Source organism: Streptomyces yongxingensis (assembly GCF_055597465.1).
This window is the reverse complement of record NZ_CM145717.1, coordinates 2048915-2162523: the sequence shown is the minus strand read 5'-3', so window position 1 is coordinate 2162523 and position 113609 is coordinate 2048915. Positions and strand designations below refer to the sequence as shown.

General features: G+C 71.5%; 104 protein-coding genes and 2 pseudogenes (1 of these 106 cut by a window edge). 68 read left to right on the top strand and 38 right to left on the bottom strand.

What is annotated here, in order from left to right:
• From ACZ6TD_RS08745 to ACZ6TD_RS08735, 3 genes are all read right to left on the bottom strand, one after another.
• Nucleotides 1-1879, bottom strand: partial view of an AbfB domain-containing protein gene (locus ACZ6TD_RS08745; RefSeq protein WP_471357567.1) — the 5' portion only. Its footprint begins 416 nt before the window's first position; only the first 1879 of its 2295 coding nucleotides appear in the window; it begins with the start codon at nt 1877-1879; its stop codon lies off the left edge, out of view.
• Between the two features lie 252 nt (nt 1880-2131).
• On the bottom strand, nt 2132-2572 hold the full coding sequence (locus ACZ6TD_RS08740) for a hypothetical protein (protein ID WP_471352247.1): 441 nt from the start codon (nt 2570-2572) through the stop codon (nt 2132-2134).
• A 48-nt stretch (nt 2573-2620) separates the two neighbouring features.
• Nucleotides 2621-3082: an ATP-binding protein gene (locus tag ACZ6TD_RS08735; protein ID WP_471352245.1), complete on the bottom strand. Its 462-nt coding sequence runs from the start codon at nt 3080-3082 to the stop codon at nt 2621-2623.
• Between the two features lie 243 nt (nt 3083-3325).
• Here ACZ6TD_RS08735 and ACZ6TD_RS08730 point away from each other — a divergent pair, with 243 nt between their 5' ends.
• The 3 genes from ACZ6TD_RS08730 to ACZ6TD_RS08720 all read left to right on the top strand — a co-directional run bounded on the left by ACZ6TD_RS08730 (nt 3326) and on the right by ACZ6TD_RS08720 (nt 5358).
• Nucleotides 3326-4201 (top strand): helix-turn-helix domain-containing protein, encoded by an 876-nt coding sequence (locus ACZ6TD_RS08730; RefSeq protein ID WP_256651470.1) that lies wholly within the window; start codon nt 3326-3328, stop codon nt 4199-4201.
• Between the two features lie 25 nt (nt 4202-4226).
• Nucleotides 4227-4439 (top strand): DUF397 domain-containing protein, encoded by a 213-nt coding sequence (locus ACZ6TD_RS08725; protein WP_470010933.1) that lies wholly within the window; start codon nt 4227-4229, stop codon nt 4437-4439.
• A 103-nt stretch (nt 4440-4542) separates the two neighbouring features.
• The gene (locus ACZ6TD_RS08720; protein ID WP_471352241.1) at nt 4543-5358 is read left to right on the top strand and encodes an SAM-dependent methyltransferase; all 816 of its coding nucleotides are present in this window, start codon (nt 4543-4545) and stop codon (nt 5356-5358) included.
• Between the two features lie 165 nt (nt 5359-5523).
• Here the strand turns inward: ACZ6TD_RS08720 and ACZ6TD_RS08715 are convergent, their stop codons facing one another.
• Both ACZ6TD_RS08715 and ACZ6TD_RS08710 read right to left on the bottom strand, forming a co-directional pair.
• Nucleotides 5524-6216, bottom strand: coding sequence for a response regulator (locus ACZ6TD_RS08715; protein WP_138916359.1), 693 nt, complete (start codon nt 6214-6216; stop codon nt 5524-5526).
• Nucleotides 6213-7886 carry a sensor histidine kinase gene (locus ACZ6TD_RS08710; protein ID WP_471357565.1) on the bottom strand — a complete coding sequence of 558 codons (1674 nt, stop codon included), beginning with the start codon at nt 7884-7886 and terminating at the stop codon, nt 6213-6215. The genes ACZ6TD_RS08715 and ACZ6TD_RS08710 overlap by 4 nt, the downstream gene beginning before the upstream one ends.
• Before the next feature lie 97 nt (nt 7887-7983).
• On the opposite strand from ACZ6TD_RS08710, the gene ACZ6TD_RS08705 reads away from it, so the two are divergent.
• The 4 genes and pseudogenes from ACZ6TD_RS08705 to ACZ6TD_RS08690 all read left to right on the top strand — a co-directional run bounded on the left by ACZ6TD_RS08705 (nt 7984) and on the right by ACZ6TD_RS08690 (nt 12913).
• Nucleotides 7984-9000, top strand: coding sequence for a Bug family tripartite tricarboxylate transporter substrate binding protein (locus ACZ6TD_RS08705; protein WP_471352238.1), 1017 nt, complete (start codon nt 7984-7986; stop codon nt 8998-9000).
• A gap of 145 nt (nt 9001-9145) precedes the next feature.
• Nucleotides 9146-10621 carry a GntP family permease gene (locus ACZ6TD_RS08700; RefSeq protein WP_471352235.1) on the top strand — a complete coding sequence of 492 codons (1476 nt, stop codon included), beginning with the start codon at nt 9146-9148 and terminating at the stop codon, nt 10619-10621.
• Between the two features lie 487 nt (nt 10622-11108).
• A pseudogene (locus ACZ6TD_RS08695) lies at nt 11109-11550 on the top strand (condensation domain-containing protein); the annotation flags it as partial.
• Nucleotides 11551-11902: 352 nt separating this feature from the next.
• A complete protein-coding gene (locus ACZ6TD_RS08690; protein ID WP_471352232.1) occupies nt 11903-12913 on the top strand; it encodes a LacI family DNA-binding transcriptional regulator in 1011 nt (336 codons plus the stop codon).
• 125 nt (nt 12914-13038) lie between these two features.
• Here ACZ6TD_RS08690 and ACZ6TD_RS08685 read toward each other — a convergent pair whose 3' ends face one another.
• The 4 genes from ACZ6TD_RS08685 to ACZ6TD_RS08670 all read right to left on the bottom strand — a co-directional run bounded on the left by ACZ6TD_RS08685 (nt 13039) and on the right by ACZ6TD_RS08670 (nt 17394).
• On the bottom strand, nt 13039-13908 hold the full coding sequence (locus ACZ6TD_RS08685) for a carbohydrate ABC transporter permease (RefSeq protein ID WP_471352229.1): 870 nt from the start codon (nt 13906-13908) through the stop codon (nt 13039-13041).
• Complete coding sequence (locus tag ACZ6TD_RS08680; protein WP_471352227.1) at nt 13898-14869, bottom strand: carbohydrate ABC transporter permease; 972 nt, start codon at nt 14867-14869, stop codon at nt 13898-13900. Before ACZ6TD_RS08680 ends, ACZ6TD_RS08685 begins: the two co-directional genes overlap by 11 nt.
• On the bottom strand, nt 14866-16242 hold the full coding sequence (locus ACZ6TD_RS08675) for an ABC transporter substrate-binding protein (protein WP_471352224.1): 1377 nt from the start codon (nt 16240-16242) through the stop codon (nt 14866-14868). Before ACZ6TD_RS08675 ends, ACZ6TD_RS08680 begins: the two co-directional genes overlap by 4 nt.
• Nucleotides 16243-16347: 105 nt before the next feature.
• A complete protein-coding gene (locus ACZ6TD_RS08670; RefSeq protein WP_471352220.1) occupies nt 16348-17394 on the bottom strand; it encodes a glycoside hydrolase family 172 protein in 1047 nt (348 codons plus the stop codon).
• A gap of 322 nt (nt 17395-17716) precedes the next feature.
• On the opposite strand from ACZ6TD_RS08670, the gene ACZ6TD_RS08665 reads away from it, so the two are divergent.
• From ACZ6TD_RS08665 to ACZ6TD_RS08645, 5 genes are all read left to right on the top strand, one after another.
• The gene (locus tag ACZ6TD_RS08665; RefSeq protein WP_471352218.1) at nt 17717-19195 is read left to right on the top strand and encodes an FGGY-family carbohydrate kinase; all 1479 of its coding nucleotides are present in this window, start codon (nt 17717-17719) and stop codon (nt 19193-19195) included.
• Nucleotides 19196-19398: 203 nt separating this feature from the next.
• A complete protein-coding gene (locus ACZ6TD_RS08660) occupies nt 19399-21054 on the top strand; it encodes a fucose isomerase (RefSeq protein WP_471352215.1) in 1656 nt (551 codons plus the stop codon).
• A 32-nt stretch (nt 21055-21086) separates the two neighbouring features.
• Entirely contained in the window at nt 21087-22211 is a 1125-nt protein-coding gene (locus ACZ6TD_RS08655) for a DUF4185 domain-containing protein (protein ID WP_471352213.1), read from the top strand.
• Nucleotides 22212-22245: 34 nt separating this feature from the next.
• Nucleotides 22246-23964: a hypothetical protein gene (locus ACZ6TD_RS08650; RefSeq protein WP_471352211.1), complete on the top strand. Its 1719-nt coding sequence runs from the start codon at nt 22246-22248 to the stop codon at nt 23962-23964.
• Between the two features lie 46 nt (nt 23965-24010).
• Nucleotides 24011-24562: a hypothetical protein gene (locus ACZ6TD_RS08645; RefSeq protein ID WP_471352208.1), complete on the top strand. Its 552-nt coding sequence runs from the start codon at nt 24011-24013 to the stop codon at nt 24560-24562.
• 148 nt (nt 24563-24710) lie between these two features.
• On the opposite strand, the gene ACZ6TD_RS08640 is transcribed toward ACZ6TD_RS08645, so the two are convergent.
• Genes ACZ6TD_RS08640 through ACZ6TD_RS08630 form a run of 3 tightly spaced genes read right to left on the bottom strand, consistent with a single transcriptional unit; the run spans nt 24711 to nt 27726 of the window.
• Nucleotides 24711-25469 carry an SDR family NAD(P)-dependent oxidoreductase gene (locus ACZ6TD_RS08640; RefSeq protein WP_471352205.1) on the bottom strand — a complete coding sequence of 253 codons (759 nt, stop codon included), beginning with the start codon at nt 25467-25469 and terminating at the stop codon, nt 24711-24713.
• A gap of 29 nt (nt 25470-25498) precedes the next feature.
• Nucleotides 25499-26527: a phosphotransferase family protein gene (locus ACZ6TD_RS08635; protein ID WP_471352202.1), complete on the bottom strand. Its 1029-nt coding sequence runs from the start codon at nt 26525-26527 to the stop codon at nt 25499-25501.
• Nucleotides 26524-27726, bottom strand: a complete 1203-nt coding sequence (locus ACZ6TD_RS08630) for an acyl-CoA dehydrogenase family protein (RefSeq protein ID WP_471352199.1) — start codon at nt 27724-27726, stop codon at nt 26524-26526. Before ACZ6TD_RS08630 ends, ACZ6TD_RS08635 begins: the two co-directional genes overlap by 4 nt.
• Nucleotides 27727-27947: 221 nt before the next feature.
• Here ACZ6TD_RS08630 and ACZ6TD_RS08625 point away from each other — a divergent pair, with 221 nt between their 5' ends.
• Nucleotides 27948-29249: an MFS transporter gene (locus ACZ6TD_RS08625; protein WP_471352196.1), complete on the top strand. Its 1302-nt coding sequence runs from the start codon at nt 27948-27950 to the stop codon at nt 29247-29249.
• Nucleotides 29250-29291: 42 nt separating this feature from the next.
• Here ACZ6TD_RS08625 and ACZ6TD_RS08620 read toward each other — a convergent pair whose 3' ends face one another.
• Nucleotides 29292-30041, bottom strand: a complete 750-nt coding sequence (locus tag ACZ6TD_RS08620; protein ID WP_471352194.1) for a glucose 1-dehydrogenase — start codon at nt 30039-30041, stop codon at nt 29292-29294.
• A gap of 99 nt (nt 30042-30140) precedes the next feature.
• Entirely contained in the window at nt 30141-31181 is a 1041-nt protein-coding gene (locus tag ACZ6TD_RS08615) for an NAD(P)-dependent alcohol dehydrogenase (protein WP_471352191.1), read from the bottom strand.
• 95 nt (nt 31182-31276) lie between these two features.
• Here ACZ6TD_RS08615 and ACZ6TD_RS08610 point away from each other — a divergent pair, with 95 nt between their 5' ends.
• Nucleotides 31277-32080 carry an SDR family NAD(P)-dependent oxidoreductase gene (locus ACZ6TD_RS08610; protein WP_471352188.1) on the top strand — a complete coding sequence of 268 codons (804 nt, stop codon included), beginning with the start codon at nt 31277-31279 and terminating at the stop codon, nt 32078-32080.
• A 120-nt stretch (nt 32081-32200) separates the two neighbouring features.
• A complete protein-coding gene (locus tag ACZ6TD_RS08605) occupies nt 32201-33346 on the top strand; it encodes an acyl-CoA dehydrogenase family protein (protein ID WP_471352185.1) in 1146 nt (381 codons plus the stop codon).
• 114 nt (nt 33347-33460) lie between these two features.
• On the opposite strand, the gene ACZ6TD_RS08600 is transcribed toward ACZ6TD_RS08605, so the two are convergent.
• A complete protein-coding gene (locus ACZ6TD_RS08600) occupies nt 33461-34324 on the bottom strand; it encodes a 3-hydroxybutyryl-CoA dehydrogenase (RefSeq protein ID WP_471352181.1) in 864 nt (287 codons plus the stop codon).
• 192 nt (nt 34325-34516) lie between these two features.
• Between ACZ6TD_RS08600 and ACZ6TD_RS08595 the strand changes: the two genes are divergently transcribed.
• The 17 genes from ACZ6TD_RS08595 (at nt 34517) to ACZ6TD_RS08515 (ending at nt 50003) form a co-directional block, all read left to right on the top strand.
• Complete coding sequence (locus ACZ6TD_RS08595; RefSeq protein WP_470010710.1) at nt 34517-35305, top strand: enoyl-CoA hydratase/isomerase family protein; 789 nt, start codon at nt 34517-34519, stop codon at nt 35303-35305.
• 5 nt (nt 35306-35310) lie between these two features.
• Entirely contained in the window at nt 35311-35694 is a 384-nt protein-coding gene (locus tag ACZ6TD_RS08590; RefSeq protein WP_471352177.1) for a Zn-ribbon domain-containing OB-fold protein, read from the top strand.
• On the top strand, nt 35691-36839 hold the full coding sequence (locus ACZ6TD_RS08585; protein WP_471352174.1) for a thiolase family protein: 1149 nt from the start codon (nt 35691-35693) through the stop codon (nt 36837-36839). Before ACZ6TD_RS08590 ends, ACZ6TD_RS08585 begins: the two co-directional genes overlap by 4 nt.
• A gap of 76 nt (nt 36840-36915) precedes the next feature.
• Nucleotides 36916-38118 carry an acyl-CoA dehydrogenase family protein gene (locus ACZ6TD_RS08580; RefSeq protein WP_471352172.1) on the top strand — a complete coding sequence of 401 codons (1203 nt, stop codon included), beginning with the start codon at nt 36916-36918 and terminating at the stop codon, nt 38116-38118.
• Entirely contained in the window at nt 38115-39089 is a 975-nt protein-coding gene (locus ACZ6TD_RS08575; RefSeq protein WP_471352169.1) for a phosphotransferase family protein, read from the top strand. Before ACZ6TD_RS08580 ends, ACZ6TD_RS08575 begins: the two co-directional genes overlap by 4 nt.
• Nucleotides 39090-39126: 37 nt before the next feature.
• Nucleotides 39127-40359 (top strand): acyl-CoA dehydrogenase family protein, encoded by a 1233-nt coding sequence (locus ACZ6TD_RS08570; protein WP_471352166.1) that lies wholly within the window; start codon nt 39127-39129, stop codon nt 40357-40359.
• Nucleotides 40356-41132: an SDR family oxidoreductase gene (locus tag ACZ6TD_RS08565; RefSeq protein WP_471352163.1), complete on the top strand. Its 777-nt coding sequence runs from the start codon at nt 40356-40358 to the stop codon at nt 41130-41132. Before ACZ6TD_RS08570 ends, ACZ6TD_RS08565 begins: the two co-directional genes overlap by 4 nt.
• Entirely contained in the window at nt 41129-41956 is an 828-nt protein-coding gene (locus ACZ6TD_RS08560) for an SDR family NAD(P)-dependent oxidoreductase (protein ID WP_471352160.1), read from the top strand. The genes ACZ6TD_RS08565 and ACZ6TD_RS08560 overlap by 4 nt, the downstream gene beginning before the upstream one ends.
• Nucleotides 41953-42744: an enoyl-CoA hydratase/isomerase family protein gene (locus ACZ6TD_RS08555; RefSeq protein ID WP_471352158.1), complete on the top strand. Its 792-nt coding sequence runs from the start codon at nt 41953-41955 to the stop codon at nt 42742-42744. Before ACZ6TD_RS08560 ends, ACZ6TD_RS08555 begins: the two co-directional genes overlap by 4 nt.
• 29 nt (nt 42745-42773) lie before the next feature.
• On the top strand, nt 42774-43922 hold the full coding sequence (locus ACZ6TD_RS08550; RefSeq protein ID WP_471352155.1) for an acetyl-CoA C-acetyltransferase: 1149 nt from the start codon (nt 42774-42776) through the stop codon (nt 43920-43922).
• Nucleotides 43923-44012: 90 nt separating this feature from the next.
• Complete coding sequence (locus tag ACZ6TD_RS08545; RefSeq protein WP_471352153.1) at nt 44013-44636, top strand: TetR/AcrR family transcriptional regulator; 624 nt, start codon at nt 44013-44015, stop codon at nt 44634-44636.
• 200 nt (nt 44637-44836) lie between these two features.
• Nucleotides 44837-45211, top strand: coding sequence for a nuclear transport factor 2 family protein (locus ACZ6TD_RS08540; protein WP_471352151.1), 375 nt, complete (start codon nt 44837-44839; stop codon nt 45209-45211).
• On the top strand, nt 45208-45585 hold the full coding sequence (locus tag ACZ6TD_RS08535) for a nuclear transport factor 2 family protein (protein WP_471352147.1): 378 nt from the start codon (nt 45208-45210) through the stop codon (nt 45583-45585). Before ACZ6TD_RS08540 ends, ACZ6TD_RS08535 begins: the two co-directional genes overlap by 4 nt.
• A 59-nt stretch (nt 45586-45644) precedes the next feature.
• Nucleotides 45645-45965 carry an EthD family reductase gene (locus ACZ6TD_RS08530; RefSeq protein WP_471352144.1) on the top strand — a complete coding sequence of 107 codons (321 nt, stop codon included), beginning with the start codon at nt 45645-45647 and terminating at the stop codon, nt 45963-45965.
• 91 nt (nt 45966-46056) lie between these two features.
• Complete coding sequence (locus tag ACZ6TD_RS08525; protein WP_471352140.1) at nt 46057-47562, top strand: class I adenylate-forming enzyme family protein; 1506 nt, start codon at nt 46057-46059, stop codon at nt 47560-47562.
• On the top strand, nt 47559-48599 hold the full coding sequence (locus tag ACZ6TD_RS08520) for an MBL fold metallo-hydrolase (protein WP_471352135.1): 1041 nt from the start codon (nt 47559-47561) through the stop codon (nt 48597-48599). Before ACZ6TD_RS08525 ends, ACZ6TD_RS08520 begins: the two co-directional genes overlap by 4 nt.
• A 156-nt stretch (nt 48600-48755) precedes the next feature.
• Entirely contained in the window at nt 48756-50003 is a 1248-nt protein-coding gene (locus ACZ6TD_RS08515; RefSeq protein ID WP_471352133.1) for an SGNH/GDSL hydrolase family protein, read from the top strand.
• On the opposite strand, the gene ACZ6TD_RS08510 is transcribed toward ACZ6TD_RS08515, so the two are convergent.
• Nucleotides 49987-50997, bottom strand: coding sequence for an AraC family transcriptional regulator (locus ACZ6TD_RS08510; protein ID WP_471352130.1), 1011 nt, complete (start codon nt 50995-50997; stop codon nt 49987-49989). The genes ACZ6TD_RS08515 and ACZ6TD_RS08510 overlap by 17 nt on opposite strands.
• 100 nt (nt 50998-51097) lie before the next feature.
• On the opposite strand from ACZ6TD_RS08510, the gene ACZ6TD_RS08505 reads away from it, so the two are divergent.
• The gene (locus ACZ6TD_RS08505; RefSeq protein ID WP_471352126.1) at nt 51098-52150 is read left to right on the top strand and encodes an MBL fold metallo-hydrolase; all 1053 of its coding nucleotides are present in this window, start codon (nt 51098-51100) and stop codon (nt 52148-52150) included.
• Between the two features lie 44 nt (nt 52151-52194).
• Here the strand turns inward: ACZ6TD_RS08505 and ACZ6TD_RS08500 are convergent, their stop codons facing one another.
• Together ACZ6TD_RS08500 and ACZ6TD_RS08495 are read right to left on the bottom strand one after the other, a co-directional pair.
• Entirely contained in the window at nt 52195-53310 is a 1116-nt protein-coding gene (locus ACZ6TD_RS08500) for an AI-2E family transporter (RefSeq protein WP_471352123.1), read from the bottom strand.
• 73 nt (nt 53311-53383) lie between these two features.
• The gene (locus ACZ6TD_RS08495) at nt 53384-54307 is read right to left on the bottom strand and encodes an EamA family transporter (protein ID WP_471352121.1); all 924 of its coding nucleotides are present in this window, start codon (nt 54305-54307) and stop codon (nt 53384-53386) included.
• Between the two features lie 54 nt (nt 54308-54361).
• On the opposite strand from ACZ6TD_RS08495, the gene ACZ6TD_RS08490 reads away from it, so the two are divergent.
• The 3 genes from ACZ6TD_RS08490 to ACZ6TD_RS08480 all read left to right on the top strand — a co-directional run bounded on the left by ACZ6TD_RS08490 (nt 54362) and on the right by ACZ6TD_RS08480 (nt 59675).
• Nucleotides 54362-54886, top strand: a complete 525-nt coding sequence (locus ACZ6TD_RS08490) for a MarR family winged helix-turn-helix transcriptional regulator (RefSeq protein ID WP_471352117.1) — start codon at nt 54362-54364, stop codon at nt 54884-54886.
• A 139-nt stretch (nt 54887-55025) separates the two neighbouring features.
• Complete coding sequence (locus ACZ6TD_RS08485; RefSeq protein ID WP_471352115.1) at nt 55026-57701, top strand: NACHT domain-containing protein; 2676 nt, start codon at nt 55026-55028, stop codon at nt 57699-57701.
• Nucleotides 57702-57809: 108 nt separating this feature from the next.
• Entirely contained in the window at nt 57810-59675 is a 1866-nt protein-coding gene (locus tag ACZ6TD_RS08480; protein ID WP_471352111.1) for a leucine-rich repeat domain-containing protein, read from the top strand.
• A gap of 35 nt (nt 59676-59710) precedes the next feature.
• On the opposite strand, the gene ACZ6TD_RS08475 is transcribed toward ACZ6TD_RS08480, so the two are convergent.
• The 4 genes from ACZ6TD_RS08475 to ACZ6TD_RS08460 all read right to left on the bottom strand — a co-directional run bounded on the left by ACZ6TD_RS08475 (nt 59711) and on the right by ACZ6TD_RS08460 (nt 63779).
• Nucleotides 59711-60229: a copper chaperone PCu(A)C gene (locus ACZ6TD_RS08475; protein ID WP_471352108.1), complete on the bottom strand. Its 519-nt coding sequence runs from the start codon at nt 60227-60229 to the stop codon at nt 59711-59713.
• Complete coding sequence (locus ACZ6TD_RS08470) at nt 60213-62612, bottom strand: heavy metal translocating P-type ATPase (protein ID WP_471352105.1); 2400 nt, start codon at nt 62610-62612, stop codon at nt 60213-60215. The genes ACZ6TD_RS08475 and ACZ6TD_RS08470 overlap by 17 nt, the downstream gene beginning before the upstream one ends.
• Nucleotides 62609-62881, bottom strand: a complete 273-nt coding sequence (locus ACZ6TD_RS08465) for a hypothetical protein (RefSeq protein ID WP_471352103.1) — start codon at nt 62879-62881, stop codon at nt 62609-62611. Before ACZ6TD_RS08465 ends, ACZ6TD_RS08470 begins: the two co-directional genes overlap by 4 nt.
• Before the next feature lie 271 nt (nt 62882-63152).
• A complete protein-coding gene (locus ACZ6TD_RS08460; RefSeq protein WP_471352100.1) occupies nt 63153-63779 on the bottom strand; it encodes a sigma-70 family RNA polymerase sigma factor in 627 nt (208 codons plus the stop codon).
• 49 nt (nt 63780-63828) lie between these two features.
• On the opposite strand from ACZ6TD_RS08460, the gene ACZ6TD_RS08455 reads away from it, so the two are divergent.
• Complete coding sequence (locus ACZ6TD_RS08455; RefSeq protein WP_471352098.1) at nt 63829-64059, top strand: zf-HC2 domain-containing protein; 231 nt, start codon at nt 63829-63831, stop codon at nt 64057-64059.
• Between the two features lie 291 nt (nt 64060-64350).
• Here the strand turns inward: ACZ6TD_RS08455 and ACZ6TD_RS08450 are convergent, their stop codons facing one another.
• Nucleotides 64351-65106 carry a PE-PGRS family protein gene (locus ACZ6TD_RS08450; RefSeq protein ID WP_471352096.1) on the bottom strand — a complete coding sequence of 252 codons (756 nt, stop codon included), beginning with the start codon at nt 65104-65106 and terminating at the stop codon, nt 64351-64353.
• Nucleotides 65107-65325: 219 nt separating this feature from the next.
• On the opposite strand from ACZ6TD_RS08450, the gene ACZ6TD_RS08445 reads away from it, so the two are divergent.
• The 9 genes and pseudogenes from ACZ6TD_RS08445 to ACZ6TD_RS08405 all read left to right on the top strand — a co-directional run.
• Entirely contained in the window at nt 65326-66807 is a 1482-nt protein-coding gene (locus ACZ6TD_RS08445; RefSeq protein ID WP_471352093.1) for a PepSY-associated TM helix domain-containing protein, read from the top strand.
• 50 nt (nt 66808-66857) lie between these two features.
• Nucleotides 66858-66995, top strand: a complete 138-nt coding sequence (locus ACZ6TD_RS08440; RefSeq protein ID WP_471352091.1) for a hypothetical protein — start codon at nt 66858-66860, stop codon at nt 66993-66995.
• Nucleotides 66992-67663 (top strand): DUF5134 domain-containing protein, encoded by a 672-nt coding sequence (locus ACZ6TD_RS08435; protein ID WP_471352088.1) that lies wholly within the window; start codon nt 66992-66994, stop codon nt 67661-67663. The genes ACZ6TD_RS08440 and ACZ6TD_RS08435 overlap by 4 nt, the downstream gene beginning before the upstream one ends.
• A 149-nt stretch (nt 67664-67812) precedes the next feature.
• Nucleotides 67813-68889, top strand: coding sequence for an ABC transporter substrate-binding protein (locus tag ACZ6TD_RS08430; RefSeq protein WP_471352086.1), 1077 nt, complete (start codon nt 67813-67815; stop codon nt 68887-68889).
• Between the two features lie 2 nt (nt 68890-68891).
• On the top strand, nt 68892-69971 hold the full coding sequence (locus ACZ6TD_RS08425) for a FecCD family ABC transporter permease (RefSeq protein ID WP_471352083.1): 1080 nt from the start codon (nt 68892-68894) through the stop codon (nt 69969-69971).
• Between the two features lie 74 nt (nt 69972-70045).
• Nucleotides 70046-70888: an ABC transporter ATP-binding protein gene (locus ACZ6TD_RS08420; protein ID WP_471352080.1), complete on the top strand. Its 843-nt coding sequence runs from the start codon at nt 70046-70048 to the stop codon at nt 70886-70888.
• A 208-nt stretch (nt 70889-71096) separates the two neighbouring features.
• Nucleotides 71097-71354: a hypothetical protein gene (locus ACZ6TD_RS08415; protein ID WP_471352077.1), complete on the top strand. Its 258-nt coding sequence runs from the start codon at nt 71097-71099 to the stop codon at nt 71352-71354.
• Nucleotides 71354-73633: a heavy metal translocating P-type ATPase gene (locus ACZ6TD_RS08410; protein WP_471352075.1), complete on the top strand. Its 2280-nt coding sequence runs from the start codon at nt 71354-71356 to the stop codon at nt 73631-73633. Before ACZ6TD_RS08415 ends, ACZ6TD_RS08410 begins: the two co-directional genes overlap by 1 nt.
• Nucleotides 73634-73703: 70 nt before the next feature.
• A pseudogene (locus ACZ6TD_RS08405) lies at nt 73704-74210 on the top strand (copper chaperone PCu(A)C); the annotation flags it as partial.
• Nucleotides 74211-74295: 85 nt separating this feature from the next.
• Here the strand turns inward: ACZ6TD_RS08405 and ACZ6TD_RS08400 are convergent.
• Nucleotides 74296-75291: a glycoside hydrolase family 16 protein gene (locus tag ACZ6TD_RS08400; RefSeq protein WP_471352072.1), complete on the bottom strand. Its 996-nt coding sequence runs from the start codon at nt 75289-75291 to the stop codon at nt 74296-74298.
• Nucleotides 75292-75707: 416 nt separating this feature from the next.
• On the opposite strand from ACZ6TD_RS08400, the gene ACZ6TD_RS08395 reads away from it, so the two are divergent.
• Together ACZ6TD_RS08395 and ACZ6TD_RS08390 are read left to right on the top strand one after the other, a co-directional pair.
• Nucleotides 75708-76328 (top strand): flavin reductase family protein, encoded by a 621-nt coding sequence (locus tag ACZ6TD_RS08395; RefSeq protein ID WP_471352071.1) that lies wholly within the window; start codon nt 75708-75710, stop codon nt 76326-76328.
• A 37-nt stretch (nt 76329-76365) separates the two neighbouring features.
• Complete coding sequence (locus tag ACZ6TD_RS08390; RefSeq protein WP_471357563.1) at nt 76366-77022, top strand: HAD family hydrolase; 657 nt, start codon at nt 76366-76368, stop codon at nt 77020-77022.
• 228 nt (nt 77023-77250) lie between these two features.
• Here ACZ6TD_RS08390 and ACZ6TD_RS08385 read toward each other — a convergent pair whose 3' ends face one another.
• Entirely contained in the window at nt 77251-78123 is an 873-nt protein-coding gene (locus ACZ6TD_RS08385) for an undecaprenyl-diphosphate phosphatase (protein ID WP_471352068.1), read from the bottom strand.
• A gap of 286 nt (nt 78124-78409) precedes the next feature.
• On the opposite strand from ACZ6TD_RS08385, the gene ACZ6TD_RS08380 reads away from it, so the two are divergent.
• A complete protein-coding gene (locus tag ACZ6TD_RS08380; protein WP_471352066.1) occupies nt 78410-79954 on the top strand; it encodes an MFS transporter in 1545 nt (514 codons plus the stop codon).
• Nucleotides 79955-80032: 78 nt separating this feature from the next.
• On the opposite strand, the gene ACZ6TD_RS08375 is transcribed toward ACZ6TD_RS08380, so the two are convergent.
• Complete coding sequence (locus ACZ6TD_RS08375) at nt 80033-80782, bottom strand: TVP38/TMEM64 family protein (protein WP_471352064.1); 750 nt, start codon at nt 80780-80782, stop codon at nt 80033-80035.
• Between the two features lie 243 nt (nt 80783-81025).
• Here ACZ6TD_RS08375 and ACZ6TD_RS08370 point away from each other — a divergent pair, with 243 nt between their 5' ends.
• The 3 genes from ACZ6TD_RS08370 (at nt 81026) to ACZ6TD_RS08360 (ending at nt 83384) form a co-directional block, all read left to right on the top strand.
• Nucleotides 81026-81178 (top strand): hypothetical protein, encoded by a 153-nt coding sequence (locus tag ACZ6TD_RS08370; protein ID WP_198278272.1) that lies wholly within the window; start codon nt 81026-81028, stop codon nt 81176-81178.
• A gap of 97 nt (nt 81179-81275) precedes the next feature.
• Entirely contained in the window at nt 81276-82451 is a 1176-nt protein-coding gene (gene tuf, locus ACZ6TD_RS08365; RefSeq protein WP_471352061.1) for an elongation factor Tu, read from the top strand.
• Between the two features lie 87 nt (nt 82452-82538).
• Nucleotides 82539-83384 carry a spermidine synthase gene (locus ACZ6TD_RS08360; protein WP_471352057.1) on the top strand — a complete coding sequence of 282 codons (846 nt, stop codon included), beginning with the start codon at nt 82539-82541 and terminating at the stop codon, nt 83382-83384.
• On the opposite strand, the gene ACZ6TD_RS08355 is transcribed toward ACZ6TD_RS08360, so the two are convergent.
• Together ACZ6TD_RS08355 and ACZ6TD_RS08350 are read right to left on the bottom strand one after the other, a co-directional pair.
• Nucleotides 83371-84675: an MFS transporter gene (locus tag ACZ6TD_RS08355; RefSeq protein WP_471352054.1), complete on the bottom strand. Its 1305-nt coding sequence runs from the start codon at nt 84673-84675 to the stop codon at nt 83371-83373. The two genes, ACZ6TD_RS08360 and ACZ6TD_RS08355, sit on opposite strands and share 14 nt — an antisense overlap.
• A gap of 74 nt (nt 84676-84749) precedes the next feature.
• Nucleotides 84750-85856, bottom strand: coding sequence for a DUF8017 domain-containing protein (locus ACZ6TD_RS08350; protein ID WP_471352051.1), 1107 nt, complete (start codon nt 85854-85856; stop codon nt 84750-84752).
• Nucleotides 85857-85951: 95 nt separating this feature from the next.
• Here ACZ6TD_RS08350 and ACZ6TD_RS08345 point away from each other — a divergent pair, with 95 nt between their 5' ends.
• From ACZ6TD_RS08345 to ACZ6TD_RS08330, 4 genes are all read left to right on the top strand, one after another.
• Complete coding sequence (locus ACZ6TD_RS08345; protein ID WP_471352049.1) at nt 85952-86404, top strand: DUF4442 domain-containing protein; 453 nt, start codon at nt 85952-85954, stop codon at nt 86402-86404.
• A gap of 210 nt (nt 86405-86614) precedes the next feature.
• Nucleotides 86615-87283: a DedA family protein gene (locus ACZ6TD_RS08340; RefSeq protein ID WP_471352047.1), complete on the top strand. Its 669-nt coding sequence runs from the start codon at nt 86615-86617 to the stop codon at nt 87281-87283.
• Between the two features lie 220 nt (nt 87284-87503).
• On the top strand, nt 87504-88043 hold the full coding sequence (locus tag ACZ6TD_RS08335) for a gamma carbonic anhydrase family protein (protein ID WP_471352045.1): 540 nt from the start codon (nt 87504-87506) through the stop codon (nt 88041-88043).
• Between the two features lie 23 nt (nt 88044-88066).
• On the top strand, nt 88067-88759 hold the full coding sequence (locus ACZ6TD_RS08330) for a GAF and ANTAR domain-containing protein (RefSeq protein ID WP_471352043.1): 693 nt from the start codon (nt 88067-88069) through the stop codon (nt 88757-88759).
• 148 nt (nt 88760-88907) lie between these two features.
• On the opposite strand, the gene ACZ6TD_RS08325 is transcribed toward ACZ6TD_RS08330, so the two are convergent.
• The 5 genes from ACZ6TD_RS08325 to ACZ6TD_RS08305 form a co-directional block, all read right to left on the bottom strand.
• Complete coding sequence (locus ACZ6TD_RS08325; protein WP_471352041.1) at nt 88908-89786, bottom strand: cytochrome c oxidase assembly protein; 879 nt, start codon at nt 89784-89786, stop codon at nt 88908-88910.
• Entirely contained in the window at nt 89786-90340 is a 555-nt protein-coding gene (locus ACZ6TD_RS08320; protein ID WP_471352039.1) for a DUF2243 domain-containing protein, read from the bottom strand. The genes ACZ6TD_RS08325 and ACZ6TD_RS08320 overlap by 1 nt, the downstream gene beginning before the upstream one ends.
• Nucleotides 90341-90494: 154 nt before the next feature.
• Nucleotides 90495-91271, bottom strand: a complete 777-nt coding sequence (locus tag ACZ6TD_RS08315) for a VOC family protein (protein WP_471352037.1) — start codon at nt 91269-91271, stop codon at nt 90495-90497.
• 73 nt (nt 91272-91344) lie between these two features.
• Nucleotides 91345-92529, bottom strand: coding sequence for an FUSC family protein (locus tag ACZ6TD_RS08310; RefSeq protein WP_471352034.1), 1185 nt, complete (start codon nt 92527-92529; stop codon nt 91345-91347).
• A gap of 66 nt (nt 92530-92595) precedes the next feature.
• Entirely contained in the window at nt 92596-93462 is an 867-nt protein-coding gene (locus ACZ6TD_RS08305; protein WP_471352032.1) for an EamA family transporter, read from the bottom strand.
• A gap of 107 nt (nt 93463-93569) precedes the next feature.
• Here ACZ6TD_RS08305 and ACZ6TD_RS08300 point away from each other — a divergent pair, with 107 nt between their 5' ends.
• The 5 genes from ACZ6TD_RS08300 (at nt 93570) to ACZ6TD_RS08280 (ending at nt 98188) form a co-directional block, all read left to right on the top strand.
• The gene (locus tag ACZ6TD_RS08300; protein ID WP_471352029.1) at nt 93570-94142 is read left to right on the top strand and encodes a helix-turn-helix domain-containing protein; all 573 of its coding nucleotides are present in this window, start codon (nt 93570-93572) and stop codon (nt 94140-94142) included.
• Between the two features lie 50 nt (nt 94143-94192).
• Nucleotides 94193-94747 (top strand): YbaK/EbsC family protein, encoded by a 555-nt coding sequence (locus ACZ6TD_RS08295; RefSeq protein WP_471352027.1) that lies wholly within the window; start codon nt 94193-94195, stop codon nt 94745-94747.
• An 83-nt stretch (nt 94748-94830) separates the two neighbouring features.
• Nucleotides 94831-96030 (top strand): sensor histidine kinase, encoded by a 1200-nt coding sequence (locus ACZ6TD_RS08290; RefSeq protein ID WP_471352025.1) that lies wholly within the window; start codon nt 94831-94833, stop codon nt 96028-96030.
• Entirely contained in the window at nt 96023-96688 is a 666-nt protein-coding gene (locus tag ACZ6TD_RS08285; protein ID WP_471352023.1) for a response regulator, read from the top strand. The genes ACZ6TD_RS08290 and ACZ6TD_RS08285 overlap by 8 nt, the downstream gene beginning before the upstream one ends.
• A 219-nt stretch (nt 96689-96907) precedes the next feature.
• On the top strand, nt 96908-98188 hold the full coding sequence (locus tag ACZ6TD_RS08280; protein ID WP_471352021.1) for a serine hydrolase domain-containing protein: 1281 nt from the start codon (nt 96908-96910) through the stop codon (nt 98186-98188).
• A 48-nt stretch (nt 98189-98236) separates the two neighbouring features.
• Here the strand turns inward: ACZ6TD_RS08280 and ACZ6TD_RS08275 are convergent, their stop codons facing one another.
• Nucleotides 98237-98644 carry a CoA-binding protein gene (locus tag ACZ6TD_RS08275; protein ID WP_471352019.1) on the bottom strand — a complete coding sequence of 136 codons (408 nt, stop codon included), beginning with the start codon at nt 98642-98644 and terminating at the stop codon, nt 98237-98239.
• A 743-nt stretch (nt 98645-99387) separates the two neighbouring features.
• Between ACZ6TD_RS08275 and ACZ6TD_RS08270 the strand changes: the two genes are divergently transcribed.
• Both ACZ6TD_RS08270 and ACZ6TD_RS08265 read left to right on the top strand, forming a co-directional pair.
• Nucleotides 99388-99720: a plasmid stabilization protein gene (locus ACZ6TD_RS08270; RefSeq protein WP_137981210.1), complete on the top strand. Its 333-nt coding sequence runs from the start codon at nt 99388-99390 to the stop codon at nt 99718-99720.
• Nucleotides 99721-99863: 143 nt separating this feature from the next.
• A complete protein-coding gene (locus ACZ6TD_RS08265; RefSeq protein WP_471352017.1) occupies nt 99864-100349 on the top strand; it encodes a DUF6098 family protein in 486 nt (161 codons plus the stop codon).
• Nucleotides 100350-100359: 10 nt separating this feature from the next.
• Here ACZ6TD_RS08265 and ACZ6TD_RS08260 read toward each other — a convergent pair whose 3' ends face one another.
• Both ACZ6TD_RS08260 and ACZ6TD_RS08255 read right to left on the bottom strand, forming a co-directional pair.
• Nucleotides 100360-100884, bottom strand: coding sequence for a hemerythrin domain-containing protein (locus ACZ6TD_RS08260; protein ID WP_471357561.1), 525 nt, complete (start codon nt 100882-100884; stop codon nt 100360-100362).
• Nucleotides 100885-100998: 114 nt separating this feature from the next.
• The gene (locus ACZ6TD_RS08255) at nt 100999-102201 is read right to left on the bottom strand and encodes a hypothetical protein (protein WP_471352014.1); all 1203 of its coding nucleotides are present in this window, start codon (nt 102199-102201) and stop codon (nt 100999-101001) included.
• A 179-nt stretch (nt 102202-102380) separates the two neighbouring features.
• Between ACZ6TD_RS08255 and ACZ6TD_RS08250 the strand changes: the two genes are divergently transcribed.
• Nucleotides 102381-103007, top strand: coding sequence for a YigZ family protein (locus tag ACZ6TD_RS08250; RefSeq protein ID WP_471352012.1), 627 nt, complete (start codon nt 102381-102383; stop codon nt 103005-103007).
• A gap of 123 nt (nt 103008-103130) precedes the next feature.
• Here ACZ6TD_RS08250 and ACZ6TD_RS08245 read toward each other — a convergent pair whose 3' ends face one another.
• Both ACZ6TD_RS08245 and ACZ6TD_RS08240 read right to left on the bottom strand, forming a co-directional pair.
• Nucleotides 103131-104648 (bottom strand): sensor histidine kinase, encoded by a 1518-nt coding sequence (locus tag ACZ6TD_RS08245; RefSeq protein WP_471352010.1) that lies wholly within the window; start codon nt 104646-104648, stop codon nt 103131-103133.
• On the bottom strand, nt 104645-105439 hold the full coding sequence (locus ACZ6TD_RS08240) for a response regulator transcription factor (RefSeq protein WP_471352008.1): 795 nt from the start codon (nt 105437-105439) through the stop codon (nt 104645-104647). Before ACZ6TD_RS08240 ends, ACZ6TD_RS08245 begins: the two co-directional genes overlap by 4 nt.
• Nucleotides 105440-105613: 174 nt before the next feature.
• Between ACZ6TD_RS08240 and ACZ6TD_RS08235 the strand changes: the two genes are divergently transcribed.
• The 4 genes from ACZ6TD_RS08235 to ACZ6TD_RS08220 all read left to right on the top strand — a co-directional run bounded on the left by ACZ6TD_RS08235 (nt 105614) and on the right by ACZ6TD_RS08220 (nt 113299).
• On the top strand, nt 105614-106216 hold the full coding sequence (locus tag ACZ6TD_RS08235) for a carbonic anhydrase (RefSeq protein ID WP_471357558.1): 603 nt from the start codon (nt 105614-105616) through the stop codon (nt 106214-106216).
• Nucleotides 106213-108243 carry a SulP family inorganic anion transporter gene (locus ACZ6TD_RS08230; protein WP_471352007.1) on the top strand — a complete coding sequence of 677 codons (2031 nt, stop codon included), beginning with the start codon at nt 106213-106215 and terminating at the stop codon, nt 108241-108243. Before ACZ6TD_RS08235 ends, ACZ6TD_RS08230 begins: the two co-directional genes overlap by 4 nt.
• Before the next feature lie 143 nt (nt 108244-108386).
• A complete protein-coding gene (locus tag ACZ6TD_RS08225; RefSeq protein WP_471352005.1) occupies nt 108387-109628 on the top strand; it encodes an exonuclease SbcCD subunit D in 1242 nt (413 codons plus the stop codon).
• On the top strand, nt 109625-113299 hold the full coding sequence (locus ACZ6TD_RS08220) for an AAA family ATPase (protein ID WP_471352003.1): 3675 nt from the start codon (nt 109625-109627) through the stop codon (nt 113297-113299). The genes ACZ6TD_RS08225 and ACZ6TD_RS08220 overlap by 4 nt, the downstream gene beginning before the upstream one ends.
• Nucleotides 113300-113609: the final 310 nt, after the last annotated feature.

Below are 113609 nucleotides of genomic sequence, written 5' to 3'. Positions count from 1 at the left end.
TGTAGCCGGGGGTGGTGACCCGGATCGACACGTTCTGCCCGACGGGCAGTTTCACGGTGGCGCCGGCCGACCGGGAGGCCGCGATGAGGGCCTGGTTGGCGGCCCGTACCCGGGCCTGGTCGACCTTGACCACCTGCCGGTCGTAGGACATCAGCCCGTTGGCCTCGTTCTCCACGTCCGTGATCTGGGTGTAGACGGAGGCCGACAGGCCGCCCGCGGGCATGGCGTTCTCCCGGATCCCGTCGAGCAGACCGATGAGCCGGTTGTTGAGCGCCGAGGTGGTCGGCTGGTCCTCGTAGCTGAACCCGCCGCCCGGATACCACTCGTGGCCGGGCACCCGGTAGCCCAGGCCCCCGTACTCCCCGAGCACCGAGGCGCGCACCGACTCCGCCGGGGTGTTGCCGGGCCCGACGTAGTTGTGGTTGTCGACGACGTCGCCGTTGCCGCCGTCCTTGGCGGCGCAGCAGTTGACGCCGCTCATGTTGTCCACGAGGCGCGAGGGGTCGTACGCCTTGACCATGTCCGCGATGCGGGCCTGGTCGTACTGGCCCCAGCCCTCGTTCTGGTCCACCCACTGGATGAGCGCGGGCGAGCTGCGGTGCTGGTCGATGATGGCGCGGTACTCGCTCTCCCACTGGGCGCGGGCCGCGGTGCCCGGGGTCTTGCCGCTGTCCATCGAGGGCATGTCCTGCCACACCAGCAGCCCGAGCCGGTCCGCCCAGTAGAACCACCGCTGCGGCTCGACCTTGATGTGCTTGCGGACCATGTTGAAGCCCAGGTCCTTGTGTTTCCGCAGGTCGTACTTGAGGGCCTCGTCGGTGGGGGCGGTGTAGATGCCGTCCGGCCAGTAGCCCTGGTCCAGGGTGCCGGTCTGGAAGAGATACGTGCCGTTGAGCACCGGACGCCGGACCCCGCCCACGTCCTTCACCGCGATCGACCGCATGCCGGTGTAGCTGCCGACCTTGTCGGCTCCGGCGCCGCCGGTCAGCTCGGCCGTGACGTCGTACAGGAACGGGTCCTCCGGCGTCCACAGGTGGGCGTTCGGCACCGGCACGGAGAGCTCGCCGCCCACCGTGCCGGTGGTGCTCCCGACCGTCGTACCGCCGCTGGAGACCGTGACCTTGACGCCCGCGCCGTCCGCTCCTCCGGCGCCGCGCACCGTGACGCGCAGGGTGTTGTCCTCCAGGCGCGGGACCAGGTCCAGGCGGGTGATGTGCGCGGGGGCGGTGGGCTCCAGCCAGACGGTCTGCCAGATCCCCGACGAGGCGGTGTAGACGATGCTCCTGCCGGGGTGCGGGGTGACGTCCTGGACGCGTTGCTTGCCGATGGCCTGACCGCCGGTCTCGGTGGGGTCGTACACGGAGATGACGATGGTGTTGCCGCCGCCGTTCAACAGGGGCGTGATGTCGTAGGAGAAGGCGTCGTAGCCGCCGCGGTGGGCGGCGCCCGCCTGCCTGCCGTTGACCCAGACCGTCGTCTCCCAGTCGGACGCGCCGAAGTTGAGCTGGACGCGGCGGCCGTTCCAGCCGGAGGGGACCGTGAAGGTGCGCTTGTACCAGAGCTTGTCATTCTGGGTGATCTTGCGCTGGACGCCGGAGAGCGCGGACTCGGGCGCGAACGGCACCCGGATCTGCTCACCGAACGTGGCCGGCTGTCCGGCGTCGCGGGAGGTGACCGCGAAATCCCATATCCCGTTCAGCAAGGCCCAGTCGGGCCGGGTGAGCTGCGGGCGCGGATACTCCGGCAGGGGGTTGTCGACCGGGACCTGGTTCGTCCACGGGGTCGTCATGGGGGAGGGTTTGGGATCCCATGCCTGCGCGGCGTGGGAGGGGCCGGCGCCGGAGACGAGCAGACCGGTGGCGGCCAGCGCGGGGACCACGGCGGCGGCCACGCGCCGCCGCCAGGTCCGTCTTGGGCGGAGGAGGGAGGGGAAGCGGAGGAACAAGTGTCTCAGCACGCTGCTGCTCCATGGTCCGGTTGGCGCCGCCGCCCGGAGAGCGGCGGAACTCTTCCACAGGGAACACTTGCTGCACGCATTACCAGAGCACTCACTCCAGTGTTTGTCCATACCTTGGGACAACGTTGTCGGCCAGGCAGGCTCTCGTGCGGAGCGGCAGCGCGCGGGAGGACCCTAGATCGCTCGGGGTGGCCCGGAGGCGTCCCCCGGTGACCAGCTGGGTTGGATGCCCGCGATATGACAGGTCATGAAGTACAGCGGAATCGGCGGTGTGTACGGCGAGTCGTCCTGGGGGTGGTGGATCAGGCGGGGGAGGCGGGAGCGCCCGGAGTGCTCGCCGCTCAGGCCGGTCATCCGCGCCCCGACCGCATAGCTGGTGAACAGCGGCCAGGCGACGTCGATGTTCGACCCCGACGGCACGATCCACCACCATCGCTGGTCGTCGGCGAAGACACAGCCGATGCGGGGCAGACACTTCATGACCCGCCTGCCGATGTCCGCGGGCATCCCGACCGCGTCGTATCCCAGCCTGGCGCGCAGTCCGTCGGGGAGGCGCAGGCGCCCGCGGTGGCCTCGCCAGAGGCGCGCCGCGCCGAGTGACGGGGCCTCAGGCATCTCATGTGCCTCAGTCACCTCGGGGGCAACAAAATGTCGGTCCATGAGTCAGTGACACTCTTCCGTGCGCGACGGCAGCTCGGCCCATACGATCCGCCCCGGCCCGTGCGGGGCGTCCCTGAAGCCCCAGGCGCTGCTCACCGCGCCGACCAGCAGAAGCCCTCGTCCGCAGTGCTCATCGGGGTCCGGGGTGCGGGGCGCGGGGAGGGTGTGGGCCCGGATCTCGTCCTCGACCTCGAGGCGCAGCAGTCCCGCGCCGATGCTCAGCCTGCACTCCAGGTGATCGCTGCCCGTGTGCGTGACCACGTTGGTGACCAGCTCGGAGACCACGAGGAGCGCGTCGTCGCACACCGGGGCGCTCACGCCCCAGGCGCGCAGCCGCTCGCGCACGGCCGCGCGGACCGTGCTCACCGAGGAGGCGGTGGCCGGAAGCCGTACGGCACATCCCGGGTGGGTGTCCTGCTCCCGGGACGTCCGAAGGGGAGTCAGGGGAAGGGCGAGGGGAGCCACGAGCGGCCGCCTTTCGTCTGCCTGCGCATCATGACCGTGCCGTTCCCGCACTGCGCAGTGCCTACGGACGTACCCACGCAAGCGTTCCCACCGTGATCGGACGGTGTGACCACTGTGACAGGTGCAACGAACGACTTGCAAGCGGTAAGTTGAAAATTGCAAGTTGCCATCGGGGGGATGCCGTTCGCGCGGCCGGCGACCGTGACAGACTGCAGCCGTAGCCCGGTGTGGGGAGGTAGAGCGTTGGCGGCGGAAACCGCATGGGGCGGTGCCCCCTCTGTCCTCCGCATGATCCTCGGCAGGCAGCTGGAGGAGCTGCGGACGCGCGCCGGCCTGACCTACGACCAGGCGGGCGCGGCGATCGGGGTCAGCCACTCCACGATCCGCAGGATGGAAGCCGCCAAGGTGGCCCGGCTCAGGCTCGCGGACGTGGAGAAGCTGCTCCAGACGTACGGCATCACCGACCGGCATGAGCTCGACACCTTCCTGAAGTCGGTGCGCGAGGCCAACAAGCGCGGCTGGTGGCACACCTACCGCGATGTGATGCCGGACTGGTTCGCCGCGTATCTGAACCTGGAGCAGGCGGCGCTTCAGATCCGCGCCTACGAGGCGCAGTTCGTCCACGGGCTGCTGCAGACCGAGGACTACGCCCGTGCGCTGCTCAGCGCCGGAAACCCGCACGCTCCGTCGGAGGCCACCGAGCGCCGGGTCGCCCTGCGCATGCAGCGCCAGGAACTGCTGTCCCGGGAATCCCCTCCCCGGCTGTGGGTCGTGATGGACGAGACGGTGCTGAGGTGGCCGGTCGGGGGCCCGGCCGTGATGCGCGCCCAGATCGACCACCTGATCGAGGTCAGCGCCCTTCCCCAGGTGACCGTGCAGATCATGCCGTTCGGGAGCGGCCCGCATCCGGCCATGCGGGCCGGTGCGTTCCATGTCTTCCGGTTCAGGGCTCCGGAGTTGCCCGACATCGTCTACCTCAGCGGCCTGGTTGGCGCGGTGTATCTGGACAAGGAGGAAGACGTGGTGGTGTATCGCGAGGTCCTGGACCGGATGGGCGCCCAGTCGGTGCCCGCCAGGAAAACCGAGGCCGTCCTCGGCGCAATTCGCAAGGAGCTCTGAAGTGCACCACCACATACGCGGCGACATGCCCTCCCACGACCTCGGCACCATGGGCTGGTCCAAGCCGTGGAGCGACGACGCCGGGGGCGCCTGCGTCGAAGCCAAGAAGCTGCACGACGGGCGGGTGGCGCTGCGTCAGTCGACCGACCCGGACGGCCCCGCACTGGTTTTCACCACGAACGAGATGACCCGGTTTCTGGCGGGTGTGAAGGCCGGCGACGCCGACTTCCTCTGCTAGTCGCCACGGCACCGCATCCTTCCCGGTCGCGCGGGCCCGTCCCGGCCCGCGCGACCGGGGGCCACACCGACAGTGAACTGACGATCCACTGGGAGAGGACGCCTTGAGCGACAACGGATGGTCGGCCGACCGCATCGACACCGAGAGCGCGCATTCGGCACGTATCTACGACTACATCCTCGGCGGTAAGGACTACTACCCGGCGGACAAGGAAGCGGGCATCGCCATGTCCCGCGAGTGGCCCGCCCTGCCGATCCACATGCGGGCCAACCGCGACTTCATGAACCGGGCCGTGCGCTATCTGGCCGAGGAGGCGGACATCCGGCAGTTCCTCGACATCGGCACCGGCATCCCGACCTCGCCCAACCTCCATGAGATCGCCCAGGCGGTGGCCCCGGACTCCCGGGTTGTCTACGTGGACAACGACCCCATCGTTCTCACGCTCTCCCAGGGCCTGCTCGCCAGCACGCCGGAGGGCAGGACCGCCTATGTCGAAGCGGACATGTGCGAGCCCGCCACCATCCTGGAGGCTCCCGAACTCCGCGAGACCCTCGACCTGACCCGGCCGGTCGCCCTGACGGTGATCGCCATCGTGCACTTCGTCCTGGACAAGGACGACGCCTACGGAATCGTCAACCGCCTGCTGGAACCGCTGCCCTCCGGCAGCTACCTGGCGATGTCCATCGGCACCGCCGATTTCGCGCCGGACGAGGTGGCCCGGGTCGCCCGTGAGTACGCGGCCCGCGACATGCCCATGCGGCTGCGCACCGAGGCCGAGGCCGAGCGGTTCTTCGACGGCCTCGAGCTGGTCGAGCCCGGTCTCACGCAGGTCCACAAGTGGCGCCCGGACGCCACCGTCACCGAGGACATCAAGGACGAGGACATCGCGATGTACGGAGCGGTGGCCCGCAAGCCCTGACCGTCGTTGACCGGTGGGCCCGGCGCCGTGTCCGGGCCCACCGGCCGACTGCCCCTCGGCTCAGCGGGAGGGGTGCCGCTCGCGATCGGCCGCTCGCCGCGGCTGACCGGGCGGGAGGACCCCTCCCGGCCCGGTACGAGCCGACGCGCGGACCCGTCGGCGGAGCTACGCCCGCCGGCTGTAGCGGCGCTCCGGACGGCCGGCGGTGCCGTAGCGCAGGGAGACGTCGGCGTGGCCGGTGGCGTGGAAGTACTCCAGGTAGCGACGGGCGCTGACCCGGGAGATGCCGATGGCGGTGGCCGCCTCGGCGGCGGAGACGGTGCCGTCCGCCTCGCGGAGGGCGCGCTCGACGAGCTGGGCGGTCTCCACGCTCAGGCCCTTCGGGAGGGCGCCGCCCGCCGGGGGCGCGAACGCCCCGGCCAGGACGCGGTCCACATCCGCCTGGCCACGGACGACCGTGGTGAGCAGCCGCCCGCGCTGGGTCGCATAGCGTTCCAGGCGGGGCTGGAGATCCTCGTAGTCGAAGGGCTTGAGGAGGTAGTCGACCACACCCTGGCGGACGGCGCCGCGCACCGCGTCGGCCTCCCGGGCCGCGGTGATCACCATGACGTCGCAGTCGTGCCCGGCGGTGCGCAGCCGGGGGATGACGTCCAGGCCGAAGAGGTCCGGCAGATAGAGGTCGAGCAGGACCAGGTCGGGCCGGAGCGCGTCGACCGCCTCGATCGCCTGCTCGCCGGTGTGGGCGGTGCCGACGACGCGGAACGGTGCCACCCGCTCCACGAAGGTGCGGTGGACGCGCGCCACCATGAAGTCGTCGTCCACGACGAGCACATCGATCGTGCCGGCCGACTCGGTCATCGGGTCGCTCCTTCCGCCACCGCGTCGGCGGGGTGGCTGACGGACATGCGGGCGCTGAACATCGCGCCCTGGCTGGTGTTGGTCACCGCGATCTCGCCACCGCGGCGCTCGCAGACGAGCCGGGTGAGCGCGAGTCCGATGCCGCGCTCGCCCTCCCGGGCGGCCTTGGTGGTGAAGCCGTGGGCGAAGACCTCCTGGGCGAGTCCGGGGGCGACGCCGGGGCCGGAGTCGCGCACCACGATCTCCACACTGGTGTGGTCCTGGCGCAGCTCGACCTCCACCCACGGTTCGTCGCCGTCCCCGCCGCCATCCTTGTTCTCACCGCCGTGCTCGGACGTGGCGGCGTCGATGGCGTTGTCGACCAGGTTGCCGACCACGGTCGCCACATCGGCGGCGTCCTCGGGGGTCAGCCGGTCCAGCGCGGTGCGGTCCGACAGGCGCAGGGCCACCTTCCGCTCGGCGGCCTGGGACGCCTTCGCCATCAGCAGCGCGGCGATGGCGGTGTCCCGGACCCGGCGGCCGATGGACATGTCGAGCGACTGGCGGCGCTGGTTCAGCGCCCGGATGTAGCGCACCACCTCCTCCTGCTCGCCGATCTGGATCAGCCCGGAGATGGTGTGCAGCTGGTTGGCGAACTCGTGGGTCTGCGCGCGCAGCAGCTCTGAGGTGGAGCGGAAGGAGCCGATCTCGCGCTCCAGCCTCGCCAGCTCGGTGCGGTCCCGCAGGGTGGTGACGGACCCGAGCGGCCGTCCGTCCTTGACCACGGTCATCCGGTTCATGACCAGGACCCTGCCGTGCCGGACCACGACCTCGTCCTTCGGGTCCGCCGATTCCTTCCGCGCCCCGGCCAGGACGTCCAGCAGCCGTCCCTCGATGCCGAGCTCGGCCAGGTTGCGGCCGACACAGTCCTCGGGCAGGTCCAGCAGCCGCCTGCCCATGTCGTTGACGAGGGTCACCCGGTGCTGCGGGTCGAGGGCGACGACGCCCTCGGCGATGCCGTACAGCATCGCCTCGCGGTGCTCGGCCAGCCCGGTGATCTCACGCGGCTCCAGGCCCAGCGTCTGCCGTTTGACGCGCCGGGCGAGCAGCCAGGAGCCGACGACGCCGAGCGCGCTGGCCACGCCGAGATAGACGGGCAGATACGAGGACGCGCCGCTCAGCCGCTGCCACACCGTGGGAGACGCCTCGCCGATCATGACGGTGCCCAGATGCCGCCCCAGGTCGTCCCCCGTCGCGCCGAGCACCGGCACCTGTGCCACCAGCTCCCGGCTGCCGTCCCAGTCCAGCGTGCCCGACCAGCCACGGCCCGCGCCCACCCCCTCGCCCAGGGGCAGCCGGTCGCCGAGCACGGTGGGATTCGTCGAGCTGACGACGCGCCCGTGGCGGTCGGCCACCGTGACGGACGTCACCCGCGACTGCACCCGCGCCGAGTACACCAGCGGGGCCAGCGCCTCCGCCGGCGAGGGCCCCACCAGCCGGCTGCGCACCAGCGGCTGGGCGGCCAGCTGCTCGGCGAGCGCACCGACCCGGCGGCCCTCCACCCGGTTGAAGGTGGCCTCCGACTGCGCGAGCGAGACCGCCGCCACCGCCATCAGCACCACCACGACGATGGCGAGCTGGAGGAGCAGCATCTCGCCCGCGAGCGTTTGGCGACGGAACGCGGCGACCACAATGAACTCAATCTCTCCTGCTGACACAACCTGGGCGCATTGTCCACCAGGCCGCACAATCATGGCGTCCGCCGTAGGGGAAGCGAAAGGGAGGTCCATGAGACGCCGCACCGGCACCACCGGCACCCGCACCCGCGTCCGCGCCCTGTCCGGCGTCCTGGCCGCTGTGCTGTCCCTGCTCGTCGGCGCCTGTGGCACCTGGCCGGGCACCGGGGACACTGGGGGCGACGGGCTGCGGATCCTGGTGCCGAACACACCCGGCGGCGGCTACGACACCACGGCCCGGACCGTGGCCCGGGTGCTGGAGGAGACCGGGACCACCTCCGGCACGGAGGTGTTCAACCTGCCCGGGGCGGGTGGCACCGTCGGTCTCCAGCGCACCGTGGACGAGCGGGGCAACGGGCGGCTCGCCCTCCAGATGGGCCTCGGCGTGCTGGGCGCGTCACATGTCGCCCACGCGAAGGTGACCGTGGCGCGGACCACCCCGATCGCCCGCCTGATCGAGGAGCCCGAGGCGGTGGTGGTCCGCGAGGACTCGCCGTACCGCACCGTCGCGGACCTGGTCGCCGGGTGGCGGAAGCACCCGGGGGACGTCACGGTCGGTGGCGGCTCCTCACTGGGCGGCCCGGACCACCTGCTGCCCATGGCGCTGGCCCGCGCCGTCGGCATCCAGCCGAAGACGGTGCGCTACGACGCCTACGACGGCGGTGGCGGCGATCTGCTGCCCGCCCTGCTGGACGGCCGGGTCGACTTCGCCACCAGCGGCATCGGCGAGTTCCTCGACCAGATCGCGGCCGGGCAGCTCAGGGTGCTCGCGGTCACCAGCGACCGGCCCGTGGCCGCGCTGCCCGGGGTGCCGACGCTGAAGGCGGCCGGGATCGACCTGGTCTTCGACAACTGGCGGGGGATCGTCGCCCCGCCCGGCATCAGCTCCGCGGACCGCGAACGCTGGATCGAGGTGCTGACCGCGCTGCACACCTCCCGGCAGTGGAAGGCCGAGCTCACCCGCCACGGCTGGACCGACGCGTTCACCACCGGTGGCGCCTTCGCCACGTATCTGGCCCGGCAGGACAAGACCGTGGCGGAGCTGGTCGGACACCTGGGACTGGACTGACCGAACACTCCGCCGGGGCGGCCGCCGCACGCCCTTCTCGCCGTTGAACCACACCACCCCCACCCCCTGACCCACCCATGCCCGGGTGGCGTACGAACCCCCCGCATGCCCTGGTACGAACCCCTATGTCCTGGAAAGGCGCCGCATGACCGCACACACCTGGTGGCTGCTGCTCATCCTCACGGTGGCGATCGCAGCCCTGATCTATCTCATCAACTCCCGGCTGCGGGTCCATCCGTTCGTCGCGTTGATCCTGGTCAGCGTGGGCACGGGGATAGCGGCCGGGGAGCCCGTCGCGAAACTCGCCGGCTCCATCGAGGAGGGCGCCGGCGGCACCCTCGGCGACGTGGGCGTCACCCTCGCCCTGGGCGCCATGCTCGGCCGTCTGCTGTCCGACTCGGGCGCCACCGACGCCATCGCCCGCGCCCTCGTCGCCCGCGCCGAGCCCCGCAGGCTGCCCTGGCTGGTGGGCGCGGCGGCGTTCGTCATCGGTGTGCCCATGTTCTTCGAGGTGGGCCTGATCGTGCTGCTGCCGTTGATCTTCAGCGTCGCCCGCAGGATGGAGGAACACGGCGGCACCAAGGGCAGCCCGTACGTGCTCCTCGGTGTGCCCGCCATCGCCTCGCTGTCCACCCTGCACGGCATGCTGCCGCCCCACCCCGGCCCGCTGACCGCCATGACCGGTCTGCACGCCGACCTCGGCCTCACCCTCGGCGTCGGCATCGTGTGCGCCGTGCCGACCGTCATCCTGGCCGGTCCCGTCTACGCCCGCTGGATCGCGCCCCGGCTTCCCGATGTCGCTCCGGACGCCGAGCTGGTGGCCCAGTTCACGGGGGCTGAGCGTCAGCCCGCTCCGGCCGTCGGCTCGGGAGCCGGTGCGCCCGGTGCACAGGCGAGCGGGGACGTCCCCCGCCGGACCGGTGTGCCCACCGGTCTGGCCGTGGCGGCGGTGCTGGTGCCCGTCGTCCTGATGCTGCTGCGCACCCTGGCCGAGACGGCGCTGGACGAGTCGAGCGGGCTGGGCGCGGCGCTCGTGTTCGCCGGAGAACCGCTGGTGGCGATGCTCGCCGGTTTCGTCTTCGCCCTCGGAGTGACGATCGTCGGCTCCGCCCGCTCCGCCCGCTCCGGCCACTCCGGCCACTCCGGCCGTTCGGGTGAGGAGACCCGTGCCTCCCTGACGGACAGCCTGAAGTCCATCGCCGCCATTCTGCTCATCATCGGCGGGGGAGGGGCGTTCAAGCAGGTGCTTCAGGACTCGGGCATCGGCGATGCCATCGCGTCGGCCGCCGAGGGCGCCCACATCAATGTGATCCTGCTGGGCTGGCTCATCGCCCTGCTGCTGTCGCTGACCACGGGCTCCGCCACCGTCGGCATCGTCTCCGCCACCGGCATCGTGGCCCCGCTGATCGGCGACGGCGGGGGTCTGGAGGCGTCCCTGCTCGTGGTCGCGATCGGCGCCGGTTCGCTCGGCCTCAACTACGTCAACCACGCGGGGTTCTGGCTGGTGAAGGAGTCGTTCGGAATGGACCTCACCCAGGCCACCAAGACCCAGACCGCCGTGCAGACCCTGGTCAGTGTGCTCGGCCTGGCGATGGCCCTGCTGCTGTCGGTGTTCGCCTGAGACACCGGCCGCTCGCGGTGGGTCCCGGCGGCCCGGTGGCTGTTCGCGAGAGCGCTCAGCGAGGGGCGGACCACGGCCTGGCCCACGACCAGGCCGTGGTGGACCGGCTCACCGAGGCGGCGGCCGGGAGCGAAGGGCGTGAACGCTGAAATTGAGGGATGGGTCATCGCGGAGGTGAGGGATTGCCGTCCGGCTGGAACCCGCGGCTCCGTCCGCACCTCCCTCTGGAGGAGGGCAAGTTCGCGGAGCTGCGGGACGAGGCGCTGTGCGTCGCCGGTGGCTACCTCGCGGCCGAGCCGATTCCGGTTCCTGGACGCTCTGCCACTCACGGGCACGGGCAAGGTGGATCGCCGCCGATTGGACGCGACGGCCGGAGACGCGGACACGGGAGCGGCAACGGGTGCGCTCGCCGGAGACCCATGGCACCCCGGCGGCCACGCCGCACCCGCAACCGCGCCCTACTCCCGCCCCGGCGCCGCGCACGTCCCGTACGGACGCCGCGCTCATCGGCTACCTCCCGGCCCCCGGGCACCTGGCGGCGCTCGCCGGGATTCCGGAAGCGGACCTGCCTCGCGAACACATGCGGGACCTGCTCTTCCCGGACGGCGGTCCACGCCTGCTGGAGGAGATCGGCACACCGCTGGGCCGCTCCGCGTTCGTCGCGCTGCCGCTGTTCGCGGATGAACTGGCCGCGGGGAGCGCGCTCACCGGCCACACCGCCCGTGCCGTCAGCCACGCCGCCTCCCTCGGCGCGCTGTGTCTCTCTGGCGGGCATGATCCCCGCGTTGACCGGCTACGGATTCGAAGTGGTGCGCGCCACCGACGCGGCGACGGCGGTCACCACCGGCCACGCCGCCACAGCGGTGTCCGTGGTCAAGACCGTCCACGCCGCGCTCGCCACGACCGGACGCGACCTGAGCGACGTGACCACCACGGGCTGGTCGACGCCTCCCATGCGCACGCCTACTGGGACGCGGTCGAGGCGGCTGGGGTCGGTGCCGCGCCCCCGCATCTCCTCGGCCACATCATTGATACGCCGCCGTCATGGCCCGGGACCGCCACTCACGGGGCCACCCCCCACCGGAACGCCTCCTACCCGCAACGCTGACGTCCGGACGAACCGCCCCCGCCGCCCGCGGGGGCGTGTTCGTCCATCGGCCGCCTCGCCGCCCGCCGCTCACAGCCCCGGCCCCCTACCCCCCTCAATACCGGTGTGAAATCCTTTTCACCCGCAGGGTAGGCTGAAGAGCGACCGTACACGGTGAAAGGACGCGGACACACGTGGTGACGATCCATGACGTGGCGCGAGCCGCCGGTGTCTCTCCGGCGACCGTCTCGCGTGTCTTCAACGGCGGCAAGGTCACACCGGCACGTGCCCTGTCCGTGCAAGAGGCCGCGGCGGCCCTCGGGTTCGCTCCCAACCGGGTGGCGCGGTCGCTGCGCAAGCAGCGGTCCAGTGTGATCGCGCTGATCATCCCGGACATCGAGAACCCGTTCTTCACCTCGCTCGCCCGCGGCGTCGAGGACGCCGCACAGCGCACCAGCCTTTCCGTGGTCCTGTGCAACTCCGACGAGGACACCGACAAGGAGCGCCGCTACCTGGAGGTGGCTCTCGGTGAGCAGATGGCGGGCGTGATCGTGGCGGCGGCGTCCCAGGACGAGACGGATCTGGGGCCGCTGACCGACCGACGTGTGCCCGTGGTCGCCGTCGACCGCCGGCCCCGTGACGCCGAGGTGGACGCGGTCCGGGTCGACAACCACCACGGTGGCGAGGTGGCCACCCGCCACCTGCTCAAGGCCGGTTACCACAGGATCGCCTGCATCACCGGGCCCGAAGGAGTCTCCACCTCCGAGGAACGGCTCGCGGGCCACCGCGCGGCGTTGCGCGCCGCCCAGGGCGGTGCGGCCGCGGCCGACGACACCTACGTACGGCATGCCGACTTCCGGGTGGACGGCGGCCGCGCGGCGATGCGCGAACTGCTGGCGCTGCCCGAGCCGCCCGATGCCGTGTTCGTCGCCAACAACCTCATGACCATCGGCGTCTTGGACGCCCTCCGCGAGTCCGGCCGCACCCCACCCGACGTCGGTGTGCTCTCCTTCGGTGACGTTCCCTGGGCGTCGCTGGTACGGCCATCCCTCACCGCGGTCGAACTGCCCTCGTACGAGTTGGGGCGCACCGCCGCCGACCTCCTCCTCCAGCGCATGGACGGCAGCGTGTCGCCGGTCCAGACCGTGGTGCTGCGCACAAAGCTGCAGGTCCGGGAGAGCACAGCCGGACCATCCCGGCCGTGACGGACCACCCCGGCCGTGACGGACCCTGCCCGGCCCTGACAGCCGGGCACCACGTACCGCACAACAAACAAAGTGGCGCCCCACCGGCCATTCGGCCCGTGCGGCGCCACGTCACCTCACAGCGCTCACTTCAACCCCGACGTCTTGATCGACTCCACAATCTGCCGCTGGAAGATGAAGAACAGCACCAGCATGGGCAGTGCGGCCACCGTCGCCGCCGCCAGGATGTAGTTCCAGTTGGACGTGTACTGCGTCTGGAACGACGAGATACCGAGCTGAACCACCGTCAGGTCCTGATCGCTCGTGGCGACCAACGGCCAGACGAACGCGTTCCAGTTGGCGAGGAAGAAGAAGATCGCCAGGGCCGAAAGGATCGGCCGGGACATCGGCAGGACGATGTTCCAGTAGACCCGCCAGTGGCCGCAGCCATCGATGACCGCCGCCTCCTCCAGCTCCTTCGGCAACCCCAGGTAGAACTGGCGCAGCAAGAAGATGCCGAACGCGTTGAAGATCGCCGGGATGATCAGCCCGGCATAGCTGTCCAGCAGCCCCAGTTCGCGGGCGACCAGGAACAGCGGGATCAGCACCACCGGCGCGGTGACCAGCAGCGTCGCGAAGATGGCGCCGAAGAGCTTCGCGCGCCCCGGGAAACGCAGCCGCGCCAGCGCGTAGGCGGCCATCGAGTGGAAGAACAGCGCCGCCACGGTGATCACCGTGGAGATGAAGAAGCTGTTCCACAGATAGCGGCCGAACGGCACCTCGGTGAAGACGTAGACGAAGTTCTGGAAGGTGAAGTCCTGCGGGATCAGCCGTCCGTCGGTGACGGTGGCCCGCGTCTTGAACGACGACGTGACCATCCACAACACGGGAAAGAGGCTGATCAGCGACAGGACGACGGCCAGGGCCGTCAGTCCGGCGCGCGAGGAGGGCAGCCGACGCCGACCGGTCGTGGTGGCCGTGGTGTGGGCCCGGGTCGTCAGGGCGTCACTCGCCATCGTCGAACCTCCCGCCTCTCGTGAACCTGAAGAGCACCGCAGAGACGAGCACCATGATCAGCACCAGGAACGAGCCCATGGCCGACGCATAGCCGTACTCCCCGAATCCGAACGCCTGCTGGTAGATGTAGAAGATGGCGAGCGACGTGCCGTTGGCAGGGCCGCCGTTGGTCAGGACGAAGATCAGGTCGAGGCCGCCGGTGATGGCGGCGACGGTCGACATCAGCAGGACGAAGAAGCTGGTGGGGCGCAGCAGCGGCCAGGTGATGGTGCGGAATGTGGTCCATGGCCCCGCGCCGTCCAGCTTCGCGGCCTCGTAGAACTCCTGGGGGATCTCCTGGAGCCCGGCGAGGAAAATGATCATGTAGTAGCCCATCATCACCCACACCATGACGGCGATGACACAGCCGAGGGCGAGGGACGGACTGCCGAGCCAGGACTCACCGTCGAAACCGGCGGCGCGCATGGCCCGGTTGACCACCCCGGTCTGCTCGTCGAGCAGGAACTTCCACAGCACGCCGACCACCACCAGGCTGATGACGTACGGCATGAAGAGCATCGTGCGGTAGACGCCGACCCCGGGCAGCTTCTGCTTCACCAGCAGACCAAGACCCAGACTCACACAGAACAGCAGGGGGACGAGGAACACCACATACAGCCCCGTGATCTCCATCGAGTCCCAGAACAGCGGGTCGTTCACCATCCGCCGGTAGTTGCCGAGCCCGATCCACTCATAGCTGCCGAAGCCGCTGACCTGGAAGAAGCTCAGCCCGATGGACAGCACCATCGGGATCGCGACGAACACCAGCAGCCCGAGCACATCGGGCGCGAGGAACAGCCCGGCGGCCAGCCACTCGCGGTGCTCGCGGCTCAGCCTCGGCCGGCGGCCGGGCGTGGCGGGCGACTGCGCCGGGGCGACGGTGGCCCGGTGGCGGCGCTCCTGCGCGGCGACACTGCTCATATCAGGCTCGCCCCCTGGTAGCTCTTGGTGTAGGCCGCGATGGACCGGGCGGCTCTCTCGGCCTCGCCGGCCACACCGTGGCCGGCGAGCATGGTGCCCTGGATGGCGTCGGAGATCGCCTTGTAGACGACCGGGGGATAGCGCGGTTCACCACGGCCACCCGGGAAGATCTCGTCCTTGAACCGCTTCATGATCTCGGAGTCGTAGCCGCCCTTGGCGGAGCCGCGGTCCAGGGCGCTGTCGCGGGGCGCCACATCGGACTTGGTGCCGACGCACCATTCGACCATCCGGTTGATGGAGTCGTCCTTCATGGAGCCCAGCGCCCAGACGCAGAACTCGGCCGCCGCCTCGGGGTCGCGGCCCTGGGCGTTGGCGCAGAAGGACCAGCCGCCCAGCGCGGTGACGTACCGGCCGCCCGGAGGCGTGGGCAGCTTGAAGACGCCGTACCGGTACGTGGGCGCGAACGCCTTGAAGCTGGAGACGTTCCAGATGCCCTGCTGCCACATGGCGACGTTGCCGCCCTTGAAACCGCCGACCACGTCCCCGGCGGCGGGCATGGTGCGCGGCGCGATGCCGTGGCGCACCGCGTCCTGCCAGAGCCCCAGGGCCTGCCGGGTGGCCTTGGAGTCGAAGGCCACATCGCCGCGTTCGTCCAGGACCTCGCCGCCGCCCTGCCACATCCACGGGTACCAGGTGAAGTTCTGGTAGTAGCCCGGGCCGGTCTCGAAGACCAGCCCGGCCCGGGTCCTCGTGCGCAGCTTGTCGCCGATGTCGAGCATCTGGTCCCAGGTGGTGGGGATGTCGGCTTCCGACAGACCGGCCTTCTCCCAGACGTCCTGGGCGTAGAACATGGCCAGCGGCTCGATCTCCATGGGGAGGGCGTAGACCTTGCCGTCCACCATGCGGCTGTCCAGCGCGGAGCCGAAGTCGTCGATGGCCGCCTTCTCCATGTGCGGTGTGAGGTCGGCCAGGACGCCGCCGTTGTAGTACCGCAGGAAGTCGCCGGGGGAGAGCAGGAAGATGTCCGGGCCCTCGCCGGTGGCGAAGGCGGACGGCAGCTTGAATCCGTTGAGATAGGTGGGTTGCGGCAGATAGACCAGGTCGATCCGCGCCTTGTGGGTGGCGTTCCACCGGTCGACCATGTCGACGAACCACTTGGCCTGTGCGTTGACGGCGGGGTCCGGCGAGCGCTGGGGCCCGTAGAAGTTCCAGAACTGGAGGTTGCCCCCCTTCGCCCGGGCCGTGCCGCAACCGGTGAGCAGGGCCGGGGCCGCCACGGCCGACCCCGCGCCCGCCACCGTGGTGAGGAAACGGCGGCGTGAGGTGCCGGGGGAGGTGGCCGGGCGCCCGGCTTCGGTGCCGTGCTGGAGCATGCGTGCGCTCCTGTCGGAGTGGGATGGGGCTGGGATGTGCGGGTGGGGGGTGGGTGCTGGGACGTACGGATCCGGGGGCGGGCGGGCCCCTCAGCCGACTTCCCCTCAGTCGACTTCGAGCGTGAGCAGGTCCGGCGCGGCCGGACGGGACGCGGACGACGGGGCATCCAGGTAGAACAGCGAGGTGCTGGCGATGTCATCGCTGGTGTGCCGGTAGCGGTGCGGCAGCCCGTTGCCCTGCCCCGGGCCGATGCCGAGGCTCTGCACGGTGACGCGCAGGTCCTCGGAGAAGCGGATGGGGTCAAGGACGTGCCAGCGATACATCCCGAACCGCTGCTGGCTGTTGTACAGCCCGTCCGGGCGCAGGACCTGGTTCAGGCCCAGATACGGGGTGGTGTAGGCGGTGTAGCCCTGGCCGGGGACGTCGAAGTTCCACGCGCCGCCGAAGTAGTCCTCGGTGCCGGTGCCGCAGAGCGTGGGGAACTCGTCGTCACCGTCGAGGTAGAACTTCAGCTCACCCTCGCCCCACCAGCCCGGGCTGTTGACGCCCCAGGCCAGATAGGTGCCGACATAGCCGCCGGCGCCGGTGACCGTGTCGAGCAGGGTGTGCACCTCGCCGTACGGCACCGGATGGCTGCGGCGCCACTGGGCGTGGAACCAGAGGGCGTCGTCCCCGACCTCGTCCAGCTCGTAGTCCACCTGGTAGTAGAGCGTGACCTTCTCGGCGGTCAGGTTCTCCAGGGTGATCCGTGCCCTGCGGTGGAACGGCATCGGCCAGTACGCGTTGAAGCCGCCGTTGGGGTTCACGGCGATGGGCACGGACGAGACCTGGCTGAAGGTGTTCCAGCCGTTGCAGAAGAAGTCACCGAGCGGGACCTCGACGGCCGGATCCTCCTCGCCCTCCCAGTACATCCGCAGCAGGGTGCCCCGCCAGGCCCGGTGCGGGTCGGTGGTGCACCACAGGTGGCGGATGGTGCCGGGACCCTTGATGTCGGCGAGCACCGCCGTCGTGCCGGGGGCGATGTCGATGCTGGGGGAGATCTTCCAGCCCGGCCCCAGCCTGCTCGCCGCCACCGCTCCGGTGCCCTCCGTGGCGCGGCCGCCACCCGACTTGGCGCCGGTGATGTTCTCGGCGCTGATGGAACGGCTCACGGCACGTGTCCTGCGCGAGATGCCGTCGAGTCCAAAGGTCGTCATCGTGTCTTGCCCTCATGGGTGGGGTACGGGGCGCGCGCCGACGGGTCCGGAAGAGGCGCCGTGGCGCGCGGAAAACGGCGTCACCGGCGGTGCGGCGCAGCACGTCTGAAATCCATTTCACCGCAACGTAGAGCGGCCTCCAGGGGGTGTCAAGGGGTGAGACGTACGGCCGAAGGCGGGATGCCGACGCGCGCTGCTGATATGGCTTTTCGCAGGGCAAAGGCCGTTCGTGCGGACTCCCTTGACGTTGAAATCGTTTTCTGTCAGCGTGCTCGCCATGCCTCGCAACGCAGTCATCGGAGTGGACATCGGCACCTCGAGCAGCAAGGGCGTCCTCGTCGGTCTCGATGGCGCACTGATCCGCTCGGCCACCCGGGAGCACACGCCCGCGAGACCGGGCCCCGGCCGCTTCGAGATGGACGCCTCCGTCTGGTGGCGCGAGTTCACCGAACTCTCCCGGGAGCTGACCACCGCGGAGGACACCACCGTGGTCGCCGTCGGGGTCAGTGGCATGGGACCCTGCGTCCTGCTGACCGATGAGCACGACGCCCCGCTGCGCCCCGCCGTGCTCTACGGTGTGGACACCCGCTCGGTCCAGCAGATCCAGCGCATCGAGGCGCGACTCGGCGCCGACGAGATCATCCGCCGCGGCGGCTCCGCCCTGACCACCCAGGCCGCCGGACCGAAGATCGCGTGGATCGCCGAGGAGGAGCCCGAGCTCTACGCGCGGGCCGAGCGCCTGTACATGCCCAGTTCCTGGCTGGTCAGGAAGCTCACCGGGAACTACGTCCTGGACCACCACTCGGCCAGCCAGTGCACCCCGCTGTACGACACGCTCGCCTGCGCGTGGTACGCCCCCTGGGCCGCCGAGGTCGCCCCCGGGATCGAGCTGCCGCCGCTGCGCTGGCCCGGCGAGACGGCCGGCGCCCTCACCCCCGAGGCCGCCACGGCGACCGGTCTGCCCGCCGGAATCCCCGTCACCACCGGCACCATCGACGCCTGGGCCGAGGCACTGAGCGTCGGCGCGCAGAACATCGGCGATCTGATGCTGATGTACGGCACCACCATGTTCCTCATCCACACCGTGCCCAAGCCGCTGACCAGCCCGTCCCTGTGGGGCACGGTCGGGGCCCTGCCCGGGACCCGGAACCTCGCCGGTGGCATGGCCACCTCCGGTGCGGTCGCCAACTGGCTGAAGGATCTGTTCGCCGACGGTGACCACGCCGAACTCACCGCGCTGGCCGCCGAGTCGGGCGTCGGCGCCAACGGCCTGCTGATGCTCCCGTACTTCTCCGGCGAGCGCACCCCGATCATGGACCCGGACGCCCGCGGGGTGATCGCCGGGCTGACCCTGTCCCACACCCGCGGCGACCTCTACCGGGCCGCGCTCGAGGCCACCGGGTTCGCCATCCGCCAGAACATCGAGGTCATCGAGGCGGTCGGCGGCGACATCCGCCGTGTGGTCGCCGTCGGAGGCGGCACCCAGGGCTCGCTGTGGACACAGATCGTCTCCGACATCACCGGCCGCCCACAGGAGCTGCGCACCATCACCATCGGCGCCGGTTACGGCGACGCTCTGCTGGCCGCCCAGCTCGTCGGGGACGCCTCGATCGACGACTGGAACCCGGTGCGCGAGACAGTAACGCCGCGCGCCGCACACACCGGGCGTTACGACGAGCTGTACGCCCTCTACCGGCGGCTGTACCCGGACACGGCCGCGACCGTCCACGCGCTGGCCGCGCTGCAGGAGCGCTGAGCGCCCTCAGGCCCTGGCCTCCAGTGCCACGCGCCCGCAGCCGCCACCCGCAGCCGCCACCGCGCCCCCGGCGTTCCCACTGCCTCAGCGCCCCGGCGCCACCCGCGCCCGCAGCCGCCCCCAGCACCCTCAGTGCCCCAGCACCCCCAGCGCCACTCGCGCACCCCTCAACGCACCATCGACGCACCCTCAACGGAGACCGCATGACCGCGTACACCCTGCCCGAGCTCCACCGGCCGCCCGCCGCCGAGCCGGCCACCGTCTACACCGTGGCCAGCGGCGACCTGCGCCCCGCCGCCAACGTCACCTGCTGGCCCACCCAGGAGAAGCTGGAGAGCGACCTCGCCGCGGCCCTCACGGACCTCGGCCGGAAGGTCCGCCGCGGCCACGCCGTGGACGGGGCCAAGGGGCACGGGTTCATCGACAGCCAGCGCGCCGGTATCGAGGTCTTCAAGCACATACCCAAGGACGCCCCGCTCATCGTCGTCGAGGCGGTCTGGCAGTACAGCCACCACGTCCTCGCCGGTCTGCGCGACCACCAGGGGCCGATCCTGGTGGTGGCCAACTGGAGTGGCGAATTCCCCGGGCTGGTCGGCCTGCTGAACCTCGCCGGCAGCCTCACCAAGGCGGGGCGCGACTACTCGGTGCTGTGGAGCGCCGACTTCACCGACGAGTGGGCGCGCGCGTCATTGCGCACCTGGCTGGAGACCGGCACGCTCACCCACGACACCAGCCACGTCCGGCCCCTGCCGCCCCTGCCGGGCGCGGACCCCGAGACCGCCCTGGGCGTGGCCCTCGCCCGGCAGTTGCGCGAGGAGAAAGCGATCATCGGCGTCTTCGACGAGGGCTGCATGGGCATGTACAACGCCATCATCGACGACGAGTTCCTCAACCCGCTCGGCATCTACAAGGAGCGCCTGTCGCAGAGCGCCCTGGTGGCCGAGATGAAGAACGTGTCGGACGAGGAGGCCCAGGAGGTCCGCGGCTGGCTCGACCGGGCCGGGATGACCTTCCACACCGGCACCGACGAGGCCACCGAACTCACCGACGCCCAGCTGCTCAGCCAGTTCAAGATGTACATCGCCGCGGTGCGCATCGCCGACGACTTCGGGCTCGACGCGGTCGGCATCCAGTACCAGCAGGGCCTGAAGGACACCGTCCCGGCGAGCGACCTCGCCGAGGGTCTGCTCAACAACGTCCAGCGCCCGCCGGTACGGAGCCGCGACGGTGCCCGCGAGCTCTACCCCGGCGCGCCGTTGCCGCACTTCAACGAGGTGGATGAGGGTGTCGCCGTGGACTCCCTGGTCACCAACCGCATCTGGACGGCGATGGGCCTCGACCCGGCCACCACACTGCACGACATCCGCTGGGGCGAGGAGTACGACGGCCGGTTCGTCTGGGTCTTCGAGATCTCCGGCTCGGTGCCCGCCTCCCACAACGGCGGCTACGACAAGTCGTACAGCATGCGTCAGCCCCCGATGTTCTTCCCGCTCGGTGGCGGCACCCTCAGCGGTGTCTCCAAGCCGGGCGAGATCGTCTGGTCGCGGGTGTTCCTGATGGACGGCAGGCTGCACGTGGACCTCGGCCGCGCCACGTCGGTGGAGCTGCCCGAGGAGGAGACCCGGCGCCGGCTCGACGCCACCAACCACCAGTGGCCGATCATGCACGCGGTCCTGCACGGCGTCACCCGTGACCAGTTCATGGCCCGCCACCGCGCCAACCACCTCAACGTGGCCTACGCACCCGACGCGGCGACCGCCGACAAGGCGCTGCGCGCCAAGGCCGCGCTCTTCGCCGAGCTGGGCGTCGAGGTGCATCTGTGCGGAGACGTGGGGGTCCAGCCGCAGCCGCAGCCATAGCCGTAGAAGCGAACGATTCCGAGGAGTCGCACATGGCAGCTTCATCACCACCCGGCCCCGCCGGAACGGCCGGTGGGGAGCCCGCCGGAACCGCCGGTGGCCCCGGCCGCCGTCTGGTGCTCGCCGCCGGTCTGGGCCTGGCCACGGCGGCGGCCGGGCTGACGGCGGGGACGCCGCGGGCGAGCGCCGCCACCACCGCCATCACCGGCACGAAGGTCAGAAACCTCACCGGCCCGGCCGAGACGGGACAGTTCGCCGCGCCCTGGACCGACCTGGGCATCCCCGTCCGCTGTCCCGACGGCACGATGCTCTTCGTCTGCGGCGACACCTTCGACGGAGGCGGCGTGGGCGGCCCCAACTGGCGGGCCCCGGTGGGCCTGCGGGCACGCCACCCCGATCTGAACGCCCTCGTCATCGACGACAGCGTGGGCGGTTCGCAGGCCGTGGGGCTGGTCCCGGAGAACCACGAGAACAACACGACCGCCATACCGTCGGACGTCTTCACCGTCGGCAACACGATGTACATGCACCTGATGCGGGGTGTCCTGTACCGGACCCACCACTCCGACTTCTGGCGCTCGACGGACAACGGCCAGACGTGGCAGTACCTGTGCCAGTGGCCCGGGGATCAGTACGGCGGCCAGTTCCAGCAGAAGACGTACGCGGTCGCGGACGACGGCTACTGCTACGTGCTGTCGAGCGTGTTCAACCGGGACGTGCCCTCGGACCTCCTGCTGCACCGCGTCCCGCAGGACCGGTTGGGCGACCCGGCGGCGTACCAGCCGTGGGGCTACGCGAACGGCGCCTGGGCCTGGGGCAACTACCCGACCACCATCACCGCCCGGCGCCGGTTCGGTGAGATCTGCTTCCGTGCGATGGGCGGCAAGTATGCCCTGACCTGGCTGAACATGGAGCCCTTGGACATGCGCGCGCAGGTCTTCCCGCTGCCGACGAGCGATCTGTTCGCCACCCCCGAGCAGACCATCATCGTCCCCACCCCTCCGGGCAACGAGTCCGGCAACGCGGTGGCCAGCCCCTACGGCGGCTTCATCGTCCCGGGCTCGACCTTCGGCGACTTCCACATCGCCGTGAGCCAGTGGTACGACGACCAGAACTACCGGGTGATGCAGTACCGGATCAACGGCCTGGCCGCCTGAGCACGCCGCCACCGACACCCGCGAGGAGCACACCGTGCGACGATCCAGACTCCTGATCACCCTGGCGGCCGGGCTGGCCGTCGTGACGACGGCGACCGTCCCCGCCGTTCAAGCGGACAGCACGGGCGCCATCGGCCACGCCCGTGACACCGGGCGCAAAACCGCCACGGCCGCCCCCTCCGCCACGGCCGCGAACGCCCCGGAGAGCGACTACTTCTCCACCGTGGACATCGCCCCCGGCGCCACCATCGGCGCCCCCGCGATCGGCGACAACAAGGAGCACGGCGACCTGTGGCCGTCGTGCTGGTCGAACGACGACAACGTCTACGCCGCGTACGGCGACGGCGTGGGCTTCGGCGACACCTGGCAGGACATCGGCGTGGCCCGGATCAGCGGCTCACCCGGCAACCTGGCCGGCGCCCAGCGGGCGTCGGGCGACGGCATCGGCCGGGTCTGGGGCGCTCCCCAGGACTACTACCGCAAGCCGACCGGCATGGTCTGTGTGAACGGCGACCTGTATCTCGCCGTGCAGGACCTCAAGAAGGGCACGCTGGACAACGCGCCCAGCGCGACGATCGTGAAGTCCACCGACAAGGGCGCCACCTGGACATCGGACAAGGCCAAGCCGATGTTCTCGGACCAGAAGTTCACCACGGTCATGTTCCTGGACTACGGCAAGGACAACACCAACAGCCCGGACGGATACGTCTACGCCTACGGCCTGGACTACAACTGGCGCGACACCTTCGACCCCGACCCGGACCCCACCGACCTCTATCTGGCCCGGGTGCCCGCCACGTCCATCATGGACCGCTCCACCTGGCAGTTCTACGCCGGTGACAGCGGCGGCACCCCGCAGTGGTCCTCCAGCGTCGACCAACGGGTGTCGGTCCTCCACGACGACCACCGCGTCTACCAGAACGTGGGAACCGCGGGCCGGGTCAAGGACCTCAGCGTGATCAGCCAGGGCGGTGTGGTCTACAACAAGGCGCTGAAGCGCTACATCTACACGTCCTGGACGGAGTACACCTACGAGTTCTACGAGGCGCCCACCCCCTGGGGTCCGTGGAAGCACTTCACCCCCAAGGACTTCGGCGGCTACCCCTGGACCCACACCAAGCACGGCGGCTACGCCACCACCATCCCGTCGAAGTACATCACCGCGGACGGCAAGTCGATGTGGCTCCAGTCCAACGTCTGCCCCTGCGGTGGCGGTTACCCGGCCGGCGACTTCTGGGCGTACACCTTCTCACTGCGCAAGATGTCCCTCACCCCCTCCGTCCCCACCACCCCGGACAACACCCCGGACGCCTCCCGCAACCTCGCCCGCGAACCCGGCACCGTGCCCATCGAACGCGCCACGCACTTCGGCCGCGCGATCTACAACGACGGCGACACGACCCAGAGCGAGGACGACTGGAACGACGAACGCAAGCCGACCGGCTGGTGGGGCTACACCTGGCCACGTGCGTACCGCCTCAACCAGGTGGCCTACACCACCGGCACCATGTTCGGCGACGGCGGCTGGTTCAGCGGCCCACCCAAGATCCAGGTCCGCCGCAACGGCACCTGGACCGACGTCACCGGCCAACGCGTGACACCGTCCTACCCGACCTCCTCGGCCGCCGGCACCAACAAGACCTACGTCTTCGACTTCGACACCACAACCGGTGACGGCGTCCGCGTCATCGGTGGCACCGGCGGAACACAGACCTTCACCTCCATCGCCGAACTCGCGGCCCACTACCGCTGAAAGTCTCAACAAGAGAAGTCACTTCGGCCATGGTGGTCTGTCCGTCATGGTCGTGGAGATCGGTACGGACGTCGGCGGTTCCGCGCTCTTCGCGGGTTACGCATGGACCGCGCCGAGCCACGGCGTCATGGACCAGCAGAATCCGTATGGGGACACCGCGCTCAACGTGGACAACGACCGGTTCGTCGACGAGACGCTGGGGGACCACCTCACGGCCATGGCGTTGCTGGAGCAGCCCGAAGGCCGGGGCCTCCTCATCGCCGACGCCCGGGTGTTCCGTGACTGGGTCGTCGGCAGTTACGTCGAGGGCGCGGTCGCCGTGGACAAGTTCGCCCTGGCCGGCAAGCGGGGCGGCCGGGTGGGACTCGGCGAAGACCCCGACGAACTGGCCTACCTCCCGGAGGAGTGGGGGTATCGGGGCGACGCCGTGCGCGACGCGGTCAAGCTGTTCAACGAACACGCCACGGCGGGGCTGGAGCCCGCGCCCGGCCGGAAGCTGCCCGCGTACTGCGCGGGGACGGCGAACCGCTGCCCGGACTCCTCGCGGCCGGGGCGGACACCGGTGGCCTGTGGCACCGCGCCTACGCCGGCGGCATAGCCTCGGCCCAGGTGTTCGGACTGACCGCCGCGGATACCGCCACCGCGGCCGCGTCACCCGCGACGGACTGAGCACGCGCCGGGCCGGCGCCCGGCTCGTCCGCCACGACGGGTGGTGTCCCGTCGGCGTGCCGTCCGGCCGCGTCCCGTCAGCGCGCCGTCCAGCCGCCGTCCACGTACAGCTCGGAGCCGGTCACGAAGCTCGCGTCCCGGGACGCGAGGAACGCGACGGCCCCCGCTACCTCTTCCGGACTGCCGAGCCGCCCCATGGGCGTGCCCTCGACCATCGCGGTGTGACGAGGGGTGCCCCGCCACAGTTCGCGCGAGAGCGGGGTCTCGATGAAACCGGGGTGGATCGAATTGACGCGGACGCCGCGCGTGGCCCAGTGCAGCGCGGCGTTCTTCGTCATCAGCCGGACCGCGCCCTTCGCCGCGTGGTACGAGAACTGGCTGCCGAAGCCGCCCACCGTGCCGAAGATCGACGCGATGTTGACGATCGAACCGCCGCCGGAGCGCTCGATCGCGGGTCCACCGTGCTTCATGCCGAGCCAGACACCGCCCTGGGTCACCGCGATGACCTTGTCCCATGACTCCTGGGTCTCCGTCTCCACGGTGCGCATCTCGGCGATCCCCGCGTTGTTGACGAGCACGGACAGGCCGCCCAGTGCGGAGACCACGCGCTCGACCGCGCCGCGCCACGCCTCCTCGTCGCTCACGTCCAGCGCCAGGCCCAGCGCCCGCGCTCCGTCGGCCGTCAGCTCCCGCGCCAGGTGGTCACAGCGGGTGGCATCCACGTCGGTCACCACCACCGTGGCGCCCTCGGCGGCCAGCCGTCGCGAGACGGCGGTTCCTATGCCGCCGGTCGCGCCGGTGACCAGGGCGATCTGTCCGGACAGTCGGTCTCGCACGGGCTCTCCTCCGTCTCGCGTGTCAGTGGTCACGGGAGCAGGTCCAGCCCCGAGCGCAGCAGCGCGGGCACCGCGGACCCGACCCGTTCGAATCCCGTTCCGACCGTCTGTCCCGCCGAAAAGCGGGCGTGGATGCCCTCCGCGATGACAGCGAGCTTGAAACAGCCCAGCGCCTGGTAATACGGCAGGGCACCGATGTCCCGTCCGGACTTCTCGGCGTATCGCTCGGCCAGTTCGCGGCCCGATGGAAACCCGGGGTTGGCCGTCGGCACGTGCCGCGCCCCGAGGACCGGTTCGCAGGTCCGGTCCCAGTACATGAGCAGCATCCCGAGGTCGGCGAGGGGATCGCCGAGCGTGGCCATCTCCCAGTCGACGACCGCGGCGATCCGCCCGAAGCCGCCGGGTGCCAGGATGACGTTGTCCAGGCGGTAGTCGCCGTGCACGATGGCCGGGGCGCCGCTCGCGGGCAGCGAGCGGGCCAGTGCGCCGTGCAGTTCGTCGAGGTCGGGCAGGTTCCGCGTGGCGACCTTGTCCCACTGTCCACGCCATCGCCGCACCTGGCGCTCCAGATAGCCGTCGGGCCGGCCGAAGTCGCCGAGCCCGACGGCGGCGGCGTCCACCGAGTGCAGCGTGACCAGGGCGTCCACCAGCGTGTCGGCGGCGCGCCGCGCGTCGTCGGGCGGGAGTGCGGCGGCCTCGTCGCCGTCGCGCAGCACCGCGCCCTCCACGAAGCCGACGACGCAGAACGGCGCTCCGATCACCTCCGGATCCGTACACGACAGCACGGCCCGGGCGACCGGCACCGCGGTGTCGGCGAGCGCCGCGACGACGCGGTATTCGCGGTCCATGTCGTGCGCGGTCGGTGTCAGCACCCCCAGTGGCGGTCGGCGCAGCACCCACCGGTGTGTCCCATCGGTCACCGCGTAGGTGAGATTGGAGCGCCCGCCCTGCAGGAGCGTGACCCCGAGCGGGCCCGCGCACTCGGGCACGTGGCGTTCGAAATAACGCTCCAGCGCGGCCACGTCGACTCCGGCCGGCGTCGTCCCGGAGAAGGTCACCGAGCGGCCCTCCGCTCCCGCGCCGCCCGCACCGCGCGCTTGGCGATGGCCCAGCGATGGGTCTCGGAAGGGCCGTCGTAGATACGGAACGGACGCACCTCCCGGTACAGCCGCGACAGCGGGGCGTCCCCTGAGATGCCGAGCGCACCGCAGATCTGGAGGGACCGGTCGACCACCCGGTGCACCGCCTCGGAGACGTATGTCTTGGCGATGGAGGTGTGCTGGGCGGCCGGGCGGCCCTGGTCCAGCTCCCAGCAGGCCCGCCACAGCACCGCCCGGCTGGTCTCGATGTCGATCTCGGAGTCGGCCAGCATCTGCTGCACCATGCCCAGTTCGGCCAGTGGCTTGCCGAAGGCCGAACGGTCCGCCGCGCGCTCCAGGGCGATGTCCTGCGCCCGCCGGGCCACTCCGAGCCAGCGCATGCAGTGGGTCATGCGCGCGGGCCCCAGGCGCACCTGGGCATGGGCGAAGCCCTGGTCCACCTCGCCCAGCACGGCCTCGTCCCCGACCTCGCAGCCTTCGAAGGCGACTTCGCTGTGGCCGCCGAAGAGGCCCCGGTCCAGAGTGTCGATATTCCGGACGATCTTCATGCCGGGGTTGTCGGCGGCGACGAGGAACATCGTCGCGCCGCCCGGGTCGCCGGGGCCGCCGCTGGTGCGGGCCATGCAGATGGCGAAGGCCGCCCCGTCGGCGCCGCTGATGAACCACTTGCGGCCGTCGATCCGCCAGCCGCCGTCGATCTTCGTCGCGGTCGTCGTGAGCGCACGCGGGTCGGAGCCGGCGCCCGGCGCCGGCTCGGTCATCGCGAAACACGAGCGCGTCTCACCGGCCGCCAGCGGGCGCAGATACCGTTCCTTCTGCTCCTTCGTGGCCACCACCTCGAGCAGGTGTGTATTGCCCTCGTCCGGAGCCGCGCAGTTGAGCGCGAGCGGCCCCAGCAGCGAGTACCCGGCCGCCTCGAACACCACCGCCTGCCCGCGCAGGTCCAGTCCGAGTCCGCCCCATTCGGCGTCGACATGCGGGGCGAACACCCCCGCCTCGCGGGCCGCGTCCTGAAGCCGGCGGCGCAGCGGCTCCGGCCCGGCATGGACATCGCCGTCACACGCCCGCTCCTCGGGTATCACCACTTCCCGTACGAACTCGGTGGTGCGCCGCGCGATCTCCGCGACTCTTTCCTCGATCTCGAACCCGATGGGCACGTTGCACTCCCGAACTCGGTACTGCCGACCAGTACGGCGACATGGCGCTCCGTCGTAGATGAGTAAACCGAATCGAATTCAGATCCTCAACCCGTGTCCACAGCCTTTGCCGTGCTCCCTGAGAAAACCCTGTTCAATGGCTAGCTGTACTGAGTTCAGTTCTGTACCGTCCCGGGCGTCGGCAGGGTACCGGACCGTGCCGCGGGAAAGGGAGCCGGATCATGAGCACCACACATCAGCCCGCCCCTCCGGGGGAGGAGTCGGCGTCGCACGATCCACGGATGGTGCGCCGCGCGATGCTCGCCGGGAGCATCGGCACACTGATCGAGTACTACGACTTCAGCGTCTACGGCTATCTCGCCGTGGCGATCGCTCCGCAGTTCTTCCCGGGCAACGATCCGACGGCCTCGATGCTGGCGGCGCTCGCGGTGTTCGCCACCGGCCTCGTGGTGCGGCCGATCGGCGGTGTCTTCTTCGGATGGATCGGCGACCGATGGGGGCGTCGCAAGGCGCTGGTCTCCTCGGTGCTGTGCATGGGGGTGGCCAGCAGCGTCACGGGGCTGCTGCCGACCTACGGCCAGATCGGTGTGGTCGCCGCGGTGCTCCTGTTCCTCACCCGGCTGGTACAGGGCATCTCCTCAGGTGGCGAGTCGGTCGGCGCCTATACCTACATCTACGAGTCGGCGCCGCCCCGGCGCAGGGCCTTCCTCGGCGCCGTCACCCCCATCGGATCCAACCTAGGGTTCATGTTCGCGGCCGCGACGGCCGGCGCGATCTCCGCCCTCACCACCAAGGACCAGATGGCCGACTGGGGCTGGCGGCTGCCCTTCCTGATGGCCGTGCCGCTCACCCTCCTCTGTCTGTGGGCCCGGCTGCGGATCGAGGACACCCCGGAATTCAAGGAGGCCGCACGGCGCGCCGACATCCCCACGGCTCCGATCCGAGAGGTCCTGTCCACCCACCGTCCGGCGCTGCTCCAGTCCGTCGGCCTGGCCATGGCCCAGGGCGGCGCCATCTTCCTCGGGCTGACGTACATCGGCATCTACCTGACCACCAACCTGGGATACGACACCACGCTGGTGTACTGGCTGACCGCGGGTGTCGTGCTCGTCACCGTGCTGCTCATGGTGCCGGCCGGCTGGCTCGCCGCCCGGTTCGGCTGCCGTCGCGTCCTGATGGGCGGGCTGCTGGCCTTTCTGGTGACCGCCTACCCGGCGATGATGCTCATGGGCCGGCACAGCCTGGCCCTGGCCGGGCTGGCCTATGTGCTCCTGATGCTGGGCAGTGCGTTCGTGCAGGTCCCGGCGGCCAGCTTGTGGCCGCGTCTGTTCGAGCGCCGGGTCCGCTACACCGGCATGGCGATCGGGTACAACATCGGCACCGTCCTCGCGGGCGGTACGGCCCCGTACATCGCGGCCTTCCTGGTCGACCGGACCGGGAACCTGCTGTCCCCGGCGTTCTTCGTCATGCTGGTCTGTCTGATCGGGATCGGCACCCTGTTCACCGTCCGCAAGGACGTGTAGGAGGGGGCCGTCATGGTGACCACCGGCGGCCACCGAAGGACGTCAGTCCGCTGCCGCCCGGGGGTGGCCGCCATGGCCGATGGTCTGGCCGCCGTCGACGAGGAACTCCCCGCCCGTGGTGTAGGAGGCGTCGTCGCCGGCCAGGAAGAGCACCATGCGGGTGACCTCCTCGGGCTCCCCGATGCGGGCCACCGGCTGCTGTGCGAAGAGTTCGGGTGAGGCGCTCTCACCCATGGGCGTGCGGATGACTCCAGGGTGTACGGAGTTGACGCGTACCCCGCTGCCTGCCATGTCCAGTGCGGCGGCCTTGGTCATCCCGCGCACCCCCCACTTGCTCGCCACATAGCCGATGCCACCGGCGAAACCCGTCATACCGGCGGCCGAGGAGACGTTGACGACGGCACCGCGGCCGCGCTCGCGCATACCGGGGAGGACGGTGTGCATGCCGAGGAAGGCCCCCACCAGGTTGACGTCGAGGATCCGGCGGAAGTGCTCGGGCGACTGCTCCTCCACACCGCCGAAGTGCATGATGCCCGCGTTGTTGACCAGGACGTCCACCGGGCCGAAGGTGTCCTCGACCGCGCGGACCACCGACCGCCACCGCGCCTCGTCCGTGACGTCGAGGTGGTGGTAGCGCGCGTGGGGGAGCTCATCGGCCAGGGCCTCTCCCTCCTCGGTCAGGATGTCGCAGACGGCGACCCGGGCCCCTTCCGCGGCCAGTCCCCGTACATGCGCGGCACCCATGCCCCGGGCGCCGCCGGTGACGATCGCGACCTTTCCATCGAAGCGCATGCCGACTTCCCTTCCGTATCGATGAGCCGTCCGTGAGCCATCCGTGAGCCGTCCGTGAGCCATCCATCGGCCCGGGTCCTCGGGCCACCGCGCCTGTGATCAGTCCGGTACGAGCACGGTCCGGCCGCTGGCCCCGCCCCGGCGAAGCCGGTCGATGGCCTCCGGAGCGGCGGACAGCGGGAAGCGCTCCGTCTCGACGCGGAGCGCTCCCGAACGTGCCAGCGCGACGACCCCGGCCAGTTCGTGGCGGGTGCCCCAGAAGGGCAGTGAGAGCCGGAAGCCGGCGGGGAGGACACCCGGCTTGGACACCGTCAGGCTGCCGCCTCCGCTTCCGACGACGGCGAGCTCGCCACCGGGGCGCAGGACGCTGATCGCGAGTTCCAGCGTCTGCGCGGTGCCGACGAAGTCGAGCACGGCGTCAGCTCCCACGTCGCCGCTTCGCGCCCGCAGCGCGCGGGCGGTGTCCGGCCGCATCAGGGTGCCGAAATCCGCGCCGGAGCGGTCCGCGAGGGCCAGGGCGTCCTCCCGGACATCGACCGCCAGCACACGGCTCGCGGTGGTGGCGCGGAGGATCTGGACGGCCAGGTGGCCGAGCCCGCCGACTCCGATGACGACGGCGGTGGTGCCCTCGCCGAGTGCGGTCCTGAGCCCGGCCACGGCGTGGTAGGAGGTCAGGCCCGCGTCGGAGAGCGGGGCGGCCTGGTCGGCGGGCAGGTCGCCGATCGGCACCAGATGGCGGGCGGAGGCGACGAGCAGATACTCGGCCATTCCGCCGTCCCGGCCCAGTCCCGCCCCGTGCCAGGCGAGGGTGTCCCGCCGGTCGCAGTAGTTGTCGGAGCCCGCGGCGCAACGTGCGCAGGAGCCACAGCCCCACGGCCCGTAGACCACCACGCGCTCGCCGATCGCCACCCCGTCGGCGCCGGGTCCCAGGGCGGTGACCCGCCCCGCGACCTCATGGCCGAGGGTGAACGGGAGCCGGTAGGGAAGCGCCCCCGGAGCACAGTCGATCACATGCAGGTCGGAACGGCACAGCCCGGCCGCCTCGACGCGCACCAGTACCTCGGCGCCGTGGGGGACCGGCCGCTCGACCTCGGCCGGTGCCGGAGCCTCTCCCCAGGCCGTCAGTCGCAGTGCCCTCATTCTCACCGTCCTGGGTCTTGTCAGCACCGTGGCAGCCACGGTAACAGAGGTGAAGTCGGTTCAATAGATGGTCCGGGCAAGGGAAGGGAGTCGGCGTGAGGCGCGAAGACGTCCGCACAGGGAGGTTCGCCGGCCGGGTCGCGATGGTGACGGGAGCCGCCTCCGGCATCGGCGCGGCGGTCGCCCGGCAGCTGGCCGCGGAAGGGGCTCGGGCCGTCGTCCTGGCCGACGTGAACGGCGAGGGCGCCGCGGCGGTCGCCGAGGAGCTGCCCGCCGCCATGGGGATCGCACTCGACGTGACGGACGCGGCGGGCGTCGACGCCGCCTTCCAGGACGTACCGCGCCGGCACGGGCGGCTCGACGTCGTGGTGCACGCGGCGGGGGTCGACGATCCGGAGGCGAAGCGGCGCATCGCGGAAGCGACGGTCGAAGGGCGGCCGGTCGAGCTGACCGACACCCTCGACGACGCCTCCTGGCGGCGGGTCCTGAGTGTGAACCTGGACGGAACCTTCCATGTGCTGCGCGCCGCGGTGCGGGTCATGCGGCCCACCGGGGCCGGGGCGGTCGCGGTGATCGGATCGTCGTCGGCCTTCGACGCGCCCGTCGGCTATCCCCATTACGCGGCCTCCAAGGCGGGTGCGCACGCGCTGGCCCAGGCCGTGGCCAAGGAGGTCATCGCGTCCGGGATCCGTGTCAACGTGGTGGCGCCGGGGCCGACGGAGACGGGGATGGCGGCCCGCACCCCGGCGGCGCTGCGGGCGGGCTTCGCCGACCCGCGGGTGCGTCCGTACGCGACGCCCGAGGAGATATCCGAGATCGCCCTCTTTCTCGTGAGCGATGCCGCGGCGAACCTGGTCGGCGCGGTGCTGCTCGCCAACGGCGGCCGGTTCACCGCCTGAGCGGGTGTCCGGAGCGGCCCGTGGTGCGGGTCTTGCCTGCCCGGAGTTCGATGCCTACCGTCTTGAATTGAGTTCAGTTCTTATATTCTTCGCCCGTCGTACGAGCACGATGGAGATCCCATGCAGCGTCGCCGCCCCGAGATCGACCCCCAACTGCTGTCCGAAACGGATGAACAGCGACAGCTGCGCACCGTCCTGCGGGACCTCTACGCCGAGGCGAGTGGCGTCGAGGACGTGCGCAAACACCTGGCCACCCCGCGCGGATACGACGAGGCGCTCTGGGCGCGGCTCGCGGGCGAGATCGGGGTCCATGGACTGGCCGTTCCGGAGGAGTACGGAGGGTCGGGCTTCACCTTCGCCGAACTGGCCGTGGCCCTGGAGGAATCCGGGCGCGCCCTGTACTGCGCGCCGCTGCTGCCCACGGTGGTCCTGGCCGCCCACGCCCTGCTGTTCAGCGGTGACCGTACGGCGTGCGAGCGCTATCTGCCCCGGATCGCCGACGGCACGCTCACCGCCACCGTGGCCGGGTTCGGCCCCGACGAGCCCGGCGTCGCCGCGGAACGAGGGGGTGACGGCTGGGTGCTGCGCGGGCGGGCGGACTTCGTGCTCGACGGGGCCGGGGCGGATCTGATCCTGGTACGGGCCGGAACACCCGCCGGACCTCGGCTCTTCGCCTGTGAGCCCGCCCCCGGTACCTCCCTGCGGACTCCGCGCCGCGTCCTGGACGAGACGCGGCGCCAGGCACTGGTGGAGTTCCGGGGCGCCCCGGCCGCCGCCGTGGGTACGGCGGAGGAGGCCGAGAGCACGGTTTCGGCGACGCTGGACACCGGACGGGCCGCACTGGCGGCCGAACAGGTCGGCGGCGGCGGCCACGCGCTGGACGCCACGGTCGGATTCGTGGCGCAGCGCCACCAGTTCGGCCGCCCCATCGGATCCTTCCAGGCCATCAAGCACCGGCTGGCCGATGTGCTGGTGGCGCTGGAGGCGGCGCGCTCGGCGTCCGCGTACGCGACCGCCTGCGCCGCCGTCGCCTCGCCGCACCTGCCGGTGGCCGCCTGCGCCGCCGCCGTGGTCTGCTCCGAGACCTTCCGCCTGGCGACGGCCGAGTACGTCCAACTGCACGGCGGCATCGGCTTCACCTGGGAGCACCCGGCCCATCTGTATGTGCGCCGGGCAAGCGGTGCCGAGGTGCTGTTCGGCACGGCGGACCGGCACCGGGCCCGGCTCGCCGAACTCGTCGGCCTCGCCGCCCACGCCGCTGTCTGAACGGACACCGGGTCCGGCACGGCGGCCGACCCGCCGTGCCGGGCCACGGGCGAGCCGCCCAGTAGCCCGGCCCGGGGCCGGCGGCGAGGCCGCGGTGGCCGCCGCCGCGAGGGATCACGCGTCGTACACGTAGAACCCCCGGCCGCTCTTGCGGCCCAGATGACCCGCGGCGACCATGCGCTGCAGCAGCGGGGGAGCGGCGTACAGCGGTTCCTTGAACTCCTCGTACATCGACTCGGCGACGGCCTTGGCCGTGTCCAGGCCGATCAGGTCGAGCAGCCGCAGCGGACCCATCGGGTGGGCGCAGCCGAGTTCCATGCCGCTGTCGATGTCCTCGGCGCGCGCCGTTCCGGACTCGACCATGCGGACCGCGGAGAGCAGGTACGGCACCAGCAGGGCGTTGACCACGAAGCCCGATCGGTCGGGCGCCTGGATGACGGTCCTGCCCAGCTGTTCGGCGGCGAAGTCGCGGGCGCGGGTCAGGGTCTCGGCGCCGGTGGTGAGGGCGGGGATCACCTCGACCAGCTGCTGCACCGGTACGGGGTTGAAGAAGTGCAGCCCCACGACATGGGAGGCCCGGCCGGTGACCACGGCGAGGTCGACGACGGGGATCGAGGACGTGTTGGTGGCAAGGATGGCCTCCGGATCGCTGACCACCTTGTCCAGCTGACGGAAGACCTCCAGCTTCACCTCCCGGCTCTCGGCGACGGCCTCGATGACGAACTGCCGGTCGGCCAGCTCGCTCAGGTCGTGGGTGAAGGTGAGCCGGGCCAGGGCCTGGCCGCGGTCGGCCTCGGTGAGTTTGCCGCGCCGCAGCCCGCGGTCGAGGGACGCGGTGACGCGGTCGCGGCCGGCGGCGGCCAGCTCGGGGGTCGATTCGGCGACGGTCACATCGAGACCGCGCAGGGCGGCGACCTCGGCGATGCCGGAGCCCATGAGGCCGCAGCCGACGATGCCGAGACGGGAAATGCCGGGCATGAGGGTCCTTCCGTGGGGATCGGGACGGCAGAGGAGCCGGCGCGAAGTGCGCGGTCATCTTGAACCGAAGTAGGTATGCTCATCAAGAGCAGGACTGAATCAGATTCGATTGGCTCGGCCAGGGGGTTGACAGGGGCAGCATCGGGCTTCCAAAGTTGTAGTGAATTCAGTTCAGTTTCGAAGGGGCGAGGGATGGCAGTGGAAGACGAGATCCAGTTCGAGCGCGACGGTCACGTCGCCCGGGTGTGGCTCAACCGTCCGTGGAAGAAGAACTGCGTCACCGTGCCGATCCTGGACCGGCTCGACGAGATCATCACCGAGGTGGACGAGGACCCCGACCTCCGGGTCCTGGTGGTGCGCGGCCGTGGCGGCACCTTCTGCTCGGGCTTCGACCTCGACAGCCTGAAGGCCGACTACGTGGGCAAGTCGAACGCGATCGACGTCGCGGTGAAGTCGGCGAAGGTGTGCGATCGGCTGTACTCGATGAAGACCCCCTCGGTCGCGGTCCTGGAAGGCCATGTCACCGCCGGCGGCTTCGAGATCATGATCTCCTGCGACTTCGCCATCTCCGCCGACGACGCGAAGATCGGCGACTTCCACATCCGCCGTGCGCTCTTCGGCGGGGCCGGTCCGATCTACCGGGTGCCGCGCATGATCGGCATCCGTAAGACCAAGGAGTTGATGCTCACCGGCAAGCTGCTCTCCGGCGTCGAGGCCGCCGAGTTCGGGCTGATCAACAAGTCCGCTCCGGCCGACGAGCTGGACGCCACGGTCGAGGAATTCATCAGTCACCTCACCGACAAGAGCCCCTTCACCATGTGGCTCACGAAGATGACGATCGACCGCAGCCTGGACGCCGACACCCAGTCGCTGATGGTGATGGAGCACCTCGCCGTGGGCGTGGCGCTCAACTCCGAGGACGCGAACGAGGGCGTGTCCGCCTTCCTGGAGAAGCGCGAACCCAAGTGGCAGGGGCGCTGATCCGGATGACCACGGATCCGCGGAGCCAGGCCGCCCCCGGGCTCCAGGGCGCACGCTGCTCCGGCTGCTCGGTGACGGTCTACCCCGCGGACGACGCCTGCCCGCGCTGCGGAGGGCCGGCCGCTCCGGTGGCCCTCCCGGGCACCGGCACGTTGTGGACCTGGACGGTGCAGCGGTACGCCCCCAAGTCGCCGCCGTACCAGCCCCCGCCCGGAGGCTTCGTGCCGTTCGCCCTCGGTTACGTCGAGCTGGCGGAGGACGTGCGGGTGGCCGCCGTCCTCGACGTCGACGACCTCGACGAGGTCCGCATCGGCATGCCGCTCTCCGTGACCGCGGGTCCCGGGGTGCCCCGGGCCAGGCCCATGACCTCGGGTGAGGAGGACTCATGAGCAGTACCGATGTCCTGATCTGCGGCGCGGGGCGCACCCCGTTCGGCCGTTCGGAGGCGACCGGCCGGCAGCTGGCCGTCGCGGCCGTGAACGCCGCGCTGACGGACGCCGGAATCGAGTGGTCGCGGGTGCGGGCCGCGTTCGGCGGCAGCGACAGCGCGGGGCTCGCGGACACGCTGGTGGCCCAACTCGGCCTCACCGGACTGCCGTTCGTCAATGTCAAGAACGGCTGTGCCACCGGTGGCAGCGCGCTGGTCTCCGCCGTGAACGCGATCCGCTCCGGCATGGCGGACGTCGTCCTCGCCGTCGGCTTCGACAAACACCCGCGCGGCGCCTTCGACCCGAGGCCCGAGGACTGGGGCCTGGGAGCGGAGTACGGCAGCGACGGGCTGATGGTGACCACCCAGTTCTTCGGCATGAAGATCCAGCGCTATATGCACGACCACGGGATCACCCCGCGGACCCTCGCCCTGGTCGCCGAGAAGGCGTATCGCAATGGCGGCCTGACCCCCGAGGCATGGCGGCGCGAACCGCTGTCCGCCGAGGAGATCCTGGAGTCCGGCATGGTCAGCGATCCGCTGACCCGCTATATGTTCTGCTCGCCGGGAGCGGGCGCGGCGGCGCTGGTCCTCTGCTCGCCCGAGGCCGCCCGCGCGATGGACGGCACGCCGGTCACCCTGCGCTCGGCGGTCGTACGCACCCGGCGCTTCGGCTCGTTCGAGGTGTTCAGCCCGTGGATTCCCGGGGGCGAACTGACCAGCGTCAGCCGCGATGTCTCGGCCGCCGCCTTCGAGGAGGCGGGACTCGGCCCCGGCGATGTCGACGTCTGTCAGCTGCAGGACACCGAGAGCGGTGCCGAGGTCATGCACCTGGCCGAGTGCGGGTTCTGCGAGGACGGCGAGCAGGAGCGGCTGGTCGCCTCCGGTGCCACCGGGATCGGCGGAACGCTGCCGGTCAACACCGACGGCGGCTGCATCGCCAATGGCGAACCCATCGGCGCCTCGGGGCTGCGCCAGGTCTACGAAGTCGTCCAGCAGTTGCGCGGACGGGCCGGAGACCGGCAGGTCCCGGACCGTCCCAGGATCGGCTTCACCCATGTGTACGGCGCCCCCGGCGTGAGCGCCTGCACGGTCCTGTCCCGTTGAAACGTCCTGCTGGAAGTCCGTCGAAACGGCCGGCGGAACGGCCCGCCGATCGGAGGTGTCGGAGGTGGAGGAAGAGATGAGCGGCGTCCCGGAACCCGAGGAGTTCCGCGACCGGGCCCGGCGGTGGCTCGCCGGAGTCGCCCGGCCCCGCGCCGCCGACGGGGAGTGGGGCAGCGGCTCCGACTCCGTCGCCGTGTTCGACAACTGGACCGAGGAGCAGGAGCGCGAGCACACCGCCCGCGTCCAGGAGTGGGAACGCACCCGCTACGACCAGGGCTGGTCCGCGTTCAACTGGCCGCAGGAGTACGGAGGACGGGGGCTGCCCGCGTACTACGAGCAGCTCTACCGCGCCGAAGAGGCGGCCTTCGACGTACCCCACCGCCCCGAGATCTTCCCCGTGACACAGGCGCTCGTCGCCCCCGCGATCGGCCTGTGGGGCACCGAGGAGCAGAAGCGGCGCTGGCTCGTGCCCCTGCTGCGCACCGACGAACTGGCCTGCCAGCTGTTCTCGGAGACCGAGGCGGGCTCCGACCTCGCCGCGGTGCGCACCAAGGCCGTGCGTGACGGCGACGGTTGGGTGCTCACCGGGCACAAGGTGTGGACCTCCGGTGCCCGCGTCGCCACCTGGGGCGTCGCGGTGTGCCGCACCGATCCGGACGTCCGCAAGCACGCCGGTATCACCGTCTTCCTGGTGCGCATGGACGCGCCGGGCGTGACCGTACGGCCCATCCGGCAGATGACCGGTGGCACCAGCTTCAACGAGGTCTACCTCGACGGTGTGCGGGTGCCCGACACCGACCGGCTCGGGCCGGTCGGCGAGGGCTGGCGGGTCACGCTCAGCGTGCTGGCCGCCGAACGGCTCGACTCCGGCGGCCTCGGCCTGGACAACGCTGACCGGGCGCTGGACCTGGCCGGGCATCTGTCGCGCCCCCTCACCGGCGCCGAGCGGCAGCGCGCCGCCGACCTCCACATCCGCACCCTCGTCCAGCGGCTCATGGGACTGCGGGTGACCGCCGCGCTCGTCGCCGGGCGCGAGCCCGGCGCGGAGGCGTCGGTCGGCAAGCTGTACGCCACCGAGACCATGCGGCGCACCAGCGACCTGGTGTCCGAGCTGCTGGGGCCGAGCCTGGTGGCGGACACGGGGGAGTGGGGCACGTACGCCTGGACGGAGCACCTGCTGGGCGCGCCCGGCTACAGCATCGCGGGCGGTACCGACGAGATCCAGCGCACCATCCTCGCCGAACGCGTCCTCGGCCTGCCCAAGGAGCCCGTCCGATGAGCATGGCCACCGAGGTGCCGGAGCTGGCCGCCCGGGTCCGCGACCGGCTCGCCCGCCACCACCCGGGCGCGGCCATCGGCGAGTTGGCGGTGCTGCCGGGCGGCCACTCGGGGCTGACGTACGAGGTCGCTGCGGGTGACGCCCGGTACGTCGTCAAGGCCGTGCCGCCGGGGCAGCGGCCCGTCGGGCGCAACGACGTCCTGCGCCAGGCACGGGTGCTGGGCGCGCTGGCCGGGTCCGCGGTGCCGGTACCGGGCGTGGTGGCCGTCGACGAGGCGCAACCCGCGTGGTTCGCCATGGACTTCGCGGCCGGTGAGGCCGTCGAGCCGGTACTGGACGACCACGACGTGCCCGCCGCGACCGCCCGCGCCCGGATGCTGGACATCGCGTCCGTACTACGACGTCTGCACGGCACCGATGTGCACACACCCGGGCTCGACGCGCCCGCACCGCTCGACCCCTCCGGCGAGCTGGAGCGATGGAGCCGCACCCTGCGTGCCGTTCCCCCCGGACTGCGGCCCGGCGGGGAGGAGTTGCTGGTACGTCTCGCCGATGGCGTACCAAGCGGCCTCCCGCCGGTGCTGCTGCACGGGGACTTCCGGCTCGGCAATGTGCTGTGCGCGGACGAGCGGGCGGTGGCCGTCGTCGACTGGGAGATCTGGAGCGTCGGCGATCCCCGCATCGACCTGGGCTGGTTCCTGCTCTTCGCCGACCACCGCAACTTCCCCCAACTGGGACACGCCGTGCCCGGCCTGCCCGGCGAGGCGGAACTGCTGGACGCCTACGGCGACGGTGGCCCCGCGCTGCCCGCGATGGACTGGTTCCGGGCGCTCGGCCGCATGAAGATGGCCGCGATCATGGGCCACAACCTGCGGCGCCACCGCGAGGGCAAACACCACGACCCGGACCAGGAACGTCTGCCGCCCACCATCGCCGCGATGATCCGCACCGCACGCGACATCCTCGGCTGACCCGGCAGCGGTACGCCCCCACCGAACAGGAGCACTCGTGGATTTCGGACACTCGCCACGGGCGAGCGAACTCCAAGGCCGCATGCGGTCGTTCATGGACGAGCATGTCTTTCCCGCGGAAGCCACGTACGACCGGCAGCTGGCCGAGGCGGACGATCCGCACGCCCTGCCGCCGGTCATGGCGGAGCTAAAGGCGAAGGCGCGCGCCGAGGGCCTGTGGAACCTCTTCATGGCGCACGGCGACTGGGGCGCGGGGCTCAGCAACCTCGAATACGCGCCGCTCGCCGAGCTGGCGGGCCAGTCCATCATCGGCCCCGAGGTGTTCAACTGCTCGGCGCCCGACACCGGCAACATGGAGCTGCTCGCGCTGTACGGCACCCCCGAGCAGCGGGAACGCTGGCTGCGCCCCCTGCTCGACGCCCGGATCCGCTCATGCTTCGCGATGACCGAGCCGGAGGTCGCCAGCTCCGACGCGCGCAACATCCGTACCCGCATCACCCGCGACGGCGACAGCTACGTCGTCAACGGCCGCAAGTGGTACACCTCCGGGATCCTCGACCCCGACTGCGAGCTGATCATCCTGATGGGCAAGACCGATCCGGAGGCGCCCACCTACCGTCAGCAGTCGATGGTGCTCGTCCCCCGGAACACCCCGGGCGTCACGGTCCTGCGTGACCTGCCGATGTTCGGCTACACCGACCGGCTCGGACATGGCGATGTGCTCTTCGAGAACGTCCGCGTGCCGGTGGAGAACATCCTCGGCGGCGAGGGCGAGGGCTTCGCGCTCGCCCAGGGTCGGTTGGGTCCCGGGCGGATGCACTACGCGATGCGCGCCGTGGGCTTCGCCGAGCGCGCGCTGCGGCTGATGTGCGAGCGCGCCACCGAACGCACCGCGTTCGGCGGGCCCCTCGCCGACCGGGGAGTGGTCCGGGAGTGGATCGCCCGCAGCCGCATCGAGATCGAGCAGGTGCGTCTCCTCGTCCTCAAATCGGCCTGGCTGATGGACACCGTCGGCAACGCCGCCGCCCGCATGGAGGTGGCCGCCATCAAAGTGGCGGCCCTGGAGGTCGCGCACAAGGTGGTCGACCGGGCGGTGCAGGCGCACGGCGCGGCGGGGGTCAGCGACGACACCGTACTGGCCCGGCTGTACGCCATCACCCGGGCGCTGCGCATCGCCGACGGCCCCGACGAAGTCCATCTGCGGACGGTGGCCCGCCAGGAACTCGCGCAGTACAAGAAGAAGACCGACCCGACAACGGGGGAAGCATGAGCGCCAACGGCCTCGACGGCAAGGTGGCCGTCATCACGGGCGGATCCCGCGGCATCGGCCTCGGCATCGCCACCGCCTACCGGGCGGCCGGAGCGCATGTGGTGATCGCGGCCCGCAAACCGGCCGGACTCGCCGAGGCGCGCGAGGAGTTGCTGCGCGTCAAGGGCGACGGCGACGTGCACACGGTGGTGGCGAACGCCGGCGAACCGGAGCAGGCCGAGCGGTGCGTCGAGGAGACCATGTCCCGTTTCGGCCGGGTCGACGTCCTCGTCAACAACGCGGCGACCAACCCGTACCACGGCGATCTGCTCGGCCTGGACCTGCCGCGCGCGGAGAAGACCGTCCGCGTCAACCAGTACGGCATGATCGCCTGGACCCGGTGCGCCTGGCGGACCTGGATGGCCGAGCATGGGGGAGCGGTGGTCAACATCGCCTCCGTCGGCGGGCTCGTCGTCGATCCGCACATCGGCTACTACAACGCCACCAAGGCCGCCATGCTGCACATGACCCGTCAGCTCGCCTACGAACTCGGGCCGCGCGCCCGCGTCAACGCCATCGCCCCCGGGCTGATCAAGACCGAGCTGGCGCGGGCGGTGTGGGAGGCCCGCGAGCCGATCCTCACCGCCAAGCTGCCGCTGCGGCGCCTCGGCACGGTCGAGGACGTGGCACACGCGGCGCTGTTCCTGGCCACCGACGCCTCCTCCTGGATGACCGGCCAGACCCTGGTGCTCGACGGTGGCGCGACCGCCCTGCCGATCGGGGTGGAGGGATGACCGCGCCAGGACTCGCCGCTGCGGACGGAGGGACGACCGCGCCGCGGAACGTGCCCCGGCCCGCCACCGAGCTGTTCTCGCTCCGGGGCAGGACGGCCCTGGTCACCGGCGCCTCCGCGGGGCTCGGCGCACGCTTCGCGGCCGTCCTCGCACAGGCCGGGGCCACCGTGTTCGCCGCCGCCCGGCGGATCGAGAAGCTGAACGAACTCGCCGACTCCGACACCCGCATCCACCCGGTCGCCTGTGATGTCTCGCTCGCCGCCGACCGCGCGCGGCTGGCCGGAACGGCGCGGGCCGCCACCGGCCGCATCGACATCCTGGTCAACAACGCGGCCACATCAGGGGAGACCCGCGCCGAGGACGAATCCCCGGACGCCTTCGGCGATGTCCTCGGCGTCAACCTCACCGCCCCCTTCCACCTGGCGCGCCTGGTGGCGGAGGCGCCCGCCGTGGACGGCGATCCGCCCCGGAGCGTCATCAACGTCTCCTCCATCCTCGGCCTGGTCACCGCCGCCCCGCTGGGCGGCGCGAGCTACGCGGCGTCCAAGGCCGGGCTGATCGGGCTGACCCGGGAACTGGCCGGCCAGTGGGGCCCGAGCGGAACCCGCGTCAACGCGCTCGCCCCGGGCTGGTTCCGCACCGAGATGACCGCGGACCTCTTCGGCGACGAGCGCTCCAGCCGCTGGGTCGAGCGCAACACCCTGCTGCGGCGCGGCGGCGGGGCCCATGAACTCGACGGCGCGCTGCTGTTCCTCGCCTCGGACGCCTCCTCGTACTGCACCGGCCAGGTCCTGACCGTCGACGGCGGATGGACCGCCCGATGAGCGTCGGCATCGAGATCGACGACGGCCTCGCCCGTGTCACCCTGTGCCGGGGCGGGGCGGGCAACGCCATCGACCTGGACATGGCACGTGGACTGCTGCACGCGGCGCGGGTCTGCGCCACCGAGTCCGTGCGGGCCGTGCTGCTGACCGGCGAGGGGACGTCCTTCTGCGTCGGCGGCGATCTCGGCGAGTTCTCCCGGCTCTCCGGAGAGCCACTGGAGCGGCACCTCGTCGCGGTGACCGGCGCGCTCCACGACGCGCTGCGCACGTTCGCGGCGGGCGACGCACCCGTGGTGGCCGCCGTGCAGGGAGCCGTCGCCGGTGCGGGCATCGGCCTGGCCGCCTCCGCCGATGTGACCCTGGCCGCCGACGACGCCTCGTTCACCACCGCGTACACCCGGATCGGCTACTCACCGGACGCCGGGGTGAGCTGGTTCCTGCCCCGGCTCGTCGGCCCCAAGCGGGCCCTGGACCTGCTGCTGACCAACCGCCGTATCGCGGCGGCGGAAGCCGAGGCCATCGGACTGGTGAGCCGGGTCGTCGCCGCCGACCGGCTGGGCGCCGAGGCGCTGCGCACGGCCGAGGCGCTGCGCGACGGGCCCACCGCCGCCTTCGGCGCCACCCGCCGTCTCGTCGCCACCGGGCAGACCGCCGACCTCGGCACGCACCTGGACCGCGAGGCCCGTGCGATCGCCGCCGCGGCCGCCTCCGCCGAGGGCCGTGAGGGTGTCACCGCCTTCCTGGGCAAGCGGACGCCCGACTTCACACCCGCCGCCCCCAGCACCTGACTCCTCCCCGAAACCCCTGGAGCCCCACCGTGTCGGAAGCATTCATCGTCGGAGCCGTCCGCACCCCCGTCGGCCGCCGCAAGGGCGCGCTCAGCGGCGTCCACCCCGCCGACCTCGGCGCTCATGCGCTGCGCGCCCTGCTGGAGCGCACCGGGGCCGACCCGGGTGCCGTCGACGACGTGTACTTCGGCTGCGTCAGCCAGATCGGCGCGCAGACCGGCAACGTCGCCCGTACCGCATGGCTGTCGGCCGGGCTGCCCCAGCACGTCCCCGGCACCACCATCGACCGCCAGTGCGGCTCATCCCAGCAGGCCGTGCACTTCGCCGCCCAGGCGGTCGGCTCCGGGACCGCCGATCTGGTGGTCGCCGGCGGGGTTGAGGTGATGAGCCTGGTGCCCATCGCCAGTCCCATGTACGTCGGAGAACAGGCCGGTATGGGCAGCCCGTACGCGGGGGACGGCTGGCGCGAGCGCTTCGGGGACCAGGAGGTCTCCCAGTTCCGAGGGGCCGAGCTGATCGCCGACAAATGGGGCATCTCCCGCTCGGAGATGGAGGAGTTCGCGCTCACCAGTCACCAGCGGGCCCTCGCCGCCCAGGCCGACGGCGCCTTCGACGACGAGATCACCCCGGTCTTCGGGCTCACCGCCGACGAGGGGCCACGCGCCGACACCACCCTGGAGAAGATGGCGGGGTTGAAGACCCTCACCGAGGACGGTCGGCTGACCGCCGCCGTCTCCAGCCAGATCTCCGACGGCGCCGCCGCCCTGCTGATCGCCTCCGAGGAGGCGGTGCGCCGCCACGGCCTGACCCCGCTCGCGCGGGTGCACACCATGGCCGTCGTCGGCTCCGACCCGATCCACATGCTGACCGGTCCGATCCCCGCCACCGAGAAGGTCCTGGACAGGGCCGGGCTGGCGATCGGCGACATCGATCTGGTGGAGATCAACGAGGCGTTCGCCTCCGTCGTCCTCGCCTGGCAGAAGGAGATCGGCGCCGACCCGGAGCGGGTCAACGCCTTCGGCGGCGCCATCGCGCTCGGACATCCGCTCGGCGCCACCGGCGCCCGGCTCATGACCACGCTCGTCCACCAACTGCGCAGGACCGGCGGACGCTACGGCCTGCAGACGATGTGCGAGGGCGGCGGCATGGCGAACGCGACGGTATTGGAGCGCCTTTGAGCACGGCCCCTTCACGTCGATTGGCAACTGAGTTCAGCTTGGGGCTACTCTCGGGTACGGACAAGGTGGACTGCGGCCAGGAGACGAGGCATGGCGACGAGAATCGTTGAACCGGAAGCGGGACCGAGGTCCAAGCGTGCCGCCATCCTGGCGGCCGCCGTCGACTGCTTCGGCGAGACGGGGTTCGAGGCCACCAAGTGGTCCACCGTGGCCGAGCGGGTCGGCATCGGGCAGACGGCGCTGTACCACTACTTCGAGTCCAAGACGCACTGCCTGCTCACCATCATGCGGCTCGAGCTCCAGCGCTCCCACGACAAGTTCACGGAGGCGACCGAGGGCGTCGAGGAGCCGACAGAGGCGCTCCGGGCGGCCGTCCGCGCGGCCTACGACGTCTCGGACCACGAGGTCCTGCAGATGCGGATCCTCCACAATCACATGGACCTGCTCTCCGGCACGCGCAAGTCCAAGCGGGAGGAGGCCGAGCGCGTCGAGGCCCGCAAGCTGGTCCAGCTCGTCGAGCGGAACTGGACGAACCTGCTGGTAAAGGGCATGTCCATGGGGGCGTTCCCGCTCCGGGACGCGCAACTGCTGGGCTCGGGGGTGCTCGGCCTGATCGTCAGCGTCTGGCGGTGGTACCGGCCCTCGGGGCCGACGCCGCTGGCGGAGGTCAGTGAACTGATCGAGGGCGCCTGCGTGCGTATGGTCGCCACGTGATCCCCTGAACGGCCCCCTGTCGCTTCCGGCCCCCGGCGGATATCCGCCGGGGGCCGTTTCGCGTTCTACAGACCCTTGTCAGCCGTGTTTCCCCGGGATTAACATCCAACCTGAATTGAACTGAACTCAGGTTGATCTGGAGGCCGTGGCGGCTCCGGGTCCCCCGAGAGCGCTCGACCGCCAATCGAAAGGGCGCAGTCATGGCGTTGCGCACGTATATGGCCAGTATGGACAGCGACCATCCGGAACGGACGCTGGACCTGCTCGAACCCGACTTCCGATTCCTCATCGCCCTGCCGGGCAAGGAGGTCAGCGGCGAGTCCAAGGAGGACTTCGCCGCGTACATCGCCGGCCGGAATCCCAAGGAACGGTCGCATGAGATCCTGCGCCACAGCCGGGAGGGCGACCTCGAGACCGTGTACGGGGTGGTGACGGAGGGCGGGCGGTACACGGGCTCCTTCCTCTCGGCCGCGGTGATCTCGCCCGGCGGGCTCATCGCGCGCTACCAGTCCTTCTTCACCACCTCGTTCGAACTGGTCGACTGGGCGCGGCAGGGCGACGGGAGCCGGGCATGACGGACACCCCGGCCGCGGCCCCCTTCCTCACCGCGTGGTTCGAGATCCTCGACGGCGACGAGCCGTCCCGTATCCTCGACCTGATCAGCGATGACTTCTCGCTGTCCATCCTGTTCTCCACCGGGGACGGCAACGCCACCGACTTCGCCGGGGACCGCGCCGCTCTGGTGGACTACCTCGAACAGCGTGAGAAGGGCACCCGCACCCACCATCTGCTGTCGGCGACCACGCTCGGCCAGGACGAGCTCTTCCTGGGCGAGGTACGACGCGCGGGCGTCCCCGAGGCCAGCTTCGTCGCCGCCGGGCGGGTGAACGGCGAAGGCCGGCTGTGCCGCCTGCTGATCGGGCGCTCGTCCGAGGTCCGCTTCACCTGACCGGTACCGGACCCACCCACTACCGACATTCCCTCGACCCCGTGTGGAGTAGCACTGTCATGTACAACCTCGTCCTGCTGGCAGCCCGGCCTCCGGAGTGGACGCATGAACAATTCATCACGTGGTGGCGCGGCGACCACGCGGAGCTGACCTACCGCCTGCCCGGGCTGCGTGCCTGGCGCCACACCGAGATCGACGCCGCTCTGGAGCCGCGTTCCGAGGGCTGGGACGGGATCTCCGTGCTCGGCTTCGACTCCCCCGAGGATCTGAAGAAGGCCCTCGCGAGCCCCGAGTGGGCCGATGCCGTCGCCCAGGTCGGCGACATGAAGGGCCGCCGGATCGCGGTCATGGGGCACGAGGCGGAGATGTTCACCGCCTGAGCACTCCGGGCCGTTCGGTCCCGGTCCAGCGGCGGGTCAAGCACCGCGGCGTTCGATAAACGGAGTTCGGCACAGCGCAACGAGGGGCCAGATGCGACAGGTAGTGCGGGAGTTCCAGCAGCAGGCGGACGAAGCCGACTTCGTCGCCGTGATCGACGACACCGGCAGCCATACGGCCAGGGAGCTGCTCGAGGAGGCCGTACGGCTGGCCGAAGCGCTGTCCGCCGACGCGGCCGACGGATCGATCGGCACAGTCCTGGTCCAGGCGGACAACTCATGGCGCACCGTGGCCGCCACCCTCGCCGTGGGCCTGCGGGGCGGGGTTCTCGCGGTGGTCAATCGGCACACCACACCCGCCGAGTTCGCCGCCGCATGGGAGGACATCCGCCCGGACGCCGTCGTCGCCGAGCCCTCGGCGATGGACGAGTGGACGGTACGCACCCGGCTCCCCGGCCCGGCGCGCACGGTCCTCGACGGCTGGAGCTGCCGGTCCGCACCCCACCAGCGCGAGGTGGCGCGGTGGTCGGGCGGCGTCCTCATCGGCCTGACCTCCGGCTCGACCGGGCGGCCCAAGGGCGTCGTACAGTCCGAGCGGGCCCTGCGGTACGCCGCCACGAGCACCGTCGCCATCAACGGCCTGGCGCCGGGCGACGCCGTCGCCGCGATCGTGCCGCTGTCGTCCACCGCGGCGTACTGCTTCGGGGTCTATCTCTCCCTCCTGCTGCGCGGGCCGCTCGTCCTTACGGGTAAGTGGGACCGGGCGGTCGCCCTGCGGCGGATGGCCGACGCGGGCGTCCGCTGGACCATGTGCGTACCGACCATGGCGTTGCAGATGGGCGCCGAGGCGGCCGGATCCGGCATCCTCCGGGGCGTCCGGTCGATCACCGTGGGCGGCGGGCCCATGGACCGCGGCGCACTGGCCCGGGCCGAGCGGTCCCTGGGCACGAGGATCCTCCGCGTCTTCGGCATGTCCGAGTGCCTGGGCCACACCTCGCCGAGCCCCGACGACCCCGAGGAGATCCGGCTCGGCAGGGACGGCCGCCCCTTCCCGGGCACGGACGTGCGCGCGCTCACCCCCGACGGCCAGGTGGCCGGTCCGGGGGCGACCGGCCGGGCGCAGGTCCGCGGCCCCTCCCTCTTCCTCGGGTACGCCCGCGAGGGCAGGACCGAACCACCGGCGCTGACGGAGGACGGCTACCTGCCCACCGGCGATCTGCTGATGACCCACGAGGACGGCACCATCAGCGTGATGGGCCGCGAGAAGGACATCATCATCCGGGGCGGCCGCAACATCGACATCACCGAGATAGAGCGCGCGGTCGCCAGTCATCCGCGCGTGGCCAGGGCCTGTGTCACGCCGGTCCCCGACGATGTCCTCGGCGAACGCGTGGCGCTGCTCGTCGTCGCCGAGGACGGTGGCGGCGTCGAACTGGCCGAGGTGACCGGCCATTTGGAGAGCGTCGGGCTGTCCAAGACCAAGTGGCCCGAGTACGTCTACGACGTCGAGGAGCTGCCCCAGACGAAGGTCGGCAAGCTCGACCGGGGCGGGGCCCGGGACCTGGCCGTCAGGCTGCACACCCGCGAAGGAGGATCATGACAGCGCGGTTCGACCAGGCTCCATGGGCGGCGGCCGGAGTCCAGACCGTACAGCCCGGGGTGCACCGCGTGCCGCTGCCGCTGCCCAACGACGGCCTGCACGCCGTGAATGTCTACCTCCTGGAGGATCTGGACGACGACGGCGGTATCGTCATGATCGACGGGGGCTGGGCGATCCCCGAGGCGCGCAAGACGCTCGAGGAGGCCCTGGCCGCCATCGACCGTGACCCCGGCGACATCAGCCACATCCTGGTCACCCACATCCACCGCGACCACTACACCCAGGCGGTGGAGCTGCGCCGGTTGCTCGGCTCGCGCGTCTACCTCGGCGCGGGGGAGCGCCCGGGCCTGGAGATGCTCGACCGGCTGCGCAGCGACCAGCCCGTCGGATCGCTGCGGACCCTGCGCGCGGCGGGCGCCGGGGAACTCGCCGACCGCATCGAGGCGATGGACCACGGCGGCTACGACCCGGGTGTGTGGGAGGCCCCCGACCACTGGCTGCACGCCGGAGCCCTCCGCTTCGGCGACCGCGAGCTGCGGGTCGTGCCCACTCCCGGTCACACCAAGGGCCATGTGGTCTTCCTGGACGAACAACGGGGGCTGCTGTTCTCCGGGGACCACGTCCTGCCGCACATCACCCCGTCCATCGGCTTCGAGCTGGCCGAGCCGGGCGGCCACCCGCTCGCCGACTACCTGGACTCGCTGCGGCTGATGACCCGCTACGCCGACGCCCGCCTGCTGCCCGCCCACGGACCGGTCGCCGACTCCACCCATACCCGGGTCGCCGAACTGCTCGCCCACCACGACGACCGGCTGGCCGGGAGTCTGGCGGCGCTGGGCGAGGACACGCTCGACGCCCACGCGGTGGCGCGGAAGCTCGCATGGACGCGCCGGGCAGTGCCCTTCGGGGAGTTGAGCCCCTTCAACCAGATGCTCGCGGTCCATGAGACGGCCGCGCACCTGGATGTCCTCGTGCTGTGGGGGCGGGTGGCGGTGGCCCGCGCCGACGGTGTGCGGCAGTACACGCGCGTGCGATGACGACGCCGTACGTCTCCCGTATAGATCCGATGACCAGGGGGTGACGAGCGGCTAATCCCGGGCAGTTTGGCGTTCTCTCTCGACAGCCGGGTCGGAATTGCGTATCAATTCATCCGATCACTGAACTGAACCATCGAGAGAAGGAAAGGCCGCTTCATGCAGAGACCGGGCTTACCCACACGCGCCCTCGGCCTCCTGGCCGCGACCGCCGCTGCCCTCGGGGCCTTCCTGGCCACCGGAACCGAGTCCTACGCCGCCCAGTCCGCCGCCCAGCCCGCGACGCCCCCCGCCCCGCGCTCCTCCGTCGTCACCTGGGCCTCCAGCGCCTACCCGGCGGGAACCGCCGCCCAGGACCTGACCTACCGGTTCGTCGTCCACACCAGCGTCGGCGGCCGGGACCTGCGCATCCGGCTCTCCAACGCCTACGGCGACCAGCCGGTGACCTTCGGCCACGCCTACGCCGGTGTACGCGAGTCCGGGGCGGCGGTCGTGCCCGGCAGCAACGGACGGCTGACCTTCCGCGGCGCGTCGTCGGTGACCGTACCGGCGGGCGGCGTCGTGTACAGCGATCCGCTGCCGGGCCGCGTCCAGCCCCAGTCGGACCTCGCGATCAGCCTCTACGTGCGCGGTGCGGGCACCCTCGCGACCGGCCACAAGGGGGCCCGTGCGACCTCGTACGTCGCACCGGTCGGCGACCACGCCGCGGAAGAGGGCGCCGCCTCCTACTCCCAGCAGATCACCTCCTGGTACTACCTGGACGCCGCCGTCGTGCGACCCCGGCCCGGCACCGGCGCCGTCGTCGCCTTCGGCGACTCGATCACCGACGGCTCCGCCTCCACTCAGGACACCAACCGCCGCTGGCCGGACTTCCTCGCCCGACGGCTGCTGGCCGAGCCCCGCTCACGGCTCAAGGGCGTCGCCAACGAAGGCATCTCCGGCAACAAGATCCTCGCCGACGGCTCGGCCGAGAGCGCGCTGAAACGACTCGACCGGGATGTGCTCTCCCAGGCCGGTGTGCGCACGACGATCCTGCTGGAGGGCATCAACGACATCAAGGCCACGCCCGGCCCCACGGCCGACGACCTCATCGCCGGCTACCGGCAGATCATCGCCAGGTCCCACGCGCGTGGCGTGTGCGTGGTCGGGGCGACCGTCATGCCGTACGAGGGCTGGCGGGAGTACGAGGCCGTCGACGAGACGGTCCGCCAACAGGTCAACGCCTTCATCCGCACCAGCGGCGAGTTCGACGCGGTCGTCGATTTCGACAAGGCCGTCAGGGACCCCGCGGCGCCCACCCGGATGCTCCCCGCCTACGACGGCGGCGACCACCTCCACCCCAATGACACCGGTATGCGGGTCATGAGCGACGCCATCTCGCTCCGCGCCCTCAGCTGCGACCGCTGACCCCCTGACCTCGTCCACCCAGGCCCCCGGCCCGCGCCGGGGGCCCGGCACCTCCTTCGGCTGGTGGCTGGTCGGCCGGTGCTCGGCCCGCGGCCTTGCGGTACCGCCCCGGGGTGGTACCGAACTCCCGCTGGAAGGCGTGTGAGAGTGCGTACGGGCTGCCGTAGCCGACCCGGCCGGCGATGGAGGCCAGGGTGTCCGAAGTGTCCCGGAGCAGGGTGGCGGTGAGAATGATGCGCCACCACGTGAGGTACGCCATCGGAGGGCGCCCGACCAGGGTGGTGAACCGGCGCGCCAGAGTGGGGCGGGAGACGTTCACCTCCGCGGCCAGGCGCTCGGTGGTCCACGGGGCGGCCGGATCCGAGTGCAGCGCCCGTAGCGCGGCGGCCGTCACCGGGTCACCCAGGACGCGGGGCCAGGCTCCGCTGGTGGCCTCGGCCATCCAGGAGCGGATCATGTAGACGAGGAGCAGGTCGAGCAGGTTCGGCAGCGCGATGCAGGAGCCGGGCCGGCTCTCGTCCAGTTCACCGGCGAGCAGGTCGATCGCGGCGCGCAGCTCGAGGTGGCTGCCCACGCGGCTGGGAAGGTGGACGACCTGGGGCATCTCCGCGAGAAGCGGGTGGATGCGGCTGCAGTCGAGCCGGTACTGGCCGCAGAGGATCTCCGTCTCGCCGCGCTCGGGCCGGACTCGCGGTCCCGTCCCCGCGAGCGATTGCCCGAGCGGCATCGCACTCTCCGCCGCGGTCGCCGCATCGGTCGAGTAGTCGGCGAGCACATGGCCTGTGCCATGGGGGAGCAGCACCGCGTCACCCACGCCGAGGGACACCGGGTCACCGCCGTCGGGCAGCAGCCGGCAACCGCCTTTGAGCACCACGTGAAAGCCCGCGCCGCCGAACGGGTGAAGCCGCGTGCACCCACCGCCGTTCATCCGCAACCGGTGGGACGAGGGGTGCCCCAGACGCATGGCGGAGATCGCGTCGCTCACCACATCCATGCATGCAGAGTATCTTCCGTATGAGGCGTGAGACGGATGCGTATCTCAGTGAGCCGGATGCGCATTGAGAGGCTCTTGCGGCCTTCCTAGGGTCGAGCGCATGACGAACGAGAGTGTGCACCGCATGGTGCTGGGCGATGTCGAGGTCATCCGGGTCGTGGAGTGGCAGGGCCCGTTCGTGCCCGTCTCCGACCTGGTCGCGGAGACCGCCGGCGAGGTGTGGCAGGACAATGAGGACTGGCTGGTACCGGACCACTGGGAGCCGGATACCGACCGGATGGTGGTGGCGCTGCAGACCTGGGTGCTGCGCAGCGGCGGGCGGACCGTCCTGGTCGACACCGGAGTGGGCAAGGGGCGCGAACGGCCGGGCTCACCGCCCTTCCACCACTGGCAGGGCGATCTTCTCGGCTGCCTGGCGAAGGCCGGTGTCCGCCCGCAGGACGTCGACGTCGTCGTCAACACCCATCTGCACATGGACCATGTCGGCGGGAACACCGTCGAGGCGGACGGGGAGTGGATACCGGCATTCGCCCATGCCCAGTACCTCATCCCGGCCGCCGACGACTTCCACTTCGGTCCGGACGGCGGATACGGCAACGGCTCGCAGGCGGACGGCCGCCTGATCTACGAGGACAGCATCGCGCCCCTCCACCGGGCCGGACAGGCCGTGCGGTGGGACGGCAGCCACCGCATCGACGAGCACCTCACCCTGGAGTCGGCGCCCGGCCACACCCCCGGCTCGTCCGTGCTGCGGCTCGCCTCCGGCGGCGACCGGGCCGTCTTCGTCGGAGACCTGCTGCACAGCCCGGTGCAGATCCTCCAGCCCTGCTGCAACAGCAACGCCTGCCTGGACTCGGAACAAGCAGTGGCGAGCCGCCTGCGCGTCCTCCAACGCGCGGCCGACCAAAGGGAGTTGCTTGTTCCCGCACACTTCGCCGGTGCCGCGGGTGCCGTGGAGGTCCGGCGGAGAGGCGGCGGGTTCACCCTGGGCCCATGGGCAACGGGGTCGCCGTCGGGTTCCGCGGACGCCAACTGGTCACGCTCTACGGGCGGGAGTTCTGCTGTTCCAGCGGCTCGTCCGCCCCAGGATGCCGGGGGCATGGCCCTCGGCGCACACCCGGCCGGCAGCGCCCGATGCGCTTGCCGGCGCTGACGCGCCGGCGCCGGGGGCGGACGCCGGGGGCCGACGCCGAGGGGCTACGACACGACAGCGCCACCGGCGTGCTGCTCGTTGCTCTCCGCCTCTTGTGGCGGATGGCTGAGCTGCTCGCGCAGGTAGTTCCAGACCACCGCGATCAGCGCGGCCACCGGTACGGCGAGCAGACTGCCCACGATCCCGGCCAGGCTGCCGCCCAGTGTCACCGCCAGCAGGACCACCGCCGCGTGCAGGCCGAGCCCGCGGCTTTGGATCATGGGCTGGAACACATTGCCCTCCAGCTGCTGCACCACGACGATGATCGCCAACGCGATCAGCGCGTCCGTCGGGCCGTTGAACACCAGCGCGATGAGCACCGCGACCACACCCGCGAACAAGGCCCCCACGACGGGAATGAACGCGGAGATGAAGGTCAGGACCGCCAGCGGCAGCACCAGCGGTACACCCAGAGCCCACAGCCCGAGTCCGATGAGGATGGCGTCGAGCAGGCCGACCAACGCCTGGGAGCGCACGAAGGCGCCCAGCGTGTCCCAACTGCGCGCGGCCACGGCGGGGATGTCGGTGGCGAGCCGACCGGGGAGCTGACGGGCGAGCCACGGCAGGAACCGCGGGCCGTCCTTGAGGAAGAAGAACATCAAGAAGAGCGCCAGGACGGCGGTGATCACACCGTCGACCACAGTGCTCACCCCCGCGACGACAGCGGTGACCAAGCTGCCGGCGCTGCTCTGCAACCGGGCGGCCGCGGTGTCGGTGGCCTGCGCGATCTGGGCATCGTCGATGTTCAGCGGCGGCCCGGCGGCCCATTCACGCACCTGCTGGATGCCTTCGGCCACACCGTTGGCCAGTTCACCGGACTGGGACGCCACCGGTACCGCGATCAGCGCCGCGATACCCGTGGCGACCAGGAGGAACAGCAGGGTCACGACCGAGGCGGCCAGCGCGGGAGGCCACCCGCACCCGCGCAGAAAGCGGGCCAGGGGCCAGGTCAGCGTCGTGAGGAGCAGGCCGACGACGAGCGGCCAGATGACCGACCACATCTGACCCAGGGCCCACAGGACCACCGCGGCCATGACGAGGATCAGAAGCAATTCGAGGGAGATGCGCGCCGATACGCGGAGCGCGGCGCGGGTTTTCGTTGAACTCAACGTGCGTGGCATGGGGCCACCCGTACCTCATACGTGCTGCCCAGCGCTGCTTTTCAGGCACACCCTAGCCAAACTCCCAGTGTCCTCACCGGGGTTGGGAGGGTGAGGAATCCCGCGCGGGGTGCCGGTGAGAGCCAGGTTGAGCGGGCGTCCGGCCGGTGCCACGTCGGCCCGCGCGGGTGGGCCGGCCGAGGACGACTCCGGCCAGGACCAGGACCAGTCCGCACAGTTGCTGAACGGTCAGCACCTCCGTGGCGACCGTCGTGCCGAGCAGCACGCCCGTGACGGGGTTGAGCAGCCCGATCAGACCCACGGTCCCCGCGGGCAGGTGCCGCAGCCCGGTGAACCATGCGGTGAAGGCCAGCGCGGTGGCGGCCAGGGAGACGTAGCCGAAGGCGACGAGCGCCGGTGTGGAGAGCGCGGGCGGAGGGCCCTCCACCACCGCGGCGGCCGGAAGCAGGAACAGCCCTCCGGCGGTCAGCTGCCAGGCGGTCGAGGCGAGCACATCAGTATCGGCGCTCCACCGCTTGGTCAGGATGTGACCGAAGGACGACACCAGCATGGCGGCGGCCGAAGCGAGAACTCCCGGCACGCTCACCCCTTCCACTCCGGTGAGCAGCATGAGGCACACCCCGGCGAGCCCGACCACCGCACCGGACAGGTGCGCGGTGCGGGGCCGCTCGGACACCAGGGGCCAGGCGATGAGCGTCATCGTCAGCGGGGACACCGCCATGACGGTCGATGCGACGCTCGTCGGCAGCAGTTGGGAGGCGACGTAGACGAGGACGAAGAACACACTCACGTTGAGCGATCCCAGCACCGCGGACCGCCACCACCACGCACCGTGCGGCCGACGCCACCCGCACAACGCCAGCAGGACGAGCCCCGCGGGCAGCGCCCGCAGAGCGGCCCCGTACAGCGGGCTCGCGGCGGGGAGAAACTCGTGCGTGACGAAGTAGTTGGCTCCCCACGCCACCGGCGCGACCGCGGTCAGCGCCACCCAACGCATATTAGCTTCCATGGAAGACAAATATAGCTTCCCGGGAAGCTATATTTGTCTTCCATGGAACATCGGCAACCGCTGGACCGCGTGGCCCGCATCCAGGCCGACTGGCGCCGCGAACGGCCCGACGTCGACACCTCTCCGCAGGGAGTGATCGGCCGACTGCACCGCCTGGCCGGTCGGCTCACCGAAGAACTCTGCCGCGTATACGGCCGCTACGACCTCAGCGAGGGGGAATTCGACGTCCTGTGCGCACTGCGCCGCGCCGGCGAACCCTATGAACGCGCTCCTGGCGAGCTCGCCGCGCACACCATGGTCACCACCGGCGCGATGACCAAGAGGATCGACCGCCTCGAGCGAGCCGGACTCGTCACCCGCCGCCGCTCGGACGACGACCAGCGTGGCAGGATCGTCGCCCTCACCGGACCCGGACGCGAACTGATCGACCAGGCGTTCACCGACCACATGCGCAACGAACGCCACCTGCTGAATCTCCTGACGCCCGCGGAGGCCGAGACGCTCGAAGCATTGCTCACGACCTGGCTCTCCCGCCTGGAGGACCCGCGTCCGCCCCGCCACGGGTAAGTTCACTCATTTGTGTGAAATCTGTGCGGCAAATTGCAGTCTTTGCGAGTGATCGTGTAGATGACGGAATCGGTGCCAACTGGAGCCGGTGGGTCGTGCCGTGCTCTACGCTGGTTCTCTCGTATACCTGGGGGCATGGGTGGAACCTGCAGCTATTGGTGCTCGATTAGCTTCGAGTGTCGTATTCCCGCTGGTCAGGAGATTGTTCGTCTCGGAGAGTGCTGGGGCGGGGCTGGTCGACAAGCCCGTGCGTGTCTCAGGACTGGTGTCGTTCAAAGGTGAGAAGCGCACCCTGTCCGACCGCGAGTTACAGAAGATCGCTGACGAGTTGGTGCGGCGCGCCGCTCAGTCCACCGGAGTCGAGGGGCGGATCCCGTCCTATGAACTGCGCGCGGTGGCTCACGCGGTAGCTGACTCCTTGCGTGCCATTGGTGATCTGGACATGGACGATGTGCAAGCGGTAAGCCTTGGACATTTAGCGTTGTCGCAACGTCTCAGATCCCAAAGCCCGACTGCGACTCTTGGGTTGTCAAGCGACGCGATCACTCTGCATGCAGGTGTCATGGACACTGCTTGCCTCCATGTACTGCACTTCTTCACGCAGCGGTCTGAATTCGTGCCGAGAACGCTGGTTGAACAGAGCCGTCGGCTCGATGACCTGCGAGCGAAGGTCGACGCATTACTCTTCCGGGCTCCCTCGCCGGCGGACAGCCCCTTCGAAGATCGTTATGCGGCATACATCATGTCGAAGTACGGCAAGTTGACCATTTTCGGGCTTGATCTTCCCGGCATGTCTGCTGTCTGGCCTTTGGATGCTGCCTATCTGAGCTTGGACGCTGCATCCAGGGGTGCCAGCGATGTTCCTTTGCTGCTTCCTGCCGATCATGTATTGGAGGGACGTAACCGAGTACTCCTCAGGGGTGTTGCCGGATCCGGGAAAACGACTCTTGTGCAGTGGCTCGCGGTCACCGCGACCCAAGAGGAGCCTGACGAGCACCTGCTCTACGTATGGGGACTTGTGCCATTCGTGCTTCCGCTGCGGGCGCTTACCCGAGACGGAGCGTCATTCCCTACCCCGGACCAGTTCCTTGCGGCAGTGGGCTGCCCCCTGGCAAAGCTTCAGCCAACGGGATGGTTTGATCGAGTTTTGACCTCGGGTCGTGGCTTGATCCTCATCGACGGCATGGATGAGGTTCCAGAGAATGAGCGAGAGGGGGCACGGCGATGGTTGCAAGATCTTCTCGCTGTCTACCCCAAGAACCGTTGGCTCATTACGTCGCGGCCTTCTGCGGTTCGGGAGGAGTGGCTGGCCGACGAGGGGTTCATCGAACTGGATATGGCTCCGATGAGCCGAGACAACGTGGCATCCTTCATCAAGCGATGGCATAAGGCGGCCGGTATCGGCGATCAGTATGCCCCGGAACTGATCGGAGAGGTGCAAGCCAAGCAGGCCCTTGGCCGGCTCGCAGCCAACCCTCTTATGTGCGCACTTATTTGTGCTCTGCACCAGGATCGGCGCGGCTACCTCCCTGATGGTCGAAAGGAACTCTACGATGCGGCGCTTTCCATGCTTCTCTCGCGCCGTGACCGTGAGCGCGCCATCTACAAACCCGGGATGATCCGCATCGGTGAAGCTCATCATATTCAGCTCATTCAGAAGCTTGCTTACTGGATGATTAGAAATGGTCGAGTGGAGATGGGCCGAGATGATGCCGTGGACTTGCTGGCGCAATCTCTTCCGGCAATTCCGCAGGTTGCCGAGCAGGGGTCGCCAGAGGAAATTTATCGGCACTTGTTGGTTCGGAGCGGCCTGTTGCGTGAACCAAGCATCGGGTCAATGGATTTTATTCACCGCACCTTCCAGGACTACTTGGGGGCGAAGGCCGCCGTCGAGGGCCTTGACTTCGATTTCCTCATCTCCAATGCTCATCTCGACCAGTGGGAGGACGTGATCAGGATGGCCGTTGCCCATGCCCGACCGGCCGAGCGAGTTCGACTTCTCAATGGTCTGTTGGAGCGAGGCGACTCATCGATGGACGGTCGTCATCGATTGCATCTGCTAGCGGCCGCCTGTCTGGAACATGCTACCGAGTTGGAGCCATCTGTCAGAGATGCGGTGCAAAAGCGTGCTGCCGCTTTGATTCCTCCCCGCTCGGCAGAGCAGGCGCGAGCATTGGCAGACGTGGGCCCAGTTGCTCTGGAATTGCTGCCTGGTCCGCAAAATCTGCAAAATAAGAATACATCCACCGAGGACACAACCGAGGACCAAAAGGCGTCGAACGAAGACTACTTTACGGTTCTAGCGGCCGCGCGTATTGCAACCGATGCGGCGATTCCTGTTCTGGCGCGTTACAGAGGCCACAAGGATCTGCGTGTGCGAGCCGAGCTAGTCCGAGTGTGGGGGAGATTTGACACCGCTCACTTCGGGGAAGAAGTGGTGGCATATCTTGACGAGTCGAATCTGTACTTTCCGGTTTCGAACAAGCGAGAACTGCGAGAATTGCAGAGATATGGAGGCAGGGCTCGGATCAAGGTTATCGGGGATATTTCCCAAGAAGATCTCATGGATGCAATGTCGCCTGGTAGGCTGACCCATTTATGGGTGGCTGTGGATGTCGGGTGGACTTGGGAATGGCTTTCCATATTCCCTAATCTTGGGGTGCTGACGCTGGAAACCTCTCCGGTGAGCGTTGACGTGACATCGCTGGCAGATGTGCGGTTGCGTGAGGTTCGAGTGCCGACGGGAGTAGCGATCCTCGGCTCCGAGAGCCTGTCTCCGGCCGTTAAGATCGTCTCGGAGGACCTCATGGGGTAGGAGTCGCTTCTCCCGGGTCGAACCACGGCTGCGGGCCGGGCGGTTGGTGCGTCTGGGCTGCCCACATCGCGGTACCGCTGTCGGACCCGGTCTCTACAGTGGCATGCCATGACCTCGGACAATGGTGACAACGGTGCGGATGCCTCCCGGTCGGCCGAACTGCGCGAGCTGCTGGCGTCGGGCAAGCCGGTCACGATGCGCAGGGCCATCGGGGAGCTCGTCCTGATCCGGGACGACGGTGCGGCGCTCGCCCTGGCCGCCCGGTTCGAGCGCGCGGCCGAGTTCTCCTCGGAGACGTTGCTACGGCTGTGGCCCAAGGCGGCCGACCCGGACGGCTTCTGCGCCGCCCTGCTCGGCCCCGCCTTCGCGCGCGAGAACCGCACCTCGCTGCGCCTGCGCCGGATGACCTCGCTGACCGGGCTGCGCCATCTCACCACGCTCCGCGCCCTGCACGTCGACCGCTGCAAGGAGATCACGGACCTCACCGAGGTCGGCGAACTCGCCGGCCTCACCGACCTCGACCTCAACGGCTGCGCGGGCGTCGAGGACCTGGCCCCGATCGGCCGTCTCACCGAACTGACCCGGCTCAACCTGCACCGCTGCCGGGCGGTGTCGGACATCGCGCCGCTGCTGACGCTCGGGCGGCTGCGGGAGCTGGACCTGAGCATGACCAAGGTGCGGTCGGCCGACGGCTTCGGTACGGCGTTCCCCGCGCTGGAGACCCTGACGCTGCGCGGCTGCCGCTCCTTCAAGGACGCCTCGCACCTGTCCGGGCTGACCCGGCTCACCCGCCTCGACCTCGGCTGGACCGGGATCCGCGACCTGGCCGGGCTGCGGGACGTCCCCGCCGTGACCCACCTGGACCTGCGCAGTTGCGGCCACCTGCGGGACCTGACCGGCATCGACGCGCTGCCCGCCCTGACCGAACTGACCCTGGACGACTGCCCCCGTCTGAAGAGCCTCCACGGACTCGGCTCCCACCCCGGCCTGGAGTGGCTGGTCATCGACGGCTGTCCCGAACTGACCGACCTGAGCGCGGTGTCCGCGCTGACCGGGCTGCGGAAGCTGTTCGTCACCGGGGCCAAGCACCTCACCGGCCTGCGCGGACTCGAAACCCTCCGCAACCTGGGGACGGTGAGTCTGGAGGACTGCCCCGATCTCGGGGACTTCTCCGCGCTCACTCAGATGCCGTCACTGCCCGTGCTCCTCCTGCGGGGCATCCTGCAGCTCCGCGATCTCTCGCCGTTCGCGGGGGTCTCCGGCCTGGAGTTCATGAGCATCAGGCGCTGCGACAACCTGGTCACCCTGGAGGGCCTCGAACGCCAGGACCAGCTGACCGGGCTGTCCGTCTCCCACTGCCGCACCCTGCGCGGCCCCGGCCGCCTCGGTGAGCTGCCCGTCCTGAGCAAGGTGGAGATCCAGGACTGCCCCTCGCTGACCGGCCTCGACGGCCTCGGTGACCTGCCGGCGCTGCGCGAACTCAGCGTCGAGGACTGCGCGGTGCTCGTGGACCCCGGCGGCCTGGCCGGTGCCCCGGTGGACGACGTGACCTTCTCCCAGTTGCCGCACCTGGGCTCGCTGCGTGCCCTGGAGGACTGCCCCGACCTCCGGAAACTGACACTCATCGACTGCCCGCGCGTGGCGGACATACCGGCCGGGCCGGTCGCTGAGCTCGATGTGTCGGGCGTGGACTGGCGGGACCTCTCCCGCCTGGCCGGTCACAAGAACCTCCGCGTCCTGCGGCTGTGGATGCCCGAACTGGAGGACATCGGCGCGCTGTCCGGCCTGCCCGGCCTCACCGAGGTCAACCTGTTGGAGTGCAGGGCTCTTGAGGACGTGAGCCCGCTGCTCGACCTGCCGTCTCTGACGAAGGCCGCACTGCCCTTCCGTATGACGTGGGAGGCGCACGACGGGCGGCCCGGTCCCATGCACACCGCACTCACCGAGCGGGGAGTGGACATGGCCCGCTACTGACCGCCCGCGGCGCCCTCAGCCGCCCGGCTGCGGTCTCAGCGTTCGGTGAGATGCGATCGCACCGCCTCGGCCCCCACCCGGCCGCGGGCGGTGAACCACAGGTTGAAAGAGATCCTCTGGCCCGGCTTCAGCGGCGGGGGGTCGAGGAGGGCGACATGGACGCCTCCCCGTGACATCCGCAGTGTGCTGTGCGCGGGTATGGTCACCGCTTTCGCTCGTCGGACGGTACCCGGCCGCTTCCTGTCGCGCTCGCGCAGCATGGAGACTCCCAGCTCCGGGGAGTCGGCGAAGACCAAAGTGTCATCCCTGTCCCCGACATTGCGGATCTCGAAGTACGCGGCGGCCGTCTGCCCGTTGGACTGGACGATACGGCCGCCGCTGATCCTGATCTTCGGCGCGGGCTCTCCCGCCGCCCCGGTAGCGGTGTAGCCCGTGAGCAGGGCCAGTGCCAGTGCGCAGCCGCCCACCGGTATCAGCGTCGCCCGCGCTCCCCGCGCCATGGCCTCCCTCAGGCGCCGTCGTGGTGCGGTGCGGTCATCAGTTGCTGAGGACATCGGACTTCCTTCCCGGGTGGCCGTGCCCGGCGGCCGCGGGGCTGTGTGCGGAGAGAGGAGCGGGCGGTGTGCCGGTCTGCGGCCTGCCGGGGGTGCGGGACCGCAGCCGCAGGCTGTTGGCGACGACCAGGACGGAGCTCGCGGACATGGCCGCGGCCGCGACCATGGGGTTGAGCCAGCCGGTCGCGGCCAGCGGAACGGTGACCACGTTGTAGCCGAAGGCCCAGATGAGGTTGGCGCGGATGGTGCTCAGCGTGCGCCGGGTGAGCCGGATGGCGTCGACGACGGCCAGCATGTCGTCCCGTACGAGGGTGATGTCGGCCGCGCCGATCGCGGCGTCGGTGCCGCCGCCCATGGCCATGCCCAGGTCGGCGGAGGCCAGCGCGGCGGCGTCGTTGACCCCGTCGCCGATCACCGCGACGCACCGGCCCTCGGCACGCAGCGCGGTGACGATCCGCTCCTTCTCCTCCGGGGCCACCCAGGCATGGACCGTATCGATGCCCGCCTGCCTCGCCATCGCATGGGCGGGAGCGGCTCCGTCGCCGGTCACCAGTACCGGCTCGATGCCCAGCGCGCGCACTTCGCGGACGGCCTCGCGGCTGGTGGGCCGCAGGGTGTCACCGACGGCGAGCAATCCGGTGGGACGATCGTCGATCTCCACGATCACGACGGTGTGCGCGGCGTGTTCGGCGGCCTCGCGCGCCCGGCGCAGCGCGTCCGGCAGAGGCTCCGACGACCAGGGGCGGCGTACCCGCATCCGGTGGCCCGCCACTCGGCCGGACACGCCCTCACCCGCGACAGCCCGGAAGTCCGTCACCTCCGGCAGCCGCGTGTCACCATCCTCCTCGCGACGGGCCGCCGCGACCACCGCCCGGCCGATGGGGTGTTCGGAGCCCTGTTCCACGGCCGCGGCGAGCCGGAGCACCTCCTTTGGCCCCGGCCCGCCGTCCGCCACCGCCACGTAGGCCAGGGACATACGACCGGTGGTGAGGGTGCCGGTCTTGTCGAAGACCACGGTGTCCACGCGGCGCAGCCGCTCCAGCGCCTCCGGGCCGCGGACGAGGACGCCGAGCTGCGCCCCCCGTCCGCTGGCCACCAGGAACGCGGTCGGCGTGGCCAGCCCCAGCGCGCAGGGGCACGCGACGACGAGCACGGCCACCGCCGCCGTGACGGCGGCCTCTCCCGAGGCACCGGCGCCCAGCCAGAAGCTCAGCACGGTGCCGGCGATCGCCACGATCACTGGCACGAAGACTCCCGCCACCGCGTCGGCGAGCCGCTGGATCCGGGCCTTGCCCGCCTGCGCCTCGGTCACCAGCCGGGTGATGCGGGCGAGTTGGGTGTCGGCTCCGACCGCTGTGGCGCGCACGACGAGTAGCCCGCCGGAGTTGACGGCACCGCCGACCACGGCGGTGCCGGGGGTCACCTCGACCGGCACGCTCTCGCCGGTGACCAGGGAGAGGTCCAGCGCCGAGCCGCCCTCGACGACCACACCGTCCGTGGCCACCTTCTCGCCGGGGCGGACCACGAACTCCTGCCCCGTGGTGAGTTCGGCCACCGGGACGCGGCGATTGCCGCCCCGCTCTCTCAACTCCACCTCGGTAGCGGCTAGTTCGGCCAGCGCCCGTAATGCCGAGCCGCTGTGATGCCGGGCTCGCGCCTCCAGGTGGCGCCCGAGGAGGACGAACAGCGGTACGGCGACCGCCGCCTCCAGATAGATATGGGGGACTCCGTCGTCGGCCGAGGGCAGCAGGCTGAACGGCATGCGCATGCCGGTCCGGCCCGCGCCGCCCAGGAACAGAGCGTAGGCGGACCACGTGAAGGAGGCGAGGACGCCGAGGGACACCAGGGTGTCCATGGTGGCCGCGGCGTGCCGCAGGCCGCGCAGGGCCCGCTGGTGGAAGGGCCATGCGCCCCAGGTCGCGACCGGTGTGGCGAGGGTGAAGCACACCTGCTGCCATCGGTCGAACTGCCAGGAGGGAACCATCGAGATCATGATCACGGGCACCGCGAGCACCGCGGTGAAGATCAGTCGTTCGAGGTCCCCGCCCTGGTCGTGATCCCGCCTCGTGGGTTCGTCCCCGGCGGAAGAGGACGGGCCGTCGTCCGTGGTTCCGGGCGGAGGCGCCGGGAGCTCCGCGGTGTAACCGGCCCGCTCGACGGTCGCGATCAGCTCGTCCACGTCTACGGTGGCCGGGTGGGAGACCCGCGCCGTACCGGTGGCCAGATTCACGGTGGCGGACACGCCTTCGACCCGGGCCAGCTTCTTCTCCACCCGGTTCACGCACGCCGCACACGTCATCCCGCCGATCAGCAGGTCGGTGGTGTGCGCGGACCCGCCGGACGGGGTGGTCCGATCGGCCTCGGTGCCCGGCCGCTCGCTCATCGCGCCTCCTTCCAGGCGCTGTGGCCCAGCGGCCCCGTACCGTGCGTATCCATGCCCCCGGCCCCGCCGTCCGGCACGTTCCGGTGAATGCCGGGGGCCACCGGACCGGCGGCCCTCCCCACGGCGTAGGCGGTGGCCATCAACACCACCAGGAGAACGAGAAACCCGGTCAGGGCGGGAGGCGGCAGCGCGCGCCGGAGCCGGGCGCCGCGTGGCTCCGCTCCGACGGGCGCCGATCGCGGTGGCGAGGCGGTATCGGGCAACGGCATCTTCGGCACTCCCCTGTGCTCTGGCTCTTCCGGAAACGACTGGGGTCCGCTCACCCTTACGGACCGGGGCGGCCGGGCGCTCACCATGCGAGCGCTCTGTCACACAAGGAGAAAAACCGTCCCGGCCGGGAACCGTCCGGGCCCGTCAGCCGACCTCGGCCGGGGGCGCGCCCCGGCCTCATGGCCGGGCGGAGGGGCCGGGTGCGGCGGAGGGCGAGCGGCGTCGCGCCGCCCGCCACCGCACCCGGGGAGTCCGTTGCCGGACGGGGCGTCAGGCCACCACTGTGACCATCGCAGGTGAACGGGGGGCGTCGGTCCGGTCTGCCGCCGCCGGTTCCGGGTCGACCGGTTGTGCCTCCTCGGAGGTGAGTTGCGTGATCAGGGTTTCCCGGGCCCTGGCCACGCGGGAGCGGATCGTGCCGACCGGGCACTGCGCCACGGTGGCGGCCTCCGAGTAGGTCAGCCCCAGCAACTGGGTGAGCACGAACGCCTCCCGCCGGGGCCTGGGCAGCGCCGCGAGGAGTTCGCCGAGAACGACGCTCTCCTCGAAGCCCGGCACATCGCACGGCTGGTTCCGCTCCGCGGCTGCCTGCCAGTCATCGGTTCCGGAGATCCTGGGGCGGGTCGTCAGCCATCGGATCCGATCGGCCACCACCCTGCGCGCGATCACGAGCAGCCAGGTACGGGCCGACGACCGTCCCTCGAATCGGGGGAGGCTTCGTAGAGCGCGCAGATAGGCGTCCTGCACCAGATCGTCCACCGCTTGCGGATCACCGCTCAGGTGCGCCACATAGCGGCGGACGTCCCTGCGGGTGGCGCGGACGAACTCCTCCACGGCGGCCGGGTCACCGTCACGAGCCGCGAGCGCCCATGACGTCACAGCGGCGTCGTCACGCATGCCGCCCCTCCCCGCGCCGGCCACCGCTCACGTCGGGCAGGATGGCGGCATGCTGTGCTCGCGGATCCGAACGGCCGTCTCCGCCCGCCTCGACGGAGAGGGACTGCCCCCGGGCGTCACCGCGGCGCAGCTCGCAGCCCACCTCGAGGCGTGTGCCGCCTGCCGACTGTGGAAGGCGCGGGCACGACAGCTCACCGAACACATCGCGCGACTGCGGGCGGCGGACACCACTCCCACCCAAGGCGGAGAAGCGCCGAGGCAGCCACGGCAGACGTTCTGACAACCGGGCCGGTGTGGCCCCGGCGACACGGCGGTCGACCGGGCCGGCCGCCGCTTCACTACGGCGCTCGGGCGCGCCGGGGCGTCGCCGCGGCCGCGAACGCCCCTCGGTGAGGAGAACGGGATCGGGAACGGATGGCCTCGGCATCCGGACAGGAATCATCATCGGGAGTCCTTCGCGTGATCCGGTCGCCGTGTCGCACGGCACCGGCACAATGAGTGACCAGAGCGCGGCGATCCGGCCGACACGATGTCGCACCCGGGCGCGCCCTGGCGGGAAATGGACCAGCTGTCAGCGGACAGCGGGCCCAGGCGGAGGACCCCGCAGAGAGATGGTGTGGGCGAGCAGCAGGTCCTGCACCGCGCGACGCGGTTTCTCCCGTACCGCACCCGTGGAGGGCAGCGCCTCGGGAATCACCACACCGAAGACGACGATCAGCGGTGCGAACAGCCGGATGGCCGCGGCGCGCGCCAGCCGGAAGGCCGCTCGCTCGCCGCCCCACAGCCACCACGCACTCAGGACGGCCACCAGAAGGTGCGCGGCGACCATGCCGGTCATCGATCCGTGCAGACCGTCGTGCGCCATCGAGGGCGGCATCGCGGCCATATGGTCGACCGTCATCCGGCCGCCGAGGTGCCCGTGCTCCGCCATGGCGGCGGCGGCGTCGCGGTGGAGCGGCCCGCTCAGCCCGGCCTCCCGGACCATCCGCGCGACCTCGCTTTCGGAGAGCGACGCACGCTTCGGTCCGCACAGCAGGGCGTCAGCCCATCGCTGGGACACTGAGGGCCGGGGCCCGCTGCCGCCGTCCAGGGCCTGGCCGAACGAGAACGCGGTGTGCAATACCGCCTGTGTGCCCACGGTGAGCAGCCCCACCGCGACCGGGCCGCGCTCACGGCCCGCGAAAAACCACGCGCCGGCGACCGTCACCGCCAAGGCGCACAGCAGAGTCGGCAAGGGCACCGCGACACCCGACATCACCACATGCCCCAGTGCCGCGAGCAGCACGCAGACCACCGCGAACACCCCGGCGCGCACCGTTCTGAGCATCTGCCCCGCATCCATGACGCCGCTCATCGTCTCAGTGAGGCACCAGCGCCGGACGGCCGGGTGCGATACGCGACGGCGTCCGGCACGGTCCCGTCAGAGTGCCCACGCTCTGTGGCGCACGTCACTTCATGTCTCCGGAACTTCCTCCTCCGAAGGCCCGACTACTGGTCCGGTACGGCTCCGGCCGACCGGTACGGCCCCCGACCCAGGAGAGTTCCTATGTCCGTCGAACCCGTCGCCGCCGGTCCCGATGATGGAACACGATCGTCGGACACGCCGAAGGCCGGAGCCCCCCTCGCCCCCGGCGGCCCTCGCCCGGGCTGGTCGGCTCTGCGTCCGCTGGTACTGCGACTGCATTTCTACGCGGGCGTCCTCGTCGCGCCCTTCCTGCTCGTCGCCGCCGTGACCGGACTTCTCTACGCGGGCTCCGTCCAAGCCGAGAAGATCGTCTATGACCATGAGCTGCGTGTCCCGGTCGGCAGGGGCGAACTGCCCCTCTCGCAGCAGATCGCCACCGCCCGCGAGGCCCACCCCGAAGGCGATATCAGCGCGGTACGTCCCTCGCCGGAGGCGGGCGCGACGACGCGCGTACTGCTCTCGGGAGTCAAGGGCGTTGACTCCGAGCACAAGCTGGCCGTCTTCGTCGACCCGTACACCGGAAAGGTGCGCGGCGCGCTGGAGCAATACGGCACCAGCGGCGCGCTGCCGCTGCGTACCTGGATCGACGACCTGCACCGCAACCTGCACCTGGGCGACACCGGCCGCCTCTACAGCGAACTCGCCGCCAGTTGGCTCTGGGTGATCACAGGTGGCGGGCTGGTGCTGTGGATCGCCCGCCGCCGTAGGGGCGCGGCGAAGCGGAAGGCGCGCGCGATCGCACTGCCCGACCGGGCCGCCACCGGCCGCAGGAGGGCGATGTCCTTCCACGGCTCGGTCGGGGTCTGGGCGGCGTTGGGGCTGTTCTTCCTCTCCGCGACCGGTCTGACCTGGTCCACCTACGCGGGTGCGAACGTCACCGACCTCCGTGCCGCTCTCGGCCAGGCCACTCCGGCCGTCAGCTCCGCCGTCGGCGGGGAACACGCCGGGCACGGCTCCATGGCGGGCATGGACATGGGCGGGTCGGGTGGTCACGGCGGCGCGTCCGCCGACGTCGGCATCGACGCCGTCCTCGAGGCGGCCCGTGCCAAGGGCCTGGACAACCCGGTGGAGATCGTCCCGCCCACCGGGCCCGGCGCCGCGTACACCGTCAGCCAGATTCAGCGCGGTTGGCCCGAGAAGCAGGACGCGGCCGCCGTCGACCCGGCGACCGGCCAGGTCACCGACGTGGTGCGGTTCGCCGACTATCCCCTGCTGGCCAAGCTCTCCCGCTGGGGCATCGATGCCCATATGGGGAGCCTGTTCGGGCTCCCCAACCAGATCGCACTGGCCGCGCTGGCCCTCGCCCTGATCTTCCTGATCGTATGGGGCTACCGGATGTGGTGGCAGCGCGGCCGCGCCGGCGCCTTCGGGCGCCCCATCCCGCGCGGTGCCTGGCGGCAGGCGCCGCCGTACGGCCTGGCCGTGCTGGTTGTCGTCATCGGGGTGCTCGGCTACTACCTGCCGCTCCTGGGTATTCCGCTGGCCGCCTTCCTGGCCATCGACATCGCGCTCGGTCGCCTTGCCGAGTGGCGCGAGAAGCGGGCTCAGCCGGTCGGTGGTTGAGATGAACGTTGTCACCCATGTCCCCGCGCTATGCGAGAGAAGGTTCAGCGATGCCCGATAGGCAGACCGCCCCGACCGCGCCCGAGGAAGGGGGGACCCCGCCGGACGCCTTGGAGAACGATACGGCGGCCTCCGGCGGCTCGGCCGTCGGTGCCGTCCGGCGCCGTCGTGGGGCGGTGGCCCGGTGATCGCCGCGACGGGGCTGCGCTGGGTCCTGACCGCGCTGTTCGCCGTGCCCGCCCTCACCGCGCTGTGGCGAACCGCCGCCCCCGGACGGGCGGCCGGCCGGCCGGGGGCCTCCGGGAGAGTGGCACATCTGCTGCACGCGGTGATGGCCCTCGCCATGGTGGCGATGGTCTGGCCCTGGGGCATGGACGTTCCCGCCCGGCCGCAGATCATCCTGTTCACGCTGGGCGGGGTGTGGTTCGCCGTGGTGGCCCTGGCCCGCCCCGCTCCTCTCTCCCGCACGCGTGCGTTGTCGGATGCCCTCCCGCATATGGCGATGATGGGCGCGATGGCCTGGATGGCCGCCGCGATGGTCTCCTCCGCCTCGATGCCGGGACACGGCGGCTCCCACGACATGGCGGACATGCCGGGGATGGACATGTCCGGTGGCTCCGGCACCGTGACCATGACCCTCACCGGAACCGGCCCGAGACTGGCCGCCGGGCTGCTGGCCGGGGTGCTCCTCGTGCTCGCCCTGTGGTGGCTGGCGCGGGGCTTCGACGCCGCCCAGCGCGCCGTCGCCACCGGTCCGCGACACCCTTCGGCGCCGGCCGAGCGTGACGCGTTCGATCTCGGCTGCCACGGCGCGATGGCCCTGGGGATGGCGGTGACATTCGTACTGCTCCTGTGAAGGGCGGTCACGGACGAGAACGCGCCGACGCCACCGCGGGACCGCGGCCGCGTGCCTCCCAACGGGCGGGAACCGATGCCATATCCGCCACGACTACTGAACCGGGGCGACGCTCCCCCCGTGTGCCAAGTGGATCCAGGAGACTTTCGATGCGTTCTCGTGTGTGGTGGGGTACGACGGCTGTCGTGCTGGGCGGCCTCCTGGTGGCGGGCTGCGGCGACGGAGGCGGCAGTGGGGACGGCGACAAGGCGGGCGTCGGCGCCGGGAAGCCCGCCACCGGCGACTACCCGGTCACCGTCACCGACTGCGCGGGAGCCGAGACCACGTTCTCGAAAGCCCCCGAGAAGATCGTCACCAGTAACGCCTCCAGCCTGGAACTGCTGCTCCGCCTGGGCGCCGGTGACAAGGTGCTCGGCACCGGCTTCCCGCCCGGCAAGGGCACGCTGCCCGGTGCACTCGACGCGCGGGCGCGAAAGGTGAAGGTGCTCGCCCAAGCCGTGATCCCGAAGGAGAAGCTCCTCGGCTCCGGCGCGGATCTGTACATCGACACCTTCGCCTCGATGAACATGGGCGGCGGCATGGGCGACGCTCCGACGGAGGAGGAGTACAAGGCGGCGGGGATCAAGCACATCTACCTCAAGTCCACCGCCTGTGCGGCGCGGAACAAGCGCGCGCTGACCGAGCTGTCCGCGGTGGAAGCCGACATCACCTCCCTCGGCGCGGTCACCGGTACGAGCGCGAAGGCGAAGGAACTCGTCGACGGCATGAAGGAGAAGGTGGGCGCCGTCCAGAAGGCGGTCGGTACGACGGCGGAGGATGAGCGGCCGACGTACTTCTTCTTCGACTACGACGCCGGTACCAAGCAGCCCACCGCCGTCTGTAAGAGGCAGGTCGCCAACGCGGTGATCACTCTCGCCGGTGCCCGCAACGTCTTCGCCGACTGCGACGGCGGCTATAAGCAGGTCGGCTGGGAGGACGTCATTTCCAGGAATCCGGACTGGATCCAGCTGGGCGTCCGTAACCGGGGCAGCGAGGCGGCGAACGAGAAGGCGTTCGACGAGGCGCGGAAGTGGCTTGAGTCGAACTCCGCCACCAAGGGCCTGAAGGCAGTCAAGGAAGGCCACTTCCTGCGCATCGGCTCCGAGCAGACCACCATCGCGGGCGTCGAGAACGCCGACACCGTCGAGGAGATCGCCAAGACCCTCTACCCGGGCAAGGTCGGCTGACCGTGCTCGATGTCACGGTGAGCAGGGAGGGCACCGACGCCCCCGCGCGCACGCGGCGTTCCGTGCCCGCCGGGCCGCTGGCGCTGCTCCTCGCGGTCGCGCTGCTCGCGGCCCTCACAGCGGCGGTCGCCCGGGGCTCCACGTCGATCCCGCCGGGTGAGGTGTGGAGCGTGGTCTGGCGCAGACTGGCCGGCGATGCCCCCAGGCCCGGCACGAACGACCTGATCGTCTGGCAACTGCGCCTCCCTCGCGCCCTGTTGGCCGCGCTGGTGGGTGCCGGGCTCGGTCTGGTCGGTACGGCGACGCAGGCCCTCGTCCGCAACCCGCTGGCCGACCCGTACTTCCTGGGCGTCTCCAACGGCGCCTCCCTGGGAGCCGTCGCCGCCATCGTCCTCGGCCTCGGCACCGGGGGCGCCCTGGGCCTCGGCCTGTCCGGCGCCGCATTCGCGGGAGCCCTGGCCACCTTCGCTCTCGTCTGGGCGGTGGCCCGGCGCGGCGGGGGATTCGCGCCACTCAGACTGGTGCTCGCCGGTGTGGCCATCGGGCAGTTCCTGTCCGGCTTCACCAGCTACCTCGTCCTCCAGGCCGGGGACGAGCAGCAGACACACAGTGTGCTGTTCTGGCTCATGGGCAGCCTGAGCGGCGCGAGCTGGCCCCTGCTGGCCGCCCCGGCGGTGGCGGTTCCGGCGGTCCTGCTGCTGCTCCAGGCCCGGGCCCGCGGGCTCAACGCGCTGCTGATGGGTGATGAGACGGCGGCCGGGCTCGGCATCGACGTCGTACGGCTGCGCCGTGAGTTGTTCGCGGTCACCAGCCTGCTCACCGGTGTCCTCGTCGCGGTTTCCGGGGCCATCGCCTTCGTCGCGCTCATGGTCCCCCACGTCTGCCGCCTGGTCGTCGGCGGTGACCACCGTCGCCTGCTGCCCGTGTCGGCGCTCTTCGGCGCGCTGCTGCTGGTGGTGGTCGACCTCGTGTGCCGCACGGCCATGGACACGCGGGAACTGCCGGTCGGGGTCGTCACCTCGCTGATCGGCGCTCCGGCGCTGCTGTATCTGCTGGACCGGCGCTCGGGGAGCGGGAGTTGAGGACCGAACGGAGAGTGGGAGGGGCGGTCTTGCCCGGGGAAGCGGGAGCCGAGGACGGACCGGGGGAGCGCCGGTTGAGGATCGACATCGAGGACCTGCGTGTCGCGTACGCCGGACGCACGGTCGTGGCCGGCGCCCACCTCATCGCGGCCGCGGGCGAGATCACCGGCCTGGTCGGGCCCAACGGCAGCGGTAAGTCCACTCTCCTGCGGACCGTGTACCGGCACCTGAAGCCCGCCGCCGGGCGCGTTCTGCTCCAGGGCACCGACATCCGCGAGCTGAGCCCCGCCCGGTCGGCCCGGCACATCGCCGCCCTTCCGCAGGAGCGCGGTGCGGACTTCGAGCTGACCGTGCGTGAGGTCGTCGCCATGGGCCGCACCCCCTACAAGCGGGCGTTCGCCGGGGAGGACGCCGCCGACCGGGACATCGTCGCCCGCGCCCTCGCCGACGTCGGCATGGCGGACCACACCGGCCGCCGCTTCACCGAGCTGTCCGGCGGCGAACGCCAACGCGTGCTGCTGGCCCGCGCGTTCGCCCAAGCGACGGACGTCCTGGTCCTGGACGAGCCGACGAACCACCTCGACATCCACCACCAGGTCGAACTGCTCGCCCTGCTGCGCGGCCGCCGTCGTACGACGCTGGTCTCGCTGCATGACCTCAATGCCGCCGCCTCCGTGTGCGACCGGCTCCACGTCCTGCACGACGGCCGGGTGGTCGCCTCCGGCGCGCCCCGTGACGTGCTGCGACCACCCTTGCTGGCCGAAGTGTTCGGCGTGCGCGCGGCCGTGATCGAGCACCCGCTGACCGGGGACCCGCTGATCGCCTTCGACCACCGGGAAAACGCAACGGTATCGCCGGACACGTCAGGGAACTCGCCCTCCGGTTCGCCCAGCGCGGTCGCGCCTGGGGCGACCTGATCGCCGAGCGCCACCCTCGCGCCGAGCTGAGCCCGTCACGCGCTCGCCGGACACGTCGGCTGGGGGCCACCCTGAAGGCGACGGCCGAGCCGCCTGCTGTGACACGCGTCATGGCAAGGCATCGGAACTGGGGTGCCGGTCGTCCCGACTCCTCTACCGGTACGGCTGGATTGGCTGAGGCCGTACGAAGCGATCGGAGTTTCGTCACATGGAGCAGAACCACCAGCCTGCCCGCCGCCGGGCGGCCGCGTCGCTGTCCGGAGCATTGCCCCCGCCGGCGCTGTGCGGCTTCCTCCTGCTGCTCGTGGTGGTGTTCGCCGCTTCCTACGCCGTCGGCACGGGCGTCGGGCCCGTCGCCCCCGGCATGCACGGCACCGGCACCACACAGGACGGCCCAGGAGGCGGCCACGACGGTGGCGGCATGGACATGGACGGCATGGGCACGGACCACGGAAGCGGGCGCTGATGGCCGCCGAATCGGCTTCCCCGACGGTCGTGACCGACCTCTCCGTCGGCGGAATGACCTGCGCGGCCTGTGTGCGGCGCGTCGAGAAGAAGCTGGCCGTGCTGGACGGGGTCACGGCGCATGTGAACCTCGCCACCGGCCGGGCCCGGGTGAACCACCCGCCCGGGATCGGCCCGGACGAGCTGATCGCGGCCGTCGAGCGGGCCGGCTATTCCGCCGCGCTCCCCGAGCCGACAGGGAAGCGACGGCGCGAGGACGGGGACGAAGCGGAGGCCGTCCGGCAGGAGCGCGACCGGCTGGCGATCACGACCCTGCTCGCGGTGCCGGTGCTGGTCCTGTCGATGGTTCCCGGTCTGCAGTTCCGCAACTGGCAGTGGCTGTGCTTCGTACTCGCCGCGCCCGTCGTCGTCTGGGGAGCCTGGCCCTTCCACCTGCGGGCGGCGCGCGGACTGCGGCACTCGGCGGCGACCATGGACACCCTGGTGTCGCTGGGAGTCGCGGCCTCCTTCGCCTGGTCCTCCTACGCGCTGTTCTTCGGCGGCGCCGGCGATCCCGGCATGCGGATGCCGTTCAGCCTGGTGCCCACCGCCTCGGACGGCGTCGCCCACATCTATCTGGAGGCCGCCGTCGGCATACCGCTGTTCGTCCTGGCGGGCCGCTACCTGGAAGCAAGGGCCCGGCGCGGAACCGGCGCGGCACTGCGCTCACTGGCCCGGCTGGCCGCCAAGGAGGTCTCGGTACGCGACGGCGACGGCGAGCGCCTGATCCCGATCGGACGACTGCGGGTCGGTCAGGTCTTCGCCGTCCGGCCCGGGGAGCGCCTGGCCACCGACGGCACGGTCGTGGAGGGCGGCTCGGCCGTCGATCTCTCCTTGGTGACCGGGGAGAGCGAGCCGGTGGAGGTCGGCCCCGGCACGCCGGTGATCGGCGGTGCCGTCAACGCCGGAGGGCTGATTCTCGTACGGGCCACCGCGGTGGGAGCCGACACTCAACTGTCCCGTATCACCCGGCTGGTGACCGAGGCCCAGGCGGGCAAGGCACGGGCGCAGCGGCTCGCCGACAAGGTCGCGGGGGTCTTCGTCCCCGTCGTGCTCGCCCTGGCCGTCACCGTGCTCGGATTCTGGCTCGGGGCCGGCGCCGAGCCGCAGGCCGCGATCACCGCGTCCGTGGCCGTGCTGGTCGTGGCGTGCCCCTGTGCCCTGGGCCTGGCGACCCCCACCGCGCTGATGGCGGCGACCGGCCGGGGCGCCCAACTCGGTGTCCTGGTCAGCGGGGCGCGGGCGCTGGAGGGACTGCGGCACCTCGACGCCGTGGTGCTCGACAAGACCGGCACTCTCACCTCCGGGCACATGAGCGTCGCCCGGGTCACGGCCGTGCCGGGCGGACTCGGCGAGGAGTCAGTGGTCCGACTGGCGGGCGCGGTCGAACAGGGATCGGAACATCCGCTGGGGCGTGCCATCACCGCCCATGCCCGGCGAACCGTTCCCGGGGAGCCGCTTCCGGCCGTGGCCGACTTCCGAGCGCTGCCGGGGAGGGGCGTCCGCGGCCGGGTGGCGGGCCGGCTGATCGAGGTCCTGGCCCCGGACGACGTGTTGCCTCCCACCCTGGCCCAGGCGTTGTCGGTCAGCGAGACCGCCGCCCGCACAGCGGTCGTGGTCCGCGTCGACGGCGAGACCGAGGCACTGATCGAGATCGGGGACGTCCTGCGACCGGGAAGCTACCGGGCCGTGGACCGGCTCCGCCGCCTGGGGGTGCGACCGGTGCTCGCCACCGGCGACCGGGAGGCGCCCGCCCGCGCCGTCGCCGCCGACCTCCGCATCGAGCAGGTGCACGCCCGTTGTACCCCGGAGGACAAGGCCGCCCTCGTCCGCGGGCTGCGGGAGCGGGGCTATCGGGTCGCCGTCGTCGGCGACGGTGTCAACGACGCGGCCGCCCTGGCCGGCGCCGACCTCGGCATCGCCATGGGTACGGGCACGGACGTGGCGATCGGGGCGGCAGACGTGACCCTGGTACGCGGTGAGATCGAGACCCTGGCGGACGCGGTCGGCCTCGCCCGTAGTGCGCTGGGCACGATCCGGGCCAACCTGTTCTGGGCGTTCGGCTACAACGTCGTGACCGTGCCGCCGGCCATGGTCGGCCTGCTCAACCCCATGCCGGCCGCGGCCGCGATGTCGGTCAGCTCGCTGCTCGTGGTCGGCAACAGCCTGCGACTGCGTGTCTGGCAGCCGTCACCGACCGGCGGACGCCCTGTCCGGCCCGCCGCCCGGACGCCACTGTGATGCTCCTGTTCGCCGCGTGGGGACCGCCTGCCCGCGACCGCGGCCCGACACCGAGGTGGAGACCCGCCCGATGATGAACCCGTCCTGGACGCCCAGCCACCGTCGCCTCACGGACTCCCTGCCGGCCGCGGTCGCTCCGGTCTGCGCCTGTGCCCTGGCGCTGGGTGGTCTCGCCGCGTGGACCGCCTCGGGCAACGCGGGCAGGCCCCCGCGTATCGACGTCACCGACGCACGGCTCTTCCTTCCCGCCCCGGGAGTGCCCCGGACCGCCGCGTTCTTCCGGATCACCAACACCGGTGGTGCGCGGGACCGGTTGGTCGAGGTGACGTCCTCCGCGGTCACCGGGGGGATCTCGCTCAGCCGTCACCGGATGACCGGGCGGGGATCGGCCTACCCCCAGGCCGTGGAGTCCCTGCCGGTTCCGGCAGGCGGCACGCTCGACATGTCACCGTTCACCAGTGATGTGACCGTCCCGGCCACGGCCCGCTGGCGGGCCGGAGACCTGGTGCCCTTCACCCTCCGTTTCGAACACGGCGGACGTGTCGAGGCCAGCGCCGTCGTCGTGCGGCCCGGTACGTCGGCGACGGTCGCGGTCAGGCCGGGCCGGTCCCACCGCGCTGGTGGGACCGGGCGCTCCGCTGCCTGGATGAATGTGCGCGGCGCTACTGGCTCACCTTGACGGAGAACCAATCCACGCTCATCCCCGCACCGGAGGTGGTGTCCGCCGCCGGTGAGGTGCAGCCGCAGACCTTGTTCGGGTAGGAGCCGCCGACCGCGACGTTGAAGATGGCGAAGAACCCGTGGTCGACCGCCTTCTTCCAGGTCTCGGCGGACACCTGGTCCTGCTTCACCGTGAAGGTTTCCTTGCCGTCGCGGTAGAAGCGCAGTTGTTCGGCGGAGGTGTCGGTGCGGTCCACGATCACGGAGTACGTGTGGTACTCGGTCTGACAGGTGTCGCACGGCAGCAGGTCGCTGCTGATCCCGTCCGGGTCGTGGCACTCGCCGGCCCACGCGCCGCAGTGGAAGGTGTTCGAGTGCTTGCTCAGCCCGTTGACGTCCTCCATGATGTCCAGCTCGCCGATGCTCGGCCAGTTGGTGGCCCCGACCGGGCGGGCGTCGGCGCCCATGGCCCAGAAGGCGGGCCAGATTCCGAGGGCCTTCTCCGGGTTGGGCTGCTTGAGGGAAGCGCTGATCTCCAACTGTCCACCGGCCGGCGCCTCGAAGTCGGTGCGCTGGGTCTCCACGCGGCCGGAGGTCCACTTCCCGGAAGCGTCGCGAATCGGCTTGATCACCATGTGGCCGTCACCGTCGTGGTAGACGTTGTCGGTCGAGTCCGTGACCGACTCGATCTCGCCGGTGCCCCAGTTCGCGGCGCCGCCCGGGTAGCCGGTGCCGATGTCGTACAGCCAGTCGTTCTTGTTCAGGCCGGTGCCCGCCGCGCCGTCGAAGTCGTCCCGGAAGACGGTGGTCCACTCGGCCGCGGCCGAGGGCTCGCTCGCGGCCGAGGGCTCGCCCGTGGTGGCGGCGTTGGAGGACCCGGTGAGGGCCAACAGTCCGGTCAGCGAAAGCGACAGGGCGGCCAGGAAGGCCAGAACGCGTCGGTGGCGGCGGCGGTGTTCGGCGTCCGCCGTCCCGCGCGAGGAAGTGATCATGAACATGTGGGGGGCTGCTTTCGTTCGAAGGAACCGTAGTGACGGAATGTGCGAGCCCCCGTAGCCCGCTCCTGGCGTGGGGGTGAGGGGAGATCGGGCTACGGGAACTCGGGCACAGTGAGCAGAGCGAGCGCCCGACGTTGACGAGAGAGCGCTCACACGGAATGACTGTCTTGGACCCTGCCCTTGCCGGTCAAGTGCCTTGCTGGGTTCACTAGTTGAACGAAAGCCCTTGGCCTGACCGCACCGCCGCGGAAGTATCGATCGTCCCACTTCAGAGTTGGAGGCATGCCCGGGGTGCCGACACTCGCGTTCGCCAACTCTTGACGACGCGCCACGCACCTTCCGATGGGACTCAGGGGCTGGGTGAGACCGTGGGCCGTTGCCGGGGTGCGCCGCCGCGTCGGCGGATACTGGGGCGTATGCGTATCGACTTCGATCCCGAGACCATGGGCCCCACCCCCTTCTACAAGCTGCTGACCTCGGTCATCGTGCCTCGGCCGATCGCCTGGGTGTCCACCGTCGGCCAGGACGGTGCCGCGAACCTCGCCCCGCATTCGTTCTTCACCGTGGCGGCCGTGGCTCCGCCGGTTGTGCAGTTCACCTCCGTGGGGCGTAAGGACTCGCTGCGGAATGTCGAGGACACCGGGGAGTTCGTGGTGAACCTCGCTCCCGAGGGGCTGTTCGAGCAGGTCAACGCGACGGCGACGGACTTTCCGCACGGGGTGAGCGAGTTCGAGGCGGTGGGGGTGGAGCAGGAGGCGAGCTTGCGGGTGAAGCCGCCTCGGGTGGCGGGGTCGCCGGTGGCACTGGAGTGTGTGGTGCACAGCACGATGGGGCTCGGGAACTCGACGGTGGTCTTCGGGCGGGTGGTGCATGCCGCGATCGACGACGAGGTGATGGTCGACGGGCATGCCGAGGTCACCAGGCTGCGGCCGCTGTCCCGGCTGGGGAAGAACGAATGGGGCACGGTCGGTGAGGTGCTGGATCTCGCCCGGATCCGTTACGCGGACTGGGAGGGCCGGGGGCCGGAGAAGGTCTGAGGCCCGTGGGCCACGGGAGGAGGAGAGGGGCGTGGCGATGGAGAGCGTGGTGTTCGACATCGGCTCGACCCTCGTCCGTGAGGACCGCTACTGGGGCTCCTGGGCCGACTGGCTCGGGGTGCCCCGGCACACCCTGTCCGCGCTGGTGGGGGCCGTCGTCGCGCAGGGGCGGGACGACGGGGACGCGATTCGGCTGCTGCGGCCGGGCGTGGACATCGACGCCGAGCGGCGGGCGCGGGAGGCGGCGGGGCGGGGGGAGTGGCTGGACGAGTCCGATCTGTACCCGGATGCGCGGTCCGCGCTCGGCGCGCTGCGGGAGTCCGGGCTGCGAGTGGTCCTGGCCGGGAACCAGTCGCTGCGGATGGGTGAACTGCTGCGGGGGATGGAGCTGCCGGTCGACGCCGTGGCGACGTCGTCCGAGTGGGGCGTCGTCAAGCCGGATCCGGAGTTCTTCCGGCGGGTGCTGGAGCTCGGCGGCGCCGCGCCGGGGGGCACGGTGTACGTGGGTGACTATCCGGCCTTCGACATCCGGCCGGCGAAGGCCGCCGGGCTGCGGGCCGCGCATCTCCGCCGGGGGCCGTGGGCGTATCTGTGGGGCGATACGGCCGACGCGGCGATGGCGGACTGGCGGATCGACTCGTTGAGTGAGCTGGTGGAGATCGTCACCGGACCGGCGGGGGCATCGTCCCGGTAAGGCCGCAGCTCAGGGCAGGGGTGTGCGCTGGGTGAGGAATTCACACCCGGTGTGATGCGAGTGCTTGCATATATCTACCGCACACCCTTCCCTGTCGCCCGGCATGGCGCTTGACTCGTCCCATGCCGCTCAGGGGGCGCCAGACCTGAGCGAAGGGGCCGCCGGACTCCTCCCTCCTCGGCCGGCGGCCCATCTCCCTGCCTGTCCGGCGGATGTCCGAGACGTGCGTCAGCCTGCCGACTCGGCCGCGTGCGCGCTCAGCACACCGAAGCCGACCAGCGCGAAGAGCGCGATGCCCAGCAGGATCCGGTAGATCACAAACGGCATGAAGCTCTTGCTCGAGATGAATTTCATGAACCACGCGATCACCGCATATCCGACGATGAAGGCGATGACCGTCGCGAAGATCGTCGGGCCCCACTCGGTATGACCCTCGGACGCGTCCTTCAGCTCGAAGGCGCCCGAGGCCAGCACCGCCGGCACCGCGAGCAGGAAGGAGTAGCGGGCCGCGGCCTCGCGGGTGTAGCCCATCAGCAGTCCGCCGCTGATCGTGGCGCCCGACCGGGAGACGCCCGGCACCAGCGCCATCGCCTGGCAGACCCCGAATATGAGCCCGTCCCGGATGCTCAGCTCCTGGAGCGTCTTGCGCTGGTTGGCGACGCGATGCCGGCCGCCCGTCTCATCGCGGGCCGCGCGCCGGTCCGCGAAGCCCAGGACGAGGCCCATGACCACGAGGGTCGTGGCTATGAGCCGCAGATCGCGGAACGGACCCTCGATCGCGTCCTGGAGGGTGAGCCCGAGCACACCGATGGGCAGTGAGCCGACGATCACCAGCCAGCCCATCTGGGCGTCGTGGTTGCCGCGCCACTCCTTGCTGAAGAGCGAGCGGAACCAAGCCGACACGATGTTGACGATGTCCTTGCGGAAGTAGATGAGTACCGCGAGCTCCGTGCCGATCTGGGTGATCGCGGTGAAGGCGGGCCCAGGGTCGTTCCAGCCGGCGAACGCGGCCGTGAGCCGCAGATGGGCGCTGGAGGAGATCGGAAGAAACTCAGTCAACCCCTGGACCAGCCCGAGGATGAATGATTCAAACCACGACATTGAGTCTTCGCTATCCAAGGCTGATCGTGCGCTGCTCGGCTCCTGGTCGCAGATGTCCAGGCATGACCGATTCAGGCGGGGCGGTCAGTGGGAAGCCGGCCGCCGAGGATCAACGGCCGGTTGTTGGGGGCAGCGTAGCGTCCCCGGGTGCGCGGCCCATCAAGGGCCTGGTCAGACCATCGGTTCAGCGCTTTGACCTCGGGTACTCGAGGCTCTGCCGCCCGGCCGCGGGCGCCTGGTGAGGATCAGCCGTGGACAGCCGTGGACAGCCGAGGAGCCGAACCGTATGACCGCGATCGGGCACGACGGAGGGCAGGGAGGCCGACGGGACGGGGCCGGGGGCGGCGCCGGAAGCGGGCCGGGCGGGACGATCACCACCGAGGTCCCGGCGCGGCTGGACCGGCTGCCCTGGTCACGCTGGCACTGGACGATCGTGATCGGCCTCGGCACCGTATGGATCCTGGACGGTCTCGAGGTGACCGTCGTCGGCAATATCGCCAGCCGCCTCTCCGAGCCCGGCAGCGGGCTGTCCATCACCGACGCGCAGGTCACCGGGATGGCGGCGGCCCTCTATGTGGCCGGCGCCTGCACCGGGGCGCTGGTCTTCGGCTGGCTCACCGACCGCCACGGCCGCAAGAAGCTCTTCCTCATCACGCTCGGGGTCTATCTGGCCGCCACCGCGCTCACCGCCATCTCCTTCTCCGCGTGGTGGTTCTTCCTCTTCCGCTTCCTCACCGGCTTCGGCATCGGCGGGGAGTACGCGGCCATCAACTCCGCGATCGACGAGCTGATCCCCAGGACGTACCGGGGCCGCGTCGACTTGGTCATCAACGGGAGCTTCTGGCTCGGCGCGATGGGCGGCTCGCTGCTCTCCGTGCTGATGCTCAACAGGAACTTCTTCCCGCTGAACGTCGGCTGGCGGCTCACCTTCGCCCTCGGCGTCGTCCTCGGCCTGGTCATCCTGCTGGTCCGGCGGAACGTCCCGGAAAGCCCGCGCTGGATGTTCATCCACGGCCGGGCGGAGGGCGCCGAGGAACTGGTCGCGGCGGCCGAACGCCGGATCGAGGACGAGACCGGGCGGCGCCTCCCCGAGCCGGACCAGGCCATCACCATCCGCACGCGGAAGAGCACCGGGTTCGTCGAGATCGCCCGGACGCTCTTCCGGGCGTACCCCCGGCGCGCGTTCCTGGGGCTGGCCCTCTTCATCGGGCAGGCGTTCCTCTACAACGCCATCACCTTCGGCTTCGGCTCGATCCTGGTGAAGTTCTTCGGCGTGCCCAGCGGCGGCACCGGCTACTACTTCGCGGTCATCGCCTTCGGCAACTTCCTCGGGCCATTGCTGCTGAGCAGGCTCTTCGACACGGTCGGCCGCCGTCCGATGATCTCGGGGACGTACGTCCTCTCCGGTGTGCTGCTGTTCATCACGGCCTGGATGTTCGGCAACGGCTGGCTCAACGCGACCACGATGACCGCCTGCTGGTGCGTGGTCCTCTTCTTCGCCTCGGCCGGTGCCAGCTCGGCGTACCTGACGGTCAGCGAGGTCTTCCCGATGGAGACGCGCGCCCTGGCCATCGCCTTCTTCTACGCCATCGGCACGGCGGCCGGGGGCATCAGCGGTCCGCTGATCTTCTCGGATCTGACGGCGAGCGGAGTCGTCGCCGACACCGCGCTGGCCTTCTCCATCGGGGCGTCACTCATGGTCGTCGCCGGGCTCGTCGCCGTCTTCCTCGCCATTCCGGCGGAGCGGCGTCCGCTGGAGGACATCGCCGAGCCGCTGTCCGCCCGCGCCGCGGCCACGTCGGCCTCCGCCACCGGACCGGCCGGCGGCTGACGGGCCCCGGCCCCGTCGGCCCCGCGGATCCGCCCGTCGGCCCCGCGGATCCGCCCGTCGGCCCCGCGGATCCGCCCGTCAGCCCCGCCGCGGCGCCATCTCGTCTGCCGCCGTGTCCTCCGTGGGCCGCACGGGCCGGATACGGCCGCGTTTGCGCCAGGCCACCAGCGCCCCCGCGACGGCGGGCACCGTGATGAAGGCCAGCGCGAGGAGGAAGACGGGCGAGGTGGGGGTGGTGGCGCGGCTGCCCGCCACCACGTACGCGGCGGTGTTCGGCACACTGCCCAGCCCGGTGGCCAGCAGGAACGACGGCCAGCCCATCCGGGAGACGGCCGCACAGTAGTTGGCGGCGGCGAACGGCACGCCGGGGAACAGCCGGATCGCCAGCATCGACCGGAACCCGTGGTGGCTCAACTGCCGGTCCGCCGCCGTGAGCCAGCGGCCCCGCAGCAACGGCCGCAGCGCGTCCTGCCCCAGCAGCCGCCCGAGGCCGAAGGCGATCCCGGCGCCGATCACCGTGCCGCCGATGGCCGTGGCCAGCCCGGCCTGGATGCCGAAGAGCGCACCGGCCGCCAGGTTCAGCAGCGGCCGGGGCACCAGCGCGGCGGTGCCCACCCCGTACGCGGCCGTGAACAGCACCACGGCCGTCCCGCCCGACAACTCCGGCCAGCCGTGGGTCAGCAGCCGCTGCGGCTGCCACAGCCAGACCGCGATCGCGGAACCGGTGAGCAGCGCCGCGAGCAACCCCAGCCGCGACCACGGCGAGAGGAGCACGGCGCGGGCGCGGCGCGTGGCCGGTTTCGCGGGCGGCGGAGCGACATCGAGCATCGGTGGAGCGTAACCGACCGGGCCCGGCGAGCGCTGTGATGTCGTCGGGTTGTCGTCCGATTGTCGGCAGACCGTCGACAGAGGGACCCGAACCCGTCGACAGAGGGTCCCGAACCCCGTCGAAGGAGGGCCTCGAACCCCGTCGAGCGAGGGTTCCGAACCACCCGCCCCACCGACCTCGCACGTACCGAAACGCACCGAAAACCATTCGACGCGGACCGAACACTGCGCGAAGATCACAGCATGTTCCGGCTCGCCTTCCTCACGCCGACGTCCGCGGTCGCGGACGCGCCGAAGGCTGCCGTCCCCTCTCTCGCCCCGGCCGCGGTCGCCGCCCTCACCACGGACCCGCCCGCCGCCGTTCCCGCCGCCTGCCTCGACGGCGCCCGAAGCTGACCCTCCTCGGACAACTCCGACGGATCCCCCAGGGGGAGGGTCGGCGAGGTTCTGGGGTCCGCGCTTCCCACCCCCGCTGACGAGGAGAGATCGTCGCATGTCCAAGCAGACGTATGTGCGCACCAAGCCGCATCTGAACATCGGCACCATGGGCCATGTCGACCACGGCAAGACCACGCTGACCGCCGCCATCACCAAGGTGCTGAGCGAGCGCGGCACCGGCGGCGCCTATGTGCCGGCCGACCGCATCGACCGGGCGCCGGAGGAGGCCGCGCGCGGCATCACCATCAACATCGCGCATGTCGAGTACGAGACCGACACCCGCCACTACGCGCATGTCGACATGCCCGGCCACGCCGACTTCATCAAGAACATGGTGACCGGCGCCGCCCAGATCGACGGGGCGATCCTCGTGGTCTCCGCGCTCGACGGCGTGATGCCGCAGACCGCCGAGCATGTGCTGCTGGCCCGCCAGGTCGGCGTCGACCACATCGTGGTGGCCCTCAACAAGGCCGACGCGGGCGACCCCGAGCTGACCGACCTCGTCGAGCTCGAGGTGCGCGAGCTGCTCTCCGCGCACGGCTACCCCGGCGACACCACGCCCGTGGTACGGGTCTCCGGGCTCCGGGCGCTGGAGGGCGACCCGCGCTGGACCGGGGCGATCGAGGCGCTGCTGGACGCCGTGGACATCTACGTCCCGACACCCGTGCGCCACACCGGGGCGCCGTTCCTGCTACCGGTGGAGAACGTGCTGACCATCACCGGACGCGGCACGGTCGTCACCGGCGCCATCGAGCGCGGCACGGTACGGGTCGGCGACCGTGTCGAGGTGCCCGGCACCGATGTGGCCACGGTGGTCACCGGGGTGGAGACCTTCGGCAAGTCCATGGAGTCGGCCGAGGCGGGCGACAATGTGGCGCTGCTGCTGCGCGGAGTGGCGCGGGACGCGGTGCGCCGCGGCCATGTGGTGGCCGCGCCCGGCAGCGTCGTGCCGCGGCGGCGCTTCACCGCGCGGGTGTACGTCCTCTCGGCCGCCGAGGGTGGCCGGCGGACCCCGGTGTCCACCGGCTACCGCCCGCAGTTCTACCTCCGTACGGCCGATGTGGTCGGCGCCGTGGACCTCGGGGCCACCGCGGTGGCGCGCCCCGGTGACACGGTCACCATGCGGGTCGAGCTCGGCCGTGCCGTACCGCTGGAGCCGGGCCTCGGCTTCGCGATCCGCGAGGGCGGCCGCACGGTGGGCGCGGGGACGGTGACCACCGTGCTGCCGTGACCATCGCCGGCCCCGTTCGTCCGCCTCCCCCGTGCGGGAGGCGGACGAACGGAGGCCAGGCCATGCGCGCGACGGCACAATGAGAGGGTGAACGAGCCGATACCCGTGAGCCGTGCCGTGGACGGCGGCACCGCCAAGCTGATGCCGGACCTGGACCGCCCGCGCGCCTGGCTGCTCACGGTGGACGGCGCCCCGCAGTCGTATGTCGACCTGGACGATCCGGGCCATCTCGAGTTCGAGTACGCGCGGCGGATCGCCCATGTCCTGGACGCGGCCGCCGATCCCGGCGCCCCGCTCGACGTACTGCACCTGGGCGGTGGGGCTTGGACGCTGCCTCGCTATCTGGCCGCCACCCGCCCCGGCTCCCACCAGGTGGTGATCGAGGCCGACCGGGGGCTGCTGGAGCTGGTCGCCGAGCACCTTCCGCTGCCGTCCGGGGCGGGCGTCACGGTGCGGCCGGAGGACGCCCGGACCGCGCTGGAGGCCGCGCCCGAGGGGTCGGCCGATGTCATCGTGGCCGATGTCTTCGGCGGTTCGCGGGTGCCCGCGCATCTGACCTCCGTGGAGTACGTCCGTGCCGCGGCCCGGGCGCTGCGGCCGGGCGGGTGGTACGCGGCGAATCTGGCCGACGGGGCGCCGTTCGCCTTCCTCCGCTCCCAACTGGCCACCTACCGCACGGCGTTCGCGCACCTCGCCCTCATCGCGGAGCCGTCGGTGCTGCGCGGTCGCCGGTTCGGCAACGCCGTGCTGGTGGCCTCCCAGTCCGCACCTCCGGTCGCCGTGCTGGCCCGCCGCACCGCGGCCGACGCCTTTCCGGCCAGGGTCGAGTACGGCGAGGCGCTGGAGCGGTTCATGGGGGGAGCGGCGCCGGTGCGGGACGAGGAGGCCACGCCGTCGCCCGAGCCGCCGGACGGGGCGTTCAGCGTGGGCTGACCGGCTCCGGGGCGGTGTCCGCGGCGGCGGCCGGACCGCCCTCGGCGACGGGCTCGGTCTCGCGCCGGCGCAGCCGCCGTACGTCCGGGACCGTCAGCACCGCCAGCGTCAGCGCCAGGATCAGCGCCGAGCACCCCCACAGCGAGGCCGACCGGCCGAACGCCTCCTCGGCCGGGCCCGCGAGCGCCGTGGCGAGCGGCACCATGGCGACGGAGCCGAACCAGTCGTACGCCGAGACCCGCGACAGCTTGTCCTCCGGGATCTCCTGGTGCAGCGCGGTCATCCAGGACACCCCGAACACCTCGACCGACACCCCGACCAGGAACATCACCACGGCCAGCGGCGCGACCGGCACCGGGACGGCGAGCGCGGCCGACGGCAGGGCGAGCGGCAGCACGCACAGGGAGCCCGCGAGCAGCATCCGCCGCGGCCGCCAGCGCACCATCAGCAGAGCGCCCAGGACGGTGCCCGCGCCGAACGCCGCGAGCGCGAGCCCCCAGGGGCGCGCCCCGCCCAGATGGTCCTCGGCCACCAGCGGGCCGAAGACCGACTCCGCCGCTCCCACCACCGCGTTGACGACGGAGAACTGGACGACGATCGACCACAGCCAGGGCCGGCCGATGAATTCGCGCCACCCTTCGCGCAGATCCCGCAGCATGCCGCCACCGGGCTCCCGCTGGGCGACGGCACGCACGTCGAGCAGCGAGCGCAGGGCGCCCGCGACGGCGAACGCGGCGGCGTCGACGGCCAGCACCCAGCCCGGGCCGACCACCGCGACCAGCGCGCCGCCGAGCGCGGCCCCGCCGATCTGCGCACCGTTCATGCCCATCCGGAACAGCGCGAAGGCACGGGCGGCCTGTTCGCCGTTGACGCTGGAGAGCAGCATGCCCTCGGCGGCGGGGGAGAAGAACGCCTGCCCGGTGCCGCCGAGCGCGGACAGCACGGCCATCTGCCACAGCCGCGCCTCGCCGGACAGGACGAGCACGGCGAAGACCGCCTGCGAGAGGCAGTTGAGGCTGTTGGCGGCCACCATCACCCGGTGGCGGGGCAGCCGGTCCGCCACCGCGCCGCCGATCAGCAGGAAGACGACCAGCGGAAGTGTGCGGGCCGCCGCCACCAGCCCGACGTCGCCGCCGTCCCCGCCCGCCTCCAGCACCGCGAACGCCGCCGCGATGAGGGCTCCGGCGTTCCCGAGGCCCGTCACCACGGCGGCGGTGGTCAGCAGTGTGTAGTTGCGGCCGGCCCACGCGGGGCGGCGCGGTCGGAGGCGCGGGGCCGGGGGAGTCGTCACATCCGGACTATCCCTGGGGGCGGGCCCCGGCGTCCAACCGTATTCCGGCCGCCGTGATCGGAGCGCTCAGATGGTCAGGAGACCTCCGACTTCACCGGCCGCAGCGAACTCATGATCTTCTTGATGGTGGCGTCCGGGACCTCTTCCTTGGTGCCCTTGACCGAGTACAGGACCCAGGTGGCGAAGTCGCCGTTGGTGTCCGTGTAGGTCACGGTGACCGACTTCCCGTCGGTGGTGCACTTGTCGGTCTTCTTCACCCCGGTGACGGTGGCCGACGCGGTGTAGCCCTTGAGGCCGTGGGCGCTGGTGAACTTCTTGGCGTCGGTGACCTTGCGGGTCCCGGTCTGCTTCTGGTCGAAGGCGGCGAAGACCCAGTTCTCGGCCTCGATCTTGGCGGCTGACGCCTCGCTCTTGGCGCCCTGGGCGCCCTTCGAGCCCGCCCCGGCGGCGTGACTCTTGTCGACGTAGCCGTCCTTGTCCTTGACCGAGCAGTAGTCCTTCTTGTACCTCGCCGGAGCGGACATGACCACGAGCGGCTTGCCCTTGTCGTCCTCGAAACCGGTGCTCAGGCCCGGCGATTCGACCGTCCAGTCCGGGGGGACGTCGAAGGCGTTGTGCCGCTTGGGGCTGACCACCGGCTTCCAACCGGGTATGACCGCCTTGACGTCGGTGGCGTCACCGCCGGCGCGCGGGTTGTCCGCACCGCCGCCGCCCGGGTCCTCGGTCGGCTCCTCGGAGGCCGGAGCCGACGTGGCGGTGTGGGGCGTCTTGTCCTTCCCCTTCGACTCGTCGCCGCCGTCGCTGTCGTCCTTGCCCAGGACCAGCGCGCCGGTGATGGCCGCGGCGGCGACGACCGCGATGGCCGCGACGATGGCGATGGTGGTCGTGCGCTTCTTGTTGTCGCGCGGCGGCTGCGGTGCGCCGGGCGGGCCGGACGGAGCGCCCCACTGCTGGCCGGGCGGACCCTGCGGCGGGCCGAAACCGGGCTGCTGCCCCGGCTGGCCGGACTGCCCCGGCTGCTGCTGGGGCGGCTGCTGATAGGGATTCGGCTGCTGGTATCCCGGCTGCTGATACGGGTTCGGCTGCTGGTATCCCGGCTGCTGGTACCCCGGTTGCTGATAGGGGTTCTGATCGTGCGGGTTGTTCTGCTCGCCCCCGGGCGGCTGCTGTCCTGGCCACATGGCCAGTAACGATAGAGGGGGCCGACGACGGCTGCTACGGCTGCCCCGTCAACTGCCCCTTTCCCCGCTTGCTACTGGGTGGTAACTTCCGGAGTATGTCAGAAACCCTGCCCTCCGTCGGTGAGATGCTCGCCGCCACGGTGCCCATGGTGCGCACCCTGAACCTGGAGTTCCGCGAGGCGTCGCCCGAGCGTGCGGTGCTGTGCCTGCCCGACCAGCCCGACTTCCACAACCATGTCGGCGGCCCCCACGCGGGCGCGATGTTCACCCTGGCGGAGTCCGCGAGCGGTGCCGTCGTGCTGGCGGCGTTCGGCGATCAGCTCGGCCGTGCCGTACCGCTGGCCGTGCGCGCCGAGATCGGCTACAAGAAGCTCGCCAGGGGGCCCGTCACCGCGACCGCCACCCTCGGCCGGCCCGCCGCCGAGGTGGTCGCCGAGCTGGACGCGGGGGAGCGGCCCGAATTCCCGGTGAACGTCACGATCACACGCGAGGACGGCGCGGTTACGGGCGAAATGTCCATTGTGTGGACCCTGCGCCCCCAGTCCTGAGTCGGTCCTCCCCGACCGCGAGTCCATCCCCGACCCCGAGTCCGCCCTCCCCGGCCCCGAGTCCGTCCTCCCTCCGCCGGAGTCGACGCGAGCGGGAGCACGACTTGGGGATGATGGCGACCGCGCGCCGATTGAGTAGGCTTCCCGGCGTGCGCCGCGTCCCGTCCGGCGCACGCCGGGAAGCGATCGCCACATGGGGAGGAACCGGCGTTGCATATCGAGGAATGGCTCGAGACCGTGCCCGCGGTCAGCGTGTATCTGCTCGTGGGTATCGTCATCGGCCTGGAGAGCCTGGGAATCCCGCTCCCCGGTGAGATCGTCCTCGTCAGCGCGACTCTGCTGGCGGCCTCCCAGGACCACATCAACCCCTACATCCTGGGGACGTGCGCCGTCGCGGGCGCGGTGATCGGCGACTCCATCGGCTATCTCATCGGCCGCAAGGGCGGACAGCCGCTGCTCACCTGGCTGGGCCGCAAATTCCCCAAACACTTCAGTGCCGAGCACGTGGCCACCGCCGAGCGCTCCTTCCAGAAGTGGGGCATGTGGGCGGTCTTCGTCGGCCGGTTCATCGCGCTGCTGCGCATCTTCGCCGGGCCGCTCGCGGGCGTGCTGCGCATGCCGTACTGGAAGTTCCTCATCGCCAATGTGCTCGGCGGCATCGTCTGGGCCGGTGGCACCACCGCGGTCATCTACTCCCTGGGCAAGGTCGCGGAGGACTGGCTGAAGCGGTTCTCCTGGCTCGGGCTCGTGCTGGCCCTGCTCTTCGGCCTCGGCTCGATGCTCGTGATGAAGTGGCGCTCCAAGAAGGCCAAGGCCGCGGCGGTCACGGCGGCCGATTCCGAGACCGCCGAGCCGGAGCCGGTCCCGGCCGGGGACTAGGGTCCTTCTGACGGATCGTGGCGCCTGCGGCGGGCTGCTCCCTCCCCGTCCCTTCCCGAACTGGGGCTGCGCCCCGGACCCCGGAGCCCAGGGGCGGAGCCCCCTGCCACGCGCCGGACACTCCATGGGGCAATCGGTCCGATCGGCCGGATCGGCTGGACCGGCTGTAGGGTCTGCCGGAGCTACCGGCCGGGGCGAGGAACGCGAAGGGGACGACCAGGTGGGAGAGACGGTGCGCGCCTTGATCTTCGGCATCGACGGGAAGGAGCCACGGATCGCCCCCGACACGTTCGTGGCCCCCACGTCGGTGGTGATCGGCGATGTCGTGCTGGCGGCGGGATCGAGCGTCTGGTACCAGGCAGTGCTGCGGGGTGACGGCGGTCCCATCGTCCTCGGCGCGGACAGCAACATCCAGGACAACTGCACGGTGCACGTCGACCCCGGATTCCCGGTCTCGATCGGCGAGCGGGTCTCGGTCGGGCACAACGCGGTCGTGCACGGCTGTACGGTCGAGGACGAGGTCCTGATCGGCATGGGGGCGACGGTCCTCAACGGCGCGCGGATCGGTGCGGGATCGCTGGTCGCGGCCCAGGCCCTGGTGCCGCAGGGGATGGAGATACCGCCCGGTTCGCTGGTGGCGGGGGTGCCGGCGAGGGTGAAGCGCCCCCTCACCGACGAGGAACGAGAAGGCATCAAACTGAACGCCCAGGTGTACGCGGACCGGGCGAAGCGGTACCGGGAAGCGCTCGGCGGCGAGTAGCCGGATGTGATCGGATGGTGGTCATGGACTGGGAAGCCTTCGCCGAGCGCATGGCCACCATGGCGCGGGATCTGCTGGCGCAGGACTCCGTGGAGGCCACGCTGGACCGGATCAGCGCGTGCGCGGTGGACATCGTGGAGGGTTGCGACGCCGCTGGCATCATGGTGCTCCACGGCAGCCGAGTGGAGTCCCTCGCCCCCACCGAAGGGCTGGTGGTGCGGTCGGACCGGCTGCAGGCGCGGCTCAGGGAGGGGCCCTGCTTCGACGCCGCCCGCCGACTGAACGGTGAGCGGGTGTTCCGGATCAGGGACTTCACCGAGCCCGAGGAGCGCTGGCCCAGGTACATCAGTGAGGCCCGTGAGCTCGGCATCGGCAGCATGATGGGGTTCCTGCTCTACACCGAGGAGGAGAACCTCGGCGCCCTGAACCTCTACTCGCGGCACCCCGCCGCCTTCACCAGGGCCAGCGAGACGGCCGGCTGGCTGCTCGCCTCGCATGCCGCGGTCGCCTTCTCCAGCGCCCGCACCGCCGATCAGCTCCAGCAGGCGCTCCAGACCCGGCACACCATCGGGGAGGCCATGGGCATCCTCATGGAACGCCTGAAGATCTCCGAGGATGACGCCTTCGCGCTGATCCGGCGGGTGTCCCAGGAGCGCAACGTCAAGCTGCGGGACATCGCCCGGCAGATCTGCGAGAGCGGTGGAATCGACGACTGAGGCGTCGGCCCGAGCCGACGCGTCAGCCGAAGCGGCTCTTCCGGCCCGCGGTCTGGACCGGAAGGGCCTGGCCACCGTGGTCCCCCGGGGGTCGCTGCGATGGCGTGACGCCCAGGTACCCCCGTGGCCTCCAGTGGTAACCCCACCGTCACCAGGATTTCGGCAGGGCCCGCGGGGCGTCGATCCCCTCCTCCGGCCGCCGCACCGGGCGTACCCGTGACCCGTGCGGGCTCCGGGGCGTCCGCACGGGCCGCCAGGTGGTGACGAGGGCCGCGGCCAGGAGGAGCTCGGCGAGGTCACCGCCGTAGTACATGATCTCCGCGCCGCCCCGGACCTCGGCGATCGGGGCGTGGACCTGGACCCAGAAGCCCCCGTACATCAACTGGGCGATCGCGGCGTGGGCGGCGATGGCGACGCCGAGGACCACCAGCCGGGCCGGCACCCCCGGCCGGGCGGGGGCCGGATCGGGACCGGCGATGACATACGCGAACAGCCAGCCCGAGAGCAGGAAGTGGGCGTGTGTCAGCCAGTGCCACCCGGGGTGGCCCATGGTGGCGTCATAGACGGGGGTGAAGTACAGCGGTACCAGCCCGCCGGTGGTCAGCAGCAGGGCGGTGACGGGGTGGCCGAGCAGCCGCGCGGGGCGGGAGCGGAGCACGGCGGTCAGCCGTCGGCCGTGGTCCGGGGGCAGGGCGCGCAGCAGCAGGGTGACCGGGGCCCCGAGCACCAGCGCGAGGGGCGCGTACATCCCGAGCAGCAGATGCTGGGCCATATGGCCGCGGAAGTCCTCGTGGGCGAACGGCGCGAGCGGCGGCAGCAGCGCCACGGCCACCAGGACGAGCCCGGCCCCGAAGCTCAGCGACCGCGCGAGCGGCCGGCCCTGGGCGGGGTGACGGCGACGGGCGCGGCGGACCGTCAGCGCGTAGCCGGCGGCACACCCCAGCAGGGCGAGGGCCGGCAGCCATACGTCCAGGGGGCCGCCGCCCCCGCCGTGCCCATGGCCGGGATGCGCCGCACCGCCCCCCATCACACGTGCCTGGTGGCGCGGGGCGCCTCGCCGCCCGCCGGGGGCCCGCCGCGCTGCAGCAGATAGCCGCCGGCCACCAGGAGGGCGCCCAGGACGAGGAAGCCCGCGTCCCACCACGGCTGCTCCGGGCCGCCGTGGACATGGTGGATGCCGAGGATCTGGTGGTCCAGTACGCCCTCGACGAGGTTGAACAGGCCCCAGCCGACCAGCATCCAGCCCCACAGGACGCGGGAGCCCCACACCCGGCGCCGGTCGTGGGTGACCCGGGCGTAGAGGATGGCCAGCCCCAGCAGCACCGAGATCCAGCACACCGCGTGGAAGACGCCGTCCCACACGGTGTTCATCCGCAGACCGGATACGGTGTGCGGGTTGTAGTACCTCACCCCGATGCGGTCGTGGTTGGTGCTGCTGAGCATGTGGTGCCACTGGAGGAGCTGGTGCAGCAGGATCCCGTCGAGGAATCCGCCGAGCCCCACCCCCAGCACGATCCCCGGCAGCCGGATGACGCGCGACGCCGGCAGACCGGCCGGGGCTTCCTCCGCCGTGGTGGCCATCACCGCGCTCCGTCCTGACGACAGCGTGTTCCCCCGCGCTCTCCGCCCCCACGGCTTCCCGGCCGGACCGGTTTCCTCACCTGTTCACGTCGTCTTTCCGCCATATCGCCGAGCCGGGCCAGGGCCCCGAGGCAGGCCGCTCGCCAGGGCCGTCTCAGGCGGCGGTGACGGTGAACAGCCCGCCGTCGGGGTCGCACAGGATCGCCTGACGGCCCGTGGGAGAGGCGTCCGGCGGGAGGGCGACCGTGCCACCGGCGGCGCGGGCCGCCGCCACGGCGGCCGTCACATCGGGGACGCGGAAGTGGACGTACCAGCGCGGCCGGACCCGCGGGTCGGGGGCCTGCTCGACGGCGCCGCCGTGGACCACCGCCAGCTTGCGGCCCTCCTCGCGCACGATCACCTCGTCGTTCTCGTACTCCACGGAGCAGGTGCCCTCCGGTGACGCCCAGCCGAAGACCTCGCCGTAGAAGAGGGCGGCCGCGAACGCGTCCCGGGTCCGCAGCTCCAGCCGGGCCGGGGCGCCCTCCTCGGGACCCGACGGCCAGCCGGGCAGCGCCTCCCCCGCCCAGAAGCCGAAGACGGCGCCGTCGGGGTCGGCGGCCAGCGCGGCGCGGCGGCCGGTGCCGAACGGGAGCGGGCCGACACCGACGGTGCCGCCCCGCTCGTGGATCCGTGCCGCGGTGGCGTCCGCGTCCGCCACGGCGAAGAACGGCGTCCAGGCGACCGCGCCCCTGAGGCTGTTCGCGAGCGCCCCGACCCCGGCCACCGGCGCTCCGCCGAACAGCGCCGTACGGAACTCCTCACCCAGCCCGGTGGGCCGCCAGGTCCATCCGAGCACCGCGGTGTAGAACTCCTGCGCCGCCCGGAGGCTGGGGGCGGCGAGACTCACCCAACAGGGGAATCCCGGCCGTGCCTGGCCGATCGGCTTCATGCGCACCACTCCTCACAACTCCGCCCCGGCACCACCGCGGGGGACTGCACCGATGTACCCCGTCGGCCGGGTGCTATGCCCCGGCGGTGGCGCGGGGCCAGGTGTCCGGGGCGATGTCGTGCCAGATGTTCTGGGCCTGGATCAGCAGGGTGCCCAGGACGGCGGTGGTGCCGGGGGAGACGTAGCGCTCATCGGTGAGCTGTTTCTGCAGGGCGTCGTGGTGCCGTTCCACGGCCTCCAGCGTCTCGTCCAGTCGGCCGCGCGCGCCGTCGGGGGTGAAGGGCTCATGGATCACTTCGGCCCGGGCCTCGCAGGCCGCCGCCAGATCGGCGAGGAGACGGCCGTAGTCGCGCAGCGGCTGCTGGTCGGGGGCGGGAATGGAGCGGTTCTCGTCGGCGATGTCGACCATCGTGCTGACGACCGCCCCCACCTGGGCGACGATCGAGCTCCACCGCTGGTCCTCGCTCTCGGGGGGAAGCGTCGGCGGCCGCTTCTCGCGCGACCTCCACGGCAGCCTGGGATTGAGCCGGAGGCTCTCATGGCTCCACAGCCGGGCGGACCGCAGGCTCTCCTGCCGCCGCTGGAGCTGGTCGGCCAGCCGTCGCCAGTCGGTGGGCGTGTCCTCGGACCAGTCTCCCCGGGCCAGCGCCTCGGCGATGCTCGCCAGTGTCTCCTGTGTCGCGTGCGCCAGACTGCTGAGGTTCTCCCGTACGTTCCGCAGATGCACCGGCGGCAGGATCAGCGCGTTGACCGCGATGCCGATCACGGCGCCCAGCAGGGCCTGGAGCAGCCGGTGGGAGACCGTGAGGCTGGACACCGGGGCCGAGGTGAGGGTGAACAGCGCGGTGGTGGGCCCGTAGATGCCCTGGTCGCCGAGGCGGGGCCAGTTGCTGAGCAGCATCACGACCGGCAGGACCAGGGCCACCGAGATCAGGGTGTTCCCGGTCAGGGCCTCGACCGCCGCCGCGAGCAGCGTGCCGACGGCGATGGCCACCAACTGCTGCAACCCCTTGAACAGCGAACGGTAGACGGTGGCTTGGACCAGGACCACCGCCACCCACGGCGCCATCAGCGCCACCGGGTCCTTCAGCCACCAGCCCGAGACCGCCCACGCGAGCGTGGCCGCCCCGGCCGCCTTCAGCGACTGCACGAGCAGGTCCCGCTCCCGCCCCGGCCCCTGCCACGCCCGCGCCGCGGCGTCCACGATCCCCCGGGCCTCGGCCCGCACCACGTACAGCTTCTCCATCGCGTGCCCCATGGCGTAGTGGGTTCCTGGAGCACGTCGGCTTATGCATGGCCGGGCGGGGGCCGGGCCGCGGTCCGCTCAGCCCGTGGCCAGCAGCAGCGTGCCCGCCAGGGCGAGCCCGGCGCCCGTGGCCTGGACCGCGCGCAGCCGCTCGCCGAGCAGTCCGCGGGCCGCGAGGGCGGTCACCACGGGGTAGAGGGAGGCGAGCACCGCGGCGACGGTGACCGGGCCGTGGTGGACGGCGAGGTTGTACGTGCCGTTGGCGGCCACGTCGGCGAGGCCCACGAAGGCGAGCGCGGGCAGCGACGCCCACACCACGCCCATCCCGCCCTCGGGCAGCCCGGGGTCGCCGCGCCGGACGGAGAGCAGCAGCGCGGCGCCCCCGACCGCCACATTGCACACCCGCTGCACGAACAGCGCGAGGAACAGCCCGGTCAGTGTGTGCGACGCCTCGGCGATCAGCGCCATCACCGAGCCGAAGCCCAGCGCGGCCACCAGGGTGAGCAGCAGCGTCTGCCGCTGGACGGGCGCCCCGCCGGTCTGCGGACCGCTCGCCAGGACCACACCCGCGACCGCCACCACGACCCCCGAGACCTGGAGCAGCCCGGGCCGCTCGCCGAGCACCAGCGCGACGCCCAGCGGCACGATGACCCCGCCGAGCGCGCCGAGCGGGGAGACGACGCCCATCGGGCCGAGCGCGAGGGCGCGGTAGAAGCACAGCATCGCGGCCGGGCCGACCACACCGGCCGCCGCGGCGAACCACAGTTGCGGGCCCGCCTCGGACCATCCGCCGGTGGCGGCCACGACGGCGCCGAGGACGGTGACCGCGATGAGCTGGGAGACGACGACCACGGTGAGCGCGGGTGTGCGCCGGGTGAGCAACCCTCCGCCGAAGTCGGCCAGCCCCCAGAGCAGGCTGGTGGCAAGAGCGAAGAGTGCGGACATGGTGAAACCTCGCCGTACAGTGTGGTGGACGTGGGAGTACAGCCCACGGTAGTTCACTCCACTCGACTATGCCATTCACTATTTTGGACGGATGGACGGACCGGAACGTGACGGACCTCGACCAGCTCACGCAGTCGCTCGCCCGCAACCTCAAACGGTGGCGCAATGAACGCGGCTTCACCCTCGACGCCCTGGCGGCCCGCGCCGGGGTCAGCCGGGGCATGATCATCCAGATTGAGCAGGCCCGTACGAATCCGAGCGTGGGCACCACCGTCAAGCTCGCCGACGCGCTCGGCGTGAGCATCACCACACTGCTCGACTACGAGCAGGGGCCCCGGGTGACCTTCGTCCCGCCCGAGCAGGCGGTGCGGATGTGGTCCACCGAGGCGGGCAGCTACACCGCGCTGCTCGTCGGCACCGAGGCGGACGGCCCGCTGGAGATGTGGGAATGGCGGCTGATGCCCGGCGACGAGAGCAGCTCCGATCCGCATCCGTCCGGCACGGTCGAGCTGATCCATGTGACGGCCGGCGAGCTCACCCTGGTGATCGGCGGCGAGACCCACACCGCCCCGGTCGGCACCTCCGTGGCGTTCGAGGCGAACACCCCGCACACCTATCGCAACGACGGGACGGCGCCGGTGGAGATGACCATGGCGGTGTCGGTGCCACCCGCGCGCTGAGGCCGCCGGGCCCGGCCCTCGCGCCCCGCCCCGACTGCTAGTTTGGCGGCATGAGTACGCCGATGGATGCCTTCGACGAGGTCCGTCCCGCCGTCGAGTGCCTGGACCTGCTGACCGCACCCGTCGCCGAGGCGCTGCGCACCTGGCGCGGCGCGGAGCCGGTGGAGCAGGTGCTGTTCGTGGACACGGACCCGGACAAGGCCGACACCGCCGTACTCGTCGAGAACTACGGCTCCTGGCTGCTGGAGCAGTCCGCCAACTGCGTGGTGGTCGCGGGCAAGCGGGGCGGCGAGACCACCCTGGCCGCCTGTCTGGTCCTGGCCCACACCCGCGCGGACGTCAACGGCGTGGTGCGCCGCCACCTCGGCGCGCGCAAGGCGTCGTTCGCCCCGATGGACACGGCGACGGGCGAGAGCGGCATGGAATTCGGCGGCATCACCCCGATCGGGCTGCCCGCCGGCTGGCCGCTCCTGGTGGACGCCGCCGTGGCCGACATCCCGTACGCCCTCATCGGCAGCGGCAGCCGACGCGGCAAGCTCATCGTGCCGGGCAAGCTGCTCGCCGGCCTCCCGGGCGCGGTGGTCCTGGAGGGCCTCGGCGCCTGAGGCCGGGCGGCCTCCTTCGGCCGCGGCGCGAGTCGCTCCTAGGAGTGATGAAGAGCGGTGCGGGAACGCATAGCGTCGGGCGGATGAACGTGGTTGACGGCAAGTGGCCCGGGTGGGGCGCTGATGCCGGCCTGGTCGCCCTGACGTTTCTGCCGCCGCTGCTGTCGCAGCCGTACGTCGACACATCCGGCCCGGCGTGGTCGTCGCTCATCGGGTACGAGGCGGTGGCCGCGGTGGTCCTGGCGCTGCGGCGGCGGTGGCCGGTGACGGCCTTCGTCACGGGCTTCGGCGCGCTGGTGGCGGCGCTGGTGGCGAGCGCGGGCGAGGGGGCCAAGCTGACCCCGCTGGCCTTCGTGCCGCTCGCCGTGCTCGTCCACAGCCTGGGCAGCCACTGCGCGAGCTGGCCGCGTACCGTGTCGGCGCTGCTCGGCGGCGGCGCGATGGCCCTGCTCGGCCTGTGGGTGAACCGGATGACGGCCGGCGCCGGCGAGTTCCGGGGCGGCCTGGACGTCCTCGCCGCCCTGGCTCCGATGCCACTGGCGTGGGCGATGGGTTTCGCCGCACGTACTCAGCGCGCGCTGCTCGCCGCGGCCGAGCAGCGGGCTGCCGAGGCGAGCCGCGCGCGGCGCCTGGAGGCGGCGCAGGCCGCACAGCGGGAGCGGGCGCGGATCGCCCGCGAGATGCACGACGTGGTCGCGCACTCGCTCACCCTGCTCGTCGTGCACGCGGAGGCGCTGCGCGCCCGCGGCGGCGAACTGCCCGACTGGGCCCGTACCCAGGTCGACGGGCTGGCGGCGGCGGGTCGGCAGAGCGGTGGTGAGCTGCGCGATCTGCTGCGCATGCTCCGTGATCCCGCGGACGCGGCCCCCTTGCAACCGGTGCCCGGACTCGGCGAGCTGAGTACGCTGCTGGACAGCCACCGGGCAGCGGGAGGAACGGTCGAGGTGCGGATGGGGACGACGGGGACCGCACTGGAGTCGTTGCCGGCTCCGGTGCAGACGGCGGGGTACCGCATTGTGCAGGAGGCGCTGGCCAACGCTCGCCGTCACGCGCCCGGGGCGCCGGTCCGGCTCACCGTCGACGGCACGGCCGGCCGACTGCGCTTCGAGGTGGAGAACGGCCGCGGGGCGCGGCGCGGCACGGCCGGCGCGGGGATCGGGCTCGGCCTGGTCAGCATGGGCGAACGGGTGGGCGCGCTGGGCGGAGAGCTCACCGCGGGACCGACCGGTGACGGCGGCTTCCGCGTCGTCGCCACGATGCCGCTGGAGAACGCCGGTGTCTGAGCGGATCAGCGTGCTCGTGGTGGACGACGAGCCGATCATCCGCGCCGGCCTGAGCGCGATCCTGGACAGTCAGGCCGACCTCACCGTGGCAGGCACCGCGGGTGACGGCGAGGAGGCCGTAGAGGCGTGCGCGCGGCTGAGGCCGGACGTGCTGCTGCTGGACATCCGCATGCCGCGCCGGAACGGACTGTGGGCGCTGGCCGAGCTGGACCGCCGGGGGCTCCTCGGACCCGGGCGGAGCCAGGTGCTCATGCTGACGACGTTCGACCTGGACGAGTACGTCGACGAGGCGCTGGCGGGCGGGGCGTCCGGATTCCTGCTGAAGAACAGCGCGTACGAGGAGCTGACCGGGGCGGTGCGGGCGGCGGCGGCCGGGCACCGCGCGCTGAGCCCGGCGGTGACCGCCCGGATCATCGAGGGGCATCTGAGTGCCCGACAGCGACCCAGCGACCAGGAACTGGCCCGGCTGAGGGACCTCACCGAGCGGGAGCGCGACGTGCTGCGGCTGGTCGGGGACGGGCTGAGCAACGCCGAGATCGCCGACCGGCTCGTGGTGAGCCTGCACACGGTGAAGACGCACGTCAGCCGCATGCTCACGAAGACCGGCTGTCAGAGCCGGGCGCAGGCGGCGGTACTGGCCAGGAACACGCTGCCCTGACCGTGCGCGATGGACGGGGCAGCGCGACGCCGCGCCTGTTCATATCACTCTCTCGAATGACCCGCGGCCCGCTGAAGACCCGCCTTCGAGCGATGTGCCGGGCGGCTGTGCGCTGGCTGAATGGCTGCTGTGCGGAGGGGCCGCCGTGAGGCCGGGCAGCGGGAAGAGCGCCCAAGCCCCGACGCACGGAGCAACCGTCATGCGCCGAAGGGAACTGCCATGTCCGCACGTACGTCGTCTCGCCTCCGGATCCTGCGCGGGGCGCTGGCAGTGGCATTGGCGACCGGTATGAGCGGGACGCTCATGGGCTGCTCGGACACGGAGGCGAGCGCGGCGAAGCCGTCGGCCGAGCAGGGCAGGTCGGCCGATGGGCGGCTGGCCGACCTCGCACAGAAGGCGGCGGACCAGGGTTCGCTCGGGGTGATCGTCCGGGTCGACCGCGGCACCGGGTCGCCCGTGGAGATCGCACGGCAGGCCGCCTGGACGAAGGACGACCACCGCCTCGGCGTCGACGACCAGTTCAGGGTCGGGTCCAACACTAAGACGGTCACCGCGACCCTCGTCCTGCGACTGGTCGCCGAGCACAAGGTCGGCCTGGACGACCCGGTGGAGAAGTGGCTGCCCGGACTGGTCAAGGGCGGCGAGGACATCACCGTCCGGATGCTGCTCAACCACACCAGCGGTCTGGGCGACTTCCTGCTGACACCGGAGTTCCTGCCCTCCCTCACGGGCCGGGAGCGGCGCACCTGGCGGCCGGAGGACCTCCTCGCCATCACTCCCGAGCAGGATCCGCCGGCCGGGCCCGGTGAGAAGTACTCCTACAGCAACGCCAACTACGCGGCGCTCGGGCTGATCCTGGAGAAGGCCACCGGGCGCGGCCTGGCCGAGCTGATCGAGCAGAAGATCACCAAGCCGTTGGGGATGAAGGACTCGTTCCTGGCCACGAACGCCGACTGGAGCACCGGGAAGCGGCATGTGACCGGCTACGAGCCGGACGCCGGGCGGCTGAAGGAGATCCTCTCCCCGACCGTGGACCTGCCCGAAGGCGTCGGGTTCGTCGGCCCCGAACGTCCCGGGAGCAATATCGACACCACCGGCATCGACCCGAGCTGGGCCGGGGCGGCGGGAGCCATGGTCTCCACCGCACGGGACTGGCAGCGCTTCCTGACCGCGCTGATGTCCGGCGAGCTGCTGCCCGAGGCCCAGATGGAGCAGATGCGCACCACCGTTTCCGCCCCCGAGGAGGGCGGCGGTTACGGACTCGGCCTGATGAAGGTGCACACGCCCTGCGGCACCGTCTGGGGCCACACCGGCGGCCTGCCCGGCTACTCCAGCGAGATCTACACCGACGCCGGCGGACACCGCAGCGTCGCGGTCCTGACGAGCACGAACTTCGGCATCAAGGAAAAGGCGGCCGCGACCGCGAACAAGGCCCTCGTCGAAGAGGCGACCTGCCGCATGCTGGGCACGTCGCTGCCCTCGGCGAGTCCCGGCGAGTGACCGTCGATCGTGGCAGAGCCCGCCGGGGCGGTTGGCGGCCGGTGCGGCTCAGCCCAGCCGGGGGATCTCGATGGCCGGGCAGCGGTCCATGACCATGGCGAGCCCGGCGGCGCGGGTGCGGTCGTAGGCCGCCGGGTCGATGACGCCGAGCTGGAACCAGACGGCCTTGGCGCCGATGGTGACGGCCTCGTCGGCGACCGGGCCCGCCAGGTCGCTGTTGACGAAGACATCGACCACATCGACCGGGAACGGGATCTCGGCGAGCGAGCCGTACCCCCGCTCGCCGTGCACCGTCTCGGCCTTGGGGTGCACGGGCACGATGCGCTTGCCGAAGCGCTGGAGGACCTCGGCGACGCCGTAGGCCGCACGGTGCTGGTTCGTCGACAGTCCCACGATGGCCCAGGTGTCGCCCAACTCGGTGAGGATCGTGCGGACCGTCGCCGGGTCGCCGTACATGCCTGCCTCCTGTGGTCGCGATGCGGTCTCTTCGCAGCAGAACCGGTCGGGCACCCCGGAGATTCCCCGGGGCGCGCCGGGGGGTGTCAACCCCGACGATGGTCAGGGGTCCGACCTCGCCGTTCGCCAGAGGCGGCGGGCCGTCGCCGTTTCTTGAGGTCACTGGCCATGGATTCAAGGACGCGATACGGCTTCGGCCGTCGACTGCTGCTCTCGGTGGCGCTGTGCGCCGCCGGGGCGGGAGCGGTGATGGGGCTGTCGCCCGGTTGGCTGGGCGACGCGGATCGGGTGGAGCAACCATGCCACCCTCGCCACCGGGATCGCGGTCGGGCTGGCGCTGCTCAGGCCGCCACCCCGCCGCGAACGCGCACAGCGCCGTGGGCACCACCCACCACAGGCTGACCACGCTCGACCCGGCGGCGGCGATGGTGGCCGCCAGTGGCAGGTGTCCGGCCCAGGACGCCCACGGGCGGCCGCCGGACCCGGTCGTGCGTGTCTGTGACGTCATGTCCCCCACCTGCGTGATCAGCCGACTCGCAGAGGTGACCCTACGGAGACGGGGGCCTACGGACACTGCCGAAAGACCAATTCCGCGCATCGCGCACACCGCACGGCATCCGGCCGACGCCCAGGAGACGCATGCTGGTTATAGGGGAGGGAGCGGGGGGAACCCGACTCATGCGGTCGGCGATCACCACCACCGGCCGCCACCGACCGAGGGGGCGGAAGGAGAGGAAGACACCATGCCCGCAGGATCCAGCCGTAAGCGTGAACGGCAGTACGAGCACATCAAGGAAGGCGCCGAGAAGCGCGGCGCGTCCACCGGCCGGGCGAAGGAAATGGCCGCCCGTACGGTCAACAAGGAGCGCGCCCGCTCCGGCGAGTCCAAGTCCGCCAGCAGGACCTCGACCCAGGACCGGAAGTCCGCGCCGCAGCGTGGCGGCCAGCGCTCCGGCAACCGGACGGGTCCCAAGGGGCCGACGCGCGACCAGCTCTACAACGAGGCCAAGCAGCGCGGCATCGAGGGCCGCTCCAACATGACCAAGGACCAACTGGCCAAGGCCCTGGGCCGCTGACCCGGACGCCTCGGCACTACCGGGACGCCGCCCTTCCCGCCGAACAGCGGGGCCGGGCGGCGTCCGTGCGGTCCGGGCGGCGTCCGTGCGTCGGGGGAGGGCGGTGGATTGGCGGCGACGGCTACGGGTACTCAAGGGCGATCATGCCAGGCGACACACTCCCCACCTACACCGCTCTGGACCAGCTCGTGGAGTTGATCGAGCAGGGCCCTCCGGTCTTCGTCCGCTGGTCCCGAGGGCCCGAGGCGGACCTGGAGGGCAGTGCGGTCAGCCGGGACGGGCTCACCGGCACGAAGATGCCGGGCCTGTCGGCCAACCCCCTGGTCTTCGAGGAATGGGCGAAGGACCTGCCCACGGCCGTGTGGGTCGCCCGGAGGCTGTGCGACTACATCCACCTCCGGGACGAGGACGAGGGCTCCACCGATGTCCACCCCTGGGTGCTCAAGGGGGAGGAGACCGGCCGGGGACCGGACAACGAACCCCTGGTCCGCGATGTGGAGCCCGTCGCCTGGATCGCCGAGAGCGTGATCGCCGAAGCCGAGGACGTGGTGGCACGCCAGCGGGGCGCGTGGGGGCCCTTGCACAGGCCGACCCGGTTCGGCCGCGGCGGAAGCGGCGGAAAGGGGTGACCGGACGCGGTCAGCCGTCCTTCCCCATCGCCTTGCGGACCGTGTCACGGGTGCGGTCGATGGCGGCCGCCATCGGCCCGAGCGCGATGTTCTTCGCCGCCGTTTCCACGCCCGGGTGCGGACGGGTCGGGGCCATGGCCTCGGCTGCCCTGACCGCCTTGGCCATCGCGGCGAGCTGCCCGGGATCGGTGCGGCGCCGCAGCTGGATGAACTCGTAGCGCTCCTCGGCCCGTGCGTGGGCCATGACCTCGGTGCGCAGCTCCATGAGCAGGGGCAGGAATTCGGCGCTGTCGGCGTCCATGCCGTCGAGCCGGCCGAGCTTCTCCTTGGCCTGCCTCTCCTCCCGCAGCCGGTCCTCCACCATCCCCTCACCGCCGTCGAAGGACCGCCGCGCCACGGGGTGGACGACCTCCTCCTCCGCGGTCTCATGGACGGCCATCAGCCGGACGAGCCTGCGGAAGGCGTCCCGCCGCTCGTACCCCGTGGTCCGTTCCACCTCGTCGAAGAGGTTGCGGATATCACCGTGCTGGCGCATCAGCAGCGCCACCACATCGTCCTCGCCGCCGATGGCGTCGGATCCGGGTCGGTCTGCCACGATGTCTGTCCTCCGTAGGGCCGGGAATCGATCAGTCGTAGGGCCGGGAATCGATCAGTCGCGTGAGCGCAGGGACGGCTCGGGGTGCTCACCCTCGGTCTCCAGCCGGTACTCCCGGCCGAACATGTCACGGTGCTGCGCCATCACCCGCTCACTCGGCGGCTGGTCGCCGTCGTTGAGCAGCGACTGCATGGCCTGGAAGCGCTCATGCGCCTCGCGCACATAGCCGGTGCCGAGCGTGGTGAGGTCGATCTGCGTGTCCAGCAGTTCGCGGATGTAGCCCTTGTTGGGCTCGAAGGTGAGCACGTTCGGCAGCTCCGGGGCGACGACCTCCTCCGGCTCGCGGCCGTCGTTGCGGCGCATCAGGTCGCAGGCGATGCGCAGATGCTCCAGCTCCATGTTCAGGTGCAGCTCCCAGATGGACTTCACCTTGGGATCCGACTCCTGCTCCATGAAGGAGTGGTACAGGTAGCACTCGTTGTACTCGTGGTTGACCAACTGCTCCCACCAGGTCTCGCCCGGGTCGACCAGGGACTCGTAGTGGGTGACGTGCTCCTCCTCGATCAGCCCGATCTCCTGGTAGAGCCGGCGCGCGATCGGCTCCATGTAGGTGGGTCCGACGTTCATGTAGAAGTTCATGGTCTGCTGCTCCGCCGACATGATCGTCAGCGCGTGCAGCTTGGACAGCGGGTCGGCCCGGTTCCGGTCGTAGGGCTCGCGGACGTTGTCCACCGGATTGCGGTGGTGGTACTTCGTCGGGCGGCCCGGCATGATCTCCGTCAGCCCCTGGACGATCTCCTCCGCCTTGCGGTGCTCGATCATCTCGTAGAGGTTGGCGTACCGGTACAGATGGTCGAAGTCCTCCAGCACCCCGAACTGGTACGCCTGCGTGAGGTACGGATCGGGCTCCATCCGGGCCACCCACGCGGTCAGGTCCACCGCCACCTGCTCGTACGCGATCGTGGTCTCCAGCACCGAGGCCACCCCCGGCAGCAGCCAGTTCACCGCCTTCTGCTGCTGCGCCTCGACGGAGCGGGTCTCGGCCAGCCGCCGCTTCACGTCCAGGTCCGCGCAGTGGCGGGCCATCTGGTGGCTGAAGAGGATCGCCTCGATCTCGATGCCGTTCATCGTGATGATCCGGCACCGGGTGTACGGGTCGCAGCGGTCCGGGTCGATCGGGGAGACATCCAGCTCACGCCAGGTGCGCGTCTGGCGGTCCAGCGGGATTCCACGCTGCTCCAGCGGGTTGAAGGACATACGGGCTCCTCTGAGGCGGGGACCAGATCCGTACCCGGGGTCGCTGTCCCGTTCCGTGCGCACGGTGGGTTTCCGCCCGATCGGCGGCCGCACACATGACCGGCGTGGCCGCGCACGCCTGACCGCCGCGGCCGCCTACGCGTGACCACCGCGCGAGAGCCGGGACATAAGGTGGCCTGATGCAGGAGCGGTACCGGACGGTCGCGCGCGAGGGCGTGCACGAGATCGAGATCAACAGATCGCGCTTCCTCTGCACGCTCGCGCCCGCCGCGACCGAGCAGGAGGCGCAGGACGTCATCCAGCGGGTCAGGAAGGAGCACCCCACCGCCACCCACAACTGCTTCGCCTATGTCATCGGCGCGGACGGCGGTGTGCGGAAGGCGAGCGACGACGGCGAGCCGGGCGGCACGGCCGGGGTGCCGATGCTGCAGATGCTGCTGCGCCGCGAGATCCGGTACACGGTGGCCGTCGTCACCCGCTACTACGGGGGCGTGAAGCTCGGCGCGGGCGGTCTGATCCGGGCCTACGGCGGCGCGGTCGGCGAGGCGCTCGACGCGCTGGGCACCGTCACCCGGCAGCGGTTCCGGCTGGTGACCGTCACCGTGGACCACCAGCGGGCCGGGAAGCTGGAGAACGATCTGCGGGCGACGGGGCGGGCGGTCCGGGAGGTGCGCTACGCCGAGGCCGTGACGATCGAACTCGGGCTGCCCGACGCGGACGTGGACGCCTTCCGCGACTGGCTGGCGGACACCACCGCCGGCACCGCCGGACTCGAACTCGGCGGCGAGGCGTACCAGGACACGTAAGCAATCACGTAAGCAAGGCACGTAAGGACGGACCGCCTGGGCCTTGCGGGTGTCCGCCGCGTGGCAGGGGCGGGGAGGGGAGCGGCCCGCCGCAGGCGTCACCAACCTCTCCGGACAGCACACCTAGACCGGTGAGCGCACCGAGGGCGGGGACGGAGCGGACTCCGGTGTGCCCCGGTCGCTCCGGGCTCTCCTCGGCAGCCCGATTCTGGACGGGCGGCCCCCCTGGGCCGCGCGGGGCGCGGGCCGCAGCCGGATCGCGGCGTCGAGGCCGCCACCGGGCGCCCGGGCCAGGCCGGCCTCCCCTCCGCTCGCGTGGGCGAGCCGCTGCACCAGCGACAGACCCAGACCGGTGCCGCCCTTCGGGGCGTCGGGGGCGCGCCAGAAGCGGTCGAAGGCGCGGCGGCGCTGATCGGCGGTCATGCCGGGGCCTTCGTCGATGACATGCAGCTCGATCCAGGCGGGCCGCGCGGGGAGATGGCGGCGGTCGGGGGCCGGACAGCGCAGCACCATGGTGACGGTGCCGCCCAGGGGCGTGGCACGCAGCGCGTTGGAGAGCAGATTGTCCAGGATCTGCTCGATGGCCCCGGGCACCGCGAGCGCCCGGCCGACCCGGTCGCCGAGCAGGGCGAGATGGGCCTTGTGCTGGTCGAAGAGCGGGCTCCAGGTGCGCAGGCGCTCGGCGCACACCTGGTCCAGGTCGACCGGTTCGGGGGTGACGGCGCTCTCCTCCAGCCGCGCCATCGCCAGCAGCCCCTCGACCATCCGGGCCAGCCGGTCGGTCTCGGTCAGCGCGGCGCCGAGACCGTCCCGGGCGTGCCCGGTCAGCTCCGCCTCCAGATTGTCCAGGCGCAGCCGCAGCGCCGCCAGCGGCGTCTTGAGCTGGTGCGACGCCTCGGCGGCGAAGGCGCGCTGGGAGGCCAGCAGATGCTCCAGCCGGGCGGCGGTCTGGTTGAACGTGGCGGCGAGACTGCGCACCTCGGGCGGGCCGGAGGTCACGGGGGCGGGCGTGGTGAACCGTCCGTCGGCCAGGCGGTGCGCGAACCGCTCCAGCTCCAGGATGGGGCGGCTGGTCCAGCGGGCGAAGACCAGCCCCACGGCGGCGACGGCCGTGAGGATCGCGAGCCCGCCCACGGCCAGCAGCAGCCAGATCCGGTGGACCCGGCCCTCCACCGCGTCGGTGGGCACGGTGAGCCGCACCGCGCCCTGCAGATCGTCGCCGTGGACGACGGGCGCGGCGACCGAGAGATAGCGGACGCCGCCGATGGTGGAGGTGCGCACGTCGATCGCGTCCCGGCCGCGCAGCGCGGCGGCGATCTCGGGGCGCGACACCAGGTTCCGCGACTCCGTGGCGGACATCTGATGCGACGTCGCCAGCAGCCGGCCGTCGTCGCCGACGATGACCACCCTGCCCCGGATGCGCTCGGCACAGTGCCGCGCCCGCTGCGGCAGCTCGCGCTGCTCGCGGCCCGCCATGATGGACAGCGAGGCGAACGCGGAGACCGACTCGGCCTCGTCCTCCGCCGAGGAGATGATCTGTTCTCGCTCGGCCCTGCCGTAGACATAGCCGAGCGGTATGCCGAGGCTCAGCAGGGTCAGCACGGCGAGGCTCAGATATCCGAGCAGCAGACGTCGGGTCACGGCCGGGCGGCCTCCGGGACTCCCGAGGGGGTCCCCGCCGGAACTCCCGAGTGGACGGCCAGACGGAAGCCGACCCCGCGCAGCGTCTGGATCCAGGCCGGATCGCCCAGCTTGCGGCGCAGCGTGGCGATGTGCACGTCCAGGGTCTTGGTCGGCCCGTGGAAGTGCGGGTCCCAGACGCGGTCGAGGATCTGCTGGCGCGAGTAGACGGCGCCGGGGTCCTCGGTGAGCAGGGCCAGCAGCTCGAACTCCTTGGGGGTGAGACTGACGGATGCGCCGCCCACCCACACCTGGCGGGTCCGGCGGTCCACGACCAGCGGATCCTGCTCCCGGGGCGGCGGCTGGGCGGCGGCCGGGGCGATGGGGGCCGAGGCGGTGGTGGCGGCGGGCGGAGCGGTCGTGGCCGGGGCGGCGGCGGCCGGTGCGGTCGCGGTGCGCTGGGAACGCCGGGTCACCGCGCGGATCCGGGCGATCAGCTCCCGCATGCTGAACGGCTTCGCCAAGTAGTCGTCCGCGCCCAGCTCAAGACCCAGGACCCGGTCGGCCTCCTCACCTCGCGCGGTGAGCATGATGATCGGCACATCGGACACCTGCCGGATACCGCGGCAGACATCGATGCCGTCCATGTCCGGCAGGCCCAGGTCGAGCAGAACGATGTCCCCGTACGGCCCCTCCAGCCCGGCTGCCCCCGTGCTGACATGACCCACCATCAGTCCATACCGCCCCAGTCCCTCGACGAGGGGCTCGGCGATCGTCTCGTCATCCTCGATGAGTAGCGCTCGTACGGTCATGGGGACCTGTGTACCGCAATACCGGAATGGCTTCCTGGTTTTTGTAATGTTGCGAGCGCGGATCCGAATATTGGAGAAGAACTTGTCATGCTCTAGTGTTCGTTTAGCCTTCGCCTGGTACGGCCCTCCCTACGGTGATTCGCATCTGGTTCAACCACCCGTCAGGGAGGCATGATGAGGGCTCTGATCGAACACGCCCGCTCGTTCCGGCGCCGGGCCGATTTCGACCACGGCGAATACCGGAAACTGGCCGAAGGGCAATTTCCCGAGGCACTCTTCATTACCTGCTCGGATTCCCGGGTGATCCCGGCACTGATCACCGGAGCCCGGCCCGGCGAGATATTCGAGCTGCGCAACGCGGGCAACATCGTTCCCCCGCACGGGATGCATCCGGTCTCCGGCGAGGCCGCCACCATCGAGTACGCACTGGAGGTGCTCGGCGTCTCAGACATCGTCGTCTGCGGTCACTCCCACTGCGGCGCGATGGGTGCGCTCGCCTCGGGGACGGACCTGTCCCGGCTGCCCGGTGTGGGCGCCTGGCTGTCGGTCGCGCGGCCGGGGCTGGCCCCCGCCCTCGGCACGGCCTCCGACGATCCGTCCCTGCGGGAACTGGCACAGCTCAATGTCCGGAACCAGCTGGCCGCGCTGGAGGAGTACCCGGCGGCCCGGCGCCGGCTGGAGACGGGCCGGCTGCGTCTGCACGGCTGGTTCTACCAGGTGGACAGCGCCGCGCTCTGGGAGCTCGATACCGACGGTGACTTCCGGGTGCACTCATGACGAGCGGACGACATGCCCGTGGCCGGAGTCAGCCGGTTCCATCGCCGTCGTACGACGTCGACGAGGTCTTCCCGCCGGACGGCGCACGCGACACCCAGTCGACGCAACCGATGCCCGCGTATGCGTCCGCCGGTGGAACCGGATGGGAAACGGCCGACGCTCCCAGCTTCCATGAGGCCGACGACAGGGCGGGTGGCAGGCCCGGGCCCACGGCCAAGGGCGAGGGAAAGGGGAGGGGTAAGGGCAAGGGAAAGACCGGCGGGACCGTCCAGGGCGTCGACCTCGGCACGGAGATCAGCGCTTCGCTGGTCGTCTTCCTCGTGGCCCTGCCCCTGTGCATCGGCGTCGCCGTCGCCTCGGGGGCCCCGGCCGAACTCGGCATCATCACGGGTGTGATCGGTGGCCTCGTCGTCGGCATGACCCCGGGCAGCACCCTCCAGGTGAGCGGGCCCGCCGCCGGACTCGCCGCGCTCGTGGCGGAGACGGTGGAGGCCAACGGCATCGCGATGCTCGGCGTGATCGTGCTCGGCTCGGGAATTCTGCAGATCGTGCTGGGGCTGATCCGCCTCGGCCGGATGTTCCAGGCCACCTCGATCGCCGTCGTCCAGGGCATGCTCGCCGGGATCGGGCTGCCGCTGATGTTCAGCCAGTCGTATCCGCTGGCCGATGCCACGGCCCCCGGCACGGCCATCGAGAACATCCTCGGCTTCCCCGCGCTCGTCGTCGACACCTTCATGAACGCGCAGACGGCGATCGCCGCGCTGCTCGGCATCGCCACGGTCGTCCTCAGCTTCGTCTGGAAGAAGGTGCCGGGGCCCGTCAAGAAGATCCCCGCCGCGCTCGTCGCGGTCGGCCTCGGCATCGTCGTCGCCTCCCTCCCCGGGGTCGAGGTGAAGACGCTCCAGGTGGGCAATCTGCTGGCCGCCGTCCAGGTACCCGGCCCCGAACAGTTCGCCGGGCTCACCGACCCCGCGATCCTCACCGCCATCGTGACCTTCACCGTCATCGCCTCGGCGGAGAGCCTGTTCACGGCCGCCGCCGTTGACCGGATGCACAGCGGCAAGCGCACCCAGTTCAACAGCGAGCTGATCGCCCAGGGCGCCGGAAACACCCTCTGCGGCATGCTCGGCTCGCTCCCCATGACCGCCGTCGTCGCCCGCAGCTCGGCCAACGTCCAGTCCGGCGCCAAGACCCGGATCTCCCGGACCCTGCACGGCCTGTGGCTGCTCGCCTTCGCGCTGCTGCTGCCGGGTGTCCTCGCCCTGATCCCGATCTCCGTGCTGGCCGGTGTCCTCGTACACAGCGGCTGGAAGCTGCTGGCCCCCGAGCAGTTCCCCGCGATGTGGCGCCAGGACCGCGGTGAGTTCGCCGTCATGGTCCTCACCACGGGCGCCATCGTCGCCACCGCGCTGCTGGAAGGGGTGCTGGTCGGGCTCGCCGCCGGGATCGTGCTGGCCGCGCTGCGGATGTCGCAGACCTCCGTCGAGCACCGCGTCGAGGGCGACACCGCGAAGGTCGTCATGAAGGGCAACGCCACCTTCCTGCGGCTGCCCAAGCTCATCGACGCGCTGGAGGCCGTGGGCTCGGCGGGGACGCCGCGGATCCGGCTGGACCTGATGGGGGTCACCCATCTGGACCACGCCTGCCGCAGCCAGATCGATGAGTTCGTCACGCAGAAGCGGGCCGCCCCCGACGTGCGGGTGGAGCTGCTGATGCCGGACGGGTTGGCGGCGCCGAAGAAGCCGAAGGCGTCGAAGGCGTCGAAGCCCGACCACACCCGGCGGGCGGCACGGCAGCCCGTGCCGCCGGCCCCGTCGGCCCACGACCGCCGGTTCCCCGAACCGTCCGCCGGTCCCGACCCGACGGCGGCCCCCGGCGCCGTACCGGGCCCGACCGCGGAGTGGTACTACCTCGACCCCCACTCGCTGGACGGCCACAGGGACCCCGGCCCCTACGACGGCCACCCCGGCATCCCCGACGGTCTCGACGCGTTCGACGACTCCCGGTGGGGGGAGATGCGCAGGTAACCCGGGGACGAAAGCGAGGTCCGTGGGGTCCCGGGCACCGATCGCGGTTAACGTGGTCGGTGCCCGTACCGCTGATCCGGTGCGGGCGCCGTTATGGGCCACAGGGGCGGAGAAAGGACGAACGTGCGGGTCGGAGTCGATCGTTGAGAATTCTGCACACCTCCGACTGGCACCTCGGGCGGTCCTTTCACCGGGTCAGCCTCCTTGCCGCGCAGCGCGAGTTCATCGACCACCTCGTCACCACCGTGCGCGAGCGGCGCATCGACGCGGTGGCCGTCGCGGGAGACGTCTACGACCGCGCCGTGCCGCCGCTCGCCGCCGTCGAGCTCTTCGACGACGCCCTGCACCGGCTCGCGGACCTCGGGGTGCCGACGGTCATGATCTCCGGCAACCATGACTCGGCCCGCCGTCTCGGCGTGGGCGCCGGGCTGATCGACCGGGCCGGGATCCATCTGCGCACCGACCCCGCCGGCTGCGCCACGCCCGTCGTCCTCTCCGACGACCACGGCGAGGTGGCCTTCTACGGTCTGCCGTATCTCGAACCGGGTCTGGTGCGGGAGGAGCTGGGCGCCTCGGCGGCCGGGCATACGGCGGTGCTGGGCGCCGCCATGGACCGGGTGCGCGCCGACCTCGCCACCCGGCCCGCCGGCACCCGGTCCGTCGTCCTCGCGCACGCCTTCGTCACCGGCGGCGCGGTCAGCGACAGTGAGCGGGACATCACGGTCGGCGGCGTCGCCTCCGTACCCGCCGAGGTCTTCGACGGCGTCGACTACGCGGCACTCGGCCATCTGCACGGCTGCCAGACCATCACCGAGCGCATCCGCTACTCGGGCTCCCCGCTCGCGTACTCCTTCTCCGAGGCGGCGCACCGCAAGTCCATGTGGGTGGTGGAGCTGGGGGCGGCGGGCGAGGCGCCGTCGTGCGAACGGGTGGAGTGCCCGGTGCCGAGGCCGCTGGCCCGGATCCGCGGCCGGATCGAGGAGCTGCTCGCCGATCCGGAACTCGAGCGCCACGAGGAGGCGTGGGTCGAGGCCACGCTGACCGACGCGGTGCGGCCGCATGAGCCGATGGCCCGGCTGGTGCGGCGCTTCCCCCACGTGCTCACGCTGGTCTTCGACCCCGAGCGGCCTCCCGAGGACCCGCTCGCCTCGTACGCACAGCGGCTGCGCGGCCGCTCGGACCGGCAGATCGCCGAGGACTTCGTGGCCCATGTGCGGGGCGGCCGCGGCCCGGACGAGGCGGAGCGCGCGCTGCTCGACGACGCGCTGGAGGCGGTACGGAGCGAGGCGCACGAGGGCGTTGTGCCGGGCGAGGAGAACGGCGCGGGGGCGGCGACGGCGGGTGCCGTGACCGCGGGGGCGACCGCGCGGGAGGCGGCGCGATGAGGCTGCACCGGCTCGCCGTCACGGCCTTCGGGCCGTTCGGCGCCACCCAGGAGATCGATTTCGACGAGCTGTCCGCCGCCGGGCTCTTCCTGCTGCACGGGCCGACCGGCGCCGGTAAGACATCCGTCCTGGACGCGGTCTGCTACGCGCTGTACGGCCAGGTGCCCGGCGCCCGCCAGGGCAGCGGGCTCTCGCTGCGCAGCGACCACGCCGAACCGCTGACCCCGACCGAGGTCGTCCTCGAATTCACCGTCGGGGAGCGGCGCCTGGAGATCACCCGGCGCCCCGAGCAGCCGCGCCCCAAGAAGCGGGGCACGGGGATGACGCGGGACAAGGCGCAGACCCTGCTCCGCGAGTACGTCCCACCGGCATCCTCGACCAGCGCGGGGGCGGGGGCGTGGAAGGCCCTCAGCCGCTCGCACCAGGAGATCGGCGAGGAGATCGCGCAGCTGCTCGGCATGAGCCGGGAGCAGTTCTGCCAGGTGGTGCTGTTGCCGCAGGGCGACTTCGCCCGCTTTCTGCGCGCCGACGAGCTGGCGCGCGGCAAACTGCTGGGCAAGCTGTTCGACACCGGCCGCTTCGCCGCCGTCGAGGAACGGCTGGCGGAGCAGCGGAGGGCGGCGGAGAAGCGGGTCGCCGCCGGGGACGAGCGGCTGCTCGCGCTCGCCCACCGCATGGCGCAGGCGGCGGGCCGCACCACGGAGCTGGACGGGCATCCGCTGCCCGAGCTGACCCCCGGTGAGCCGGGGCTGGCCGACGCCGTCCTGGAGTGGGCCGCCGTCGCGCGTGCGGGCGCACGCGAACGTCGGGACATCGCGCTGTCCGCCGTACGGGCCGCCGAGGCGGCCCACGACGCCGCCCGGCGGACCGCCGACGAGACCCGCGAACGGGCCGAACTCCAGCGCCGCCACGCCGAGGCCCGCCGCCGGGCGGACGACCTCGAACGGCAGCGACCCGACCACGACCGCCTGCGCGAGCTGCTGGAACGCGCCCGCGCCGCCGACGCGGTGGTCCCCGCACTCGACCTCCGCACCGCCGCCGCCCGCGACCACCACACCGCCGAATCCACCGAACAGCAGGCCCGCGCCCGCCTGGCGTCCGAGCCCGGCCTGGCGGCCACGACCCTCGCGCCGATCCCGGGCATTCCGGACCAACGCACCCCCGTGGGCCCGACCGCTTCGTCCGACGCACCCCTGCCCGCACAGGCCACCGCGTCCCCGGAGGACCCCGCCCCGCACGCGGGCGCGGAAGGTGCGTGGGCCGGGCGGGCTCCCGACGAGGCCACCGCGGACGACATGCCGAGCCGGGAGCCGTCTGGTGAAGCGGGGACGTTGGCCTCCGGCGAACCCGGCCCGCAGGGGCACCACATGGCACAGACGGTCAGGGACGGCCGTACCGCAACGGGCGCGCCGGGCCCGGACGCGCCCGTCAGGGCGGAGGGCCCCGCCGTGGGCCTGCCGGATCAGGCGCAGGGAGCAGGTGTGTGCGCCACCGGCCGGGTCTCCGCCGCCGAGAACGGGACGGCGGGTGGGCAGGCTGGTTCCGGGGCGGGCGTGCCGCGCCGGGCGCCGTCCGGTGACGCTGCGGCCTCGGGCGGGCCCGGTGGGTCGCGCCCCGACGCGGTGAGGCAGGCCGCGCCCCAGGCGAGTCGTGGCGGCGCGGCGACGGGCGCGGCCCGTGACGGTGACGGGCCCTACGGCGAGCGGGACGCCGGTTCGCAGGGCGCGGGCGCGGCCGTGCTGCTCGCCGAGGCCGATGCCGGGCGGCTGGGACAGGTTGAGCGGCGGGTGCGGGAGGAACTGGGGGCATTGGGGGCCGCGCGGCGGGGGGAGGTTCGGGCGGAGGCCGTCCTCCGCGAGATCGCCGCGCTTGAGCGGGAGGCCCGCGCCGACGACGAGGCGATCGAGGAGGCCGCCGAGTGGCTCGCCGGGTGGGAGGAGACCCACCGGGCGCATCAGCGGCGGGTCGAGGTGGCGCAGGAGGCCGTCACCCGGGCCGAGCAGCTCGGCGGGCGGATCGAGCCCGCCGAGCGGCGCCTTGAGGCCGCCCGGCGGCGGGACCGGCTCGCCGGACAGGAGGGGCAGGCGCGCGAGGAGCTGTTGCGGGCGCGGGAAGGCGCCGCCGCCGCGCGGCAGAACTGGCTCGACCTCAAAGAGGCCCGGCTGCGCGGTATCGCCGCCGAGCTGGCGGCCGGGCTGCGCGCCGGAGAGCCCTGCGCGGTGTGCGGGGCGACCGAGCACCCGAGCCCGGCCCGGCCCGGGGCCGGGCATGTGGACCGTACGGCGGAGGAGGCCGCGCTGGCGGACTACCAGCGCGCCGAGGAGGTCCGCGAGGAGGCCGAGCGGGCGCGGAACGCGCTGCGGGAGGCCCGCGCGGCTGCGGAGGCCACGGCGGAGGGCGAGGACGCGGCCGAACTCGACCGGGCCCTGGCCGAGTTGCGGACCGCGTACGCCGAGGCCCGCAACGCGGCGGCCGACGCACACGCCGCCCGCGAGGCCCTGGACCGGGCCGAGGGCGAGCACACCCGCCGTACGGAACAGCGGCAGGAGGCCGAGCGGCGGGCGGCCGCCCGCACCTCGCACCGCGAGGCCCTGGCCCGGGAGCGGGCCGCGCTGCTGGCCGAGCTGGAGCAGGCGCGCGGCACGGACGCCACCGTCGCGCGGCGCGCGGCGCGGCTCGAGCGGCAGGCGGCGCTGCTGGCCCACGCCGCCGAGGCGGCGCGGGCCGCCGAGGCGGCCGCGAACCGGCTGAAGGAGGCCGACGCCCGGCTCGCCGACGCCGCCTACCGGGCCGGGTTCGAGACCCCGGAGCAGGCCGCCGAGGCCGTGCTGCCCCCGGACCGGCAGCGCGAGGCGCGCCGCCGTCTCGACGCCTGGCAGTCGGAGTCGGCGGCGGTCGCGGCCGAGCTGTCCGACCCGCGGGTGCTCGCGGCCGCGCAGGCGCCGCCCGCCGACCCCGCGGCGGCGCGGACGGCGGCCGACGCGGCCACCCGCGCGCTGCGCGAGGTCTCGGCCGCGGACGCCGCCGCCCGCACCCGCTGCGAGGAGCTCGACGCGCTCTCCGCGCAAGCGCTCGCCGACACCCGCCGGCTCGCCCCGCTGCGCGCGGAGCACGACCGGATCGCCCGCCTCGCCTCGCTCGCGGCGGGCACCTCCGCGGACAACGAGCGCAGGATGCGGCTGGAGGCGTATGTGCTGGCGGCCCGGCTGGAGCAGGTCGCCGCGGCGGCGAGCGTACGGCTGCGCCACATGTCCTCCGGGCGCTACACCCTGGTGCACTCCGACACGCGCTCCGGCGGGCGCGGCCGCTCCGGTCTCGGACTGCGTGTCATCGACGCCTGGACGGGCAGCGAACGCGACACCGCCACCCTCTCCGGCGGCGAGACCTTCTCCGCCTCGCTCGCCCTCGCGCTGGGCCTGGCCGATGTGGTCACCGACGAGGCGGGCGGGGTCCGCCTGGACACCCTCTTCATCGACGAGGGGTTCGGCAGCCTCGACGAGCAGACCCTGGACGAGGTCATGGACGTGCTGGACTCGCTGCGCGAACGCGACCGTACGGTCGGCATCGTCAGCCATGTCGCCGATCTGCGCCGGCGGATCCCCGCCCAGCTGGAGGTCGTCAAGGGCCGCCAGGGCTCGGCCGTACGCCACCGCACGGCCGCCGCACACTGAGCGCTCCGCGGGAAGTGGCGCCATGCGTCGTTGGCCGACTGCGGCGCCGTCGTGGCTGGTCCCACGCGGCGGAGCCGCACATCGACACGGCCCCGCGCCCCTTCGGGGCGCCGCCCGAACCGTAGCGGAGTTCCTCCGACCTGCTGAGGGGGCTCCGGCGGATCGTGGCCTGCGGCGGGCTGCTTTCCCCTCCCCGCCCCTTCCCACAACTGGGGCTCCGCCCCAGACCCCGGGGTCTGGGGCGGAGCCCCCGCGGCGTCCGCCGGACACCTTGTAGCGGGGTGGGCCGCGCCCATATGGCCGCGGCCCG

Coding starts and splice junctions, on each gene's coding strand:
- ACZ6TD_RS08740 (WP_471352247.1), bottom strand. CDS start 2,572: ATGCCTGAGGCCCCGTCACTCGGCGCGGCGCGCCTCTGGCGAGGCCAC.
- ACZ6TD_RS08725 (WP_470010933.1), top strand. CDS start 4,227: ATGCCCTCCCACGACCTCGGCACCATGGGCTGGTCCAAGCCGTGGAGC.
- ACZ6TD_RS08715 (WP_138916359.1), bottom strand. CDS start 6,216: ATGACCGAGTCGGCCGGCACGATCGATGTGCTCGTCGTGGACGACGAC.
- ACZ6TD_RS08705 (WP_471352238.1), top strand. CDS start 7,984: ATGAGACGCCGCACCGGCACCACCGGCACCCGCACCCGCGTCCGCGCC.
- ACZ6TD_RS08700 (WP_471352235.1), top strand. CDS start 9,146: ATGACCGCACACACCTGGTGGCTGCTGCTCATCCTCACGGTGGCGATC.
- ACZ6TD_RS08685 (WP_471352229.1), bottom strand. CDS start 13,908: ATGGCGAGTGACGCCCTGACGACCCGGGCCCACACCACGGCCACCACG.
- ACZ6TD_RS08680 (WP_471352227.1), bottom strand. CDS start 14,869: ATGAGCAGTGTCGCCGCGCAGGAGCGCCGCCACCGGGCCACCGTCGCC.
- ACZ6TD_RS08675 (WP_471352224.1), bottom strand. CDS start 16,242: ATGCTCCAGCACGGCACCGAAGCCGGGCGCCCGGCCACCTCCCCCGGC.
- ACZ6TD_RS08665 (WP_471352218.1), top strand. CDS start 17,717: ATGCCTCGCAACGCAGTCATCGGAGTGGACATCGGCACCTCGAGCAGC.
- ACZ6TD_RS08660 (WP_471352215.1), top strand. CDS start 19,399: ATGACCGCGTACACCCTGCCCGAGCTCCACCGGCCGCCCGCCGCCGAG.
- ACZ6TD_RS08655 (WP_471352213.1), top strand. CDS start 21,087: ATGGCAGCTTCATCACCACCCGGCCCCGCCGGAACGGCCGGTGGGGAG.
- ACZ6TD_RS08645 (WP_471352208.1), top strand. CDS start 24,011: ATGGTCGTGGAGATCGGTACGGACGTCGGCGGTTCCGCGCTCTTCGCG.
- ACZ6TD_RS08625 (WP_471352196.1), top strand. CDS start 27,948: ATGAGCACCACACATCAGCCCGCCCCTCCGGGGGAGGAGTCGGCGTCG.
- ACZ6TD_RS08620 (WP_471352194.1), bottom strand. CDS start 30,041: ATGCGCTTCGATGGAAAGGTCGCGATCGTCACCGGCGGCGCCCGGGGC.
- ACZ6TD_RS08615 (WP_471352191.1), bottom strand. CDS start 31,181: ATGAGGGCACTGCGACTGACGGCCTGGGGAGAGGCTCCGGCACCGGCC.
- ACZ6TD_RS08605 (WP_471352185.1), top strand. CDS start 32,201: ATGCAGCGTCGCCGCCCCGAGATCGACCCCCAACTGCTGTCCGAAACG.
- ACZ6TD_RS08600 (WP_471352181.1), bottom strand. CDS start 34,324: ATGCCCGGCATTTCCCGTCTCGGCATCGTCGGCTGCGGCCTCATGGGC.
- ACZ6TD_RS08595 (WP_470010710.1), top strand. CDS start 34,517: ATGGCAGTGGAAGACGAGATCCAGTTCGAGCGCGACGGTCACGTCGCC.
- ACZ6TD_RS08590 (WP_471352177.1), top strand. CDS start 35,311: ATGACCACGGATCCGCGGAGCCAGGCCGCCCCCGGGCTCCAGGGCGCA.
- ACZ6TD_RS08585 (WP_471352174.1), top strand. CDS start 35,691: ATGAGCAGTACCGATGTCCTGATCTGCGGCGCGGGGCGCACCCCGTTC.
- ACZ6TD_RS08580 (WP_471352172.1), top strand. CDS start 36,916: ATGAGCGGCGTCCCGGAACCCGAGGAGTTCCGCGACCGGGCCCGGCGG.
- ACZ6TD_RS08575 (WP_471352169.1), top strand. CDS start 38,115: ATGAGCATGGCCACCGAGGTGCCGGAGCTGGCCGCCCGGGTCCGCGAC.
- ACZ6TD_RS08565 (WP_471352163.1), top strand. CDS start 40,356: ATGAGCGCCAACGGCCTCGACGGCAAGGTGGCCGTCATCACGGGCGGA.
- ACZ6TD_RS08560 (WP_471352160.1), top strand. CDS start 41,129: ATGACCGCGCCAGGACTCGCCGCTGCGGACGGAGGGACGACCGCGCCG.
- ACZ6TD_RS08555 (WP_471352158.1), top strand. CDS start 41,953: ATGAGCGTCGGCATCGAGATCGACGACGGCCTCGCCCGTGTCACCCTG.
- ACZ6TD_RS08545 (WP_471352153.1), top strand. CDS start 44,013: ATGGCGACGAGAATCGTTGAACCGGAAGCGGGACCGAGGTCCAAGCGT.
- ACZ6TD_RS08540 (WP_471352151.1), top strand. CDS start 44,837: ATGGCGTTGCGCACGTATATGGCCAGTATGGACAGCGACCATCCGGAA.
- ACZ6TD_RS08535 (WP_471352147.1), top strand. CDS start 45,208: ATGACGGACACCCCGGCCGCGGCCCCCTTCCTCACCGCGTGGTTCGAG.
- ACZ6TD_RS08530 (WP_471352144.1), top strand. CDS start 45,645: ATGTACAACCTCGTCCTGCTGGCAGCCCGGCCTCCGGAGTGGACGCAT.
- ACZ6TD_RS08525 (WP_471352140.1), top strand. CDS start 46,057: ATGCGACAGGTAGTGCGGGAGTTCCAGCAGCAGGCGGACGAAGCCGAC.
- ACZ6TD_RS08520 (WP_471352135.1), top strand. CDS start 47,559: ATGACAGCGCGGTTCGACCAGGCTCCATGGGCGGCGGCCGGAGTCCAG.
- ACZ6TD_RS08515 (WP_471352133.1), top strand. CDS start 48,756: ATGCAGAGACCGGGCTTACCCACACGCGCCCTCGGCCTCCTGGCCGCG.
- ACZ6TD_RS08510 (WP_471352130.1), bottom strand. CDS start 50,997: ATGGATGTGGTGAGCGACGCGATCTCCGCCATGCGTCTGGGGCACCCC.
- ACZ6TD_RS08505 (WP_471352126.1), top strand. CDS start 51,098: ATGACGAACGAGAGTGTGCACCGCATGGTGCTGGGCGATGTCGAGGTC.
- ACZ6TD_RS08500 (WP_471352123.1), bottom strand. CDS start 53,310: ATGCCACGCACGTTGAGTTCAACGAAAACCCGCGCCGCGCTCCGCGTA.
- ACZ6TD_RS08495 (WP_471352121.1), bottom strand. CDS start 54,307: ATGCGTTGGGTGGCGCTGACCGCGGTCGCGCCGGTGGCGTGGGGAGCC.
- ACZ6TD_RS08490 (WP_471352117.1), top strand. CDS start 54,362: ATGGAACATCGGCAACCGCTGGACCGCGTGGCCCGCATCCAGGCCGAC.
- ACZ6TD_RS08480 (WP_471352111.1), top strand. CDS start 57,810: ATGACCTCGGACAATGGTGACAACGGTGCGGATGCCTCCCGGTCGGCC.
- ACZ6TD_RS08475 (WP_471352108.1), bottom strand. CDS start 60,229: ATGTCCTCAGCAACTGATGACCGCACCGCACCACGACGGCGCCTGAGG.
- ACZ6TD_RS08470 (WP_471352105.1), bottom strand. CDS start 62,612: ATGAGCGAGCGGCCGGGCACCGAGGCCGATCGGACCACCCCGTCCGGC.
- ACZ6TD_RS08465 (WP_471352103.1), bottom strand. CDS start 62,881: ATGCCGTTGCCCGATACCGCCTCGCCACCGCGATCGGCGCCCGTCGGA.
- ACZ6TD_RS08460 (WP_471352100.1), bottom strand. CDS start 63,779: ATGCGTGACGACGCCGCTGTGACGTCATGGGCGCTCGCGGCTCGTGAC.
- ACZ6TD_RS08455 (WP_471352098.1), top strand. CDS start 63,829: ATGCTGTGCTCGCGGATCCGAACGGCCGTCTCCGCCCGCCTCGACGGA.
- ACZ6TD_RS08450 (WP_471352096.1), bottom strand. CDS start 65,106: ATGCTCAGAACGGTGCGCGCCGGGGTGTTCGCGGTGGTCTGCGTGCTG.
- ACZ6TD_RS08445 (WP_471352093.1), top strand. CDS start 65,326: ATGTCCGTCGAACCCGTCGCCGCCGGTCCCGATGATGGAACACGATCG.
- ACZ6TD_RS08440 (WP_471352091.1), top strand. CDS start 66,858: ATGCCCGATAGGCAGACCGCCCCGACCGCGCCCGAGGAAGGGGGGACC.
- ACZ6TD_RS08430 (WP_471352086.1), top strand. CDS start 67,813: ATGCGTTCTCGTGTGTGGTGGGGTACGACGGCTGTCGTGCTGGGCGGC.
- ACZ6TD_RS08415 (WP_471352077.1), top strand. CDS start 71,097: ATGGAGCAGAACCACCAGCCTGCCCGCCGCCGGGCGGCCGCGTCGCTG.
- ACZ6TD_RS08410 (WP_471352075.1), top strand. CDS start 71,354: ATGGCCGCCGAATCGGCTTCCCCGACGGTCGTGACCGACCTCTCCGTC.
- ACZ6TD_RS08400 (WP_471352072.1), bottom strand. CDS start 75,291: ATGTTCATGATCACTTCCTCGCGCGGGACGGCGGACGCCGAACACCGC.
- ACZ6TD_RS08395 (WP_471352071.1), top strand. CDS start 75,708: ATGCGTATCGACTTCGATCCCGAGACCATGGGCCCCACCCCCTTCTAC.
- ACZ6TD_RS08390 (WP_471357563.1), top strand. CDS start 76,366: ATGGAGAGCGTGGTGTTCGACATCGGCTCGACCCTCGTCCGTGAGGAC.
- ACZ6TD_RS08385 (WP_471352068.1), bottom strand. CDS start 78,123: ATGTCGTGGTTTGAATCATTCATCCTCGGGCTGGTCCAGGGGTTGACT.
- ACZ6TD_RS08380 (WP_471352066.1), top strand. CDS start 78,410: ATGACCGCGATCGGGCACGACGGAGGGCAGGGAGGCCGACGGGACGGG.
- ACZ6TD_RS08375 (WP_471352064.1), bottom strand. CDS start 80,782: ATGCTCGATGTCGCTCCGCCGCCCGCGAAACCGGCCACGCGCCGCGCC.
- ACZ6TD_RS08370 (WP_198278272.1), top strand. CDS start 81,026: ATGTTCCGGCTCGCCTTCCTCACGCCGACGTCCGCGGTCGCGGACGCG.
- tuf (WP_471352061.1), top strand. CDS start 81,276: ATGTCCAAGCAGACGTATGTGCGCACCAAGCCGCATCTGAACATCGGC.
- ACZ6TD_RS08350 (WP_471352051.1), bottom strand. CDS start 85,856: ATGTGGCCAGGACAGCAGCCGCCCGGGGGCGAGCAGAACAACCCGCAC.
- ACZ6TD_RS08345 (WP_471352049.1), top strand. CDS start 85,952: ATGTCAGAAACCCTGCCCTCCGTCGGTGAGATGCTCGCCGCCACGGTG.
- ACZ6TD_RS08330 (WP_471352043.1), top strand. CDS start 88,067: ATGGACTGGGAAGCCTTCGCCGAGCGCATGGCCACCATGGCGCGGGAT.
- ACZ6TD_RS08325 (WP_471352041.1), bottom strand. CDS start 89,786: ATGGGGGGCGGTGCGGCGCATCCCGGCCATGGGCACGGCGGGGGCGGC.
- ACZ6TD_RS08320 (WP_471352039.1), bottom strand. CDS start 90,340: ATGGCCACCACGGCGGAGGAAGCCCCGGCCGGTCTGCCGGCGTCGCGC.
- ACZ6TD_RS08315 (WP_471352037.1), bottom strand. CDS start 91,271: ATGAAGCCGATCGGCCAGGCACGGCCGGGATTCCCCTGTTGGGTGAGT.
- ACZ6TD_RS08310 (WP_471352034.1), bottom strand. CDS start 92,529: ATGGGGCACGCGATGGAGAAGCTGTACGTGGTGCGGGCCGAGGCCCGG.
- ACZ6TD_RS08305 (WP_471352032.1), bottom strand. CDS start 93,462: ATGTCCGCACTCTTCGCTCTTGCCACCAGCCTGCTCTGGGGGCTGGCC.
- ACZ6TD_RS08295 (WP_471352027.1), top strand. CDS start 94,193: ATGAGTACGCCGATGGATGCCTTCGACGAGGTCCGTCCCGCCGTCGAG.
- ACZ6TD_RS08290 (WP_471352025.1), top strand. CDS start 94,831: ATGAACGTGGTTGACGGCAAGTGGCCCGGGTGGGGCGCTGATGCCGGC.
- ACZ6TD_RS08280 (WP_471352021.1), top strand. CDS start 96,908: ATGTCCGCACGTACGTCGTCTCGCCTCCGGATCCTGCGCGGGGCGCTG.
- ACZ6TD_RS08275 (WP_471352019.1), bottom strand. CDS start 98,644: ATGTACGGCGACCCGGCGACGGTCCGCACGATCCTCACCGAGTTGGGC.
- ACZ6TD_RS08270 (WP_137981210.1), top strand. CDS start 99,388: ATGCCCGCAGGATCCAGCCGTAAGCGTGAACGGCAGTACGAGCACATC.
- ACZ6TD_RS08265 (WP_471352017.1), top strand. CDS start 99,864: ATGCCAGGCGACACACTCCCCACCTACACCGCTCTGGACCAGCTCGTG.
- ACZ6TD_RS08260 (WP_471357561.1), bottom strand. CDS start 100,884: ATGCGCCAGCACGGTGATATCCGCAACCTCTTCGACGAGGTGGAACGG.
- ACZ6TD_RS08255 (WP_471352014.1), bottom strand. CDS start 102,201: ATGTCCTTCAACCCGCTGGAGCAGCGTGGAATCCCGCTGGACCGCCAG.
- ACZ6TD_RS08250 (WP_471352012.1), top strand. CDS start 102,381: ATGCAGGAGCGGTACCGGACGGTCGCGCGCGAGGGCGTGCACGAGATC.
- ACZ6TD_RS08240 (WP_471352008.1), bottom strand. CDS start 105,439: ATGACCGTACGAGCGCTACTCATCGAGGATGACGAGACGATCGCCGAG.
- ACZ6TD_RS08235 (WP_471357558.1), top strand. CDS start 105,614: ATGAGGGCTCTGATCGAACACGCCCGCTCGTTCCGGCGCCGGGCCGAT.
- ACZ6TD_RS08230 (WP_471352007.1), top strand. CDS start 106,213: ATGACGAGCGGACGACATGCCCGTGGCCGGAGTCAGCCGGTTCCATCG.
- ACZ6TD_RS08220 (WP_471352003.1), top strand. CDS start 109,625: ATGAGGCTGCACCGGCTCGCCGTCACGGCCTTCGGGCCGTTCGGCGCC.